Source organism: Micromonospora sp. WMMD956 (assembly GCF_029626125.1).
GTDB classification, from domain to species: Bacteria; Actinomycetota; Actinomycetes; order Mycobacteriales; family Micromonosporaceae; genus Micromonospora; species Micromonospora carbonacea.
Genome location: NZ_JARUBI010000005.1, coordinates 1244297 through 1358632, shown reverse-complemented (window position 1 = coordinate 1358632; position 114336 = coordinate 1244297). Strand labels below are relative to the sequence as shown.

Below are 114336 nucleotides of genomic sequence, written 5' to 3'. Positions count from 1 at the left end.
CGACGGCATCGACCTGGCCGGCGTCACCACCTCGATGACCATCTCCGGCCCGGCCGTGCCGGTGTTCTGCATGTACCTCGTCGCCGCCGAGCGGCAGGGCGCCGACCTGTCCACCCTGGACGGCACGCTCCAGACGGACATCTTCAAGGAGTACATCGCGCAGAAGGAGTGGCTCTTCGACCCGGAGCCGCACCTGCGCCTCATCGGCGACCTGATGGAATACTGCGCGCGCGAGATCCCGCGCTACAAGCCGCTCTCCGTCTCCGGCTACCACATCCGCGAGGCCGGCGCGACTGCCGCGCAGGAGCTGGCGTACACCCTCGCCGACGGGTTCGGCTACGTCGAGCTGGGGCTGTCGCGCGGGCTGGACGTCGACGTCTTCGCCCCCGGGCTGAGCTTCTTCTTCGACTCGCACGTCGACTTCTTCGAGGAGATCGCGAAGTTCCGGGCCGCCCGCCGGATCTGGGCCCGCTGGCTGCGCGACGTCTACGGCGCGACCAGCGAGAAGGCGCAGTGGCTGCGGTTCCACACCCAGACCGCCGGGGTGTCGCTGACCGCCCAGCAGCCGGTCAACAACGTCGTACGCACCGCCGTCGAGGCGCTCGCCGCCGTGCTCGGCGGGACGAACTCGCTGCACACCAACGCCCTCGACGAGACCCTCGCGCTGCCCACCGACGAGTCCGCCGAGATCGCCCTGCGCACGCAGCAGGTGCTGATGGAGGAGACCGGCGTGGTCAACGTGGCGGATCCGCTCGGCGGCTCCTGGTACGTCGAGGCGCTGACCGACAAGATCGAGGCCGAGGCGGAGGAGATCTTCGCCCGCATCCGGCAGCTCGGCGGGGACGGGACGCACCGGATCGGTCCGATGACCTCAGGCATCCTGCGCGGCATCGAGGACGGCTGGTTCACCGGGCACATCGCCGAGTCCGCCTTCGTCTACCAGCAGGCCCTCGAAAAGGGCGACAAGCGCATCGTCGGCGTCAACTGCCACACCGGCACCATCGCCAAGGACCTGGAGATCCTGCGCATCTCGCACGAGGTCGAGGTGGAGCAGCGCCGGGTGCTCGCCGAGCGCAAGGCGGCCCGCGACGTCGCAGCGGCGCGCGCGGCGGTGACCCGGATGGTCGAGGTCGGCCGCACCGGCGACAACATGATCCCGGCCATGCTCGATGCCGTCCGCGCCGAGGCGACCCTCGGCGAGATCTGCGACGCGCTGCGCGCCGAGTGGGGCACCTACCGCGAGCCGGCCCGCTTCTGACAGGTGCAAGGAAGGGTCCCTTCCTATCGCTTTTCGGATAGGAAGGGACCCTTCCTTGCAGGCCGGGGCGGGGGTGAGAGTCGCAACTGTCGCCGTCGCGGTTGATCTGAGTTCGGCGGGACACGTGCGAGACTAGATAACCATGAGCGACCCACGGATCACCTCGTCGATCTTCACCCGCGGCGCGGTCGACCTCAGCGGACTGCGCAACACCGCACCGCCCGCCACCCGCCCCAGCACACCGGCCCAGGCCGGTCCGTCCTCCGGGCTGCCGGCCGCCGCCGGCGGCGGCTCCGTGATCGACGTGACAGAGGCCAACCTCCAGGCCGAGGTGCTCGAACGGTCCACCACGATGCCCGTCGTCGTCTTCTTCGGCGCGGCCGGCTACCCGGAGAGCGACCAGTTCGCCCCGCTGCTGGAGCGGCTGGCCGCCGAGGGCGGCGGCGCGTGGGCGCTGGCCCGCATCGACGTCCAGGAGAACCCGCGGATCGCTCAGATGTTCCAGGTGCAGGGGGTCCCGACGGTCTACGCGGTGGTCGGCGGCCGGCCCGTCGACGCGTTCTCGGGCGCGGTCCCCGAGGCCCAGCTGCGGCAGTGGATCGGCGCGGTGCTCAAGGCCGGCGGCGTCGACGTCGCCGCACCGGGCGACCCCCGCCTCGACGAGGCCGACGACGCCCTGATGAGCGGCGACCTGGACGCGGCCGAGGAGGCGTACCGGAAGATCCTCGCCGAGTCGCCGGCGGACGCCGCGGCCGAGGCCGGCCTGGCCCAGGTCGGGCTGGCCCGCCGGGTCGCCGGCGCCGACCCGCGCGCGGCGCTCGCCGCCGCCGAGGCCAACCCCGACGACGTGCCCGCCCAGTTGCTCGCCGCCGACATCGAGGTGCTCAGCGGCATGGCCGAGCAGGCGTACGCCCGCCTGGTCGACCTGGTGCGCCGCACCTCCGGCGACGACCGGGACAGGGCGCGCCAGCACCTGATCGCCCTGTTCACCGTCGCCGGCCCGGACGACCCCGCCGTCGCCTCCGCCCGCCGGGCCCTGGCCAGCGCCCTGTTCTGAGTTCCGCCGTACGCCAGCGCGGGCCGGCGTTCGCCGGCCCGCCCGACCCACGAGGACGGGAGCCCATGATGCGCCGGATCGCCGTCCTCGACGCGCCGTCCAACCTCGGGCTGCGCCCGCCCACCCCCACCGCCGTCCCCGGCTGCGCCAAGGCACCGGGAGCGCTGCGCGACCAGGGCCTGCTCGCCCGGCTGCGGGCGCGCGACGCCGGCTGCCTCACCCCGCCCCGGTACGACCCGGGCGACTGGCGCCCCGGCGACGGCGTCTGCCACGCCTCGGAGATCGCCGCGTACTCGGCGGCGCTGGCCGACCGGATCGGGGCGATCATCGACCGGGGGGAGTTCCCGCTCGTCCTCGGCGGCGACTGCTCGATCCTGCTCGGCTCGGCGCTGGCCATGCACCGCCTCGGCGAGGCGGTCGGCGGGCGGATCGGGCTCGTCTTCGTCGACGGCCACTCCGACTTCCGGCACCCCGGCAACGCCTCGTACGTCGGCGCGGCGGCCGGGGAGGACCTGGCGCTGGTCACCGGGCGGGGGCAGGCCGACCTGGCCGCGATCGAGGGGCGGCGGCCCTACTTCCGCGACATCGACGTGGTGGTCCTCGGCATCCGCGCCCAGGACGAGTACCGCCTCGACCTCCAGGCCGCCGGCATCACCACCCGGCCGGTGCCGGCGCTGCGCGCCGAGGGCGCGGCCCGCACCGCCCAGTGGGCCCACGAGGAGCTGGCCGACTGCGCCGGCTACTGGGTGCACGTCGACGTGGACGTGCTCGACCCGGCGGTGATGCCGGCGGTCGACGCACCGGACGCGGGCGGGATCGCCTTCGCCGAGCTGGAGATCCTGCTCGCCGGCCTGGTCGACACCCCGCACTGCCTCGGCGTGGAGCTGACCGTCTTCGACCCCGACTACGACGTCGACGGCGCGTACGCCGCCGAGATCGTCAACACGGTGGTGGCCGGGCTCGCCCCGGTGACCGCCCCGAGCGCGGTGCCGCCCCGCCTGCTGCCGGCCGCCCCGGAGCCCCGCCTGCCGCCGGCGGCCCCGGAGACCCGTCTGGTCCCGGCGGCCCCGGAGCCCCGCCTGCCTCCCGGGTCCCGCCCGTTCCCGGCCCCGGAGCGGCTGTCGCCCGCCGGTCCCGCCGGTCCCGCCGGCCCGGCCGCCGACCCGCTGGCCGCCGACCTGTCGGCCGCAGCCGGTGCGCCGCCGGCCGTCGCCGGTGCGCCGACCGACCCGCCGGCCGGGCCGGACAGGACCGGGGGCGGACCGGTGGGACCGGCCGGGCGGGTCGACGATGCCGGCCTCGTCGCGGGCTATCCACCCGGCCCGACGGGGACCGCCCCGCTGCTGGAGCCCGTCGGGCCGCCGGCCTCGGCCGGGCCGGGCCTGCTGCGCCGGGTCACCGGGGCGACCCCGGGCGACGCCCCGCCCCCCGAGGACGGTGCCCCGCCCCGGCCGGCGGCCGGCATCGCCTGACCGGGGGCCGCTGCTCCCCACCGCCCGCCGGTGCCGCCGGGGTGCCGCCGCCGGCCCCGTCGTGGGCCGTCGCGGGGCTCGGGCGGGGGCGCGTGGGGCTCGGGCGTGCTGCCATGTCGGCGACATGGGGGCATCCCGCCGCCCCGGATACCGCTAGGTCGCCGACATGGCGGCCCGGCCCGGTGCGCGGCCCCCCGGCGCGGCCGGCGCGGCCCGGCGCGGCCCAGGCCGGGCCGCCGGCCCCGGCAGGTGTCCAGCCTGGGCCGGGGCGTCAGGAGGCGGCCAGGGCGCGCAGGAAGCGCTCGGCGATCGGGACCGCGCTCGACCCGCTCGACCCGCCCCGCTCCACGAAGACCGCGAACGCGACGTCGCCCTGCCAGCCGACGAACCAGGCGTGGGTGTGCGCCGGGTCGTCGTCGTACTCGGCGGTGCCGGTCTTGCCGTGCACGGGGCCGCCGGGAGCGTCCTTGAGGGCGGTGGCGGTGCCGGCGGTGACCACCTCGCGCATCATCGTGCGCAGCGGCTCGACCGACTCCGGCTTGAGCTGCGGCCCGGCGGGCGCGGCCTTGGCCGGGGCCGGGTCGACGACCAGCTTCGGCTGCTCCCAGTGGCCCCGGGCGACGGCGGCGGTGGCGGCGGCCATGGCCAGCGGGCTGACCAGGGTGGTGCCCTGCCCGAACGCGGCGGCGGCCTGCTCGGCCGGTGAGCCGCCGGCGGAGACCTTGCCGGTGAAGGCGTCCAGGCCGAGGTCCCACTCGGTCTCCAGGCCCAGTGCCCGGCCGGTCGCGGCGAGGCCGTCGGGGCCGAGCTTCGGCGCGAGCGCGGCGAACGCCGTGTTGCAGGACTTCGCGAAGTCGGTGCGGAACGGCACCGTGCCGAGGGCGAAGTTGTCGGAGTTCTTGAACGAGCGACCGTCCACCGTGAACGTCTTCGGGCAGGCGACCGGGCCGTCCAGGGTGACCGCCCCCCGGTCGAGCAGGCCGAGGGCGCTGACCATCTTGAACGTCGAGCCGGGCGGCACCTGGGCGGTGAACGCGAGGTTCTCGCCGGCGGCCCCGGGGCCGTTCGCGGCGGCCAGGACCGCGCCGTCGCCGACCCGCACCGCCACCAGCGCGGCCCGACGCTTCTCGCCGCGCAGGGCCGCGTCGGCGGCGTTCTGGGTGGCCACGTCGAGGGTGGTCCGCACCGGCTGGCCGGGCCTCGGCTCCTGCCGGAACAGCTCCGTGCCGGTCGGCGCGACGGTGCCGTCCGGCCCGGCCCGCTCGCTGATCACGGTGAGCCCCGGCGTGCCGCGCAGCCGTTCGTCGTGCCGGCCCTGGAGGCCGCCGTGGCCGACGAGGTCACCTTGCCGGTAGCGGTCGGGGTGGGCGGCCAGGTCGTCGGCCTGGGCCTGGTCGACCGAGCCGAGCAGCGCGCGGGCGAACTCGCGGGTCGGGGCCAGGTCGAGCTTCTCGGCCCGGAACTTGGTGCCGGGCAGGTCGTAGATGCGGGACCGGATCTGCCGGTACGCCTCCTCGCGCAGCGTCACCACCTCGACGAACGCGCCCGGGTCGGCGTCGGCGAGGCGCTTGGGCAGGTCGGCGAGGTCGACCGGCGGGGTGATGGCCGGCCGGACCGCCCGGAACGCGGCGTCGAGCTGCCGCGACACCGACTTCACGTCGGTCACCTCGCTCGGTTGCAGCCCGACGCGGACCACGGGCCGGGGCGTGACGATCGGCTCGCCCGCGCCGTCGAGCACCCCGGCCCGGGGCGCGGCGTCGCGGCGCACCGCGATCCGGTCGCCGTCGGTGAGCTGCTCGTGCACCACCTGGGGCTCCCAGATGACCCGCCACTGCCCGTCGTCGCCGGTGGTGAGCCGCACCTGCCGGTCGTATTCCCAGGGGGTGCCCCCGGGCAGGGACCAGGCGACCCGGATCCCGGCGGTGGCGGTGTTGGCGTCGACCTTCGGGTCGCCGGTGCGCCGCAGGGCCGGCGGGGTGTCGGCCAGCTCGCCGGAGAGCTCGCGGAGCTGGCGCGTCACGTCGGCGGCGGGGACCTTCAGCCCGGCCGGGGTCACGAAGCCGACGGCCTGGAGGTCGCCCTTGCCCCAACCGGACAGGAAGGCGTCAACGGTCGGTCCGGGGCCGTCGTCGGACGAGCAGCCGACCAACGCGCCGGCGGCCAGCACGGTGGCCGCGACCGCGGCGAGCGACCGCCGGGCGCGGCTGCGGCTGTGGGCGCTGCCGCGGCGGATCGGGCGCGTCAGGTGCATGCGGGCGGTCCCTCCTGATCTCCGACTGCCCGTCACGGTAGTACGACCGCTCCCCGCGCACCGCCCCGCCGGGCACGCCACGTGCGGGAAGACCTGTCGCGGGCAGGTGCATGAACATCCCGCGCGGGGTAATCCCCAGCCGGCCCACCAGGGATCTGCACGGTGGAAGGACTGGAGTCCCGACCGTACGCTCCGGGCCAAGGTCAACCGAAGCGCGCTCTTCGGCAGGGCCTAGGCTGAGCGGCAGAGTGACCCACAACGCGGTGGGTCGAGGGGAGTGGCACCGATGGACCGGCGTCCGGCGATCAAACCGGGACCCGACCTCCGGCAGGATGACACCGGCCGGGACGACAGTTTCGATTCGGCAACCGACGGGGACGGCTTCGGCCGACTCGACACAGGCGTGACCGGGATGACCGGTTCGAGCATCGACACCCTCTACGACCTCGGGCTGCCCGCGGAGGCGCTGGCCGACGACGTCGAGGATGCCGAGCTCGACGAGCCGGTCCCGAACGCCGAACGCCTGGTCGCCCAGGCCGTCGCACTGGCCGGGGACGACCACGATGCGGCGACACTGGTCAGCCGCTTCTGGCGGTTCGCCCCGGACGAGGAGCTGATCGGGTTCACCGCCGAGGAGATGCTCGACGCGGCCCGCGCCCACCGGGACCTCGCCCACCAGCGGGTGCCGGGCGAGCTGAAGCTGCGCATCCACGAGCCGGACGCCGACCAGCACCACACGGTGATCGAGATCGTCACCGACGACATGCCGTTCCTGGTCGACTCGGTGACCGCCCTGCTCAACGCCCACCACCTCGACGTGCACCTGCTGGTGCACCCGCTGGTCGTGGTGCGCCGCGAGCCGCTGGGCCGCCTCGTCGAGGTCGCCGCCGACGTGGAGCCCGACGACTCCATCGACGGGGACCTCGTCGAGAGCTGGATGCGGATCGAGGTCGACCCCGTCCGCGACGCCGCCGAGCGGGAGAAGCTGCGCCGCGAGTTGCAGCGGGTGCTCACCGACGTGCGGGAGGCCGTGGAGGACTGGCCGCGGATGCGCCAGCGCGCCCTGGCCCTGGCCGACGAGCTGGCCACCGCGCGCACCTCGGACAGCCGCCCGCCGGTGCCGGAGAAGGACATCACCGACTCGGTGGAGCTGCTGCGCTGGCTCGCCCACGACCACTTCACCTTTCTCGGCTACCGGGAGTACCGGCTGGTCGACGCCCCCGACGGCGAGGGGCCGGCGCTGGAGGCGGTGCTCGGCACGGGCCTGGGCATCCTGCGGTCGGACTCGCCGGAGGCGCGGGCGCTGTCGTCGATGACGCCCGAGGCGCACGAGAAGGTGACCGAGAAGCGCCTGCTGATCATCACGAAGGCGAACTCCCGGGCCACCGTGCACCGGTCGGCGTACCTCGACTACATCGGCTTCAAGGTCTTCGACGACGCCGGTCAGGTGGTCGGCGAGCGGCGGTTCCTCGGCCTGTTTTCCACGGCGGCGTACCGCACGAGCGTGCGGGAGCTGCCGGTGGTGCGCCGGAAGGTGGCCGAGGTGCTGGACCGCTCCGGTCTGAGCCAGCGCAGCCACTCCGGCAAGGACCTGCTCCAGATCCTGGAGACCTACCCGCGCGACGAGCTGTTCCAGATCAAGACCGAGGACCTCTACCACGCGGTGATCGGCGTGCTGCGGATGGCGGGCCGCCGCCAGCTGCGGGTGTTCCTGCGCCGCGACGCGTACGGGCGGTTCATCTCCTGCCTGATCTACCTGCCCCGGGACCGGTTCACCACGCAGAACCGGCTGCGCATGCAGGACATCCTGCTGCGGGAGCTGAACGGCGTCGGGGTGGACTACACCACCCGGGTCACCGAGTCGATGCTGGCCCGGGTGCACTTCATCGTGCGGACGGACCCGACCCGCCCGCCGGGGGACATCGACGCGGACCTGCTCGCCGAGGAGCTGGCCGACGCGACCCGGCTGTGGGACGACGACTACCGCCTGGTGCTGGAGCGCAAGCTCGGCGACGAGCAGGCCAAGCACCTGTTCAGCCGGTACGCCGACGCGTTCCCGGAGGGCTACAAGGACGGGCACACGCCGTACGAGGCGATGAAGGACCTGGCGAAGCTGGAGCTGCTGGAGGAGCCCGGCCAGCTGGAGATGCACCTGTTCCGCAAGCAGCTCGCGCCGCGCGCGGGCGTCGCCCGGGACGCCGACGTCGACGAGACGATGGACGTGCGGTTCAAGGTCTACCGCTACGGCGAGCCGATGATGCTGTCGGCGGTGCTGCCGGTGCTGCACTCGCTCGGCGTGAAGGTCGTCGACGAGCACCCGTACGAGGTGGAGCGGGTCGACGGGCGGATCTGGCTGTACGACTTCGGGCTGCGGCTGCCCGAGGGGCATCAGGAGTTGGCCGAGGTGCGCCCGCACGTGGAGAACGCCTTCGCGGCGGCGTGGCGGGGCGAGGCCGAGGTGGACGGCTTCAACGAGCTGGTGCTGCGCGGCGGGCTCACCTGGCGGCAGGTGGTGGTGCTGCGGGCGTACGCGAAGTACCTGCGGCAGACCGGGACGGTCTTCTCGCAGGACTACATGGAGCAGACGTTCATCGCGTACCCGAGGATCGCCGCGCTGCTGGTGGAGCTGTTCGAGGTGCGGTTCGCCCCCGGCGAGGCGAGCGTCGAGCAGCGCCGCGAGCGCGGCGGCGAGCTGGTGGCGGCGGTCAAGGCGGCGCTGGACGATGTCGCCAGCCTCGACCAGGACCGCATCCTGCGCTCCTACCTGACGCTGATCCAGGCCACCCTGCGCACCAGCTTCTACGCCAAGCCGGTCGGCGGCCGGCCGAAGCCGTACGTGGCGTTCAAGCTGGACCCGCAGGCCATCCCGGACCTGCCGGCCCCGCGCCCCCGGTTCGAGATCTTCGTCTACTCGCCCCGGTTCGAGGGCGTGCACCTGCGCTACGGGCCGGTGGCCCGGGGCGGGCTGCGCTGGTCCGACCGGCGGGAGGACTTCCGCACGGAGGTGCTCGGCCTGGTCAAGGCGCAGATGGTGAAGAACGCCGTGATCGTGCCGGTGGGCGCGAAGGGCGGCTTCGTGCTCAAGCAGAAGCCGGGGGACCGGGACGAGGCAGTCGCCTGCTACCAGGAGTTCGTCGGCGCGATGCTCGACGTCACCGACAACATCGTCGCCGGTGAGATCGTGCCGCCGGAGGACGTGGTCCGGCACGACGCGGACGACCCGTACCTGGTGGTGGCGGCGGACAAGGGCACCGCCACGTTCTCCGACATCGCCAACGAGATCTCGGCGGGGCACCAGTTCTGGCTGGGCGACGCGTTCGCCTCGGGCGGCTCCGCCGGCTATGACCACAAGAAGATGGGCATCACCGCCCGGGGTGCCTGGGAGTCGGTGAAGCGGCACTTCCGGGAGCTGGGGCACGACACCCAGACCCGGGACTTCACGGTGGTCGGCGTCGGCGACATGTCGGGCGACGTGTTCGGCAACGGGATGCTGCTCAGCGAGCACATCCGGCTGGTGGCCGCGTTCGACCACCGGCACATCTTCCTCGACCCGGACCCGGACGCCGCCACCTCGTACGCCGAGCGGAAGCGGCTGTTCGACCTGCCCCGGTCGTCGTGGGAGGACTACGACGAGAAGCTGATCTCCGCCGGCGGCGGGGTGTACCCGCGCGCCGCGAAGTCGGTGCCGGTGTCGCCGCAGGTCCGCGCGGTGCTCGGGCTGGCCGACGACGTCGACCAGCTCTCGCCGCAGGAGCTGATGAAGGCGATCCTGACGGCCCCGGTGGACCTGTTCTGGAACGGCGGCATCGGCACCTACGTCAAGGCGTCCTCGGAGACCAACGCGCAGGTGGGCGACAAGTCCAACGACGCGATCCGGGTCGACGGCCGCAGCCTGCGCTGCCGGGTGGTCGGCGAGGGCGGCAACCTGGGCTGCACCCAGCTCGGCCGGATCGAGTACGCCCTCGCGGGCGGGCGGATCTACACCGACTTCATCGACAACGCGGCCGGGGTGGACTGCTCCGACCACGAGGTGAACATCAAGATCCTGCTCAACACGGCGGTCGCCGACGGGGAACTGACCGTGCCGGAGCGCGACGAGCTGCTGGCCGGGATGACCGACGAGGTCGCCGAGCTGGTGCTGCGCGACAACTACGACCAGGCCCGCGCGATCAACAACTCGCAGGCGCAGGCCGCCTCGCTGCTCCCGGTGCACCGGCGGATGATCAACGAGCTGGAGCGCTCGGGCGCGCTGAACCGGGCGCTGGAGGCGCTGCCGCCGGACGAGGAGCTGGCGGCCCGCACCGAGACCGGGCTGACCGCGCCGGAGTTCGCGGTGCTGCTCGCGTACACGAAGATCGTGCTGGAGCGGGAGATCCTGGCCGAGGGTCTCGCGGACGAGGAGTGGACGACCGACGTCCTGGTCAACTACTTCCCGACGCCCATGCGCGAGCGGTTCGCCGACCGGATGGGTCAGCACCGGCTGCGCCGCGACATCGTCACCACCGTGCTGGTGAACGAGGCGATCAACCGGGGCGGCATCACGTTCGTCTTCCGGGTGGTCGAGGAGACGGCGGCGTCGGCGGCGGACGTGATCCGGGCGTACGTGGTGGTCCGCGAGGTGTTCGGGCTGCGCGAGCTGTGGGACGCCGTCGAGGCGCTGGACAATAAGGTCGACCCGGAGTTGCAGACCGCGGTCTACCTGGACACCCGGCGGCTGCTCGACCGGGCGGTGCGCTGGCTGGTGACCAACCGGCGCTCGCCGCTGGACGTGCCGGCGGAGATCGACCGGCTGCGCGCCGGGGTGGCCCGGCTGCTGCCCGGCCTGGAGAACCTCTTCTACGGCGGCGAGCGGGAGGCCATCGCCGCCCACATCGACGCGATGACCTCGCGGGGGCTGCCGCGCGGGCTGGCCGAGCAGGCGACCCGGCTGATGTACAGCTTCGGCCTGCTGGACGTGGTGGAGACGACGGCGACGAGCGGGCGGGACGTCGGCGAGGTGGCCTCGGTCTACTTCGTGCTCTCCGACCGGTTCCGGGTCGACTCGCTGCTGTCGAAGATCTCCCTGCTGCCCCGGGCGGACCGCTGGCAGACCCTGGCCCGGATGGCGCTGCGCTACGACCTGTACGCCGCGCTGGCCGCGCTCACCGCGGAGGTGCTCGGCTCGACGCCGGACTCGCTGCCGCCGCTGGAGCGGGTGGAGCAGTGGGAGCAGTCCAACGCGACGTCGATCCACCGGGCCCGGCGGGCGATGGGGGAGTTCGACGAGTCGCGGGCGGACCTCGCCGCGCTGTCGGTGCTGCTGCGCCAGATCCGCACGCTGGTGCGCACCTCGGCGGCCTGACGCCGGACGCGGTGCGGGGCGCGGCCGGTCGGGCATCCGACCGGCCGCGCCCCGCCTGCCCGCTCCGGCTGGTCAGCCGGTCATCGTGGCGAACACGATGACGTTGTCCACGTAGCTGCCCGCCGCCTGGTCGAACTGCCCGCCGCAGGTGACGATCCGCAGGCCGGCCCGGTCGTTGGGCCCGTAGACCAGCTCGGTGGGAAAGGCGGCCTTCGGGTACGCCCGCACCTCGTCGACGGTGAAGGTGACGCGGCTGCCGTCGTCCCGGGCCACCTCGACGGTGTCGCCGGGCTGGAGCGCGCCGAGGGAGTAGAACACGGCGGGGCCGCCGACCTTCGCCGAGTCGACGTGGCCCACGACGACGGCGTTGCCGATCTCGCCGGGGCTCGCGCCCGGGGAGTACCACCCGGCGCTCAACGCCTGCTCCAGCGGGGGGACCTGGACGGTGCCGTCCGGGTTGGTGCCGAGCGTCATGATCGGGGCGTCGACGCCGATGCGGGGGATCCTGATGGTGGTCGGGGTGGCCCGGGCCAGGCCGGTCGCCGACCGCTCCCCGTCCGCCGCCCCCGGGCCGGCGTCGAGGGGGCCCTGACCGGCGACGTTCCCGCCGTCGTCCGTGGTCCCGCCGACGCGGTCGGGACCGGCCTGGGTGACCGGCTGGGGCGGGCGGGGGGTGGGCGCGGCGCGCATGGAGGCGCCGACCATCCCGGCGCCCACCATGGCGAGCAGGACGACGACGGCCGCGCCGGCGGCGCGCCACGGTGTCCCGTGACGGCCGCCGGCCGGTGTCGCCGTCACGTCAGGCGAGGGACCCATTGGCCCGACGCCGCCGCATCAGCACGAGGCCGCCGAGCGCCGCGGCGCCCAGCATGCTCGCCCCGGTGGTGGCCAGCCCGCGGTCGGTGCCGCCGGCCGCGCCGCCGTCACCGCCCTCGACGTGGCCGCGCGGGAGCACGACCAGCTCGCCCTCGCCGCAGGAGCCCTTCAGCTCGTAGCGGCCCGGAGCGGCGTCCTCGGCGACCTCCGCCTCGCCGTAGTAGACGAAGTCCTTCTTGTGCTCCCAGGACTTCTCCTCGCCGTAGCCGGAGTCCTCGCCGTAGCCCTTGTCCTCGCCGTAGCTGGAGTCCTCGCCGTAGCTCTTGTCCTCGCCGTGGCTGGAGTCCTTGCCGTAGCTCTTGTCTTCGCCGTGGCTGGAGTCCTCGCTCGACCAGTCCTTCTCGGCCTTCTTCTCGGACTTGTCCCCGTAGCCCTTCTCGGCCTCCTGGTCGTGCTCGTAGCCGCTCCACTCGCCGGAGTCGTCGGCGGCACCGCCGCCCTTGCCGCCCTTGGCCTTCTCGTCCTCCTTGGCCTTGGCCTTCTCGTCCTCCTTGGCCTTCTCGTCTTCCTTGGCCCCGCCGTGCTCCTCGCCGGCCTTCTCCTCGCCGGCCTTCTCCTCGGCCCAGGCGCCCTCTTCCTCGCCCTGGTACCCGCGGTCCTCGTCCGCCGGGTGCAGCTTGACCTTGCCGGTCACCTCGGACCAGACGGCGGCGTGCTCCTGGGCCTCCGGGCAGATCTCCAGGATCTTGACCTTCTCGCCGGGCTTGACGACGTGCGGCTTGGCGTAGACCTTGCCGTCGCGGGTCTCGCCGTCGTAGTGGCCGTCCGCGAACGCGATCCCCGGCGTGAACACCAGCAGGGACGCGCCGCCGAGCGCGGCTCCCGCAACGACCTTCCCGAGCATCTTGTTTGCCATGACCTGCGTCACTCCATCCCTCTTCGTCCTGAGCCCGACGTCAGCCGAGCTACCCACGACGTTAGCCCCGTTCGCGAGCTATCAGGGGAAAGATTCGTGTTTTACAGTTTGCCGGGCGATGAGGTGAAGAGGGCTTTAGCGGTATTGATGCCATGTGTCGGATTGTTCGGGGTGGTCGACGGGGTTGCGACCTGCCGGGCGTTCCCGCACTCTTTCGAGTGGGGCGGGGTGCCCGCGTGCGGCGTCCCGGTCGACACCTTCGGTGCTCAGCCGCCCCGACCGGGGCGCTCGTCCCCGGTGGGCGGGGTCGCCCGGCATCGAACCATTGCCATGGAAGCGCTCCCATGCAAGAATTCCCTCACGCGGTACGGGGAGCCACACCGCGCAAGGCAGATGTCGAGGGCACCGGTTCCACCGGACGACGTCCGCCGCCCGGCCGGCCATGCAAGCGCCGGCCGCGCACCACCACCAAACTGCCCGTCCGGGTCGGGCACCCCCGAAATCCCCCGTGGCGCCGTCGACGTCCGTTCGATGTCGCGCGCCGTTCCGCCGGGCCGCGAGTCCGGTCTCGCCCAAGGAGATCAGTGGCATGAGTATGAGGAAGAGACTGTCCGGCCGCCGCCGGGCGCTCGCACTGACCGGTGCGGGCGCGCTGGTCGCCGGCGGTCTGGTGACCATTCCGGTCACCGCGGCCCAGGCCGCGACCCAGTGCAGCGTCGACTACACCACCAACGACTGGGCCGGCGGCTTCACCGGCAGCGTCACCATCAAGAACATCGGCGACGCCGTCTCGTCCTGGAACCTCGGCTTCACCTTCCCGAACAGCAGCCAGAAGGTCGTGCAGGGCTGGTCGGCGAAGTGGAGCCAGAGCGGGCAGAACGTCACCGCCGCGAACGAGTCCTACAACGGCTCGATCTCCAGCGGTGGCAGCGTGACCATCGGCTTCAACGGCTCGTGGAGCGGCAGCAACCCGAAGCCCACCTCGTTCACCCTGAACGGCGTGGTCTGCAACGGCGGCACCACCAACCCCACGACGCCGCCGCCGACCACCCCTCCGCCGACGACGCCGCCGCCGACCACCCCTCCGCCGACGACGCCCCCGCCCACCACCCCTCCGCCGACGACTCCGCCGGGGCAGAAGGTGGACAACCCGTACCTGAACGCCAAGGGGTACGTGAACCCGGAGTGGAAGGCCAAGGCCGAGTCCGTCGCGGGCGGCAACCGGGTGTCCAACACCCCCACCGCCGTGTGGATCGACCGGATCGCCGCCATCAACGGCACCCCGGACAGCAGCTCCAACGGGGCCATGGGCGTGCGTGACCACCTGGACGCCGCGCTCGCCCAGGGCGCGAACTACATCCAGTTCGTCATCTACAACCTGCCCGGCCGCGACTGCTCCGCCCTCGCCTCCAACGGCGAGCTGAAGCCGGACGAGCTGCCCCGCTACAAGTCGGAGTACATCGACCCGATCGCCGCGATCCAGGGCGACTCGAAGTACGCCAGCCTGCGGATCATCAACATCGTCGAGATCGACTCGCTGCCGAACCTGATCACCAACACCTCGGACAAGCCGGGCGGCACCGCGACGTGCGACACGATGAAGGCCAACGGCGGGTACGTCAACGGCGTGGGCTACGCCCTGGCGAAGCTGGGCGCGATCGGCAACGTCTACAACTACATCGACGCCGGCCACCACGGCTGGCTGGGCTGGGACAGCAACTTCAGCCCGAGCGCCGCGATCCTGCGTGAGGCCGCCGGCGCGTCCGGCAGCACCCCGGCCAACGTGCACGGCTTCATCGTCAACACCGCGAACTACTCGGCCCTCAAGGAGCCGTACTTCAAGGTGACCGACACCGTGAACGGCCAGACCGTCCGCCAGTCCAAGTGGGTCGACTGGAACTACTACGTCGACGAGCTCTCCTTCGCCCAGGCGTTCCGCAACGAGCTGGTCTCCAAGGGCTTCAGCAGCAACATCGGCATGCTGATCGACACCTCCCGCAACGGCTGGGGCGGCTCCGCCCGGCCCACCGGCGCGGGCCCGACGACCAGCGTGGACGCCTACGTCAACGGCGGTCGGGTCGACCGGCGCTTCCACACCGGCAACTGGTGCAACCAGGCCGGCGCGGGCCTCGGCGAGCGCCCCAAGGCCGCTCCGGAGCCGGGCATCGACGCCTACGTCTGGGTGAAGCCCCCGGGTGAGTCGGACGGCTCCAGCACCGAGATCCCGAACAACGAGGGCAAGGGCTTCGACCGGATGTGCGACCCGACCTACACCGGTAACGCCCGCAACGGCAACAACATGAGTGGCGCGCTGTCGGGCGCCCCGATCTCGGGTGCCTGGTTCCCGGCGCAGTTCACCCAGCTGATGCAGAACGCCTACCCGCCGCTCTCCTGATCCGGCGGAAGGCCTACCGGCCGCCGCGGGAGTGAGGCACCGCGCCGGCAGGTTCCCCCGGCCCCTGGTCCGACCGTCCACCGGTCGGGCCAGGGGCCCCCGCCTGTACCGGGCCGGCCCGCCCCTGGTCCGTCAGCCCCGGGCCGGCCCGCCCCCGGGGCGGGTCAGGGCACCGTCCGTTCCACCGCCGCCCGGCCCTGCTCGGCCAGGTCCCGGCGGGCCCGCTCGATGTTCTCCGGCGTCGGGTCCTGGCCCCGCGCCAGCACCAGGTCCTCCGGGTCCCACGGCTGCTCCGCGCCGGTGCGGATGGTGTCCCCGCCAGCGCCCGTGCCCCCGCCGTACGGGTCGCCGAGCAGGTCCTCGGTCGAACCGGCCCCCTCGACGACCTCCCCCGGCCCGGCGAAGGACGGGTCGGCCCGGTCCGCACCGCCGGTACGCAGCTGCGGCACCGTGCTCTCGTCGTCCACCGCCGCCGCCACCTCGGGGGTCTCCTCCAGCGGTCGCCCCGCGTTCGGCTCGCGCTCCGTCATCCTGCTGCCCTCCTGTGCGCCCAGGTGCTGCCTGATCCCCCCGGCGTACCCCGAAGGGCGGAGGGCATGCCGACGGCGCCGGACCCTGCGGTCCGGCGCCGTGGAATCGACCTCCTGCGCGGTGGCGGCTGGATCGTCCGTGCCGCCCGCTACGGGTGAACCGATCGGCGGCGACGCTCCGCCGCCTTCTCGTTGAACACCACCCGGGGCTCCGGACGGCCCCGGGCCAGCCAGAGCCCGAGGGTGATCGGCCAGAACAGGCTGGCGGACAAGGCGGTCAGAAACCAGCCCAGCCCGAACCCGTCGGACCCGAGGATCTTTATCGGGCCCTGGCCGACGCCGGCCCGCGACCGGATGACGATGGTGGCCACGAGAATTCCGAGAAGATAGACGATGCCGGGCACCGCTTCCATGACACTGTCCCCCTACAGCCGTTCGGTCCGTGGTCAGCGCGTTTCGACGAACGCCTTCTCGGTCATGCGGCAGCGCCCGTTGCCGCACTTCGGGCAGTGCAGCGTCTTGCACTCGAACACCGCCCAGTAGCCGGCGGGTCCCGCTCCACTCTTCGAGCCCGGTCGTGCGTACATCGGAACGCCACAGTGACAGGTGGGCCTGCTCATGCCTGCTACCTCCATCGATCAGTTGACAGAAGACCGTCGCCGACCGCTCAGTCGAGCCGCGGCGCGGGCAACGGAAAACACGGTTCCAGTTCCGGATGGCACCAGAACGGCGGAGTCTGGAAGACCGGTGCCGAACTGCGAGTAGAGCTCCTCGACGGGGTCGGTGTCGCCGCCACCGGCGACCGCCCGCGCAGCCACCGGGCGACGACGACCGATGCGCCACCGACGGCCGGGAGGCCGAGGCGCAGGGCTGAGGTCCACGATGCTCTCCAGATCCGGTGACGAATGCGTTTGGCGGGTGGTGGCGGCGGTACCGGATCGACGCGTTGATCCGGCGGGCTCGGGGCTGATTCGGCTGGCTCAGGAATGGGTGATCGGCGGGAACGCCCGACCGCCCGCCGGACGTCCACTTGTCCGACTGCTGCGCCCGGCTGCCGCTCGGCCCGGTGGTCCGCCGGAAAGACGGTCGCGTAACGGGGCCGGCGAGGACAAGCATGTCGGCAGAAGACCGGAAAACCCCGGTTCGTTGTCCGGTACCCAACTGTTGTCCGACCTGGACAGACGCCGGGATGCATACGGAAAATCACCACGAAGATCCGGATAATCGTCGGAGGCTCGGCAGTGGGACGTCCTGAAGGCTCTCTCGATCGTGACGGATCGCTGGCCACGGAATTCGCGTACTGGTTGCGCGATCTGCGTAACCGGTCGGGTCTGACGTACGAACAGCTCTCCCGGCGGACCGGATACGGCAAGAGCACCCTGCAGGAAGCCGCGGCGGGACGCCGGCTGCCCACCCTCGACGTCACCCTCGCCTTCGTCAAGGCCTGCGACGGCGACGAGGACGCCTGGCGGGACTACTGGACCCGGCTGAAGCGCGCCGCCGGCCAGGGGCGACCCTCAGGCGCGCCGGAGAGCCTCGACCTGACTCCTCCGTGGGTCGCCGCCGCCCGTCCGACGCCGCCCGAGCGCCGCCGGGCGCAGGCGGAACGGGAGCCGGCGGAACCGGCGTCCGCCGACGCCCCGAGCCGGACCGGCGACGAGCCGGCGGCCGGCGGTGTCGAGGGGCGCGCTCCGGCGTCCCGGCGGTGGTTGCCCGCCCGGTGGTGGATCGGGGCGACCGCCACGGCGGTGCTGGTGGTGTCCGTCGCCGTGGTCGGGTTCGTCGCGTTCGCCGACGCCGACGACCGGCCGCCCCCGGCGCAGGCCACCAGCGCGACGCCGAAGGCGCTGCTCGTCCAGAACAAGGTGGCGATCGGTCCGTCCGACCTGGTGGAGGACCGCACCCCCGCCTACCTGTCGGCGGAGCCGGCGGCCCGCTGCGCGGCGCGTGGCTGCAAGCTCGACGACACGGAGATGTGGAGCGGAACCCTCGTCCCCGTCACCTGCTGGGTGACCGGCACGGAGGTCACGAACCGGGACACCACGTCGGCGGGGATCGAGCAGAACCCGAACGGCGTCACCTCCCGGCTGTGGTACCGGGTGGTGTGGCCGGACGGCCGGGCCGGATTCCTCGCGGAGATATACGTGGCGCCCGAGTACCGCGGCGGACTCGCCCTGCCGGCGTGTTGACCCGCCCGCGCGGCGGCCTCCGTCGCCCGGCCCGCCGGCGGGGCCCGGGGCGCGCGTCGCGCCCCGGCCGTGGTCGGCCGGGGCGCGCGGGGCGGGGACGGTCAGCGGCCGAGCACCCGGTCCAGGAAGTCGCGGTACCCGCGCACCGCGATCCGGAGCTGCTCGGTGTCGTCGCCGGTCTGCTGCCAGTCGCCCAGCTTGTTCTTCTGCTCCGCGAGCGCGGCGGCCAGCGCCTCGATCGCCTCCCCGACCAGCGACTCGGCCTGGCCGGCGGCGGCCCTGGGGTCGTCGACGAAGCGGAGCTGGACGTCGCGCCAGCGGTCCCGGAAGCCCTGCGCCGTGCCGGGCTCGAAGAGGGTGGCGGCGTCCTCGGGCACCGCGCCCGCGGTGGGCCGGGCCGCCGCCGTGACCGCGCCGACGCCGTGGGCCGACGGGGCGTCGTCCCGCGCGTCCGGGTCGATCATGCCGGGCTCGGACCGGCCGTACCCGGCCGCGCCGGCGGCCACCGCGTCCTCCTGGCTGCGGTCCGCGCCGACCCGCCCGTCGACCGGGTGCCGGCCGTCGTGCTCGTGCCGGGTGCCGTGCTCGTGCCGGGTGTCGTCGGCGTGCCGGTGTTCCGCGTGGCGGCCCTCGCCACGCTCGTCGTCCGGTCCGCCGTCCGCCCACCGGGACCGGTCGTGCAGCCGGTCGGCGGCGGTCGGGTCGGCCCGCTCGTCGTCGAACGCGTCCGTCCTGCCCGGCGCGCCGTCGCCCGGCCTGGCGGTGTCCTCGGCGCGCGGGTCCCGCTCGTCCTCCGGGCGGCCGCTGGCCATCGCCGAGGCGGCGACCGCGCCGCCGACCGTGGTGGCCCCGAACGCGGTCGGCAACGGGGCGGGCTCGTGGAACTCGGGCTCGCCGTCGCCGCGCCCGTCGGCCACGGTCGGGTCGTCGAAGGTGCCCCGGTCGTCCAGCACGTCCTCGGGCACCTCGGCGCGGCCCTCGACGTCCCGGCCCCGGCGCGCCGCCGCGTCGCCGGTCGCCCGGCCCGGGGGCGGCACCGGCACCGGCGCGGACCGGACGGCCTCGGGGTGGTCGCTGCTCACCTGCTGCTCCTGGCGCATCTGGCTCTCCTCAACGGCTCGTGACGTCGTGCGGACGGTCGACCGGCGTCTCCTGCGCCTCCCGGGATGCGTGCTCCGGGTGGCGCTGCTCGGGCCGGTGGTGCTGCTCGGGCCGGTGGTGCTCCGGGTGGTGCTGGTCCGGGTCGCGCTGGTCGGGGACGCGGGCGTCCAGCGGATCCCCGCCGAGCAGGTCGGCGAAGAGGGCCCGGTAGTGGACGACGGCCTGGCGCAGCTCCTCGGTGCCGGCCTCGCCGCGCTCGTTGCGCAGCCGGATCTCGTGGGCGTCCCGGTAGTGCGAGAGCGTCCGGGCGTGCTCGACGGAGAGCTGGGCGATCTGGTCGGAGAAGTCCCCGGTCGGATACCCGCGCTCGGCGACGAGCCGGCCGACCAGCTCGTCGGCGTCGCTCACCGTCTCGGCGGGGGAGTCGACGAAGCGGACCTGGAGCTCCTCCCACGCCGCCGCGTACCGGGCCCGGGACTCGGGGGTGAGCGGGGTGAGCGTCAGCTCCGCGTGCCGGCGTTCCCGCTCCCGCAGCTCCCGCTCGGCGTCGGCGCGGCTGTCCCGTTCGGCGACGACCCGGTCGTATTCGGGCCCGAACCGGGACCGCAGCGCGCGGCGGCGGGCCGCCTGCCGGGCGACGACGGCCAGGACCGCGGCCACCACGAGTACGACGAGAACTATGACGATTACCTGCGTGGGCGACATGGCTCCTCCTTCGTCCCTCCGGTATTCCCTCCGGTCGCTGATCGCCAATCCCGATCCGGGGGACTTTCCTGGGCGATCGGCGGATGTCGGGTGACGGATGGGGGGTTCCCGCCCTGATGGGTCAGGACTCCGAAGCAGCGGAGCGTGCCGGGGCGAGCGCACCGGGCGAGAGGCCGGTACCGCATCCGGCGACGATTACGTATCCTGCCCAAGGCGCCCGTGCCGGTGCCCCGGTGCCGTGGCGGCGAAGCCTGGCCGGCACCGGTGCCACCCGCTGCCACACGTTCCGGGCGAGGTCTGATGAACACCCGCGACTGGCCGATCCGCTCGAAGCTGACGGCCCTGGTCGTAGCGCCGGTCAGCGCGCTGCTGGCCCTGTGGATCTTCGCCACCACGCTCGCCTTCGGTCCCGCCCTGGACCTGCTCTCCGCGGGCACCCTCCTCTACGACTTCGGCCGGCCCGGTGAGACGGTCGTCGCCGAGCTGCAACGCGAGCGCCGGCTGACCGTGGTGCAGCTCGCCGGCACCGCCGAGTTGCCGGAGCTGGCCGAGCAGCGGCGACGCACCGATGTCGCGGTCGCCGAACTGCGTCGCCGGGTCAACGGCGAGCGCCTGCGGGACGCCGCCGGCGACCTGCTCGACGCCCGGCTCGACCGGCTGCTCGGCGCGCTGGACGCGCTGCCCGCCGGCCGGGGTTTCATCGACCGCCGCGAGGTGGACCGGACGGGCGCGATCGGGCTCTACAGCGGCATGGTGGGCGCGGCCTTCCAGGCGTTCACCGCGCTGGCCGCCCTGCCCGACAACGACCTCAACCGGCAGGCGCTGGCGCTGACCGCGCTCGGCCGGTCCCGGGAGCTGCTCGGGCAGGCCGACGCGCTGCTCGCCGGGGTGCTGGTCACCGGGCGCTACGCCCCGGGCGAGCACACCCAGCTCGTCCAGGTCATCGGCAACCAGCGCTTCCTGACCGAGACGGCGGTGGCCGACCTGCCGGCGGACGACCGGGCGGCCTACCAGCGGCTCGCGGAGAGCGAGGCGTTCGTCCGGCTGCGCTCCCTCCAGGACGAGCTGGTGCGGGCCGATCCCGGCCGGACGCCGCAGCTCGACGCCCGGGCCTGGGAGACCAGCCAGGAGGCGGTCCAACGGGGACTGCGCGACTTCGAGCTCACCCAGGCCGACGCGATCGCCGACCGGACGGTGCCGGTGGCGGTCGGCATCCTGGCCCGGCTCGGCGTCGCCGGGGTGCTCGGGCTCGCCGCGATCGTGGCGTCGGTGCTGGTGTCGCTGCGGGTCGGCCGGTCGCTGGCGCGCCGGCTCACCGCCGTGCGCGACGCGGCGCTGGAGATGGCCGAGCACCGGCTGCCGGACGTGGTCACCCGGCTGCGTCGCGGCGAGGACGTCGACGTGGCCCGGGAAGCCCCGCTGCTGCAACACGGCGAGGACGAGATCGGCCAGGTGGGGCGCGCGTTCACCGAGGTGGGCCGCACGGCCGTCCGGTCCGCGGTCGACGAGGTGACCCTCCGGCGCGGCCTCAACGAGGTCTTCCTCAACATCGCCCGGCGCAGTCAGGGGCTGGTGCACCGGCAGCTCGCCCTGCTCGACCGGATGGAGCGCCGGGTCGAGGACCCGGACGAGCTGGCCGAGCTGTTCCGGGTGGACCACCTGGCGACCCGGCTGCGCCGGCACGCCGAGGACCTGGTGATCCTCGCCGGGGCCGCGCCGGGCCGGGGCTGGCGCAACCCGGTCGCGATGGTCGACCTGGTGCGGGGCGCGATCTCCGAGGTGGAGGCGTACGACCGGGTCGACATCGCCGACGTGCAGCCGGCCGCCACCGTCGGCCGGGCGGTCGGCGACGTCATCCACCTGCTGGCCGAGCTGATCGAGAACGCCACCGTGTTCTCCCCGCCCGGCACCCGCGTCGCGGTGCGGGGGCAGAGCCTGCCCAACGGGTACGCCGTGGAGATCGTCGACCAGGGCCTCGGCATGGCCGCACCGGCGCTGGAGGAGGCCAACCGCAGGCTGGCGACGCCGCCGGAGTTCGACCCGGCCGACAGCGCCCGGCTCGGGCTGTTCGTGGTCGCCCGGCTCGCCGCGCGGCACGGCATCCGGGTGCAGCTGCGGCCGGCCGCCCAGGGCGGGGTCACCGCCGTGGTGCTGATCCCGCACGGCCTGGTGACCAGCGAGCCGCCGCCCGGCCCCGCCGGCAGGCGGGCGGCGCAGGGCGCGGCCGACGACCGGCGGATGGCCAAGGTGACCCGGCTCAACACGCTGCCCCGGCCCCGCTCGGCCCGGATCACCCGGGAGCGCGGCGACTCGTCGACGGCCGTGGTCCCGCTGGTGCCCAGCCGCTCCGTGCCGGCCGACCCGGGCGACGGCGACGGCCTGCCCCGCCGGGTGCGCCGGCGCGGCCCCACCACCCGCCCCCGGCCGACGGCCCAGGACGCCCCGACCCCCCGCGCCCCGGAGGAGGCCCGGCGGCTGATGTCCGCGCTCCAGGCCGGCACCGCCCGGGGCCGCCGGGACGGCGTGGCCGGCGCGGCCGCGGACGGCGGCGACGCCGCCGGGGGCGACCCCCCGGCGGCCGGCCCCGGCCCGGCCCCGGCCGCCCCGACCGCCGCCGTTCCCCACCCGACCGCCGCCGGCGCGACGCCGGAACCGGACGTCCCGGCGGCGCCCCCGCAACCCACGACCGCAACTGAGAGGGACGCCTAGTGGTGCACAGGACGAAGCCGAACGTCGATCTCGACTGGTTGCTCGACGAGCTGGTGGAACGCCTACCGGCCGCCCGTGAGGCGGTGGTGCTCTCGGCGGACGGCCTCCTGCTCGGCGCGTCCGCCGAGCTCGACCGGACCGCCGCCGAGCACCTCTGCGCCCTGGCCTCCGGTTTCTCCAGCCTGGCCAAGGGCGCCAGCCGGCACCTCGCCGCCGGCGGGGTGCGGCAGACGGTGGTGGAGATGGAGTCGGCGTACCTCTTCGTCACCGCCGCCGGCCAGGGGGCGTGCCTCGCGGTCGTCGCCGAGGCCGACGCGGACATCGGCCTGGTGGCGTACGAGATGGCGATGCTGGTGATCCGGGTGGGCGAGAACCTGACGGCCCCGGTCCGGTCCACCTCGGGTGGGGCCGATGCGGGCTGAGTCCCCGGGGCCGCAGCACGAGTGGCTGGACGGCGACGCGGGCCCGGTCGTCCGCCCGTACACCCTGACCGGCGGGCGGGTCCGGCCGTCGGTCGGCCTCGACCTGGTGGCGTTCGTGCTCGCCGGCCGGGGCGTGGACCCGGCGGCCCACCCGCGGCTGCACCCGGAGCACCGCCGCCTGGTGGAGCTGGCCCGGCGGCCGGTCCCGGTCGCCGAGCTGGCCGTCGAGCTTGACCTCGCGGTGGGGGTGGTCCGGGTGCTCGTCGGCGACCTGCTCGCCCGGGGCCTGGTCTCGGTGCACGAGCCGGCCGGCACCGCGTTCCTACCCGACGACAACATCCTCAAGGCGGTGGTCAATGGACTCCGTGCGCTATGACCGGGACGGGTCCGGGGTGCGGATCCCGCTGGCCCTGAAGATCCTCATCGCGGGCGGCTTCGGCGCCGGCAAGACGACGCTGGTGAGCGCGCTGAGCGAGGTCCGGCCGTTGCAGACCGAGGAGGTCCTCACCGGCGCCGGGATCGGCGTGGACGACCTCTCGGGGGTGGAGGGCAAGTCCACCACCACGGTGGCCATGGACTTCGGCCGGATCACCATCAACGAGGACCTCCAGGTCTATCTGTTCGGCACCCCGGGCCAGGACCGGTTCTGGTTCCTCTGGGACGAGCTGGCCTTCGGGGCGCTCGGCGCGGTGGTGCTCGCCGACACCCGCCGGCTGGCCGACTGCTTCCCGTCGATCGACTACTTCGAGCAGCGGAACATCCCGTTCGTGGTCGGGGTGAACTGCTTCGACGACGGCCGCCGGTTCAGCCTGGACTCCGTACGGCACGCGCTGGACCTCGACCCGGGCGTGCCGTTGCTGTTCTGCGACGCCCGGGACCGCCAGTCCGGCAAGCTGGTGCTGATCTCCCTGGTCGAGCACGTCGCCCGGCAGCGCGGCGAGCCGGTGCCGGCCTGACCCGGGGGCGCACGGGTAGGGGCCGGGCCGACGTGGGTACGGTCCCCGGGGCGACGGGCCCGGCCGGCGCACGGCCGGCGGCGCACACGGACAGCAGCGGAGGGCGGACCGGATGACCGGGCAGCAGACGATCGTCCACATCGGGGGCTACACGGCGGCCACCGGGGGGCGGGGCGAGGGGATCGTCGCCGCCCGGCGCGACCCGGTGACTGGCGCGCTGACCCCGCTCGGCACCGCCGCGGCGACCCCGTCGCCGTCCTTCCTCGCCCGGCATCCCACCCTGCCGGTGCTCTACGCCGTCAACGAGCTGCCCGAGGGGGAGGTCAGCGCGTTCCGGGTCGGCCCGGACGGCGACCTGACCCCGCTCGGCTCGGTCGACACCGGGGGCGCGGAGCCCTGTCACCTGGCGGTCACCCACGACGGCCGGCACCTCGTGGCGGCCAACTACGGCGGCGGGAGCCTGGCGGTGTTCCCGCTCGACCCGACGGGCGCGCCGGGCGACCGCAGCGACCTGGTGGTCCACGCCGGGCACGGGCCCGACCCGCAGCGGCAGGAGAGGGCGCACTGCCACATGGTCAGCCCGGCGTCGGACGGCGGGCCGCTGCTCGCCGTCGACCTGGGGACCGACTCGGTCTACCGGTACGACCTCGACGCCGCCTCGGGGCGGCTGGTGCCCCGGGCGCCCCGGGTGCACGCCCCGGCCGGCTCCGGCCCGCGTCACCTGGCCCGGCACCCGGACGGCCGGCGTTGCTGGCTGGTGGGTGAGCTGGACGCCGCGGTCACCGCGTACGAGCTGACCGCCGACGGGGCGCTGCACCAGCGGGGCCGGGTGGACGCCAGCGGCCGCGCCGGGCACGTCCAGCCCTCCGAGATCGCCGTCGGCCCGGACGGGCGCTTCCTCTACGTCGGCAACCGGGGCGTCGGCACGGTATCGGTCTTCGCGCTCGCCGGTGACCTGCCCGAGCTGGTCGCGGAGGTGGCGACCGGCGGGGAGTGGCCCCGGCACTTCGCCCTGGCCGGCGAGCACCTGTACGTCGCCGACGAGCGCGCCGACATGGTCCGGGTGTTCCGGGTGGAGGCCGCGACGGGGGTCCCGACGCCGGTGGGGGAGCCCGTGGCGGTGTCCAGCCCGACCTGCGTCCTGCCGTGACCGCCGGCGACCGTGGCCGCCGGCCTGCGGGTCCCGGCCACGGGTCCCGCGGCGACGCCGGCCGGGGTCGCGGCCCTGATCAGGGGCGTGCCGGCGACCTCGGGGCACGGGCTAGTCACTCAGCGTCATAAAAGTGATGACATCTGTCTCTCCTGAGTAACTTTCGTCCGAACGGACGTGGCAGTACCAGCAGCGGGTCCGCAAGATGGTCACCGTGTCAGGCCGCCATCGTATGCAGTCAGGTATCCGCGGAGCAGGCGCGGTCGCGTCGGCGACGGCGCTCGTCGTCGTCATCGCGGGTGCCTGGTTCGGCTACCGGGCGCTGGTCCAGCCCGCCTGTTCGGGGCAGGTCCAGCTGTCGGTGGCGGCGGCGCCCGAGCTGGCCCCGGCGGTGCAGGCCGCCGCGGCGCAGTGGGTGTCCGACGGGGCGGCGGTCGGCGGCACCTGCATCGCCGTGAACGTCACGGCGGCCGAGCCGGTGGACGTCGCCGCCGCGGTGGCCGGCAAGCACGGGGTGCAGCTGGCCGGCGTCGGCCAGGCCAGCGGCACGGCGGTCACCCCGGACGTCTGGGTGCCGGACTCCTCGACCTGGCTGCTGCGGCTGAAGAACGCCGGGGCCACCGCGTTCGCCCCGGGCAACGGCGCGTCCATCGCCCGCAGCCCCGTGGTGGTGGCGGTGCCCGAGCCGGTGGCCGAGACCCGGTTCGGCTGGCCGGAGAAGAAGCTGACCTGGACCGACCTGCTGCGCCAGGTGAGCAGCAGCAAGCCGATCCGGGCCGGGATCGTCGAGCCGACGCAGGACGCGGCCGGCCTGTCCGGGCTGCTGTCGATGACCGCCGCCGCCAGCGGCGCGGGCGGCGACGCGCAGCAGGCCACCACGGGGGCGTTGCGGGCGCTGGCCACCGGCCGTTCCGCGCTGCGCGAGGACCTGCTGGCCCGGTTCCCCCGCTCCTCCGACCCGACGGCGATCGCCTCCGGCCTCGGCGCGGCCGCGCTGTCGGAGGAGGACGTGATGGCGTACAACGAGCGGAAGCCGCCGATCCCGCTGGCGGCGCTCTACCTGGAGCCGTCGCCGATGCCGCTGGACTACCCGTACGCGGTGCTGCCGGGCATCGAGCCGGCGAAGCAGGCCGCCGCGAAGGTGCTGTTCGAGGTGCTCACCACGCCGGGCTTCCGCAACCGGCTGGCCGAGCGGTCGCTGCGCGCGCCGGACGGCAACTGGGGCGACGGCTTCAACGCGCCGCAGGGCGCGCCGAGCCCGGCGGGTGGTGCGGCGACCGCGCCGGCGCCGGGCGGCAACGGCGCGGGAGGTCTGGACCCCGTCGCGATAGAGCGCGCCGTCTCCAGCTGGTCCATCGCCACCCAGTCCGGGCGGATGCTCTGCGTCATCGACGTCTCCGGCTCGATGAAGCAGCCGGTGCCCAGCGCCAACAACGCCACCCGGGAGCAGGTGACGGTCGCGGCGGCCAGCCGGGGCCTGAACCTCTTCGACGACTCCTGGTCGATCGGGCTGTGGACCTTCTCCACCGAGTTGGTCGGCAGCCTCGACTACCGGGAGCTGGTGCCGATCAACCCGCTCTCCAGCAACCGCAGCCGACTGGAGCAGGGGCTGGCCACGATCCGGCCCTCCAACGGCGACACGGGCCTGTACGACACGATGCTGGCCGCCTACAAGGCGGTGCAGGAGGACTGGGAGCCGGGGCGGGTCAACTCGATCGTGTTGTTCACCGACGGCAAGAACGAGGACGCCAACGGCATCTCCCAGCAGAAGCTGCTCGCCGAGCTGAAGCGGATCGCCGACCCGGAGCGGCCGGTGCAGGTCGTGATCATCGGCATCGGCAACGACGTCAGCAAGTCCGAGCTGGAGTCGATCACCAAGGTCACCGGCGGCGGCAACTTCGTCACCGAGGACCCGACCAAGATCGGTGACATCTTCCTCAAGGCGATCGCGCTCCGCCCGAACGCGCCTCGCTGACGTGCGCCATACTGAGTCATCAATCAGCGGCGAGGGCTCGCCGCGCGGGGAGACCCTTGCGCCGAGCCACGCGCCGCGCCGGTCCGCCAGCAAACTGACGGCAATACGTCCGAAGTAATCGGCGGCCATAGTTATTAAGAGAAGATGTCGAGGTGCTCCGGCGCCGTCGGTCCCGTTGGGGAGACCGGACAACGCCCGGGGCCTTTCTCAGCAGAGTGGGGAGGGCCGGTGACGTCGGCGACGCTGTTGACCGCCACCAGGACGCCGCCGCGGCCTGGTGCCGACCGGGGCGGGCCCGTGGCCCGCGTCGACGAGCGGGCGTACGTTCGCATGCTGGTCGTGCTGGACACCGCCGTCCTGGCGGTCGCGGTGCTGATCGGCTACGTGGCCCGTTTCGGCGACGAGGAGCCGGTGGGTTCGGAGATCCCGTACGTCGTGGTGGCCCCCGTGCTGCTGCTGACCTGGCTGCTCTCGCTCAAGGTCCTGCGCTGCTACGACGACCGGGTGCTCGGCTACGGCGCCGACGAGTACCGGCGGGTCGGCAGCGCCAGCCTGCGCCTCGCGGGCGGCACCGCCATCGCCGGCTACATCGCCGACGTCGGCGTCTCCCGGGGCTTCCTGGCCATCTCGTTCGCCGTCGGCATGCTGGGCCTGGAGGTGGCCCGGTTCGCCGCCCGCAAGCGGCTGCACCGGGCCCGGTCCCGGGGGCGCGGCTGGTCGCGCAAGGTGCTGGTGGTCGGCGACACCGCGCACGTGCTGGAACTGGTGCACCAGCTGCGGCGCGAGCCGTACGCCGGCTACCACGTGGTGGGGGCCTGCATCCCCGACGCGCTGCTCGCGCCGGTGCCGCAGCGGCTCGGCGACGTGCCGGTCGTGGGCTCGTTCCGGGGCATCCCGGAGGCGGCCACCGCGATCGGCGCGGACACCGTGGCCGTCACCGCCTCCGGCGAGCTGACCGCGACCCGGCTGCGGCGGCTCGGCTGGCAGCTGGAGGGCACCGGCGTCGACCTGGTCGTCGCGCCCGCGCTCACCGACGTGGCCGGCCCCCGCATCCACACCCGCCCGGTCGCCGGCCTGCCCCTGATCCACGTGGAGGCCCCCGAGTTCCGGGGGGCCCGCAAGCTGGTCAAGGGCTTCGTCGACCGGTCCGCCGCCGCCGTGGCGCTGGCCCTGCTGCTGCCCCTGCTGGCCGTGATCGCCCTGGCGATCAAGCTCGACAGCCGGGGGCCGGTGCTGTTCCGGCAGATCCGCGTCGGCCAGGGCGGCCGCGAGTTCGGGGTGTTCAAGTTCCGCACGATGGTGGTCAACGCCGACGCCCTGCTCGCCGAGCTGACCACCCGCAACGAGACCGACGGCCTCATGTTCAAGATGCGCGACGACCCCCGGGTGACCCGGGTCGGCCGGGTGCTGCGCAAGTGGTCGCTCGACGAGCTGCCCCAGCTCGCCAACGTGCTGCTGGGGCAGATGAGCCTGGTCGGCCCGCGTCCCCCGCTGCCCTCCGAGGTGGCCCGCTACGACGGCGACGTGGCCCGGCGGCTGCTGGTCAAGCCCGGGATGACCGGCCTCTGGCAGGTCAGCGGCCGGTCCGACCTGAGCTGGGAGGACGGCATCCGGCTCGACCTCTACTACGTGGAGAACTGGTCGCTCGCCGCCGACCTGACGATCCTGTGGAAGACGTTCGGCGCGGTGGTGCGCAGCCGGGGCGCCTACTGACCCCGGCGCGTCGCCGGGCCGGTCAGGGCCGCGGGCCCGTCCAGTCGAGGCAGACCACCACCGCGTCGTCGACCAGGTCACCGGCGACGAACGCCCGCAGGTCGCCGATCAGCGACCGCACCGCGTCCAGCGGCTCCATCGGGCCGGTCCGGCGCAGGAACCGGTCCAGCGCGCTCTCGCCGTAGCGGACGTTCTGCCCGGTCGCCTCGACGACGCCGTCGCTGAGCACGAAGAGCCGGTCGCCGCGGCGCAGCGTGAACCGCTGCTCCCGGTAGTCGGTGCCGTCGAACATGCCGAGCGGGAACTGCGCCTCCAGCGGCTGCTCCACCACCTCCCCGTCGCGCAGCAGCACCAGCCGGGGCGAGCCCGCGTCGACCACGGTCAGCACGCCGCCGGCCAGGTCCAGCTCCAGCAGCAGCGCCGAGACGTGCTGCTCGCCCCGGTGCAGCGCGTACACGGCCTGGTCGGCGAGGGCGGCCTGGTCGGCCAGGCCCAGCCCCGCCCGGCGGGCGTTGCGCAGGGCGTGCGTGGCCAGGGCCGTCAGCACCGACGCCTGCACGCCCTCGCCCATCCCGTTGATCGTCGACAGCCACAGCCGGTGCCCGTCGTCGGACCAGTCGAAGCTGTCGCCCCGCACCGCGTACGCCGGTTCGAGCTGGCCGGCGAGGCTGAACGACGCGCGGATCCGGCTGCGCCCGGGCAGCAGCTCCCACTGCATCTCGGCGGCGAGGGTGAGCCGGCGGCTGCGGCGGGCGGCCCGGTAGACGTCCGTGCCCTCGTTGACCGCGACCAGCTCGTGCCCCAGCGCGGTGGCGACCCCGAGCAGCTCGCCCACGGCGGCCGGGTCGCCGGGCACCGGCGACACCCGGAGCACGCCCCGCCGGTCGCCGCGCATGCTGACCGGGAAGTAGCCGGTGCGCTCGGCGACGATCGGCTCCTGGTGGTCGAAGCAGCGCCAGGCGGGGTGCCCCGGGCCCTCGACCGGTTCACCCTCGGTGAGCGGCAGCAGCGCCGAGAGGCGGTAGTCGACCTGGAGGAGTTCGACCTCCGTGATCCCGTACGACCGCAGGAGCTCCCCGGCGAGCCGGTCGACCAGCAGGTCGGCGGGTGCCTCGGTCAGGGTACGACGGGCCCGGTCTTCCCCACCGCTCATCGTCACTCCTCTGTTCGGAGGGGCCGGCGACCAGGGACGCCGGGTAGTCTCTTGCCCAACATGACCGAAGAACACGGTCCGCACGGACCAGAAGCGAGTATGGCCGCCGCCCTCGACGCGGCGGCCGGCACCCTGCTCACGGTCTTCGAGGCGGCGCGCGAGCGCACCACCAGCCGGCTCTCCGGGGCGCAACTGCGCGCCGTCATGGTGGTCGAGCAGCACGACGGGATCAACCTGCGCCGGCTGGCCACGCTGCTCGACATGCTGCTCTCCTCGGCCAGCCGGCTCTGCGACCGGCTCGTCGCGGCGGGCATGCTGGAGCGCGAGCCGGGCCGGTCCGACCGGCGGGAGATCTCCCTGCACCTCACGCCGGAGGCCGAGAAGCTCCTCGCCGAGCTGCGGGCCGACCGCCGGCAGCGGCTGGCGGCGATCCTGTCCGGGATGAGCCCCGAGGGGCGGCAGGCCCTGCTCGGCGGGCTCCAGGAGTTCGACGAGGTCGCCCGGCTGCGGCACCCGCCGGAGCCGCCGACGGCGGAGTTAGCCGCCGAGGCCCGGTCGGACGAGTGGGCACCGCCGCCCGGCCAGGGCTGGCCGGCGGGGGAGCACCCGGCCGGCTGGTCGACCCCGGGCGTGCCGCGCGGCCGACCGGCGACGGACGCGACCCCGGGCGGCTGGCCCGCGGACGCCACTGCGGGCGGCGGCTGGCCGGCCGGCGACCCGCAGGTCGCCCGCACCGCCTGACCCCCGCACCGCCTGACCCCCTCGCTGCTTGGCGCGCCTCCTCCGGCGCGGCAGGTGTTAGGAGGGGGCCCTTCCTATACAGAAAGCGTTAACAGGGGGCCCTTCCTTGCACCTCGCCGGCCCAGCGCAGGTGGTCGCACGCGCGGGGATGGTCGGCCAGGACGGTGCCGCAGGCCGCCAGCACGGCGTCCAGCAGCGGCCCGCGGCCCCCGTCCCGGGCCGCCAGCAGGTCGGCCTGCCACGTCGTGTGGTCGAGCAGGAGCTGCGGATCACCGACCCGGATCGAGGCGGCGAGCGCGTCCACCAGGTGCCCGACGGCGGCGGCGAACTGGTCGGCCTCCGCCTCGGGCGGGGCCACCGCGCGCAGGGCGAACTGCACGACGTCGCGCCGCCGGCGCAGCACCGCGGCGTAGTCGTCGCCGCCCGTCGCGGGCGGCGGGCCGGTGTGCCCGGCGAAGAGGTCCGTCTCCAGCAGCCGGGCCGCGTCGCGGGCGGACGCGCCCCAGGCCGCCGCCCCCACGGCGGCGGCCCACCGGCCGTCGGGGCCGAACCCCGGGCCGCCGGCGACCACCGGGACCCCGGCCGACCGGCACGCCTCGATCGTGCGGCCGGCCCGGACCAGCCGGCTCGGCTGCACGCAGCTCAGCAGCACCGCGTCCGGGCCGGTCTGGTGCAGGTAGGAGACGAGGTGGCGGGCGGGGACGCTGGCGCCGAGGAAGGTCACCCGCCAGCCCTCGGCCCGGACCACCTCGGCGACGATGCGGGCGGCCAGCGCGTGCCACTCGCCCTCCACGCAGGCCAGCACCACGTGGCCGCGCGCCGGCCGGCCCGTGGTCCGCGCGCCGACGGCGGCGACCACCAGCTCGCTGACGTAGGTGGCGGCGTGCTCCTGGGCGACGCTCCACCGCCCGGCCGACCAGCGCAGGCCGATCTCCCGCTGCGCCACGGCCACCACGTCCACCAGGACGTCCGCGACGCTGGCCCCGGCGTCGAGCAGGCCGAGGGCGAGCCCGACGGCCGCCGGGTGGTCGGCGGAGTCCAGGCAGGCGAGGTACGCCTCGACCGCCGCCGCCCCGGGCCCGACGGCGACGCCGGACACCGCCGTCACGGGCCGTCCGCCCGCACGGCGAGCATCGCGATGTCGTCGTGGGCCTGCCCGTCGAGCCACTCGTCGACGATCTGGAGCACCCGGTCGACCAGGGCGGCGGGCGGCAGCCCGACGCCCGACGCGACCGCCCGGCGCAGCCGCTCGTCGCCGAACATGTCGACCTCGCCCGCGCCGCCCCGGGCCTCGGTCACCCCGTCGGTGTAGGCGAGCAGCAGCTCGCCGGGGGCGAGGTGGACCTCCGTCTCGGCGAACCGGGGCGCGGGGAGCGCCCCGATCGGCATGCCGCCGACCCAGACCTGTCCGACGGTGCCGTCGGCGCGGACGACCAGCGGCGACGGGTGGCCGCCGCCGGCGACGCGGACCAGCAGGCCCCCGTCGGGCCGGGGGGTGAGGGTGCCGAGCAGGACGGTGGTGAACTGGCTGCGCCGGGCGGCGTCCGGCGCGTCGAACAGGGCCCGGTGCAGCAGCCGCATCAGCTCCAGCGGGCGCTGCTCGACCAGCCGCAGCGTCTGGAGGGACTGGCGGACGCGGCCGGTGAGCACGGCCGCCCCGACGCCCTTGCCGCAGACGTCGCCCAGGGCGAACAGCGCGCCGTCGGCGGTGGGGAAGACCTCGTAGAAGTCCCCGCCGATGCGCAGGCTGTCCCCGGCGGCCCGGTAGCCGCCGGCGAGGGTGACGCCGCCGATCGTGGGCAGCTCGGGCGGCAGGAGGCTGTGCTGCAACACCCTGGCCAGGTGGGCCTGCTCGCCGTAGAGCTCGGCGGTGGCCAGGGCCGCGCCCGCCCGCGCCGCGAACTCCCGGGCCAGCTCGATCTCCCGGGCGTCGAAGCCGGGCCGTCCGACCCGCCGGATCAGCACCAGCGCCCCGACGGCGCCGGCCGCGCCGAGCAGCGGGCTGACCAGCACGGTGCCGGGCCGCCCGAAGCCCGCCGGCAGCACGGCGTCGAGGTCGGCCAGCTCGGCGTCCAGCCAGGGGCTCGGCTCGGCGTGGTCGCCGGCGAGCGCCTCGGCGAGGCCGGGCACCGCGAGGGGCGGGCCCCCCGGCGAGACCCCGGCCGTCGGGCCCCGGTCGCCCTCGGCGTACCGGAGCCAGTGCGGGGCGTCCTCGGCCGGGGGCGGCGGGCGGTGCACGACCAGCGCCGCGTCCGCGAGGTACGGCACCGGGAGGGTGGCCGCGGCCCGCAGGGTCTGCTCGCGGTGCAGGGAGAGCCCGAGCCGGCTGCCGGCCTGGGCCAGGAACGTGGTGCGCGACCGCTCGGCCAGCAGGGCGTCGGTGCGGGCGCGCTCCTCGGTGACGTCGCGCACGTACCAGGCGAACCGGCCGCCCCGCAGCGCGCGGCGGACGCCGTGCAACCGCCGGCCGTGGTGCTCGGCGTCGAACGTGTCCGCGCCGGCCGCCGCGGCCCCGGCCAGCGCGGGCACCGCGCACCCGGCCAGCTCGCCGCCCGGTGCGAGCTCCGGCAGCAGCTCGCTCGCCATAGCGTTGAGCAGGGTGACCACGCCGGCGTGGTCGGCGGTGACGACCGCCTCGGCGAGCCCGTCCAGCAGCTCCCGGGCCAGGCCGGAGTCGGCCGGCAGCGGGGACTCGGCGGGGCGTCGGTGCGCCGGGCGGGACGCCTGCCCGCCGCCGCTGACCGGCCCGGCGAGACCGCCCCGTCGGGTGGTCGTCACGGCCGGTCGCCGGCCGCACCGGTCGGAGGCGCTGTGTGCATGCTGGTCGTGCGCTCCTCCGCTGCCGAGAACTTGCCTTCGGGCAAGCGTACCGAGGGGCTCCGACGGTCGCCCATCGAGCGGAAGGGGAGGTCAGGACTGCCGGGTCAGCCAGCCGACCGGTTCGGCGACGATCCGGCGGACGACCGAGCCGGCCGCGCCGACCACGGCGGCCTCGGGGCCGAGCGTCGACGGGCGTACGGTGACCGGCGCCCAGCCGGCGGTGAGCACCCGCCGGGACACCTCGGCCAGCACCGCCGGCCGCAGCCAGGGGGTGAGCAGCGCGTAGCCGCCCCCGAGGACCACGGTGTCCAGGTCCAGCAGGTTCACCACGCCCGCCACCGCGACCCCGAGGGCCTGCCCCGCCTCGGCCAGCGCGGCCAGGGCGGCGGGGTGGCCGGCGGCGGCGAGGTCGGCCAAGCGCGCGGCGGCGGTGTCCGCCGGCAGGTCCGCCCGGTCCAGCCCGGCGGCGGCGAGCACGGCCTCCTGGCCCGCGTACTGCTCCAGGCAGCCCCGGCCGCCGCAGCGGCAGGGCCGCCCCTGCGGCTGCACGGGGATGTGACCGATCTCGCCGCTCCACCCACGGACCCCCCGGAACAGCGCGCCGTCGAGGACGATCCCGGCGCCGATGCCCACCTCGCCGGAGACGTGCAGGAAGCTCGCCGGCCCGGTCGGGTCGGCGTGCAGCTCGCCCACGGCGGCCAGGTTGGCCTCGTTGTCGACGACCAGCGGCGGGACCCCGGGCACCGGCCCGGCCAGCGGCGGGTGGTCGGCCAGCAGCTCGGGGACGGCCACGTCGCGCCAGCCCAGGTTGGGGGCGAGCCGGACCAGCCCGGCGTCGCCGACCAGGCCGGGCACGGCGAGGGCCACCCCGGCCAGGTCGAGGCCCTGCCGCTCGGCGTCGGCCCGCGCCTCGGCGGCCAGCGCGACGAGCCGGGCGAGGGCGTCGGCGGGGGAGACCGGGCGCAGGTCGGCCCGGCGCACGGTGTGGTGCCGGACCTCGCCGGCCAGGTCGACCACGCAGGCGGCCAGGTAGTCGACGTTGATCTCCAGCCCGAGGCCGGCGGGACCCGACCCGGCGAGCACCAGCCCGCGCGCCGGACGGCCCGCCCCGTTGCGCGGCGCGGGATCCGACTCGGCGACCAGCCGGCCGGCGATGAGGTCGTCGACGACGGCCGAGACGGTGGCCCGGGTCAGGCCGGTCGAGGCGGCCACGTCGGCCCGCGACGGTGGGCGGGGCGCGGCGGCGATCCGGCCGAGCACCACGGCGAGGTTCAGCTCGCGCAGGCTGCCCTGGCGGACCGCCCCGGGGACAGGGGCGGGGCGGGTCACCCCTTGACAGTGCCACATGCCCGCCAAATAATTCAACCACTGAACAAATAGCTACCGGAGGTCTGCCATGGCACCCCGTCCCACCCCCGCCGACAAATTCTCCTTCGGCCTCTGGACGGTGGGCTGGCAGGCCCGCGACCCGTTCGGCGACGCCACCCGCGGCGAGCTCGACGCCGTCGAGGCCGTGCACAAGCTCGCCGAGCTGGGCGCGTACGGGATCACCTTCCACGACGACGACCTGATCCCGTTCGGCGCGGACTCCGCCGCCCGCGACGCCCAGCTCGCCCGGTTCCGCAAGGCCCTCGACGAGACCGGCCTGGTCGTGCCGATGGTCACCACCAACCTGTTCACCCACCCGGTGTTCAAGGATGGCGGCTTCACCAGCAACGACCGCGACGTGCGGCGGTACGCGCTGCGCAAGGTGCTGCGCAACGTCGACCTCGCCGCCGAGCTGGGCGCCAAGACGTTCGTGATGTGGGGCGGTCGGGAGGGCTCCGAGTACGACCTGGCCAAGGACATCCGCGCGGCGCTGGACCGCTACCGCGAGGGCGTCGACCTGCTCTGCGAGTACGTCGTCGACCGCGGCTACGACCTGCGCTTCGCCATCGAGCCGAAGCCGAACGAGCCGCGCGGCGACATCCTGCTGCCCACCGTCGGGCACGCCCTGGCGTTCATCTCCACGCTGGCCCGCCCGGAGATGGTCGGCCTCAACCCCGAGGTCGGCCACGAGCAGATGGCCGGGCTCAACTACGCCCACGGCATCGCCCAGGCGCTGTGGCAGGGCAAGCTGTTCCACCTCGACCTCAACGGCCAGCGCGGCATCAAGTACGACCAGGACCTCGTCTTCGGCCACGGCGACCTGATGAACGCGTTCGCCCTGGTGGACCTGCTGGAGAACGGTGGCCCCGACGGCGGCCCCGCCTACGACGGCCCCCGGCACTTCGACTACAAGCCCTCGCGCACCGAGGACTTCACCGGCGTGTGGGCCTCGGCCGAGGCGAACATGCGCACCTACCTGCTGCTCAAGGAGCGGGCCGCGGCGTTCCGGGCCGACCCGGAGGTGGCCGAGGCCCTCGCCGCGAGCCGCGTCGGCGACCTGGCCATCCCGACCGTCGCCGACGGCGAGGGCTACGCCGGGCTGCTCGCCGACCGCGCCTCCTTCGAGGAGTACGACGTCGACGCCGCCGCCGCGCGGGGCTTCCACTTCGTCCGGCTCAACCAGCTGGCCGTCGAGCACCTGCTCGGCGCTCGCTGAGGCCGCCGCCATGCCCCTGGTCGCCGGGTTCGACTCGTCCACCCAGTCCTGCAAGCTGGTGATCCGCGACGCGGAGACCGGAGCGCTGGTGCGCTCGGGCCGTGCCGCCCATCCCGACGGCACCGAGGTCGACCCGGCGGCCTGGTGGGCGGCCCTGGAGGCCGCCGTGGCGCAGGCCGGCGGCCTGGCCGACGTCGCGGCCGTCTCCGTCGCCGGCCAGCAGCACGGCATGGTCTGCCTCGACGAGTCGGGCGAGGTGGTCCGCCCGGCGCTGCTGTGGAACGACACCCGCTCCGCCGGCGCCGCCGCCGACCTGATCTCCGAGGCCGGCGGCGGCGAGGCCGGCGGACGGTTCTGGGCCGACGCCGTCGGCGTCGTCCCGGTGGCCAGCTTCACCGCCACCAAGCTGCGCTGGCTGGCCCGGCACGAGCCGGCCAACGCCGACCGGGTCGCCGCCGTCTGCCTGCCGCACGACTGGCTGACCTGGCGGCTGGCCGGCGCGCCCGGCCTGGACGCGTTGCGCACCGACCGCAGCGACGCCAGCGGCACCGGCTACTGGTCCCCGGCCACCGGCGAATACCGGTTCGACCTGCTCGAACGCGCCTTCGGCCGGCGGCTGGAGGTGCCCGTCGTGCTCGGGCCGACCCAGACCGCCGGGGCCGTCGACCCGGCGGCGCTCGCCGCCGGCGGGGGGCCCGGCGGGGCGGTGCTCGGCCCGGGGGCCGGCGACAACGCGGCCGCCGCGTTCGGCGTCGGTGCCCGCCCCGGCGACGTGGTCGTCTCCATCGGCACCTCCGGCACCGTGTTCAGCGTCGCCGACGCGCCGACGGCCGACCCGACCGGCACCGTCGCCGGCTTCGCCGACGTGACCGGCCGCTATCTCCCGCTGGTCTGCACGCTCAACGCGGCCCGGGTGCTCGACGCGGCGGCCACCCTGCTCGGGGTCGACCTCGACACCCTGTCCGACCTCGCGCTGTCCGCCCCGCCCGGCGCGGACGGCCTGGTGATGGTCCCCTACCTGGAGGGGGAGCGGACCCCGAACCGGCCGTCGGCCACCGGGGCGGTGCACGGGCTCACCCTGCGCACCTCCACCCCGGCACACCTGGCCCGCGCCGCGGTCGAGGGGATGCTCTGCGCGCTCGCCGACGGCCTCGACGCGCTGACCGCGCAGGGCTGCCGGGCCGAGCGGGTGATCCTGGTCGGCGGCGGGGCCCGGTCGGCGGCGGTGCGCCGCATCGCGCCGCAGGTCTTCGGCCGCCCGGTGGTCGTGCCACCGCCGGGGGAGTACGTCGCCGACGGGGCCGCCCGCCAGGCGGCCTGGCTGGCCCTGGGCGGGCAGGACGCGCCCGACTGGTCGCCGGCCGGCACCCAGGAGTACGCGGCCGACGGCGTCGCGGCCGTCCGCGAGCGGTACGCGGCGGCCCGCGACCGGGTGCTCGACCGCCCCGCCTGACGGGGGCCGACCCGGCAGCGGGCATGCTGGGTCGGTGACGGGTCGGTCGGTGGTACGGCGGCGGGGCTGGGGCGGCGGCGCGGTGCACCGGTCGTACAGCGTGCTGGTGTTCGTGCTGCTCGCCTCGCTGGACAACGTGGCGATCGGCCTCGTCCCGCCGCTGTACGGCCCGATCTCCGGTTCGTTCGACGTGTCCCAGCGCCTCCTCGGGCTGGTCACCGCCGTCAGCTTCCTGGTCAGCGCGGTGGCCGCCGTGGGCTGGGCGTACGTCGGCGACCGCACCGACCGCAAGCCGCTGCTCATGGTCGGCACCCTCGTCTGGGCGGCCGGCACCGGCGGCAGCGCGCTGGCGCAGGGCTACCCGGCGTTCCTGGCCGCCCAGCTCGTCGCGGCGGTCGGCCTCGGCGCGGTCGGTTCGGTCGGCTACTCGGTGGTCACCGACCTGATCTCGCCGCGCCGCCGAGGGCTGGTGATGAGCTTCTGGGGGCTGTCCCAGGGCGTCGGCACCCTGGCGGGCACGTTGGTCGGCGGCCTGCTCGGGGCCGCCGACTGGCGGCGGCCGTTCTGGCTGCTCACCGTGGTCGGCCTGGCGGCGACGGCGGCGTACCTGTTCACCTACGACATCCGGCGCGGGCAGAGCGAGCCGGAGCTGGCCGGCGCGCTGGCGGGCGGCGCGGAGTACGACTACCGGATCACCCGCGCCGACCTGCCGGGCATCCTGGCCCGGCGCACCAACCGCTGGCTGGTCCTGCAGGGGCTGACCGCCCAGGCGGCCTTCGGGTCGTTGGTCTGGCTGCCGGTGCTGTTCGCCCAGCGGGCCCAGGCCCAGGGCTACTCGGCGGCCACCGCCGTCGTCGTCGGCAGCGTCTTCGCCACCCTGTTCCAGCTCGGCGGGGTGCTGTCCATCGTCGGCGGGCTGGTGGGCGACGCCGTGCAGCGGCGTACCCCCCGGGGCCGGGCGCTGGTCGCGGCGGTGGGCATCCTCGCGGCGCTGCCGTTCTACCTGGTCTTGTTCTTCGTGCCGTTGCGCATCGACGTGCCCGACGGCGGCTCCACCGGCGCGGTGGCCGGCGCGGTCCTGGCGAGCGTCGTCACCGAGCCGACGGTCGGGCTGAGCCTGCTCACCGCCGTGCTCGCGCTGGCGCTGACGTCGGCGAACTCGCCGAACTGGTTCGCCCTGATCGCCGACGTCAACCCGCCCGAGCACCGGGGCACCGTCTACAGCCTCGGCAACCTGGTCAACGGGATCGGCCGGGCGGCCGGCAACGGGCTGGTCGGGGTGGCCTTCCACGCACTGCGGGCGGCGTTCCCGCCGCCGCTGAACTACGCCGTCGGGCTGGCCGTGTTCCAGCTCTTCTTCGTGCCGACCGGCGTCATGTACTGGCTGGCCTCCCGCACCTCACCGCGCGACATCGACGAGGTGCGGACCCTGCTGCACGAGCGCGCCGAACGCCTGTAGGCCGCGAGGGCCGCGTGCTGGGCCGGGCTGGGCCAGGTCGGGCTAGGCCGGGCCGTGCTGGGCCGGCTCGTGCTGGGCCGGCTCGGGCTGGGCCGGCTCGGGTGGGGTCGGGCCGAGTCGGCCCAGGTCGGGCTGGGCCGGGTCGGGTGGGGGGTCGGGCGGGCGCTCCCGGCGCTCCCGGCGAGGGCCTCTTCGGCCGCCTAGGGAGCTGATGTCGTGGATGACTCACGGCCGCGGCCCCGCCGGCCCCGCCTGCTCCGCCGGCCCCGCCTGTCCCGCTGGCGTGCCCTGTTTGCCGCGCGTCCCCGCCCGCCCCGGCGGTCGGCGGGGCGGGCGGGGCGAAACGGGGGCGAGTCATCCACGACATCAGCTCCCTAGGCGGCGGCAGAGCCGCCAGCAGCCGCCGGACCACCCCGGGACGCCGGCCGGGCACCCGCTGCCCGGCAGGCCAGGCCGGGCCGGGCCAGGCCAGGCCAGGTCGTGGGGCGGACCAGGCGGGTCGGGGCAGGCGGGCCGGGCGGGGCCAGGCCGGGGAGATCAGGCGGCGCGGAACCAGACGGTGACGTCTTGCCCGACCGTGCCGTCGTCGGGCAGCGGGGCGCTGGAGTGCAGCACCTGCGCCCCGGCCGGCACGGGCACCGGCGTCGCGCCGAAGTTCGTCAGCACCGTGACGTCGCCGTTGCGGAAGCTCACCACCTCGTCACCCGAGGCCAGCCAGTAGAGGCCGCCCCGGCCGAGCCCGTGCTCGCGGCGCAGCCGCAGGGCGGTGCGGTACAGCTCGTACGTCGAGCCGGGCACGTCGCGCTGCCGGTCGAGGGCGTACTCGGCCCACGACGGCGGCTGGGGCAGCCAGCTCGCGTCGGTCGGCCCGAAGCCGTACGACGGGGCGTCGGCCTCCCACGGGATCGGCACCCGGCAGCCGTCCCGGCCGCGCTCGGTGTGCCCGCTGCGCTCCCAGGTCGGGTCCTGCCGCACCTCGTCGGGGAGCGTCATGTGCTCCGGCAGGCCCAGCTCCTCGCCCTGGTAGAGGTAGGCCGAGCCGGGCAGGGCCAGCATCAGCAGGGTGGCCGCCCTGGCCCGGCGCAGGCCCAGCGCGGCGTCGGGCTGCGGGTCGCCGACGCCGATGCCGTTCGGGCGGGGGGTGCCGACGGGCAGGCCCAGGCGGGAGGCGTGCCGGACGACGTCGTGGTTGGACAGCACCCACGTGGTCGGCGCGCCGACGGCGTCGGTGGCCTCCAGCGAGCGGGTGATCACCGCGTACTGGGCGGGCGCGGTCCAGGACGCGGTGAGGTACTCGAAGTTGAACGCCTGGTGCATCTCGTCGGGCCGCACGTAGCGGGCCAGCCGCTCGGCGGGCTGCACCCACGCCTCGGCGACCAGGATCCGCTCGCCGTCGTACGAGTCGAGCAGTCGACGCCAGTCCCGGTAGACCTCGTGGACGCCGTCCTGGTCCCACATCGGCGGGCGGGGCTTGTCGACCTCGTTGCCGGAGAGGATCTCCTGCGGCTCCTGCCAGTTCGCCAGGTCGGCCTGCTTGATCAGGCCGTGCGCCACGTCCACCCGGAAGCCGTCGACGCCCCGGTCGAGCCAGAACCGCAGCACGTCCAGGAATTCGGCGCGCACCTCCGGGTTGTCCCAGTTGAGGTCGGGCTGCCCGGGGTCGAACAGGTGCAGGTACCACTGGCCGGGCCGGCCGTCGGGCTCCGTGACCCGGGTCCACGCCGGGCCGCCGAAGACGCTGCTCCAGTCGTTGGGCGGCTGGTCGCCGTCGGGCCCGAGGCCGTCGCGGAAGACGTACCGGGCGCGTTCGGGGCTGCCCGGGGCGGCGGCGAGGGCGGCGGCGAACCAGCGGTGCGCCGACGACGTGTGGTTGGGCACCAGGTCGACGATGACCCGCAGCCGGCGGGCGTGCGCCTCGGTGATCAGCCGGTCGGCGTCGGCGAGCCGCCCGAACAGCGGGTCCACGTCGCGGTAGTCGGCCACGTCGTATCCGGCGTCGGCCTGCGGCGACGGGTAGAACGGCGACAGCCAGACCGCGTCCACGCCCAGCTCGACGAAGTGGTCGAGGCGGGCGGTGATGCCCGGCAGGTCGCCGATGCCGTCACCGTTCGCGTCGGCGAACGAGCGCGGGTAGATCTGGTAGATCACGGCCTCGGTCCACCAGGCGGTGGCGGGGCCGGCGGACTGTTGCTGGGGGGTCGCGTCGGTGTTCAGGGCCTTCTCCCGTGTGTCGAAGCCATCCCGGTCGTGGTTCCCCGGTGGCACGTGGACGAACCCGTTCAGTCTGCCCGGTGCCGGGCGGACGGTCCGCGTTCAGTCCGCCCGGGGCGGGGCGGTCGAGTCGCGTACCACGAGACGGGTGGGCAGGATCAGCGGCCCGCCCGGCGGGGGGAGGTCCCGGCCGTCGAGCGGGTCGAGCAGGATGCGGGCCGCGAGCCGGCCCTGCTCCGCCGCCGGCTGCGCGATCGTGCTCAGCCCGAGCACCCCGGACAGGTCGTGGTCGTCGATGCCGATGACGCTGACGTCCTGCGGGACCCGCAGGCCCGCCTCGCGCAGCGCGCTCATCGCGCCCATGGCCATCTCGTCGCAGGCGGCGAAGATGGCGGTCGGCGGCTCGCCCCGGGCGAGCAGCTCGACGGTGGCCCGCTCGCCGCCGTCGATGGTGAACTGCGACTCGACGTCCAGGCCGGGGTCGGGCTCGATGCCGGCGGCCCGCAGCGCCTCCTGGTAGCCCCGGCGTCGGTCCAGGTGGGTGGTGAAGGCCAGCTCGTCGTCCGGGTCGCCGGAGATGTGCGCGATCCGGCGGTGCCCCAGGTCGAGCAGGTGCCGGGTGGCGGTCCGCGCGGCGGCCACGTCGTCGATGCGTACGCAGGGCCAGCCGGGCACCCCGCTGCCGGAGCTGATGGTCACGCCGGGCAGGTCCAGCACGGTGAGCGCGGCCAGCTCGGCCCGGCGCAGCGGGGTGGCGACCAGCATCACGGCGTCCACCCGCTTGTGCAGGTTGGCGGTGCCCAGCACCCGCTGGCGGGTGCGTTCCCGGCCGCCGAGGTTGTAGAGCAGCAGGTCGTAGCCGGATTCGTGCAGGGTCTCCTCGACGGCCTCGACCACGGTGCCGAAGAACCAGCGGGTGATCCGGGGGACGATCACGGCCACGGTGGCGGTCCGCCCGCCGGCCAGCCGCGACGCACTCGGCGAGACCGCGTACTGGAGCTGCTCGGCGGCGGCGAGGACCCGGCGGCGGGTGGCCGCGGAGACCGTCGGCAGGCCGCGCAGGGCCCGCGACACGGTTGCGGTGGAGACCCCGGCCAGGCGGGCGACATCATCGATCTTGGTCATGGATACCCCGCTCCGGCCCGGACCGCCGCCGCCCGGGGACGCGGGCGGCGGCGGTCGCGAGTCAGCCCTTGACGCTGCCGGCGAGCAGGCCACGCACGAAGTACCGCTGGAGCGACAGGAACACGATCAGCGGTACGACGATCGAGACGAACGCGCCGGCGGTCAGCCGCTGCCACTCGTTGCCCCGGGTGCCGGCCATCTCGGCCAGCCGTACGGTCAGTGGTGCGGTTTCGCTGCTGCCCCCGGCGAAGATGAGCGCGACCAGCAGGTCGTTCCAGACCCAGAGGAACTGGAAGATGCCGAAGGCCGCCAGGGCCGGGGTGATCAACGGCAGCACGATGGTGCGGAAGATCTTGGGGTGGGTGGCCCCGTCGACCCGGGCCGCCTCCATCAGGTCCTTGGGGAGCTGCGCGATGAAGTTGTGCAGCAGGAAGACGGCGAACGGCAGCGCGAAGCAGGTGTGCGCGAACCACACCTGCACGAACTTCTGCTCGTCGACCAGGTCCCAGGCGGGCATGAGGGTCACCCCGCCGAGGCTCACCCCGGTGGAGAAGAACCTCAGCAACGGCACCAGGGCCATCTGGAGCGGGACGATCTGCAACGCGAAGATCGCGATGTACGCCCAGTCCCGGCCCCGGAAGTTGATCCAGGCCAACGCGTACGCGGCCAGGGACGCGAACGCGATCGGGAACAGCACCGACGGGATGGTGATCGCCAGCGAGTTGACGAAGTAGTTGGCCAGCTGCCCCGAGGAGGAGGAGCGGCCGAACAGCACCTCCTGGTAGTTCTCCAGGGTGAACTGCGGGTTGGTGAAGAACGTCCACCAGCCGGTGGTCTTGATCTGGTCCTCCGGCCGGAACGAGGAGACGAACAGGCCGAAGGTGGGGATCGTCCAGAACAGCGCGATGACGATCGAGACCAGGGTCGCCGTGCGGCTGTTGAGCCGCTTGCGCACCCGGCCGGCGGTGGTGGAGGTCTTCCCGGTGGCCTGTGCCCCGGCGGGGAGCGTGGGCGTCGTAGTGGTCATCTCAGCCCTCCCGCTGCTGACGCAGGTTGCGGATCTGGTAGATCACGAGCGGGATCACCAGGACGAAGAGGAAGACCGCCAGCGCCGAGCCCTGCCCGTTCTGGCCGTACCGGAACGCCTGGTTGTACATCTCGTTCGCGATGACGCTGGTGTCGTAGTTGCCGTTGGTCGCGGTGCGGACGATGTCGAACACCTTGAGCGTGGCGATCGACAGGGTCACCACCACGACGATCAGCGCGGGTCGGATGCTCGGCATGGTGATCTGCCAGAACATCTGCCACGGGGTGACCCCGTCGAGCCGGGCGGCCTCGACGATGTCGGCCGGGATGGCCTTGATCGCCGCGGAGAGCACCACCATGGCGAAGCCGGCCTGGATCCAGACCATGATCACGATCAGCAGCAGGGTGTTCAGCGGCGAGTCCAGCAGCCACTGCTTCGGCTCGCCGCCGAGGCTCACCACGATCTGGTTGAGCAGGCCGATCTGCTCCTGCCCGTCGCCCCGGTAGGCGTAGACGAACTTCCAGATGATCGCCGCGCCGACGAACGAGATCGCCATCGGCATGAAGATCAGCGACTTGGCCACCGACTCGAACCGGGCCTTGTCCACCAGGACCGAGTAGAGCAGGCCGAACGCCGTGGCCACCAGCGGCACCAGCAGCACCCAGACGAGCGTGTTGATCAGCACCCGGACGATCGAGTCGTCGGAGAACATCCAGGTGTAGTTACGTAGGCCTACCCAGTTCCGGCTGCCGCCGTCCATGAACGACAGCAGCGTGGTGCGGATGGCCGGGACGACCAGGCCGATCATGAGCAGCAGCACCGCTGGCAGCAGGAAGAAGAACGCGAACATGCCCTCGCGCGGCTTGCGACGTCGGGGCAGTGGAGCCCCGCTCGCCGAGGCGGCGATCAGCTGTGCCTCGTGGCGTCGGGCGAACCAGGACGGCACGGCGTCGAGGAGCAGCAGCAGGCCCCCGACGACCACGGCGAACGCGATCAACCCGTACAACAGCATGAGGAACTTCGGCTGCACGTCGGCGAAGTCGAACTCCATCAACCCTCCCTCGGGTTCGGATCAGCCGGTGGTCCGGCCCGCCGAGGCGGGCCGGACCACCGCCTCAGATCACTTCGGCCAGCTGGTCTCGATGCCCTGGAGCACCGCGGCGGTGTCCTTGCCGTTGACCCACTCGACCATGCCCTTCCAGAAGGTCCCGGCGCCGACGGCGGCCGGCATCAGGTCGGAGCCGTCGAACCGGAAGACGGTCTTCTGGTCCTGGAGGATCTGCACGGAGAGCTTGTCGACCGGGTTCGGCACGTTCGCCAGGTCGAGCTTCTTGTTGGCCGACACCCAGTCACCGATCTTGGCGCGGCTGTTGGCGTACTCGCCGGAGGCCAGGTAGGTCTGCACGGCCTGGACCTCGGGGCGGTCGGCGAAGGCCGCGACGAACTCGCCGCCGCCCAGCACCGGCTTGCCCTTGGCCGGGTCGATCGCCGGGAAGTAGAACGCGAAGACGTCGCCGTCCTCGGCCACCTTCGTGCCCTCGGGCCACTGGTTGGCGTAGAAGGACGCCTGGCGGTGCAGGGCGCACTTGCCGGTGGTGATCGGCGTGCCCGCCTCCTGGAACGAGGTGGTGGCGATGCTCTTCACGCCGCCGAAGCCGCCGTTGACGTACTTCTCGTTCTTGAGGATGGTGCCGGCCTTGTCGAGCGCCTCGGCGACCTTCGGGTCGTTGAACGGGATGCCGTGCGTGGTCCACTGGTCGTAGACCTCGGGGGTCTGCGTCCGCAGCATCAGGTCTTCGATCCAGTCGGTGGCCGGCCAGCCGGTCGCGTCACCGGACTCGATGCCCGCGCACCACGGCTTGGTGCCGTCCGCCGCGATCTTGTCGCTCAGGGCGATCAGCTCGTCCCAGGTGGTGGGAACGGTCCAGCCCTTCTCCTTGAACGTCTTCGGCGAGTACCACACGAAGGACTTGACGTTGGAGCCGAGCGGGGCGCCGTAGAACTGCCCGTTCACGGTGCTGTACTTCAGCCAGTCGGCCGAGTAGTTCTCCTCCGCCATCGCCTTGGTGTCGGCGCTGGCGGCCTTGAGCTTGCCGGCGTCGGCGAACCGCTTGAGCAGACCCGGCTGCGGGATGAAGGCGAGGTCGGGCGCGTTGCCGCCGTCGACCCGGACACCGAGCTGGGCCTCGAACTCACCGCTGCCCTCGTGGTCGATCTCGATGCCGGTGCAGTCCTCGAACTGCTTCCAGGACTCGTCGAGGCGGTCGGCCTCGATGTCCCGGATCGACGAGTAGATCGTGACCTTCTTGCCGTCGTTGCCCTGGTACTTCTCGTAAGCCGCACACTCCGCGGAGTCCGCCTTGTCGCTGCTCTTGTCGTCGCCGGTGCCGCAGGCAGTGACGCTGAGCGCCAGCCCCAGTACGCCGGCGACCGCGAGAGCCTGGCGTGGTCTGGCAAAGACCGCCATGCCGTTCTCCTTCCTTGCCGGCGCGGTCGCGTTCAACCGGCGCCGGTCCGATGGGCGTCACCACATGTAAGCGCTTGCATTGGAGCGCGTCCACCCCCAGTCGGACACGGACGAGTAACAATCCCGAAACCGGCTCACCAGTAGTGGGCGCGCTCCCACGGATAGGGGTGTTCGCCCCGCCGCGACCCCTTTCGGTCGATGCAGGATTCTGTCACGCTGGAGGGAATCGATTGAAGTTTATCGACATCGGAGGTGCTGGATGCGTAAGCGGTGGTACAGCCTCGCGGCGGTCGGCGCGCTGATCGCGGCGACCCTGGTGCCGGCGACCCCGGCCATGGCCGCCCCGACCTTCAAGGTCCCCTTCCCCTGCGGCCAGTCCTGGTCCGGCCAGACCCGCTCCGACCACAGCCCGGCGTACGCCGTCGACTTCAACCGCACCGACGACCAGGGCGACCCGGTGGTCGCCAGCGCCCCCGGCACGGTCGACCGGGTGACCGACCTCGGCGGCACCAGCTACGGCAAGTACGTCCGTATCGACCACGGTGGCGGCTACACCACCTACTACGCCCACCTCAACGGCTTCAACGTCTCGGTCGGCCAGAGCGTCGGCTACGGCAAGGTGATCGGCTGGGTCGGCAGCACCGGCGGCTCCACCGGCCCGCACCTGCACTACGAGCAGCGGCTCAACGGCAACGACATCCAGGTCCGGTTCAACGGCAACCTGGCGCTGTACTGGGGCACCAAGACGTACACCAGCGACAACAACTGCTCGTCGAGCACCGGCTCCGGCACGGTCGACACCAGCGGCACCCCGCTGACCGTCCGCTCCGGGCCGGGCACCGGGTACTCCTCGGTCGGCACGGTCGCGGACGGGACGAAGGTGACGATCCACTGCCAGACCAGCGGCACCACGGTCACCGGCACGTACGGCACCAGCTCGATCTGGGACCGGATCGGCAGCGGCCGGTACATCGCCGACGCGTACGTCTACACCGGGTACGACGGCTACATCCCGAACGTCCCGCGCTGCTGAGCGCTGCGCCCGGTTAGGAAGGGCCCCCTGTGCAACAGAAAGCGTTAACAGGGGGCCCTTCCTTGCACCTCAGTTGAGCTGCCAGATCGAGAAGTTGAGGGCGGCGGCGAAGGTGACCCACGCCCAGTACGGCAGCAGCAGCGCCGCCGCCGGCCGGGACAGGCGCGCGAACAGCGCCACGGTCACCCCGATGGCCAGCCACATCAGCACGATCTCGGCGAACGCCAGGCCGTACCGGCCCGCGCCGAAGAACAGCGGGGTCCAGATCGCGTTCAGCACGAGCTGGGCCGTCCAGGCGTACAGCGCCGGCCCGAAGCCGGCCCGCCGCCACACCAGCCACCCGGCGATCGCGATCAGCGCGTAGAGGAGGGTCCAGACCGGGCCGAAGACCCAGGACGGGGGCGCCCAGCCCGGCTGCTCCAGGCTCGCGTACTCCTGCGCGGTGCCCCGCACGCCGAGCCCCCCGATGGCGGCGGCGACCGTCACGGCCGCGCCGAAGCCGAGCAGCGCCCACCATCCGCGCCTCCCGGTCGTGCGCCGGAGGCTGTCCGAAACTGTCATGTGGGGCAGGTGCCCGGCGGCCGCCGCCGGCAAACCCCGGACGGCACGGCGCCGGGGTCGTCCTGTCCGGTGGCCCCTGTCTGGGAGGACGGGGCTCCGGCCACGACGACCCCGGCGGGTCGGTGGTGGATACGACGAAGTCGGGGGATCAAGTGTTGAAGATGCTGACCCCGCCCGGGCCGACCAGGAGCCCGACGACGATGAGGACGATGCCCCACAGGATCTGCCGGCGGAACAGCGCGAGAATGCCGGCGACCACGAGTACGACTGCGAGAATCCAGAGAATCAGCTCCATGGCTGCTGAATACCCGAATGACCGATCCGGGAAACCTCTCCGGCGTCCAGGTGATCTCCCAGGTGGAAGATGCTGTACGCCTGCTTGATCACCGGGTGCGCCACGTTGCGGACCCGCACCCCGCCCGGGGTGGTGCCCCGCTCGCTGCCGGCGTGCGCGTGCCCGTGCAGGGCCAACGCGGTCGGCGCCGAGTCGATGGCCTGCCCGAGCTGGTAGGACCCGAGGAACGGATAGATCTCCAGCGGCTCGCCGGCCAGGGTGTCCGGCACGGGGGAGTAGTGGGTCAGCGCCACCAGCAGGTCGCAGTCCAGCCCGCGCAGGGCCGCGCCCAGCGCCTCCGCGCTCTCGTTCGTGGTGCGGACGAACGCCTTCATCTCCGGCTCGCCGAAGTCGCTGGCGCACCGCCCGGCGAAGCCGCCGCCGAAGCCCTTCACCCCGGCCACGCCGAGCCGCCCGGCGGGAAACTCCAGCACGATCCCCTCGCCCTCCAGCACCCGGATGCCGGCATCCTCCAGCACCTTGACCACCTGCGGCACCTGGTCGCACTGGTGGTCGTGGTTGCCGAGCACCGTCACCACCGGCACGCCCAGCCCGCCGAACTCGCGGGCCACGCAGCGCGCCTCGGCCTCGGTGCCGTGCCGGGTCAGGTCGCCGGCGAGCAGCAGCACGTCGGCGCAGTCGGGCAGCTCGTCCAGGGCGGGCCGGAACCGGCCCACCACGTCCTCGTCCAGGTGCACGTCGCCCACGGCGGCGATCCGGATCACCTTCCGACCTCCCTCACGGCAACTGTTCGACTTCCGTGGGCGCCTGCGTGCGGATCACCCCGATGTCGCTGGTCACGGGCACGTCGGGGAAGCGCTCGGCGACCCGGCGCAGGATCTCCTCGCGCCGGTGCGGGCTCTCCACCTCGCCGTAGAGGACCAGGCCGCGTTCCCGGCGGACCACGGTGATCCCCTGCTCGGCGACGGCCGGGTCCTCGGCCAGCAGCCGGTGGATCTCGGCCTCCACGTACTCGTCGGGCGGGCCGGCGGTGACGGCGGGCGTCCCGACGGCGTTGTCACGGTGCTCGCTCACGCGGTCTCCTTCTCCTGGGTGGCGTCGGCGTACGGCACCACGTCCAACCGGTCGAGCAGCACCAGGAACGCCTCGGCGTACGGCGAGTGCTGCGTCTCCTTGCGTACCCGTTCCCAGTCGATCTGTTCGCGCAGCGACCGGGCCAGCGGCAGCGCCCGGGCGAAGTCGCAGTAGTGCTGGGAGAAGCTGAGCAGCTTGTGCACCATGAGCAGGGAGGCGGACAGCACGGGCATGTGGATCGCGTCGACCGGGCGGTCGATCGTGTCGGCGAACGTCTCCTCGGTGACCGGGGTCTCGATCGGGCGGTGGATCAGGTCCACCATCCGGCCGTCGTCGTAGACCTTCACCAGCCAGTCCTCGGGCGGGCGCTCGGCGTCGAAGCCCGCCTCGACCAGCGCCTCCAGCGCCCGGTCCACGTCCTCGCCCCGGATCAGGAAGTCGACGTCGTGCTCGCTGGAGTGCCCGCCGTGGGCGTACACCGCGAAGCTGCCGCCGAGGGCGAACGGGATCTCGGACTGTTTGAGCACGGCGGCGACCTTCTTCAGCGTGTGCACCAGGGTCTCGTCCCCGCGCTCGGCCATGTGGCTCTCCCGTCGGTCGTGTCGTGGACAGGCGGATTCGATTTGCGTACCCGGCATTCCGTTCGCCCACACCTGAGCGCCGCCCCTCGGGGTGCGAACCGGCTGCAAAGGGACGAAGAACCGGAGGTGAGCGTGGGTCCGATAGTCTGGGGAGGGTGGCCAGATCACTGCGGGACCGGCGGGGCGGGGCCCGACTGCGCGCCGTCGCCCTGATCGGCATCGACGGGTCGGGCAAGACCACCCAGGCCCACCACCTCGCCGAGGCGCTGACCGCCGCCGGCCGCCCCGCCACCTACCACCGCAACGCCGGTGGCCGGCGCTGGCTCGGCCGCGTCGCCCAGCGGCTCGGCCGTCCCGACGCCGAGCGCCTGGTCGGCCGGCGCGGCCTGCTCGCCGTCGAGTCCGTGCTGCGCTGGCTGGCGATCGCGGCGGCGCTGCTGAGCTGCCTCGTCACCGGCCGCACGGCCGTCATGGACCGCTACTCCGCCTGCCAGTACGCCAGTATCCGGGCGCACGGCGGGCAGCGCTGGGAGCGGCTGGCCAGGGCTGGGTACCGCCTCTTCCCGCCGCCGCAGGTCACCTTCCTCCTCGCGGTCGACCCCGCCGAGGCGTACCGGCGCATCGAGCGGCGCGGCACCGACCACGAGACGATGGGCTGGCTGACCGCCGCCGACCGGGCGTACCGCACGCTGCCGGAGTTCCCCAGCTTCGTGGTGGTCGACGCCGGCCGGCCGCCCGAGGAGGTGTCCCGGCAGATCCGGGCCCACCTGGCCGCCTGGCTGCCGGCCCAGGGCGTCCCGTCCGCCGGGGCCGCCGCCCCGGCCGGGCCGCCGCCGGCCGAGCCCACGCCGGCCGCCCCGTCGGCCCAGCCCGCCCCGGCCGCCCCGCCGGCCCCGGCCGGCGCGCCCGGTGCGGTGGCGCTCCCCGTCGACGACGCCGGCCGGGGGCCGGGGCTGCTCGTGGCGGGTCAGGCCTGACGTAGGCCGCCCGGCCCACCCCGGCTGCCCCACCGAAGGACGCCGCCGCCCGGACGGCGGTCGCCCGCCCCCGTCCAGCACGGGGCGGGGCCCCTCCGGGGGAAGCGCCGTGGGCGGCGGAAATGACAGCCTTTTCGCAACACTCGTGAACGTCCGGAGTACTTTTTTCCCGATACGTGGAGACATGGTTGACGCTTGCGCCTGGTGAAAGTAAGTTTCATCCGTGGCGAAGAGTCCGAAGATTTCTGCGAGTCACGAGCCGGGTGGGTTGATCGTCCACATCAGCGGCCTGCTCCCCTCGCTGTCGCCCGCCGAGCAGCGGGTGGCCCGGCTGGTGGTCGCCGACCCGGCGGACGCCGCCCGGCGCACCATCACCGACCTCGCCACCGCCGCCGAGACGTCCGAGGCGACCGTCATCCGGTTCTGCCGCTCGGTCGGCATGGACGGCTACCCGCAGCTGCGCATCCGGCTCGCCGCCGAGGCCGCCCGCCGGGTCGAGCCACCCGACGCCCGGGTCGTCGGCGGCGACATCCCGCCCGGGGCGGACCTGGCCCAGATCATCGCCACCATCGCGTTCAACGACGCCCGCGCCGTGGAGGAGACGGCCGAGCAGCTCGACCCCGCCGTCTGCGAACAGGTCGTCGAGGCGATCGTCGGCGCGGGCCGGATCGAGGTCTACGGCGCGGGGGCCAGCGGCTTCGTCGCCTCGGACTTCCAGCAGAAGCTGCACCGCATCGGCCGCACGGCGTTCTACTTCCCCGACGTGCACACCGCCCTCACCTCGGCCGCGCTGCTCGCCAAGGACGACGTGGCCGTGGGCATCTCGCACAGCGGCACCACGGCCGACGTGATCGAGGTGCTGGAGCAGGCCCGCGCCCGGGGGGCCAGCACGGTGGCGCTGACCAACTTCCCCCGCTCGCCGATCACCGACGTCGCCGACTTCGTGCTCACCACGGCGGCCCGCGAGACGACGTACCGCTCGGGCGCGATGGCCAGCCGGCTGGCCCAGCTCACCGTGGTCGACTGCCTCTTCGTCGGGGTGGCCGCCCGCAACCGCGCGCGGGCCCGCCGGGCGCTGGAGGTCACCGCCGACGCGGTGCGGACCCGGCGGGTCGGCCCCGGCCGGAGGCGGGGATGACGGCCGGGCGCGTCGAGCCCGGGGAGGTCGCGGCGGTCCCCGGCCGCCCGGTGGTCCGGGTGGGCGCGCCCACCGAGCGGCGCAACCCGCGCAGCGTCGACCTCGACCTGATGTCCACCCGGGACGTGCTCACCGTGATCAACGAGGCGGACCGGCGGGTGCCGGCCGCCGTCGCGGCGGTCCTCGACGAGATCGCCGCCACCGTCGACCTCGCGGTCGCCGCGCTGCGCGGCGGGCACCGGGTGCACTACTTCGGCGCCGGGACCTCCGGCCGCCTCGGGGTGCTGGACGCCGCCGAGTTGGCCCCCACCTTCAACTCGCCCCGGCACTGGTTCTGCGCCCACCTCGCCGGCGGCCCGGAGGCGATGTGGCGGGCCGTCGAGGACGCCGAGGACGACCACCGGGGCGGGGCCGCCGAGGCGGCCGACTGCGTCGGCGCGGGCGACCTGGTGGTCGGGCTGGCCGCCAGCGGACGCACCCCGTACGTGCTCGGTGCGCTCGCCGCCTCCCGGGCCCAGGGGGCCTCGACCGTGCTGCTCTGCGCCAATCCGGAGGCCGAGGCCGCCGGGTCGGTCGACGTCTTCATCGGGGTCGACACCGGCCCCGAGGTGGTGACCGGCTCGACCCGGATGAAGGCGGGCACCGCGCAGAAGCTGGTGCTCAACACCTTCTCCACGGCCGTCATGGTGCGGCTGGGCCGGGTCTACTCGAACCTCATGATCGACATGGTGGCCACCAACGCCAAGCTGCGCGGCCGGATGATCTCGATCCTGGTGGACGCCACGGGCTGCGCCGAGGAGGTCTGCCGGCGGGCCCTGCACGAGGCCGACGGCGACCTCAAGACCGCCCTGGTGTCGCTCGTCTCCGGGGCCGAGGTCCCCGCCGCCCGGGCCGCCCTGGCCCGCGCCGCCCACCAGGTCAGGGGCGCGCTCGACCTGCTCGCCTCCTGAGCGGCCCGACTTCGCCGGCGTGGACCGTGACGGTGGTCACCAACGGCCGGCGGCGGGACTTACCACACGGCACGGATTGTTCAACCGGGTCGAGGGTATTCCGCATCCGTGGATGAACCGACCGGTCCGCCGCCGCGTATCAGCCGGTGACCAGGATCGCAGCGCGACGGTGACGCGGGTCGCTGTGCGCCCCGGGAGGGCGATGGTGCCATGCCAGGGGCGGACGCGTTCCGTCGATCCGCCGACCCGTCGGTGGCGCCGACGGCGAGCCACTTTTCGGGGTGCTGACAGCAAACATGGACCGGGCTCTCAGCTACTACTCAGGCATTCGTGACACTTTCGACTCACGACATGGAATCCCCGACGCGTCTCCACTGTTGTGCAGGTGTCAGGTCAGCACCGGAGGGCACAGACGGGAGTTACGGGGGAGGGCTGATGGACGTGGGGATGGCAAGGAACCGGGCAACCGGCGCGAGCGAGGGGACCGTGGGCAACGTGGACAAGAACATCGGCATGCGAACCGACGAGGTGGCCGAGGAGCGCGACCTCGTCGGAGTCTACCTTCACGAGATCTCCCGGACGCCACTGCTGGACGCCGCCACCGAGGTCGACCTCTCCAAGTCGATCGAGGCCGGGCTGTACGCCGAGCACCTGCTCGAGACGGACCGCGTTCCCGCCGGTGTCGCCCGGGACGACCTGGCGCGGGTGGTCGCCGAGGGGGAGCGGGCGAAGGACCTCTTCATCCGCGCCAACCTGCGGCTGGTCGTCTCCATCGCCCGGCGCTACGTGCGCTCGGGCATGCCCATGCTCGACCTGATCCAGGAGGGCAACACCGGCCTGGTCCGGGCGGTCGAGAAGTTCGACTACGAGCGCGGCTTCAAGTTCTCCACCTACGCGACCTGGTGGATCCGCCAGGCGATCAGCCGGGCTATCGCCCAGCAGGAGCGCACCGTGCGGCTGCCGGTGCACCTGGTGGAGGACGTCAACCGGATGCGCAACGTCGCCCGGCAGCTCACCCGCGAGCTGGGCAGCGACCCGGAGCCCGAGCAGATCGCGGCGGCCCTCGGCGTCACCGTCGAGCGGGTCAACGAGCTGGTGCGCTGGTCGCAGGACACCGTGTCGCTCGACACGCCGGTCGGCGACGACGGCGACACCAACCTCGGTGACCTGGTCGCCGACAGCGACGCCCCGTCGCCGGAGGACATCGTCCTCACCGGCCTGGAGCGGCAGCGCATCGAGGGCCTGCTCAACCACCTCGACGACCGGTCGGCCGGCATCATGCGGGCCCGCTACGGCCTGGAGGACGGGCGGGAGCACTCGCTGACCGAGGTCGCCTCGCGGTTCTCGCTGTCGCGGGAGCGGATCCGGCAGCTGGAGATCCAGGCGCTGGGCCGGCTGCGCGAGCTGGCCCGGGCGGAGGGGCTACAGGCCGCCTGAGCTGGTAGTAATGACGGCGAACGGCCGGCGTCCGATAGGGGGACGCCGGCCGTTCGCCGTCGCACGGGGAGCGGTCAGCGGACCCGGCCGTACCCGTAGGGCGGCATCAGGGCCAGGGCCCGCTTCTCCACGTTCCGGCCGAAGGTCGGCGCGTGGATCACCTGGCCGTCGCCGACGTAGATGGCCACGTGGCCGAGGCTGTTGTAGAAGACGAGGTCGCCCGGGCGCAGCTCGCTGCGGCTGATGTGGCTGACCACGCCCCACTGCATGCGCGTGTTGTGCGGCAGGGACTTGCCGGCCGCCCGCCAGGCGGCGGAGGTGAGGCCCGAGCAGTCGTACCCGTTCGGGCCGTCGGCGGCCCAGACGTAGGGCTTGCCGAGCGCCCCGTACGCGTACCGCACGGCCGCGCCGGCCCGGCCCGAGACGGCCGGGGCCTTCTCGCCGGAGCCGGACTTCCCGCCCGAGCGGGCCTTCGGCGGGGTGGGCTCGGTGGCCCGCCCGTACGCCTGCCGGCGCATCTCGTACAGCTCGGCGAGGTCCTTCTCGATCCGCTTGCGGCTGGCGGTGAGCTGCTTCGCCTGCGCGGCCTGCTTCGCCAGCGTCGCGTCCAGCCGCCCCTTCTGGTCGAGCAGCTGGCGCTGGTTCTCGGTGTAGCCGGCGATCCGCTGCTGCCGCTGCCGGCTGAGCTGGTCGAGCGTGTCGAGCCGGTCCAGCAGGGTGCTCGGCCCGCCGGGGCTCAGCAGCGCGTTGGCGGCGTCCAGCCGGCCCGACTTGTACGCGGTGACGGCGATCGTGCCGACGTCCGCCCGGCTCTGCGCGGTCTGCTCCTCCAGCGGCCCGATCCGGGCCGCGAGCTTCGCCGCGGTGGCCTTGTTCGCCTTGATGTCCTCGGCGAGCTTGTTGTAGGACTCGACGACCCGTTCCAGCTCGGTCGAGGACTTCTCGATCCGCCGCGTCAGCTCGGCGGGGGTCGGCTCGGCCCGAGCCACCGCCGCCGGGGCGATCAGCGCGGCCACGAGGCCGGCCGTCACCAGTGCGCGCAGCGAATTTCTGAGGGACGACAAGAGCGGAGGGCTCCTCTCCCACCAGCCGGCACGACGTCGTGGACGCCGCGTCGGCACCGGCCCGGGGCTGTCCTGGTGGACGGCGGTCGACCGGTCCGGCCTGATCAACCTAGCGCGGGACGGAAGTTACCCGCAGGTGAAGCAGGGACGAACGTGGCGGAACGGCCCAGTGGTACGCGAGGGGCGGTCACGTACGGTGGCGCGGCGCGTTCAGCCGGCCACCGGCTCCGCCGTCGGGGCTGCCTGCGGGGCGAGCCAGCCGCTGACCCGGCGCTCGGCGTAGAACGACACGAACGGGACGGTGCCGGCGAGCATCACCAGCAGCATCCGCTTCAACGGCCAGTCCGCCCGGCGGGACAGGTCGAACGTCGCGCCCAGGTAGAGCATGTAGAGCCAGCCGTGCGCGGTGCCGACGACCGCCACCACGGCCGGCTCGTCGAACCCGTACTTCAGGGGCATGCCGATCAAGACCAGCACGACCAGCGCCACGCCCACGATCCAGGCGATCACGCGGTACCGGGTAAGGGCTCCGCCCACCTTCGTCCGTCCTTCCGAACCGGCCTGCGCCGGATAGTCGTGAACCGGCCTCAGCCGGGATAGTCACCTGGCCGGGCCCCCGGATTGGCGTTCAACCATGCCAGGTAGCGGTTGTAGGCGGCCAGGTCGGCGTCGTCCGCGCCGTCGACCGGCGTGGCCGGCGCGCGGGACACCCGCACCGGCCGGCGTACCCCGGTGGGGGTGGCGGACGGCGTGACCGCCGCGACCCGGTCGGCCGGCGCCGGCCCGGTCGCCGTCGGCTCGGCCGGCGCGTCGCCGGGGGCCGACCGCAGGGTGTGCCGCAGCTCACGCCACCAGACGAAGAGCACGAACGCGGCGAAGACCGGCCACTCGACCGCGTACCCCCAGCTCAGCGCGTTGCCCCCGGCGGCCCGGGACAGCTGCCACCAGCCCAGCCCGAGGAAGCCGACGACGAGCACGACCATGGCCACGTGGCGGGCGATCCACGCCGGTGTCCAGAGCCGCTTCATGGCATCGAGGGTACCGGTCGGCGGCGTCGTCTCCGACGCGGCGTCGTAGTGCCGGTGGTTTGCCGGGCGCGCGGGTGGGCATCCGTCTAGACGCCAGCCCAGCCGAGACGAGGGGGGCGACATGACCGAATCAGCCTGGCGGACGACCACCGGCCCGGCCGAGGCCAGCCCGGAGCAGCGGATGCCCGAGTGGGACGGTGACCACCTGCGCGACCCGGCCACCGACGAGGAGCCCGGCATCGACCCGGCCGAGCTCGCCGACGACGACCTGATCCGCGAGATGCACAGCCTGCACCGCACCCGCCTCGACACCCTGCGGCACGCGTCGGACTCGGCGCTCGCCAACCACCTGCGCCGCACGGCGGAGCTGGAGACGGAGTACCTGGCCCGGCACCCGGGGCGGGAGATCGACCCGGCCCGGCTGCGGGACGAGTGATGACCGCCCGCGCCCGGCGCGGCATGTCCGCGCCGCCCGAGGTGGTGTTCAGCACGGCGACCGACCCGGACCGCGCCGCGGCCTGGCTGCCCGAGCCGCTGCGGTCCGACGGCGACAGCCGCCCCGAGGTCGACGCCGGGGACCTGCGGGCCTGGTGGCGCAGCGACTCCGCGCCCGGCTGGTCGGCCGAGATCCGGGTCGAGCCGGCCGACGCCGGGGGCGCGCAGGTGTCGATCGACCTTGCCGGCGCGGCCGGCGGGGCGGAGGCCGGGCTCGCCGACGAGACCCTGGCCAACCTCGCCCGCGAGGTGGCCGACAACCTGACCGCCGGCTGACCGGCCGGCGGGCAAGCCCCCGGCGGGGGCCGCGACGCGCTGACGACGAGGAGAGCGGGTTGAGCGAGAGCAGCCTGAGGCAGAAGGCGGCGCGACTGCGCCAGGCGTACGCGCCGCACGAGCACCGTCCGCTGGGCGGCTACCTCGCGGCGATGGGCACGTACGCGGGGGTGACCGCCATGATCGCGGGCCTGGTCCGGGCGACCGGTCGCCCCGTGCCCGAGCGGCCCGCCACCGCCGACGTGGTGCTGCTCGCCGTCGCCACCCACAAGCTCAGCCGGCTGCTGTCCAAGGACGCCGTGACCAGCCCGCTGCGCGCCCCGTTCACCCGCTACGACCACCCGATCGGCAGCGGCGAGGTGATGGAGCAGGTCCGCGACTCGGGCAGCCCGACCCGGCACGCCATCGGCGAGCTGCTGAGCTGCCCGTTCTGCCTGGCCGTCTGGGTGGCCACCGGGCTCACCGGCGGGCTCGTCCTGGCCCCCCGGCTGACCCGGCTGGTGGCCACCGCCCTGACCGCCGTCGCGGCCTCCGACTTCCTCCAGATGGGCTACGCCGTGGCCCAGCAGGCCGCCGAGGGCGGCCACCACAGGGACTGACCCTGTCGTACGCGCGAGGGGAGGGGGCCGGCGCCGGCCCCCTCCCCTCAGCGGTCGCGTCAGCGCTGCATCCCCGACCAGCCGTGCGGCGACTCCGGCTCGCGTTCGTCCTCGTCCTCGCCGGTGATCACGTCGGCGTCGACGGCCGTGCGGTCGTGCTCGTTGGCGAAGTCCGGCTCGGGCGTCGTGTCCAGGCCCTCCGGCGGCTGGCCGAGCGCCTCGACGTGCTCCTGGTGCCGCTCCTGGCGGTCGGTCATCTCGCTGTCCTCTCGGGTTGCGCGGCCGGGCGTCAGGACGCCGATCCGCCCAGCAGGTCGGCGGCCTCGTCCACGGCGTACTCGCCCTGGGGGAGGGCGGCGACGCGGGTGAGCAGCGCTGCGGGCAGCTCGGCGGCGACGGCCCGGCGGTAGATGTCCGCCTGGCTGATCCGCTCCTGGCCGTGGTAGATGTCGTCGAGCAGCTCGTCGAGCGGCCGGGTGTCCGCCTCCTCGACCGGCCCGGCGTCGCTCACCGGCGCTGCCGTCACGGGTGCCCCGTCGGTCACGGCCTCGTCGGTCACGGCCTTGTCGGTCACTGCTTCGTCGGTCACGACGATCAGCTACCCGGGGCGGAAACGAGCAAACCCGGAAGGGCCTGGGGCGGCCACGGTAGCGTGATGCCCGTCACGTCGGCGGCCGGAACATCGACCGGCTCCCGCCGGTTGTGACGGGTGTCGGTGTGCCCAGTGTCCCCGGGCCTCACCTGAAATGCCTTCGCGGAATACCGTCCGGCTGGAGCCGCGTCGCGCCACGCGCCGAGAGGCGACCTGCACACCGACACCAGCGGCGCCCCGGTCTTCGGCCGGGGCGCCGCTGGCTTTGTGCCTACCCGGGGCCGCACGTGGCAGGAGCCGAACCGCGGGCACGCCTCGCGCCGGGCCCGCGCCTGAGCGCCGTCGGGTGTGACGCACTGCTACCGCCGGCCGGGTCTGCCGGGCGATGCCCGCCACCCGTTCCCGCCCCTTTGCTCTGCACCCGCCGACGCAACGGTTACCGTGCGTCACCAGGCTGTCCGGGCCCGACCCGCGCGGACGTCGCGAACATGCTGTTCCGCCGGGTGCTGCGCCGGTGGGTGCAGAGCAAAGGAAATGCGGGGGCTGGCGTGGGGTTGACCGGCCGGCACGCAGCGTGAGACCGCCCCGCATCCCTCTGGGCCGAGCGTGGAAGTCGCCGCCGGTGAGTAGTAGTGGTGCCGTGCCCCTCGCCGGTGTCAGGCGGGGGCGGAGGTGGGGGCGGCGGTGGTGTCGGCCGGGGTGCCGCGGCGGGTGCGGACGGCGGCGGCCAGGCCGTCGAGCACCTCCTCGGTGTCGTCCCAGCCCAGGCAGGCATCGGTGATCGAGCGGCCGTACTCCAGCTCCCGCGTCGGGTCCAGGTCCTGCCGGCCGGGCAGCAGGAAGCTCTCCAACATGACGCCGACGATGCCGCGCTGGCCGGCGGCGAGCTGGGCCGCGACGTCGGCGGCGACCAGCGGCTGACGGCGGTGGTCCTTGCCGCTGTTGGCGTGGCTCGCGTCGACCACGACCCGTTCCGGCAGGCCGGCGGCCCGCAGCTTCGTCAGCGCCCCGGCGACGGAGGCGGCGTCGTAGTTCGGGCCGTCGTTGCCGCCCCGCAGCACCAGGTGGCTGTCGGCGTTGCCCCGGGTGTGCATGATCGCCGGGGTGCCGGAGACGTCGATGCCGGGGAAGACGTGCGGGACGCCGGCCGCGCGGATCGCGTCCACGGCCGTGCCGATGCTGCCGTCGGGGCGGTTCTTCATGCCGATCGCCATCGACAGCCCGGAGGCGAGCTGCCGGTGCACCTGGCTCTCCACGGTGCGCGCGCCGATCGCGCCCCAGGCGACGGTGTCGGCGATGTACTGCGGGGTGATCGGGTCGAGGAACTCGCAGCCCACCGGCAGGCCCAGCCGCAGCACGTCCAGCAGCAGCGCGCGGGCGGTGCGCAGGCCCGTGTTGACGTCGCCGGAGCCGTCCAGCGCAGGGTCGTTGATCAGGCCCTTCCAGCCCACCGTGGAACGCGGCTTCTCGAAGTAGACCCGCATCACGATCAGCAGGTCGTCGGCGAGCCGGTCGGCGACGGTGCGCAGCCGGGCCGCGTACTCCAGGGCGGCGGCCGGGTCGTGCACCGAGCACGGGCCGACCACGACCAGCAGCCGGTCGTCGGCGCGGTCCAGCACCCGGGCGACCGCGCGCCGGCCGTCGAGCACGGCCTCGGTGAGCGTCGCGTCCAGGGGCAGGTGGTGGTGGAGCAGGGCCGGGGTGGTCAACGGCACGACGCGGTCGATTCGCTGGTCGATCACGCGATGGCTGTCCGGGGACGTCACGGTGGGGTTCCTTCCGCCGACCGTGCCCCGGGGCCGGCGCCCGAGGTCGAGCCGGCTGCTCGTACGCAAAAGGGCAGGGAATCAGGCCCCTGCCCAGCCGGCTCGAAGAGGAAGTGACGTCAGATCACGATGAAGTCACCGGCTCCTCCAGCCGGCTGTCTAAACCATCGATACGACCGCGTCACGCCGACCAGCCTACCCGACGCGGCGGGAAAGGCTCACCCCGTCGTCGGGCGGGATCACCTACGAGGTGCGCGGCCCGTTCCGCCGAGCCGCCCGCTGGGTAGAGACACCGGCATGAGCCACCACGACAGCGACGCCGACCGGATCTCCTCCCGCGCCCACCTGCTGCCCGAGGAGGCGGCGGTCGGCAGCGACGACGCGTACGCCCAGGCCGAGGCGATCCTCGACGAGTCCGACCGGCGGGAGGCCGACCGCGCCGCCGCCCCCGACACCGTGCTGGAGCGGCGCACCTCCGACGAGACGGTGACCACGGTCGAGCCCCCGGACTGACCCCGACCCCGGCCCCCGGGCGGCGTGTGCCGCCCGGGGGCCGGGCCGCGGACCGGCCGGGCTGCGCCGCGCCGACCCCCGCGCGTCACGTCCGCGACCTCGGGATCGGATAGCGTCGGGCCATGCCCGACAGCGGTTTCCCCTGGCCGATCGAAACGACCCGACTGGACAACGGCCTGCGTGTGGTGGTGAGCGAGGACCGCACCGCGCCGGCGGTCGCGGTGAACCTCTGGTACGACGTGGGCTCCCGGCACGAGCCCGACGGGCAGACCGGGTTCGCCCACCTCTTCGAGCACCTCATGTTCGAGGGCTCGGTGAACGTGGCGAAGACCGAACACATGAAGCTCGTCCAGGGCGCCGGCGGCTCGCTGAACGCCACCACCAACCCGGACCGGACGAACTACTTCGAGACCGTCCCCGCCGAGCACCTGGAGCTGGCGCTCTGGCTGGAGGCCGACCGGATGGGCGGCCTGGTGCCGGCGCTGACCCAGGAGACCCTGGACAACCAGCGGGACGTGGTCAAGAACGAGCGCCGCCAGCGCTACGACAACGTCCCCTACGGCGACGCGTGGCTGCGGCTGCTGCCGCTGCTCTATCCGCCCGGGCACCCCTACCACCACGCGACGATCGGCTCGATGGCCGACCTGAACGCCGCCGACCTGGCCACCTTCCAGGCGTTCCACCGCACCTACTACGCGCCGAACAACGCCGTGCTGACCGTCGTCGGCGACGCCGCCGCGACCGAGGTGTTCGCGCTGGCCGACAAGTACTTCGGGGCGATCCCGGCCCGGGAGTCGATCCCGGCCGCGCCGGACGGCCGGCACGTGCCCCGCACCGGCGCGCCGGTCGCCGAGACCGTCACCGCCGCCGTGCCCGCCCCCCGCGTGTTCGTCGCGCACCGCACCCACCCGTTCGGCACCCCCGGCTACGACGTGCTCACCGTCCTGGCCACCGTGCTGGGCAGCGGCCGGGGCAGCCGCCTCTACCAGCGCCTCGCCGACGGCGAGCGGCTCGCCCAGCCCGACCTGGTCGGCGCGTACGGGGTGGACCTGCGGCACGCGCCGGCCCCGCTGATCGTCACCGCCACCGCCCGGGACGGGGTGACCGGCGAGCGGCTGGCCGCCGGGGTGGCCGAGGTCGTCGACGAGCTGGCCACGGTGCCGGTCACCGCCGCCGAGCTGGACCGCGCCAAGGCGCTGCTCAGCACCGCGTGGTGGCGGCAGATGTCCACCGTCGACGGCCGCGCCGACACCCTCGGCCGGTACGCCACCCAGTTCGGCGACCCGGCGAAGGCGGCGGAGCGGCTGCCCGCCTGGCTCGCGGTCACCGCCGAGCAGATCGCCGAACTCGCCGCCGAGGCGCTGCGCGCCGACGACCGGGTCACCCTGACCTACCTGCCCGAGGAGACCGCATGAGCCTGATCGCCGACCGTCCCGGGCCGGGGCTGGCCCGGCCCTACCGGTTCCCGCAGGTGGTGCGCCGCGACACCGCCGGCGGCCGGGTCGTCGCCGCGCACCTGCCCGGGCAGAACCTGGCCGTGGCGCTGCTGCTGCTCGACGCCGGGGCGGGCCGCGAGCCGGTCGGCCGGGAGGGGCTCGGCGCGGTGCTGGCCAAGGCCCTGGAGGAGGGCACCGCGCAGCGGGACGCCACCGCGTACGCGCTGGCCATCGAGGCGCTCGGCACCGAGCTGGTGACCGGGCTCGACTGGGACTCGTTCCAGGTCAGCGTCCAGGTGCCGGTGGAGCGGCTGAGCGCCGCCGTCGCGCTGCTCGCCGAGGCCGTCCGCACGCCGAAGCTGGACCCGGACGACGTGCGGCGGGTGCGCGACGACGAGGCGACCGCCCTGCGGATGGACTGGGCCAACCCCGGCCCCCGGGCCGAGGCGGCGCTGCGGGCCGACCTGTTCGGCGCGCAGCACCGCTGGGGCCGACCCATGTACGGCGACCCCGAGTCGGTGGCGGCCCTGGACCCGGAGGACGTCACCGTCTTCCACTCCGAGTGGTTCCTGCGCCCCGGCACCCTGGTCGTCGCCGGTGACCTGGACCGGCTCGACCTGGACGCGCTGGGCGCGGCGGCGTTCGCCGGCACCGGCGGCGGCCCGCCCCCGGCCGAGGGCCCGATCGACGTGCCGCTGCGCGCCGGCCGGCGGATCATCCTGGTCGACCGCCCCGGGTCGGTGCAGTCCACGCTGCGGCTGGGCCACGCCGCCCCGCACCGGGCGCACCCCGACCACGTGCCGACGAGCCTGGCCGGCACGGTGCTCGGCGGCGCGTTCACCTCCCGGCTCAACCACCTGATCCGCGAGGTGCGCGGCTACACCTACGGCATCCGGGGCGACTTCGCCTCGTCCCGCCGGTTCGGCCGGTTCGCGGTCAGCTCCGGGGTGCAGACGTCGGTGACCGCGCCGGCCCTCGTCGAGGCGGTCGGGGAGATCACCCGGACCCGGGCCGGCGGGGTGACCGAGGACGAGCTGGCGGTGGCCCGGTCGTGGCGGGCCGGGCAGCTCTCGGTCGAGTTGCAGAGCCCCCGGGCGATCGCGTCGGCGCTGACCACCCTGGTCGTGCACGACCTGCCGGACGACTACCACGCCCGGCTGCGCGAGTCGCTGCTCGCCGCCGACGTGGCCGACGTGTCGGCCGCCGCCGCGACCCACCTGCACCCGGAGGCGCTGACCCTGGTGGTCGAGGGCGACGCCGCGCTCATCCGCGACGAGCTGGCGGCCACCGGCCTCGGGGAGATCGTCGACGCCCGTCCCTGATCCGGGCGGGTGTGATTCGCGTCGCGTCCCGGCCGGCGGGGCGGCCCGGCCGGGGCGGCGATGTTCCGGCCCGGGCCCGCCCGCGCCCCGGAAATTCCGGCGCGGCGCGCGGTGGCGACGCCGACGTTGCGGCGCGGGCCCGTCGCCGGGCCCGCCCGCCGGGGCCCGGGCGGTGGGAAAGCGTTCCCGGCCCGGCCGCCGACCTGGGTAGCCTCGCGGGCATGAGGATCGGCATTGTGGGGGCCACCGGCCAGGTCGGTGGCGTGATGCGGCAGGTGCTGGCGGAGCGCGAGTTCCCGGCGGAGCAGGTGCGGTTGTTCGCCTCCGCCCGGTCGGCCGGGCGGACCGTGCCGTGGCGCGGCGGCGAGGTGACGATCGAGGACGCGGCCACCGCCGACTACGCGGGCCTGGACATCGTGCTCTTCTCCGCCGGCAAGGGCACCGCCCTGGAGCTGGCCCCCCGGGTCGCCGCCGCCGGCGCGGTGGTGATCGACAACTCGTCGGCGTTCCGGATGGACCCGGACGTGCCGCTGGTCGTCGCCGAGGTCAACCCGCACGCCGCCGCGCGCCGCCCGAAGGGCATCATCGCCAACCCGAACTGCACCACGATGGCCGCGATGCCGGTGCTGCGCCCGCTGCACGACGAGGCGGAGCTGGTGAGCCTCGTCGTCGCCACCTACCAGGCGGTCTCCGGGGCCGGCCTGGCCGGCGTGGCCGAGCTGGAGGAGCAGGTCCGCAAGGTCGCCGAGCAGGCCGCCGGCCTGGCGTTCGACGGCGCGGCCGTGGAGTTCCCCGCCCCCCGCGTCTTCGCCCGGACCATCGCGTTCAACGTGCTCCCGCTCGCCGGCTCGATCGTCGACGACGGCTCGGCGGAGACCGACGAGGAGCAGAAGCTGCGCAACGAGAGCCGCAAGATCCTGGAGATCCCCGGGCTGAAGGTCTCCGGCACCTGCGTCCGGGTGCCGGTCTTCACCGGGCACTCGCTCCAGATCAACGCCCGGTTCGCCCGGCCGATCACCCCGCAGCGGGCCCGCGAGCTGCTCGACGGCGCGCCCGGCGTGGCCCTGTCCGACGTGCCGACCCCGTTGCAGGCCGCCGGCCACGACCCGACGTACGTGGGCCGGCTGCGCGCCGACGAGACGGTGGAGCACGGGCTGTCGCTGTTCTGCTCCAACGACAACCTCCGCAAGGGTGCCGCCCTCAACGCCGTCCAGCTCGCCGAGCTCGTCGCCGCCGACCTGCGCTGACCGTCGCCGCGCCCCCGGTGTCGGCACGCGGCGTTACCCCGCCCGGGCGGCGGGTAGACCGCGGTGCCGACACCGAGAGGGGAGCACCATGACAACGGTCGGAGAGTTCATGACGACCCGGTTGGTGACGATGGACGGCCACGAGACGCTCACCGCCGCCGCGCGGGAGATGCGCGACAGCGCCATCGGCGACGTGGTGGTGACGGCCGGTGACGACGTGGTCGGCATCGTCACGGACCGGGACATCGCGGTCCGGTGCGTCGCCGAGGAGCGGGACCCGGACACGACCCGGCTCGACCAGATCACCACCCGCGACGTGATCACGGTGAGCCAGTACGACGACGCCGTGGCCGCCGCCGACCTGATGCGCACGTACGCCGTACGGCGGCTGCCGGTGATCGACGACGGCCGGCTGGTCGGCCTGGTCTCCATGGGCGACCTCGCGGTCGAGCGGGAACCGCAGTCGGTGCTGGCGGACATCAGCGCCGACGACCCCAACAACTGACCGTCCGCCGCGCGACGCCGGCCCCCGAACCGGGGGCCGGCGTCGAGTCGTGCCCGCGCCGCGCCCCTCACCCGATCCGGGTGAGGTTGACCCCGCGCCGGACGGGGACCCTTCCGCGACGTCGAACGCCGCGGGTCGACGGGAGGGGAGGGGCCCGATGCCGGACGCGACCACCAGATTCTTCGAGGACCTGGACCGGCGGGGGTACGAGCCGCTGCTGGTCAAGACTTCCGGAACCATCCGCTTCGACCTGCACGAGGGGCAGCAGACGACGCACTGGCTGGTCGCGATCGACCGGGGCCGGATCAGCGTCAGCCGGGAGGACCGGGAGGCGGACACGGTCGTCAACACCAACCCCGTCCTCTTCGAGGACCTCGCCGCCGGCCGGGAGGACGGCATCGCCGCGATCCTGCGCGGGGACATGACGGTCAGCGGTGACGCCCGGCTGGTGGTGCAGGTGGAACGCCTCTTCCCCGGCCCGCCGACCAGCCAGGGCCCGCGCCGGCTGTTCCAGAAGGAGGCACGCTGATGACGGAGGGCAACACGATCCGGATCCTCGACGGCAGCACCTTCGTCGTCTCCGAGGACACCGGCGACATCGAGGCGACCCCGAGCGAGCCCACCGGCATGTTCTCCCTCGACACCCGGTTCCTGTCCCGCTGGGTGCTGACCGTCAACGGCGAGCGGCTCAACACGCTGTCCTACGACGACCTCCAGTACTACGAGGCGCGGTTCTTCCTGGTGCCGGGGATGGCCACCCACTACGTCGACGCGAAGCTGTCGATCATCCGCGAGCGGGTGGTCGGCGGCAGCTTCCGCGAGCAGCTCACCATCCTCAACCACGACGAGAAGCCCGTCGACCTGCGGGTCCGGATGGACGCCGGCTCCGACTTCGCCGACCTGTTCCAGGTCAAGGACGAGATCGTCAACAAGAAGGGCGAGCTGTACGCCGAGGCGGAGGCCGACCGGCTGCGCCTGGGCTACCGCCGGGGCAACTTCCGGCGCGAGACGGTCATCTCCTGCTCGCGGACCGCCAGGTACGACCGCAACGGCTTCGAGTTCAGCGTCCACCTCGAACCCAACGAGCAGTGGAGCACCGACATCGACGTGCAGACCTTCGCCCTCGGGCCGGGCGGGCGGGACCTGCGGATGGGCGTGCGGGCGCACGGCACCGAACGGCTGGCCCTCCAGCAGGACCTCCAGGAGTGGATCGCCGCCGCGCCGAAGGTGAACACCGAGTGCGAGCACCTGGCCCGCACGTACCAGCGGAGCCTGGTCGACCTCGCCGCGCTGCGCTTCTCGCCCCTGTCGCTCGGCGGCAGCACCCTGCCCGCCGCCGGCCTGCCCTGGTTCATGACGATGTTCGGTCGGGACAGCATCCTGACCTGCCTCCAGGTGCTGCCGTACGCCCCGGCGCTGTCCAAGACGACGCTGCGCATCCTCGCCTCGTTGCAGGGCACCCGGTTCGACGACTTCCGCGACGAGGACCCCGGCCGCATCCTGCACGAGATGCGCTACGGCGAGACGGCCGCGTTCGAGGAGCAGCCCCACTCGCCGTACTACGGCTCGGTCGACGCGACGCCGCTGTTCGTGGTGCTGCTCGACGAGTACGAGCGGTGGAGCGGCGACGAGTCCCTGGTGCGGGAGCTGGAGCAGGAGTGCCGGGCCGCGCTGAAGTGGATCGACGACTACGCCGACCTGGTCGGCAACGGCTACATCTGGTACGAGCGGCGCAACACCGACACCGGCCTGGAGAACCAGTGCTGGAAGGACTCCTGGGACTCGATCTCCTACCGCGACGGCACCCTCCTGCCGTTCCCCCGGGCCACCTGCGAGGTGCAGGGGTACGCGTACGACGCGAAGATGCGGGCCGCCCGGATGGCGCGCGAGTTCTGGGGCGACCCCGCGTACGGCGACCAGCTGGAGCGGGAGGCGACGCTGCTCAAGGAGCGGTTCAACCGGGACTGGTGGGTCGACGACGGCCAGTTCTACGCGCTCGCCCTCGACCCCGACGGCCGCCGGGCGGACGTGCTCAGCTCCAACATCGGCCACCTGCTGTGGAGCGGCATCGTCGAGGACGACCGGGCCGGACGGATCGCCGAGCACCTGGTCGGGCCGAGGCTGTTCTCCGGCTGGGGGGTGCGGACGCTGGCCGAGGGGGAGGTCCGCTACAACCCCATCGGCTACCACAACGGCACGATCTGGCCGTTCGACAACTCGTTCATCGCGTGGGGGCTGCGCCGGTACGGCTTCGCCGAGGAGGCCGCCGTGATCGCCAACGGGATCCTCGACGCGGCCCGCTACTTCGACGGGCGGCTGCCGGAGGCGTTCGGCGGCTACCACCGGGAGCTGACCAAGTTCCCGGTGGAGTATCCGACGGCGTGCAGCCCGCAGGCCTGGTCGACGGGCGCGCCGATGCTGCTGCTGCGCACCATGCTCGGCATCGAGCCGCACGAGGGGCACCTGGCGGTGGAGCCGTGCCTGCCCGTGGGCATGGGCCGGATCGAGATGCTGGACATCCCGGGCCGGTGGGGCAAGGTCGACGCGTTCGCCCGGGGCCGGCTGGACCTGCACAACCTGGCCGACTGACGGGTCGCCACCGGGGACGGCGGCCCGCCGGCCCCCGGTGGCGGCACGCCGTGGGAGGGCGCGTGCGGCCCTGGCGTGTCCCCACCCCCAGCAGGGTAAAGTCGCCGGATGCCGGAACTCGTGTATCCGCCCGTGATCGCCGCCGCCAAGACGATGTTCCGGGTCCTCGACCTGCGCCTGACCGTGGAGGGCAGCCACCACGTGCCGCGCGCCGGCGGGGCGGTGCTGGCCAGCAACCACGTGAGCTACCTGGACTTCATCTTCTGCGGCTACGGCGCGCACGCGTCCGGCCGGCTGGTGCGGTTCATGGCCAAGCACGAGGTGTTCGCGCACAAGGTCTCCGGCCCGCTGATGCGCGGCATGAAGCACATCCCGGTCAACCGGCGGGCCGGCGCCGGCTCCTACAGCACGGCGGTGGACGCGCTGCGCCGGGGCGAGGTGGTGGGGGTCTTCCCCGAGGCGACCATCAGCCGCTCGTTCACGGTGAAGGACCTCAAGAACGGGGCGGCCCGGATGGCGCAGGACGCCGCCGTGCCGCTGCTGCCGGTGGCGCTGTGGGGCACCCAGCGGCTCTGGACGAAGGGCCGCCCGAGGACGCTCACCCGCCGGCACACCCCGATCACCATCCTGGTGGGCGAGCCCATCGACCCCGCCGACCACGCCGACGCGAACGCGCTGAGCGCCGAGCTGAAGACCCGGCTGGCCGCCCTCGTCGACCGGGCCCAGCGGACGTACCCGGACACCCCGGCCGGGCCGGACGACACCTGGTGGCAGCCGGCCCACCTGGGCGGCACCGCGCCGACGCCCGAGGAGGCCGCCGCGCTCGACCGGGGCGGCCGGCGCACCCCCGCCGCCTGACCGCGTCCGCCCGGCGTCGCCGGGCGCGGGGTGCGCGGCTGGTCTAACCTCGCGGCCATGCGGAAGTTCAAGGGCGGCCGGGGCAGGTCCGTCGACCTGGTCGCGGAGGCCCGCGCGGACGCGGAACGGCGGCACGCCCACCCGCAGGCCGACGCCGGGCCACGGGCCGACGCCGGGCCGCCGGCCCGGCGTGGTGCCGCGCCGACGGCCGCCCGGCCCGCCCCCACCGGGGCGCTGATCGGCGTGCTGCTCGTGCTCGGCCTGGTCGCCTTCCCCATCGTGTCGGTCGTGATCGGCCCCGCCAGCCGGGAGCGGATCGAGGGGTACGCGTGCGCGGTCACCGGCTGCACCGGGCCCGGCATGGCCACGGCGGGCTGGCTGCTGATCACGGTGCCGTTCCTCTCCGTGGTGACCGCCGTCGCGTTCTGGTCCCGGCTGCCCGGCCGGGCCCGCACGGCGGTGGCCGTGGTGGCCGCGCCCCTGGTGCTGGGCGCGTACCTCTTCATCCCCAGCCGGCGTCGCGACCTCGACGACCTCCTCGACGGCCCCGCCCGGTACGCGACGGCCACCGGCATCACCTGGGCCTGGGCGGGCCTCGCGCTCGCTCTGCTCGGTCTCCTCGTCGTCGCGGTGCTCGCCGACATCAGGAAGACGACGCCCGCCGAGAGCAAGAAGACTATGCCCACCGGGCGTGGGAAGGCGGCCCTGCCGCCGGTCTGGGCGCCGCTGGTCGCGGCCGGGGCGTGCCTGGCCATGCTCGGGGTGGCCCTGGGCCGGGCCGACCCGGTGCCGGTCACCGCCGAGCTGGCGTTCCCCGAGCGCACGTTCACCGTCGCGGGGGACACGCTCACCCGCACGTCCGCCGACGACCAGCGGGGCTGCGCCGGGGTGCTGGACGACGACGAGCGGCTGGCGGGCTGCGTGCGTACCGTGCGGGGAAGCTGGACCACCGACGACAGCGACGCCGTGGTGCGTCTCGCGGCGGTGCTGTTCCCGACGGAGGACGCGGCCCGCGAGCGCCGGGGGCCGCTGCGCTCCGGCACCGCGCAGGCCGGGCTCGACGGCGACACGGCCGACGTGGTGTCGACGTCGAAGAACTGGGTGCTGTTCGTCAGCGTCGGCCACGCCGACGGGCGGGCGATCGACCGGGCCGACCGGGGCCACCTGATGTGGGCGGCGAGCCAGGTCGTCTACCGGTTCATCGGGCACCAGGTGGGGCTGCTGGTGGCCCCCACGCCGAAGGACGGCATCGGCCCCCGCACGCCCTGACCGGATCCGGTGGGGGCGCAAATCCGGTGGGGCGGCGGCGGGGCGGCCGGCTAGGGTGCCCCGGTGCCCACCCCACGCCTGGAGAAGATCACCCCGGCCAACCTCGACGCCGCCTGTGAGCTGCGCATCCGCCCCGACCAGGAACACCTGGTGGAGCCGGTCGCCCGGTCGCTGGCCGAGGCGTACGTCTGGCCGGGCGTCGCCTGGCCCCGGCTCGTCTACGACGGCGACGACCTCGTCGGCTTCCTGATGGGCTTCTTCCGCATCCCGTGGAGCGAGGACGCCCCGGGCGACCTGCGCTCCGGGCTGTGGCGGCTGAACATCGCCGCCGACCGGCAGGGGCGCGGCTACGGGCGGTTCGCCGTGCGGGCCGTGGCCGAGGAGGCGCGGCGGCGCGGCGAGCGGCGCATCTTCACCACGTGGGAGCCGGGCGGGGACGGGCCGGAGGGGTTCTACCTGCGGCTCGGGTTCCGCCCTACGGGGGAGCGCAGCGGCGGCCAGACCGTCGGCGCACTCGACCTGCAAGCCGGGTGAGGCCGTCACGACGAGCTCCGGGCGGAACCGTCCCCGACAGGGGTTATCCGGTCGCGGTGTCGTAGGCGGCCTGGTTGGCGGCGACCTCGTCCGTGTGGGTCTCCGCCCAGACCTTCAGGCCGCGCATCATCTGGTGCAGGGAGAGACCGAGCTCGGTGATCTCGTAGGACACGGTGACCGGCACGGTCGGCGTCACCGTGCGGGTGACCAGACCGTCGCGTTCCAGCGAACGCAGGGTCTGGGTGAGCATCTTCTGGCTGACGCCGGCCAGGAGCCGGGACAGCTCGGAGTAGCGCATCGGCCGGGGCCCGCCCGCGCAGTCCGGGCCGCTGCCGAGGGCGGAGAGCAGGAGCATGACCCATTTGCCGGAGATCCGCTCCAGCATCTTGTGGCTCGGGCACACCGCCAGGAACGCGTTGTACTCCGCCTTGCGCCGGGCCCGAACCTCGGCCGCTGTCGTCGTAGCCATCGGATGCTCCCCTCCCCGCCATCGGCAGCCGCCACCCCGGACCGGCAACTACTTCCTGATGGAGAGTAGCGCCCACCGGTTGACGAGATCGTTGGTGCGCGGGGCGTTGCGGTGCAGCGCCAGGTCGTGCGCCGCGTCCTCGATCACGACGGCGTCGACCCGCGACGCCGCGCCGAAGGAACGCTTCTGGTCGGCCCCGAACGCCGCCGGATCGCCGCCGACGTAGAGGTAGTCGTGCTCGCCGACGACGACCAGGACGGGCACGCGGACCGTCGCGGCGAACGTGCCGGTGGTCAGTTCCGCACCGAAGCCGGGGATCTCGGCGGCCGTCGTGGTCGCCTTGGTGGCCTCGTCGGCGGCGAGGGTCGCCGGATCGGTGTTGGGCAGGTGGTAGAAGAACGCCCGTGAGTTCGGCGCGGTGGTCAGATAGCCGGCGGGCCGGGCCGGCACCAGCTCGGGGAAGCCCTCGAACGACGGCAGCGTCGCGCGGTACATGAAGCCGGTGACCACCAGCGCGTCGACCTTGTCCGAGACCCCGGCGACCCCTTCGGCGACGACGCTTCCGTAGGAGTGACCCACCACGACGATCGGGAGGTGGGGATACCGGCGGCTGAGGTCGTCGATGAAGTGGTCGATCGACGCGACGTGCACTGCGGTGGTGACCGAGTCGGCAGGGGGCCTGGTCGACCGGCCGGTCCCGATCCGGTCCAGGGCCACGGCCAGCCAGCCGGCGCGGGCCGCCTGCCGGGCCTGGGAGACGGTGCCGTTGCTGGTGGGGAGATCGAAGTAACGGTGGTCGTAGGTGACGCCGGGGATGAGCACCTGGATGCCGCGGGCGCGCCGCTTCGGCGCGTACTGCTCGGCGTGGATGGTCGCCGCCGAGACCCCGTCCACGCCCACGGCCACGCGCACGTCCAGCGAGCTGTGCTGCCACGGCCGGGCGTGCGCGGCGGCGGGTGACGCGAAGCCGGCCACGCCGGTGGCGAGGGCGACCGCGGTCGCGACGGAGGCCAGCCAGGCCCGGATCGGGTTCATCGGCCGATCCGATCGAGCTCGGCGACGTCCGCGTCGGTCAGGGTCACGCCCGTGCCGGCGACGTTCTCGCGCAGGTGGGCCACCTTCGAGGTGCCCGGGATCAGCAGGATGTTGGGTGATCGTCGCAGCAGCCAGGCCAGGGCGACGGCCATCGGGGTGCTGCGCAGGCGGGCCGCGACCGCCGAGAGCGCCTCGGACTGCAACGGAGAGAAGCCGCCGAGCGGGAAGAACGGCACGTAGGCGACGTGCTCGGCGGCGAGCCGGTCGATCAGGGCGTCGTCGTGGCGGTAGGCCAGGTTGTACATGTTCTGCACGGCCACGACCGGCGCGATGCTCTGGGCCTCGGCGACCTGCTCGGCGGTGACGTTGCTGACCCCGAGGTGGCGGATCAGGCCGTCCCGCTGGAGGTCGACGAGAGTGCCGAAGGCCTCGGCGAGCGAACCGGCCTGCGGCCCCTGGGCGTCGCCCATGCGCAGGTACACCAGGTCGAGGGCCGCCACGCCGAGACCGTCGAGGTTGTCGTGCACCTGCTTGCGCAGGTCCTCGGGGCGTCGGGCCGTCGGCCACCCGCCCTGCGCGTCGCGGAACGCGCCGACCTTGGTGGCGACGAGCAGCGACTCCGGGTACGGGTGCAGGGCCTCGCGGATCAGCTCGTTGGTCACCCGGGGGCCGTAGGCGTCGCTGGTGTCGATGTGGGTGATGCCCAGCTCGACCGCCTCGCGCAGGACGGCCAGCGCGCCCGCGTGGTCGGCGGGCGGCCCCATGACGTAGGGGCCGGCGAGCTGCATGGCGCCGTAGCCGAAGCGGGACACGACCGAGCTTCCCAGGCGCCAGGTGCCGCCGGGGAGGGAAATAGTGGAGTTCGTCATGGCTCTACTTTTACCCGGTAACTCTCCATCGGGTAGTACGTACTTCCAGGTGCGTTAGGCACCCGGGGGGCAGCCGGCGGCCCGGAAGCTGGTGGCCTCTCCAGGGGGTCGAGCCGTTGCCGGTGCGCTTCTCGATAGAGACCGCCGACCGGCAGACCGGGGAGGTCGGCCACCCCGTCGCGGTGCGGGGCAGTGTCTGGCATCGGGGGCGGAAGTGCCCTGCGGACACTTCCGTTGACTGGCCGCCGCGGGCATTTCTTCGGACCTCGGACACCTGCTGTTCGTGGCGTACGTCAAGTGTCCGAGGTCCGTGCGGCGCGGCGCGGTGGTGGCTAGGCCGGGAAATAGACGTCGACCGCGGTGAATCCGCCGGCCACGTCGCACGTCTCGCTGAACCCGAACGTGCGGGTGGTGCCCGCCGAGGCGGTGCGCGTCTCGTCGAAGTAGCAGCTGAGGTTGCCGTTGTAGCCGATGAACTCGACCGTCCGCGAGGCGCTGACCGCCTTCACGTAGCCGCTGATGTCCAGGCTGCGGTTGTAGAAGGTGACGGTGCCCTCGGTGATCGACGCGCCGTAGGTGATGCGGAAGGGCTGGGTGGTCGAGTCGGCCACCCTGATCGTGGCCACGTGAATGCGGGCCGGCGCTGTGGCCTGGGCCGGCGTGGCCATGGCGGTGGTGAGGACGGCTGCGGCGGCCAGGGTGCCCACCAGCCTTCCGGCCTTCCCGTGTGCGATCGTCGACATTTCCTGATCCCGCCTTCCAAGAATTCTTGCCCGACGATGAGCGTCAATGTCTGTAGTATGCCCGGAGTGTCTCCCGCGCGACGTCAAGGAGAACTTCGTGTTTCGATCCCGCAATGTCGCCAGCGCTGTCGCCACCGCCGTCGCAGCCATCACCGTCCTGGCCGGCACACCCGCCCACGCCGGCTCCCGACCCGGTCCACCACTGAGCCTCGACCTCGACCGGGCCGAGCTGCACCAGAGCATCGACGGCTTCGGCTACTCGATCGCCTTCCAGCGCTCCACGCTGGTCCACGACCTGTCCGAGGCGAAGCGCGCGGAGGTCCTCGACCTGCTCCTGGACCGGCGCAAGGGCGCCGCGCCGACGATCCTGCGGCTCGGCATCGGCTCGTCGGCCACCGACGTGTACGACAACATGCTGTCCATCCAGCCGACCGACCCGGGTGGCCCGGCGGCCACCCCGAACTACCAGTGGGACGGCTGGGACGGCGGCCAGGTGTGGTACGCCAAGGAGGCGCGTAAGCGCGGGATCCACCGGTTCTACGCCGACGCGTGGAGCGCGCCGGGATACATGAAGAACAACGGCACCGACGCCAACGGCGGCAGCCTCTGCGGCCTGTCGGGCGTCACCTGCGCCAGCGGCGACTGGCGGGAGGCGTACGCGCGTTATCTCGTGCAGTACGCCACGTTCTACCGGCAGGAGGGAATCCGGATCGACGAGATCGGGTTCACCAACGAGCCCGACTGGACGGCCCCGTACGCCTCGATGCGGTTCACCCCGGCGCAGGCCGCCGAGTTCGTGAAGGTCATCGGGCCCATCGCCGAGCAGGCCGGGGTGGGGCTGGTCTGCTGCGACTCGTTCGGCTGGCAGCAGTCCGACGCGTACGCGCAGGCGATCGAGGCGGACCCGGAGGCCCGCCGCCACCTGGACCTGTTCACCGGGCACGGCTACGCCAGCCCGTCGGACCGCCCGTTGCCGACGACGGCGCCGACCTGGATGACGGAGTGGGCCCCGTCGAGCACCTCCGACGGCTGGAACGAGGCGTGGGACAGCGGCAAGGTCACCGACGGCATCGCGGTCGCCCAGCGCATCCACGACACCCTCGCCAAGGCCGACGCCAGCGCCTTCGTCTACTGGCTCGGGTCGTCCCGGGGCGGGACGGCGGCCCTCGTGCAGGTCGACAACGCCACGGACAGCTACCGGGTGTCCTCCCGGCTCTACGCCTTCGCCGCGTACAGCAGGTTCATCCGGCCCGGGGCGGTGCGCATCGGCGTCGACGGCGCGCCGGCGGGCCTGGCGGTGTCGGCCTACCGCAACGCCGACGGCACCGAGGTGGTGCAGGTCATCAACACCTCGACCGAGGCAGTGCGGACCACCGTCGACCTGCGCAGGCCGACCGCCTACCTCACCGACTCGACGCACAAGCTGGAGAAGGTCGACGGGCTCGTCTCGGGGCACGGCGCGCACCGGACGGTCGAGCTGCCGCCGCGTTCGTTGACCACCCTGGTCGGTGGCCGGAGCTGAGTCGTCCGGTCTTCACCCCGCGTGGCCTCGGGGCCGCCCGCCGGCGCGGTGGGCGGCCCCGGTCGCGGTGTCGGCCCTGGTCGCGGCCCGGTCGTGGGGCCGGCCCTGCCGCGGCCCCGGTCAGCGCTGCCGGCCGTGGTCGCGGCCCCGGTCAGCGCGGGGGGCGGCCCGCCTGATTGACGAAGGCGGCCCAGGCCGTCGGGGCGAACAGGAGCGCCGGCCCGGCCGGGTCCTTGCTGTCGCGTACGCCCACGACGCCCGGCAGGTTGGCGGCCACCTCGACGCAGTTACCGCCGCTCCCGCCGCTGCGGGTGCTCTTGCGCCAGACGGCACCGGCAAGGTCAGTCATGCGCGCTCCTCGATGATCATGTTGATCATTTTCTCTGATTCTGCCTCATCCGAGGCGAGCGTTTCCAGGTCGGACCAGACGTGCTCGTAGGCGGCGACCTCGGCCGGCCGGTCGAGGTAGAGCGCGCCGGTGATGTTCTCCAGGTAGACGGTCGTCGGCTCGGTCGAGGCCCGGCCGAACGCCTGCGGGAAGTCGAGCACCACGAAGGTGCCCGTCTCGCTGGCCAGCGGCGGGCCGGCGGCCAGCGGGAGGACGCGCAGGCTCACGTTGGGCAGCGCGGCCATGTCGAGCAGGTGGCGCAGTTGCCCGGCCATCGCCCGCCGGTCGGGGATGGTGCGGCGCAGCACGGCCTCGCTGAGCACTGCCTTCAGCGTGGGCGCGCTGGGCAGCCGCCGGGTCAGCACGTGCTGGCGGTGCATCCGCACCTCGACGAGCTTCTCCCGCTCGGCCTCGGTCATCGTGGGATTCTTGCGGCGGAAGAGCTCGGCGGCGTATTCGCGGGTCTGGAGCAGCCCCGGGATCAGTTCGGCGTCGTAATGGCGCATGAGTGCGGCGGTGCTTTCCAGCCCGACGTAGAGCGAGAACCACGGCGGGACGATTTCGCCGTACGAGTGCCACCAGCCCTTGGCGCGGGTCTCCTTCGCCAGGCCGGTGACGATCGCCTTCATGTCCTCCGGCGCGCGGTAGATCTCGCACATGGCGCGGGCATCCACCACCCGCACCGGGACGAGGCCCTTCTCGATGCGCCACACCTTCTGCCGCGAGCAGTCCAGCCCCTCGGCGGCGGCGTCCAGCGAGACCGAGGCGCCCTCGCGGAGCTGCGTGAGCAGCCTGCCGAGCTGCCGCCGGGGCACCGTCGACCCGCTTGTTTCATCCGTCATGCAACATCACCGCGCCCCTCGTGCAACATTCCAATCCCATTCCCGCGCATTTCCTTCCTCCATTCCTCGGGGATTGATTCGAATCGAGGCTAGAGGGGGTGGGTTGTGTTGCGCAAGGTGGTGGGCGGGTTGCAATCTGTCGAATGTCGGCAGGGTGGCGCGGGGCCGAGAATGACGTCGGCAATAGCCCGTCGCCCCCCTGCCGGCCCGCTGTCCCGCTCGTTGCGAGTCACGCGCGGGCGGGGCGGCGCAATTCTTCGGCGGCGCTGTTTTTCGGCGACGCCATCCCTCGGGAAGGACGCCCGATGTGCGCTCTGGAAGGACGCCCGATGCGCGTGACGTACGAGGAGTACGTGGTCGCCGTCGCCCTGACGCTCGCCCGCCGGCACCGGCCGGTCTGGAGCTGGAAGCGCTGGCGCAGGATGTGCCGCTGCGGCGCGGAACTGCCCTGCCGGGCCCGGCACCGCATCCCGATCGGCCGCGCGCACTGGCCGGGGGAGGGCGACGGCCCGCTCGGGTCGGGGCAGGGTGGCCGACGCCCGTCCGGGAAGGGCGCTCGGCGCGGGTCGGGGGAGGGGCCGTGACCGGCGTTCGCCCGCCTTCGGCCACGGGCGCGGCGGTGCGGGGTGCGGCGGTGCGGGGTGCGGAGGTGCGGGGTGCGGCGGTGCGGGGTGCGGCGGTGCGGGGTGCGGCGGTGCGGGGCGCGGCGGTGCCGAAGCCGGGCGACCTGGTGCAGGTGACCCGGGCGGCCAGCGTGCAGTTCGTCGAGCCGATCAGGTGCCGGGTCGTCCGGGTGCTCGACTGGATCACCTACGACGGATGGGTGTGGCTCGACGTCTACCAACTCGACGGCAGGGGAGACGCCGTCGCCCGCCGGTCGATCTTCGTGCGCCCGGCCGGGCTGCGCGTCCTGCGGCCCGCCTCTGCACCCCGCCCGACCCCCGGCCGACGCGCGGCAACCGACGCCTGACCGAGCGCCGCCCCCACGCCCCCTCACCGGTGCGAGCCCCCGTGCGCGGCGGCACCCCTGTGCACCCGTGCGCCCAGTGCCCCCCGTGCGCGGCGATCTTGCAGTTGTGGCCCCGGCAAAAGGGGTGAAGCGCCCTTCTGTGGGGCCGAAAGTGCAAGATCGCCGCGCACGGGGGCGCACGGGGGGCGCGGGGCGCACTGGGCGCACTGGGTGGGCGCATGGGCGGCGGGGTCCCGTTCGGCCTGTGGGTCCGCACCCGCGGACTGCGGCGCAGGCGCGACGGGTCGTCCGCCGTGCCTGCGCCGCAGTCGCCGGTGCCCCGGTCAGCGGGCGTGCCGCAGCGCCCAGTCCAGCGCGTAGTCGGCGACCTGCTCCCAGCCGGGCTCGGCGCACGTCCAGTGGGAGCGGCCGGGGAACTCGTGGAAGTCGGTGACCGTGCCGGGGGCCTTGTAGTGGTGGGCGTTGGACCGGTTCACCGACGGGGGCATGATGTGGTCCGCGCCGCCCGCGATGAACAGCAGCGGGGCGCGCTGCTCGTTGTGGAAGTCCACCCAGGTCTCCTGCTTGCCGGGGGTGAAGTTGGCCAGCAGCCCGTACGCCCAGACCCAGCTGCCGGGGGCGGGGATCGCGTAGCGGTCGTAGGCCGCGCGGGCGTCCTCCTCCGAGAGGGTGTTGGTGAACGCGTAGTGGAACTGGTCCGGGGTGAAGCCGGCCGCCTGGTGCCGCTTCGCCGGGTTGTTGAGGATCGGGAACAGCGACTTGATCTGCGACGGCGGGGTGACCCGGATGCCCTCCGGCGGGGCCGAGTCGATGACGACGCCGGCCGCGCCGTGGCCCCGGTCGAGCAGGAGCTGGGTCAGCGTGCCGCCGAACGAGTGGCCCATGATGATCGGCTTCTCCGGCAGCGCCGTGATGATCTTTTCGAGGTGCGCGACGGTGTCGGGCACGGTGACGGTGGCGATCGGCGTCGGGTCGGCCCGCAGCGCCTCGACCTCGACCTCGAAGCCGGGATAGGCCGGGGTGAGGACGGTGTGCCCCTGCGCCTCGTAGTAGGGCACCCAGTGCTCCCAGCTGCGCGGCGTGACCCAGAGGCCGTGGATCAGGACGATGGTGCTCATGCGTCGTACTCCTTCAGGAACGCGAGCAGGTCGTCGCCGAGCTGCTCCTTGTGGGTGTCGGTGATGCCGTGCGGGGCCCCGGGGTAGACGATCAGGCTGGCGTTCTTGACGAGCGCGGCCGACGCCATGCCGCCCACCTCGAACGGTACGACCTGGTCGTCGTCGCCGTGCACGACCAGCGTGGGCACGTCGAACCGGGCCAGGTCGGCGCGGAAGTCGGTGGCCGAGAAGGCGGCGATGCACTCGTAGGCGTTGCGGTGCCCGGCGGCCATGGACTGCAACCAGAACGCGTCGCGGATGCCCTGCGACACGCTCGCGCCGGGGCGGTTGTTGCCGAAGAACGGGCCGTCGGCGAGGTCCCGGTAGGTCTGCGACCGGTCGGCCAGCGAGCCGGCGCGGATCGCGTCGAACACCCCGACCGGTACGCCGCCCGGGTTGTCCGGCCCCTGGAGCATGTACGGCGGCACCGCCGAGACGAGCACGGCCTGCGCGATGCGGCCGGTGCCGTGGCGGCCGATGTAGCGGGCGACCTCGCCGCCGCCGGTGGAGAACCCGACCAGCGTCGCGTCCCGCAGGTCGAGGGCGTCGAGGACGGCGGCGAGGTCGTCGGCGTACGTGTCCATCTCGTTGCCGTGCCAGGTGCGGGTGGAGCGGCCGTGGCCGCGCCGGTCGTGGGCGACGACCCGGTAGCCGTTGCCGGCCAGGAACAGGGCCTGCGCCTCCCAACTGTCGGAGTTCAGCGGCCAGCCGTGCGACAGCACGACCGGGCGGCCGGCACCCCAGTCCTGGTAGTAGATCTGCGCGCCGTCGGCGGCGGTCACGTACATGATGGTCGGTCCCTTCAGCGGGTGGCGGCTCAGCGGGCCGCGGTCCTGATGAGGTTCGCGGTGGCCCGCGGCTGCGAGATCATCGCGACGTGCGAGGCGGTGACCTCGGTGGTGCGTGCACCCGCCCGCTGGGCCATGAACCGCTGCGCGGCCGGCGGGATCAGGTTGTCGTTGCGGGCGACCAGGTAGAAGCTCGGGATGGTCCGCCAGGCCGGCGCGCCGGACGGCTCCTGGAGCGTGTGGACGTCGCCGGGCCGCTGGGTGGCCGCCATGACGTCGGTGGTCGACTGGGGCAGGTCGCCGGCGAAGACGTCGCGGAACACGGCCGGCTTGACGTAGCCGTCGACGCTGCCGACGCCGTCGGGGGTCGGGTAGGGGCGGAAGTCAAGCGCCGCCTCGTCGAGCTTGCTGCCGGGGAACTGCAACTGGAGCCCCTGCAACGTCTCGCCCTGGTCCGGGGCGAACGCCGCCACGTACACGAGCGCCCTGACGTTCGGGTTGCCGACGGCCGCGTTGGTGATCACCATCCCGCCGTAGGAGTGGGCCACCAGCACCAGCGGGCCGGGCAGCGTCGCGAGGATGCTGGCCAGGTAGGCCGAGTCGGCCGAGACGCTGCGCAACGGGTTGGCCGGCGCGATCACCGGGTAGCCGTCGCAGCGCAGGAGGCGGGCGACCTCGGTCCAGCCGGAGGCGTCGGCGAACGCGCCGTGCACGAGCACGACGGTCGGCTTCGCCCCGGCCGCCGGGCGCGCCCCGGCCGCGGCCGCGGGCGTCCCGACGAGGGCGCCGGTGGCGACCGCCGCGGTTCCGGCGAGCAGGGTACGACGAGTGGTGTGCATCGGTCGGGCTCCTTCCGTGCAGGTCGATGTGTCCACCAGCGTGGGGGAGCGCGCCCGCGCCAGGCATCGGTACGTTGACGGTCACGCGACGGTGCGTAGCGTCGGTCCGCCCCCGGGGCCTCCGCGGACGGCACCGGCCGGCGTCCGGTCAGCGACGGTCCCGGTGGCGCAGCGGCAACCAGTGCAGGCGGTCGCCCAGCCCGTCGGGCGCGGCGGCGAACGCCTCCTCCACCGCCGCCCGCCCCTGGCTGAAGTGCGACCAGCCCTCGTAGTGCACGGGCACGATCGTGCGCGGCCGGACCAGCGCACACAGCTCGACGGCCTCTGCCGCCGTCAGGCTGTAGTGCAGCCGGCCGGTGACGGGAAACCGCACGGCCCCGAGGTGCAGCAGCACCGTGTCGACCGTCATCCGGCGCGGCACCTCCCGCACGCCGCGATAGAGCACGGTGTCCCCGGTGATCCAGAGGACCCCGTGCTCCTGACCGTCCCAGCCCAGCGCGAAGCCGATCGCCGCGCCGGCGACCGGGCGGCTCAACGGAGGGCCGTGCCGGCACGGTGTGGCGGTCACCCTGATGGTCCGCCGGCCGGGTGCGGCCAGCTCCGTGCGCGCCCACGGGCGCAGCCCCTGCGCGCCGCCGCCCAGCCGCCGCGCCCCGGGCGCGGTGGTGACGACGATCGGCACCCCGGCGAGGAAGGCGCGGCCCCGGTCGTCGAGGTTGTCGGCGTGGTGGTCGTGGCTGAGCAGGACGGCGTCGACCGGCCCGAGCTCGTCGGGTTCGAGGGCCGGGCCGTGCTCCTTGCGGGAGCTGGTGCCCCAACCGAACGAGTAGCGGCGGCCGGGACCGTCGAACGTCGGGTCGGTGAGGATGCGCCAGCCGGCCGCCTCGATGAGGGCCGTCGGGCCCCCGATGTGGGTCACTCGTACGTCCTTCAACGATGCCGTCCTCACGTCGTCCGGTTGCGCTGCGGTGGGCGCGCGCCGTGGCCAACGATGCACGGCCGGTGGGGGGCGCACATCCGTACGTTGACTGCCGTGCGCCGGCCGCGTCCGGCCCCGTGCCGATCCCTCGTCGGCCCCGTGCCGATCCGGTGCCTGCCCCGCGTCGGCCCGTCCCGGGTCAGCCCCCGTCGTGCCGGAGCGCGGCGAGCGCGTCGCGCAACTGCGACCGGGCGGTGATGCCGAGCTTCGGGAAGATCCGGTAGAGGTGCGAGCTCACCGTGCGGTGCGACACGAACAGCCGCTGGCCGATCTCGCGGTTGCTCAGCCCGGCCGCGGCGAGCATCGCCGTCTGCAACTCCTGCGCGGTCAACTGCTCGCCCGACGGCACCGCGCGCCCCGTGCTCTCCTCCCCGGCGGCGCGCAGCTCCTCCCGGGCGAGCCGGCCCCAGACGACCGCGCCGAGAGCCTCGAAGCCGTCCCGGGCGATCCGCAGCGGCACCCGCGACTCCAGGATGTGCCGGCGGCGGCGCAGCCACGCGCCGTACGCGAGGTTCAGCCGGGCCCGGTGCACCGGCCACGCCCCGAGATCCAGGGCGAACGCCTCGGCGAACCGCGCGCCCGCCTCCGGCTCGGGGGCGAGCACGGCGACGGCGTAGGCGAGCGAATGGTGCAGCATCGGCGACGGGAAACGCGCCGCCCGCTCCGCGGCCCGGGCCACGATGCCCAGGATCTCGTCCTGCCGGCCCGACCGGACGGCCGCGTCGGCGAGGTCCGGCAGCGCCCAGCCGGACATGTCGAGATGGAACGTCGCATCCTGCGGATCGAAGGTGCGCACGAGCAGATCGAGGGCCTCGTCGTGGTGCCCGGCGGCGTTCGCGGCGACCCCGCGGGCGTGCTGGGCGGCCTGGGTGACGAACCGCACCCCCGCCGCCAACGGGCTGGTCAGCACCTGGTCGGCGAGCCGGAATGCGGCCGCGCTGTCGCCGCGCATCGCCTCGTGCATGGCGCGGGCCGCCCGGGCGGCGACGAGCCAGAAGTGGTCGCCGGTCTCCTCGGCGAGCGCCTCGGCCTCCTCCAGGTCGGCCCGCACCGTCGGCCAACGGCCGAGCCACAGCCGGATGTAGCCGGCGGAGGAGAGGCTGCGGGCCAGCAGCGCCGCCCGGCCCCCGGCACGGTAGCCCGCAGCCGCCGTCGCCATGAACGACGACGCGGTGACGAAGTCGCCGAGGACCAGCGCCGCCCCGCCCAGGGAACGCATGCCGTCGACGTCGGCGCGGTCGGGCACCAGTGTGGACAACTGGCGCAGGATCGCGGCGCCCCGCGCCTCCGACTGCGCGTAGGCGGCGATCGCCACCGTACGCGGATCGTCGTCGGCGAGCCCGAGCCCGCCGAGCACCGCCGTGACCCGCGCGCCCACCTGCGGCGGCAGGCTGGCCCACCAGCAGCGCGACGCCGCTCGCCAACACAGCGTCGCCCCCAGCTCCGTGTCGCCGGCGGCGTGCGCCTCCACCGCCAGGCCGCAGAGCAGGTCGATGCGGCCCGGGTCACCCATGTCGCCGGGATCGACGATGTCGCGGACCAGGGCCAGCCGCCCCCGGTCGGCGGGACCGCCCGCCGCCGGGTCGGCCTTGGCGGCCAACTGCGCGGCGACCGTACGATCATGCAGCTGCGACGCGAGTTCCGCCGCCCGCAGCAGCAGCGACGAACGGCGGGCCGGGCCCTCGGTCAGCTCGGCGGCCCGGTCCAGGTCGGTCACCGCCACTCCCAGTGCCCCCCGTTCGAGCGCCCGCGCGGCGGCGGCCTCCAGCTCCACGCTGGCCTCCTCGTCGGGGCCGAGGACGGCGGCGCTGCGGTGCCAGGCCCGGCGGTCCGGGTCGTGGGCGAGCGCGTCGGCCAGCACCGAGTGCACCGTGAGCCGGGCGAAGTCGCTGACGGACCGGTAGACCGCCGACCGCATCAGCGGATGCCGGAACTGGAGCCGTCGCCCCTGGATCTGCAACAGGCCCGCGTCGATCGCCGGCTGGAAGCTGTCCGCGGCCACGTCGACGCCGGTCAGCGCCCGGGCGGCGGCGAGCACTGCCGGCAGCCGGCAGGTGGTGTCGGCGGAGAACGCGGCGACGACCGCCCGGGTCGGCGCGGGCAACTGCCCGAACCGGTCGGCGAACGCGCTCTCCAGCCGCTCGTTGAGCGGCAGCAGCTCCGGCAGGTCGTCGAGGCTACCGGAGGTGACGCACCGGGGCAGCTCGACCAGGGCGAGCGGGTTGCCCGCAGCCTCCGTCAGGATCCGGCTGCGCAGGCCCGGTGGGAGGCCGGGCGCATGGTCGGCCAGCACCCGCCGGGCGGCGTCGTCGTCCAGCGCGCCGAGGTGCAACTGGCCGATGCCGGCGCCGGCGAGCACGTCGGCGTGCGGGGTGCGCACGGCCATGACCGCCGCGATCGGCTCGCCCGCGAGCCGGCGCGCGACGAAGACGAGCACGTCGAGCGTCTCCGGATCCAGCCAGTGCGCGTCCTCCGCCACGATCAGCAGCGGGGTCCTGGACGCCCGTTCCCCGAGCAGCTCCAGCACCGACAGGCCGGTCGTGAACAGGTCCGGGCGGGTCCCCTCCTGCCCGAACGCGCCCCGCAGGGTGCGTTGCAGCCGTGGGGTGAGCGACGACAGGTCGTCCAGCAGCGGCGCGAGGAGCTGGTGCAGGCCCGCGAACGGCAGCGCCGACTCCGCCTCGGCCCCGTTCGCGGTGAGCACCAGCATGCCGGCGTCGGCCGCGCACCGCCGGGCCGCGGACAGGAGCACGCTCTTGCCGATGCCGGCCTGCCCGCGTACGACAAGTGCCGCGCCGCGGCCCGCGCCGCTGTCAGCCAACAGACGGGCCACGGCCGCCAGTTCGCCCTGCCGACCGTGCACCGCCGGTCGGCCGTCACCTGACTGGAGCATCGACGGCGGCCCCTCCCTCCCGGCGCTACCCGGCTGCGGTCGGCGGCCCGCCCGCCGACCCGGCCGTTCCAGCCTGCGGGCCCGCCAGCGGGCGCGGACCACGTGCCGCACGTAGTCCCCGGGCGGTCACTACTGGTCGAGGCGGCCGGCGAGCTGGCGTCGGGAGGTGACGCCGAGCCGCTGGAAGACCTTGCGGAGGTGATAGTCGACGGTGTTCGGGCTGATGAACATGGTGGCGCTGATCTCCGCATTGGTCGCTCCGGCGGCGGCGAGCCGGGCGACCGCCAGCTCCTGCGGGGTCAGGTCGGGACGCCGGGGCTGCTCGCCGGCCGACGGCGGCCGGCCGCTCGCCGCCAACTCGGTGCGGGCCCGCTGCGCGAACGCCGGCGCGCCGGCGTCGTCGAAGATCTCCACCGCCCGGCTGAGCTGCTCCCGGGCGTCCCGGCGGCGTCTGCGGCGGCGCAGCCACTCGCCGTAGACCAGGTGGGACCGGCCCCGCTCGACGGTCAACGCGGTGGGCCCGAGCGTCGCGACGGCGGCGGCGTGCCACGGCTCGGCGTCACCGTCGTCGGCCACCAGGGCGCGGGCCCGCTGCGCCAGGCCCCTGGTCCAGGCCGAGCCGTTGACCGACGCCATGTCCTCCAGCTGCTCCACGAACCCCACCACTTCGGCGGCGCGCCCGCTCCGGCTGGCCGCCTCGACGAAGTCCGCGTAGTTCAGCGGTGTCACCTGGAGGAACGGCGTGTCCATGAGCGGCTTCAGCCGCGCGTACGCGTCGGGGTAGCGGCGCTCGGCCAGGTCCCGTACCGCCAGCGCGGACACCCCCGAGGCGTGCACCCCGCCGAAGCCTCCCGCCCGGGCCGCCTCGGCGATCGCTTCGACCCCCTCGCGGGGGCCACCGGACCAGGCGATCAGCGCCGCGTTGACGACCTGCTCGGCGTCGTAGCCGATGGCGCGGCGCAGCTCGCGCACCTGGTCGATGTGCTGTTGCGCCGCGCGCGGGGTGCCGATGTGCAGCAGGGACAACGACAGGATCCACAGGGCGGCGTCGACGATCTGTACCGAGCCCAGGTCGCGGGCGGTCGCGGCGGTCCGCTCCAGGCAGCGCCGGATCGCGGCGTCGTCCCACAACGCCGTGGTGAGCGCGACGCTGATCACGCCGTACTTCAGCAGGTCGGCGCCGTCGAGGCCGTCGATGACCTTGACCGCGGCCCGCAATTCGGGCACCGCTTCCCGATAGGGCCGCAGGATGTACGTGCCCAGGGCGCGCAGGATCGTCGCGGCGACGCCGTCGACCTGTCCTGTGTGGTCGCTCCGCCCTGCGCCGTCGAGGAGCCGCCGGCCCAGCGTCGGCAGCGGCACGTCCCGCCCCAGCCGCTCCACGACGAGGGCCCGCAGGAACGCCTGGAGCAGCGCGTCCTGCTCGGCCGCCGCATCGTGGCCGTGGAAGCAGGCGGCGGCCGTGAGCATGTCGGCGACGCCGCGCACCACGTCCGGGCCTGCGGTGAAGAACGCGTGGTCGACCCGGACGCGGGTCAACCGGCCCCGGGTGACCGGATCCAGCGACTCCTCGGCCACCTCGTCGACCAGGCTGCGCGCCAGCCCCGCCGCGCCGGCCGCCAAGGCGGCCTCGGCCGCCGCGACCAGCCGGCCGTCGCGGACCGGCCCCGGCGGGGTCAACCTCGACGCCTGCGTGAGAACCCCGGCCCGCGACGTGAACCCGCCGCGCCGCCCCGCCAGCTCCGCCACCTGTTCGAGCCGGTCGGCCACGTGCGCGTCGGTGCCGATCGTCGCCTTGGCCGCGTGCCAGGCCGCCAACTCGACCAGTCCCAGGGCCCCCGCCGCGTCGGACAGCGCCTCGTGCACCCGGCGGCGGTCGGCCCCCGCCGCGCCGTTGTACGTCGCCGACGGCACCAGCGCGTGCCGGAACCGCAGCGACGTGCCGACCTCGACCAGCCCCCGCAGCTCCGGCTCGTCGCCCCACGTGCCGGCGAGACCGAGCCGCCGGGCCGCCGCCTGGACCAGGTCGACGTTGCCCGTCGACTCGGCTGCGGCGATCAACAGCCACAACTGCTGCTGCGGGGCCGTCCGACGCACCTGACGGAGGTAGAACGCCTCCAGCCGGCCGCCCACCGGAATCGGCTCGGCGTCGACGCTGGAGCGGGTCAGATCCCGCACGCTCAGCTCGTCGGCCAGGTCGATAAGCGCCAGCGGGTTGCCCCCCGTGGCGGCGGCGACCCGCGCGGCCGTCGCCGGGTCGATCGGCTCCCGCAGCACCGACGTCAGCAACTGCACCGCAGGCCCCGTGGCCAGGCCGAGCAGCCGCAGCACGGGCAGCCCGGCCAGTCGCTCGGCGACCGGTGGCTCGTCGCGGGCGGCGAACACGAACGCGACGCGGTCGGCCACCAGGCGACGGGTAACGAACGCCAGCACGTCCAGGGACTCGGCGTCGAGGAGATGGGCGTCGTCGACGACGCACACGACCGGCGACGTCGAGACGACGGCCGCCGTCAACAGCCCTAGCACGCCGAGGCCGACGAGATAGCGGTCCGGCGGCGGGCCGTCCGCGAGCCCGGTCGCCACCTGCAACGCCTGCTGCTGCCGCTGCGGAAGGACCATGACGTGCTCGCGCAGCGGAATGGTCAGCCGGTGCACCCCGGCGAACGGGATCCCCGACTCGGCCTCGTAGCCGTCCAGGCGCAGCAGCCGGAAGCCCTCCGCCGCCGCGGCCGTCGCCTCCAGCAGCGCTGTCTTCCCGATCCCCGGCTCGCCGCTGACCACCAGCCCGCCGCCGCGACCGTCCCGGGCCGCGGCCAGCAGCGCGTCGACGCGCCGCAGCTCGTCGTCCCGGCCGAGGAGCCGGGCGGCCCGCTCACCGGGGGCAGGCGGCCCTTCCCAGGTCACGCCGGCCACGACAGGTCATGGAAACGCCGCCCGGACCGCACCTGGTTCTCACGTCTGCGCACGCTGTCATCGTCGCATCGCGAACCGTGTCGCGGCAGTACCGGGATCGCGCGCCGGATCGACCGCGGGTGACGTCCCGGTCGCGCTGGCTGCCGTACGCGCTGGGGTGTGGGAACCGGTCCGCCTGCCCGGCTGGGGTCCCGGGGGCGGACCCGGCTCCCCGCGTCGGGGCCCACCGGGTCGGAGAGACAGGAACGCGCCCGCCGCCCCTCGGCTCGCCGACGATGGGCGAGGGGTGTGCCGAGGGTGCGGAAGGGTCGCCTGCCGCCGCGTCTCGTGCAGCATCGACTGCCGGCGACCGGGCCGCTCACCACGTGGATGAGCAGGACGCGGCCGGGCGAACGGCGTCGCCTGAATGTGGGCAGGGTGCTACGAGACGCGGGGATCCCGATCAGAACGGAACGAGCGCCTTCCCGGCCCCGGTGCCGGGGCGGATGGCGGGGAACTCCGGCCCTTTCCAGTGGCCGATCGGCGCGCGGGAGATGGCTGGAACGGCCTCGGGGGGCGTCTCCAAGCTCATGTCCACTCCCGGGTCGACGGGCCGGCGCTGTCTGTTGGAGAAGCTAGCCGCCGCCGTCTGCCCCGTCAACCGATGAAGGCGGATCGTTACGCCTGCTCAACCCGCCTGTCGGAAGGCAGGGCGGCCTGCCCCGCCGATTCGGTCCTTCGCGCGATGCGAGATCCCATTCCGCATCTTGACAGGGTTTCGGGTGCCGCGTACGTTCGCTCCAAGTCGGCGAGGCGTCAGGGTGCTGCTGGGGTGCAGCCCGAGCCTGAACCGACCGGCGACCAACCTGCTCGGCCATGCCGTGAATCCACCGGGGCCCCCGAGGCGTCGGGCCGGCTCCAGCCGAAGCGGGCACGCGGTCACCCACCCCCTTCCACGCCAGGGCAAGACCCGTCGTACCGAGACCGCAGGGCGATTCCACGCGCCAGGCGGGCAGGTTCGCAGCGGTGGAGCCCAGATCGCGCAAGCGCCTACCCGCCACCAAGAACCGCCATTGCCAGCAGTGGTGGGAACACCGGGTCACCTGCGAGCACATAGGAGCGACAAGATGATTTCCCGACGTATCGGTGCGGCCGCGGCCGTCACCGCCATGCTTCTCGTGAGCGCCTGCGGCGGGGGCGACGACGCCGGCGACTCCGCGAACGCCACGACGAAGGTCTCCGTCACGACGTTCGGCTGCGAAATCTGGAACACCTGGGCGATCTCGAAGGGCGTCTACGCGAAGCACCGCCTCGACGTCGAGCTGGTCCGGTCCGGGGGCGGCTCGGCCGCCGTCGCCGCGGTGCTCTCCGGGGCGGCCGACTTCGGCTACGTCAACGGCTACACCGCGATCAACGCCTACAACACGGGCTTCCCCATCCAGATGGTGTCCGGCGCCAACGTCAACGCGCTGCCGCCGGCCAAGCCCGCGCAGGGCGTCTTCGTCGGCAAGGACTCCCCGATCACGTCGCCCGCCGACCTGGCCGGCAAGAAGATCGCGGTCAACGAGATCAACGGCATCAACCAGATCGTGACCGCGAGCTGGCTGAAGGCCAACGGGGTCGAGCCGGACAGCGTGAGCTTCGTGGCGCTGCCCTTCGCCGAGCAGATTCCCGCCGTGCTCAGCGGGCGGGTCGACGCCGCCCAGCTCGGCTACTCGCTGCTCGGCAACAACAACGACGGCGTCCGCAGCCTGGCGGACCCCTTCGCCAGCAGCAACAAGGTCTACATCGCGACCTACGTCGCCGCGAAGAACTTCGTGGCCAAGGGCGACGCGGCGAAGCGCTTCCACGAGGCGATGACCGAAACCGCCCAGCAGCTCAACGACCCGGCCAACAAGGACGAGTCGTTCCGGCTGCTCTCCGAGTGCCAGAAGGTGCCGGCGGAGACCCTCGCCGCCCAGCCGCAGAACGCCATCGAGGCCGCCGTCGACCTCGGCGCGCTGGACCGGATGGCGCAGCAGATGGTCGACCTCAAGATGATGCAGAAGAAGCCCGATCTTGAGCCTTTCGTCACCGACTTCGCCCGGTCCTGAACCGTCTGCCGGCGACCGACCGACCGTCAAGGGAGAGGACGTGACAGGGGTGTCGAGTCACTCGGTCGAGGTTGATGTCCCCGCCCCGTCGCCCTCCGGCGTGCCCGCCACGGCACGCCGGAGGGGCCCGACGCCCGACTGGGCGTACGGGCTGGCGGGCATCGCCACGATGTTCGTGGTGTGGGAAATCGTGGTACGCACGGGGGCGGTCTCGACGGACTCCCTGCCGTACCCTGCGGCCACCATGCAACGGGCCGGCGAGCTCCTCGTCGACGCGAACTTCCTGACGGAGGTGGCGCAGACCCTGTGGGCCTGGCTGCTCGCCATGCTCGTCGCCAGCGCCGTCGGCATTCCGCTGGGCCTGACCCTCGGCTACTTCTCCGCGTTCTACCGGCCGTCGTCCTCGGTCGTGCACGCCGGCCGGTCGATCCCCTCCTCGGCGTTCCTGCCGATCGCCATCCTGCTGTTCGGCCTCGGCACCCAGATGAAGGTGTCGCTGGCGATCTACGCGATCTTCTGGCCGATCCTGCTCAACGCCATGTACGGCGTGCGCGACACCGAACCGCTCATGCTGGCCACCGGCCGGAGCATGGGCTGGGGCAGGACGCGGCTGCTGACCAGAGTCGTGCTGCCGTCGGCGGCCCCGTCCATCGCCACCGGCCTGCGGGTGGCCAGCTCGACGGCGCTCATCGTGGTGCTCTCCGCCGAGCTGCTCGGCGCGACCAGCGGGGTGGGCACGGTGATCACCACATACCAGCAGGCGCAACGACCCGACTTCGTCTACGCGGGGATCCTCCTCGTAGGGCTGCTCGGAATGGCCCTCTACTACGGCTTCAACCTGGTCGAACGCCTGGTGGTCCCCTGGGGCCAGGCCCAACGGGAGAGCGGACGATGAGCGATCACGGTGCGAAGCGGTCGAGCGTGGCCGCCACGGCGCAGGCGATGGGACGCGGCGTGCAGTCGCTGTGGCTGCTCGCGGCACTGCTGGTGGTGTGGGAGATCGCCGCCCGGCTGGCCGGGTCCCTGTTCGTCCCGCCGGTGTCGCAGATCTTCGTCGCGTTCGTCGACACCTGGCTCTCCGGCTCGCCGTCGTCGCTCTTCCTCAGCGACCAGTTCCGGACCGACGTCCTGCCCAGCCTCGCGCGGCTCGGCCTCGGCTACGGCGCGGCGGCGGCGATCGGCATCAGCGCCGGCATCCTGATCGGGGTGTGGCGACCCGCCGGAGCGTTCTTCAACCCGTTGATCCGGCTGGGCATGTCCGTGCCGGTTACCGCGCTCCTGCCCATCGCCATCGTGATCTTCGGCATCACCAGCGGGATGAACGTCTTCCTCATCGCGCTGGGCTGCCTGTGGCCGATCCTCATCAACACCTACGACGGGGTACGCGGACTCGACCGCACGGTGGTCACCGCCGCCAAGAGCATGCGGCTGACCCGACGCCGCTACTTCCTCCAGGTCCTGCTGCCCGGCGCCAGCCCCGCGATCTTCGCGGGAATGCGGATCAGCATCGGGATCGCCCTGGTGCTCATGGTGATCTCCGAGCTCTACGCCGCCACGGCGGGCCTCGGCTTCTACATCGTGAGCCAGCAGCGGCTGTTCCGGTTCCCGGAACTGTGGGCGGCCATCGTGCTGCTGGCGCTGCTGGGCATCCTCTTCAACGCCATCTTCGCCGTGGTCGAAAGGGTGCTGCTCAGGTGGCACCGCAACGTGCGGCCGGAGGGCGCGGAGAGCCACTAGCGGGGGCCGCGCCCAGTTCCCTGCCGCCAACCGCGCTCCGCACCGCCGATTCCCTGCCGCCACATTCCAGAGCCGCCGACGACAACGACGACACCACGTAGAGGAGTCCCGGATGAAGTCCGTGACGATCCAACCGCACCAACCGGGCCCCGGAACCGACACGCCCGTGCTGGCCGTGCAGGAACTCGGCAAGTCGTACCCCTCGCGCAAGGGCGACGTCCTCGCCGTCCGCAGCATCGACTTCGCCGTCCACGCCGGCCAGTTCGTGTCGGTCGTCGGCCCCTCCGGCTGCGGCAAGACGACCCTCATGATGTGCATCGCCGGACTCCTGCCCATCACCACCGGGAGCGTCATGTTCCGGGGGGACCGCATGTCGGGCCCGCGGGACGGCGTCGCGGTCGTCTTCCAGGACTACAGCCGGTCGCTGTTCCCCTGGCTCACCGTCGAGAAGAACGTCGCCCTGCCCCTGCGGGACCGCGGGCTGCCCCGCACCGAGATCCGCGACCGCGTACGGGAGTCACTGGAGATGGTGGGCCTGGCCCACGCCGCGGCGCTGCACCCGTGGCAGCTCTCCGGCGGCATGCAGCAGCGCGTCGCCATCGCGCGGGGTCTCGCCGTACGGCCGGAAATGCTGATCATGGACGAGCCCTTCGCCTCGGTGGACGCCCAGACCCGGGCCAGCCTGGAGGACCTGCTGCTCAAGGTCTGGGCGGAGACCGGCACGACGGTGCTGTTCGTGACCCACGACATCGACGAGGCCGTCTACCTGTCCGACCGGGTGGTCGTGCTGTCGCAGGGGCCGTCCGTCGTCGTCGAGGACCTGCCGGTCGAGCTGGAGCGGCCCCGCGACCAGATCGCGACCAAGCAGACGGCGCTCTTCGGCGAACTCCGCGAGAACGTCTACTCCCTGGTCATGGCGTCACAACGGCGCACCTCCCTGTCCGGCGACCCGCACTGACCCGTCGTGGGCCGAGGCCCGGTCGCGCCGCCCGGCAACCATCGGCGGGCGCGTGACCGGGCACGTCGGCGTCGCCCCTGCGTTGTGGTGCGGCGCTCCGTCGGACCCGAGTCTGCGGCTGTGCTCAGCGCCTGGTCTCGTACCTCGTCAGCACCACGCCGCCAGGGAACGTCCTGGTCTCCACCAGGGTCAGGTTCACCCAGTTGTCGAGGGCGGTGAAGAACGGCTTGCCGCCGCCCAGCAGGACCGGATGGGTGACGAGCGTGTACTCGTCGATCAGTCCGGCGCGCATGGCCCCGGCGGCGAGGGTGGGGCTGGAGATGTCCAGGGAACCGCCGTCCTCGGCCCTGAGCCGCGCGATCTCGGTGACCGCGTCGCCGGTGAACAGGCGCGCGTTCCAGTCGACCGTGCTGATCGTCGAGGAGAACACCACCTTCGGCATGTCCCGCCAGCGGCGGGCGAACTCGACCTCCGCCGGGGTGGCACCCGGCCGCTGGTCGGCGGTCGGCCAGTGGGAACTCATCGTCTCCCACAGCCTGCGCCCGTACAGCCCCGTGCCCGTCGCCCCCACCCGGTCGGACCACCACTGGAACAGCTCGTCGCTCGGCGCACTCCAGCCGAGGTCGTCGCCGGGCGCGGCGATGTAGCCGTCCAGGCTCAGGTTCATGCCGAAGGTCAGTTTCCGCATCGTGCCAGCCTCCTGTGGGTCCGTACGTCGGCATACAGACCAGCACGGCGCGGGAGAATCATCGGTCAGGCCACACCGAAGGCTGGCTCACCAGGGGGAGAGGTGGTGTGCCCGCCGGCACGGGGTTGCCAGCCCGCTGTGCGGCGCGTCATGAAGAAGCTCTGTTGGTGCCCTCCCGGTCAAGATCATTCAGACAGTAGGGCGCTCCCGCTTGACCGGGCAGTCCCCCCATGCTCCCCGATGTGCAGAAGAAAGTCGACGGGTTGGCCATGAAGTGCAGGCAAAGAGGTTGGCCGACGTAAGTGGAATGGCGTAACTCCGGTGGATGCCCCAAACTGATTAGATGGGCATCGACATCGATTCTTGGCTGCGTGGTTGTGTGCTCGGCGGAATATGTTGCGGCTTACCGCTATTGGTTCTCATATGGTTTACGTCTGGCGGTAAGCAAGAGGCGCGGCCCCCGGGGGCGCCCTCCTGCGGATACTGTGGAGGGTCGGGCCGGTTCCATGGCGCGTCCCAAGGAGGGCTCATCTGCACCAGATGCAACGGCAAAGGCTACTAACCAAGTGCAGGTGCGCCCTGTCCGAGGGGATTGAGGGCGATTCAACGCCACCGGGCGGGGTGACTGAAGGCGCCACTGGGCATCCAGTGGATCTGTAGGGCCGGCGACGACGCACTGAATGGCGTGCAGACGTGCGACCGGCACTTCGCCGTGTAGGTGTACTTGCCTTCTACGCGGTGCTTCACGTGCCGCAGGCTCGCGTAGAACGACTCCAGCGTCTATGGGGCGAGCCGTCCGACCTCGGTCTAGGAGTTGGTCGAGCGTGGCTCGGTGCGCGGGTTGCCTGCTCGTCAACCTGGGTCAGCAGTCGGGTGCGTGCACGTGAGCTGTTCAAACAGGGACAGTGCCTGTGCGCCCGGCAGGATTCGAACCTGCGGCCTTGGGATTAGAAGTCCCCTGCTCTATCCGCTGAGCTACGGGCGCGCGCTGGTGGGTCTCGCGCCAAGAGGGTACCGCCGCGCCGAGGGTGCCCGGCGCGACGGGGCGGCCCGTCGACGCGCGTTCAGCGTCGCACGGCCCGGCGTCGCCGGGCACCCCTGTTTCGCCCGGTCAGCCCGCTGCGGCGGCCCCCGTGCTCTGCGTGGTCGCCTCCGCAGGCGACCGGCTGGCCGGCACCTCGGGCGACGGCACGCCGCCCGGCTCCCCGGCCGTCGAATCGTCGCCCGGCACGGTGGGCGTCGGCTGGTCGGCAGGCTGCTCGGGCGTCGGGCCGGCGGCGAGGAACGCCTCCGCCCACCGGCCCACCTCGACGAAGACCTGCTCCCGGACGGCGGGGCCGGAGAGGGTCAGGTCGTGCATGCCGCCGTCGAAGCGGGCCAGGGTCACGTGCCGGCCGAGGCGGGGCGCCCAGCGGACCATGTGCTCCACGTCCAGGACGGCGTCGGCGAGGGCCGCCGAGTCGTGCCACTTCGTGCCCCGGAAGGTGCGGGTCGAGCAGGCCAGCAGCACCGGCACCGGGATGTCGAGGCCGGCGCGGAGCTGCCGCTGACCGGCGCGCACGGCGTTCAGCCAGCCGGCCCGGACCGGGAAGCCGGCGAGCGGCTTCCACGCCAGGTCGTACGTCCACTCGCCGCGATGGTCGGCGTGCAGGCTCTCGCCGTACACGGTGCCGAGGCCGAAGGGGAGGCGGCGGCGCGGCGCGCTGCGGCCCAGGCGCGAGACGGCGGCCGCGAGGGGTCTGCGGATCACCCACGGGGCGTTGATGTCGAAGAAGGGGCTGTTGAGCACCAGCCCGTCGACGATGCCGGCGTCGCGTCGGGCGTGCGCCCAGAGGGAGATGACGAGGCCGCCGGTCGAGTGACCCATGACCAGCAGCGTGTCGTGGCCGTCTTCGGTGCGGACGATCTTCGCGGCGGCGTCCAGCTCGGGGAAGTAGTCGCCGAGGTCGCGGCAGAAGTTCGGGGTCTGGTGCGCGAGCAGGCTGCGGCCGTACTTTCGCAGGTCGAGGGCGTAGAAGTCCCAGCCCCGCTCGGCGAAGAAGTCGGCCACGTGGGTCTGGAAGAAGTAGTCGACGTAGCCGTGCACGTAGAGCACCGCGCGGCGGGTCGGCCGGTCGGCCCGGCGGCGGACCAGGGTCGCGACGACCGGGCCCTCATCGTCGGTGCCCAGGTCGATCGTCTGCCGCTCGTACGGCGGCCCCAGCACATCCGGTTCCACGACCGCGACGGTACGCCCGCAACCTACCCGACGGTAGCCCCGCCGGGGAGATGACGGACCGCCGTGGCGGACACCACCTCCCCGACGGGGGTCGGCTCAGGCGGTCTCGGCGTCGACCCGGTGCGCGTCGCCGCCGGTGTGGTCCAGCTCGGCGTCGTCCAGCTCCGTGTCGGGCAGGCCCGCCTCGGGCTGGCCGATGTCGCGCAGCCGCTTGTTGTTGCGCGGCTCTTGCCGGGTCTTGGCGTCGTTGAGCCGGCGGCGCAGGTCGTCGCGGACGTCGTTGAGCGCGGCGTGCAGGTCCTCCTCGGCGGAGGTGGTGACGATCTTCTGCCGGCCGGCGATCCAGCACTCCAGGGTGACCTTCTGCCCCCGGGCCTCCCGGTCCTTCACCGACACCTCCAGCTCGGTGGCGTCGGCGTGGAAGCCGGCGAGCCGGGCGTCGAGGGTGGCGAACTGCTCGGCGATCCAGTTCCGGTCACCCTGGGAGAACCCGGCCCCGACGCGCAGGCACTCGGCCACGGTCGCGGGGTTCGCCACGGCGCTCATCGCAGCGCCTCGCCGTCCGTGCGGACGAAAGCGGTCGTACGGGGTCGGCAGGAAGTCATGTCCCGTGGCCTTTCTCATCGGACGGCGTGCCGTCGGTGGTGCTCGCTTGATCGAATCTGTACCCAGTCACGGGCCGTCCGGAAACGCCTCCGGCGGGGCCGCCCGGGGGGCATCCCAGCCGGGGCCTAGCACATCCGGGCTTGATCAGGTCTTTGTCCACAGGCCGCCGGCCTGTCCACAGGTGGCGGCCTCACGGTGGCGACGGGCGGGCCGGAGCGGCCAGTGTCGGCGGCGGGTCGACTCACCACGGCAACCCCGATCTCTTCCCTGGAGGGACGATGTTCGACACCCACGTAACGATCGTCGGCAACATTCTGACGGCGCCGGAGTGGCGGCGTACCACCCAGAGCGGCACGCTCGTGGCCAACTTCAAGGTGGCCTCCACGGCCCGCCGGCTCGACCGGGGCAGCGGCCGGTGGGTCGACGGCAACAGCCTCCGCGTCCGCGTCAACTGCTGGCGGAAGCTGGCCGAGGGGGTGGCGGCCTCCGTGATGGTCGGCGACCCGGTGGTGGTCGTCGGCCGGCTCTACACCCGTGACTGGACCGACGACGCGGGCAACCACCGCACGGTGTACGAGTTGGAGGCGGTCGCCGTCGGCCACGACCTGTCCCGAGGGCGGGCCCGGTTCCTGCGCAACCGGCCGAACGTGGCCACCAGCACAGTCGAGGACGCCGAGGCGGAGAGCCGGGTGCACGGCGAGCCGACCGAGCGGGTCCCGCGTGAGCAGGCCCCCAGCGGGCCGCCCCTCAGCGGGCCGGAGGGCCGCCCCTTCGACGAGGACTTCGAGCCGGACGACCTTGTCCCGGCCCACGTCTCCTTCGACCCGCGCGTCGTGGACGCCGCCCACGGCCCGGCGGCTGCGAACGGGCTGGGTGCTGCGCCCGGGCTGGGGGCGGTGCACCGGCTGGGCGACGCCCCGCGTGGCCTGGACGACCTCGACGAGCGGGACGACCTGGACGACGACTCCGAGGGCGACTCCGACGAGGACGACTTCGGGAACGACGACTCCGGCCACGACGACTCCGGCCACGACGGGCTCGGCGACGACGGCGGGCGTGGACAGGGCTCCGGCCTCGACGCCGGCTCCGGGTTCGGTGCCGGCACCGGCGGGGGCTCCGGGTTCGGTGACGAGGGGGAGTCGGCCGAGGCGGGCGCGGCGGATGGTGGCCCACCCCCGTCCGGTAGCGCCCTGGTCCCGCCCGCCGGGCGCGACGAGTCGTCCGTCGGGCGCGACGAGTCGTTCGCCGGGCACAGCGAGTCGTCCGCCGGACGCGACGGGTTGTCCGCCGGGGTCGGACCCGACGGCTCCGCGCCGCCCGCCGGAAAGCCCACCGGGGAGCTCGACGGGGTGACGCCGACCCGGCGTGGTCGGCGGGGGCGGGGTCGGGCCGGCGTGCCGGCCTGACGCCCCGACTGCGGACTCCCGTCGGGCCCCGGCACGGGGCGGGCCCCCACGGGAGAGGTGATCATGTCGGGGAGATAGGGGTGTCCCGGCGTTGGGATACCGCTGTCTCCCCGACATGATCTTGCCTAGTGAGCCCCGGCCGGCATGAGGCCGCCCTGCTGGGGAGCGGCGGCTAGGCTGCCCGCCGGAGGTGGTGGCAGGTGCGACAGTCGATCGCCGTGGCTAACGCGGCAGGGCTGGTGGCGGGGTACGCGCTGGACTCCCTCCTCGGCGACCCACGACGCTGGCATCCCGTGGCCGGGTTCGGCCGGGCGGCCGGGGCGCTGGAGCGGCGCGTCTACCGGCCGGACCGGGCGGCCGGCGCGGCGTTCACGGCGCTCGCCGTGGGCGTGCCGGTGCTGGTGGGAGTGGCGGCGATGGTGGGCACCCGGCACCGGCCCCTTGGTCGGGCCGTGCTGACGGCCGCCGCGACGTGGACGGTGCTTGGCGGGCGCACCCTGCGTCACGAGGCGACGGTGATGGGGCGGGCGCTGCGTGGCGGGGACGTGCCGGCGGCCCGCCGCCGGTTGGGGCACCTGTGCGGGCGGGACCCGTCGGCGCTGGACGAGCCCGAGCTGGCGCGCGCCACCGTCGAGTCCGTCGCCGAGAACACCTCCGACGCGGTCGTCGCCCCGCTGCTGTGGGGGGCGGTCGCCGGGCTGCCCGGCCTGCTCGGCTACCGGGCGGCGAACACGCTCGACGCGATGGTCGGTCACCGCTCGCCCCGGTACGCCCGCTTCGGCACCGCGTCCGCCCGCCTCGACGACCTGCTCAACCTCGTGCCGTCCCGGCTGACCGGCCTGCTCACCGTCGCCGTGGCCCCGACGGCGCACGGCGACCGGGGACGGGCCTGGCGGGTGTGGCTGCGCGACCGCGACGACCATCCCAGCCCGAACGCCGGGCAGTGCGAGGCGGCGATGGCGGGCGCGCTCGGCGTGCGGCTGGGCGGCCGCAACGTCTACTTCGGGCGGTCGGAGGTGCGGCCGTACCTCGGCGACGGGCCGCGCCCGGAGGCGCGGCACCTGAAGCGCGCGGCGCGGATCTCCGGGGCGGTGGGGTTGGCCGCGCTCGGGCTGGCCGCCGCCTATTCGGTGACGGTCGGCCGGCTGGCCGGCGCGGCGGCAGGGACTGCGCTGAGGAGGACCGCGGCGGCGGGGACTGTGCTGAGGAGGACGGCGGCGGCGGGGACTGCCGTGGCGGGGAGCGTGCTGAGGAGGACCGCGGCGGCGAGGGCGGGCCGGTGGGGCGGTGGCGTCCGGTGAGCGGGGGGCTGCTGGTTGCCGGCACCACCTCCGACGCGGGCAAGAGCGTGCTCACCGCCGGGATCTGCCGCTGGCTGCACCGGCGCGGGGTGAAGGTCGCCCCGTTCAAGGCGCAGAACATGTCGAACAACTCGGCCGTGGTGGTCGGCCCGGACGGGCGGGGCGGCGAGATCGGCCGGGCCCAGGCGATGCAGGCGGCGGCCTGCGGCGTCGCCCCCGACCTGCGGTTCAACCCGGTGCTGCTCAAGCCGGGCAGTGACCGGTCCAGCCAGGTGGTGCTGCTCGGCGAGGCCGTCGACACGGTCACCGCCGGCAACTACCACGCCCTGCGGCCCCGGCTCGCCGAGGCGGCGTTCGCCGCGCTGGCCGAGCTGCGGGAGGCGTACGAAGTGGTGGTCTGCGAGGGGGCCGGCAGCCCGGCGGAGATCAACCTGCGGGCCGGGGACTACGTGAACATGGGGCTGGCCCGGCACGCCGGGCTGCCCACGATCGTGGTGGGCGACATCGACCGGGGCGGGGTGTTCGCCTCCATGTTCGGCACGGTCGCCCTGCTCGACCCGGCCGACCAGGCGCTGGTCGCCGGCTTCGTGATCAACAAGTTCCGGGGCGACCTCGGGCTGCTGCGGCCGGGGTTGGACATGCTGGCCCGGGTCACCGGCCGCCCCACGTACGGGGTGTTGCCCTGGCACCTCGACCTGTGGCTGGACGCGGAGGACTCGCTCGCGTACGGCCGGGTGCTCGGTCGGCCGGCGGCCCCGCACGGCACGGAGTGGCTGGACGTGGCGGTCGTCCGGCTGCCCCGGATCAGCAACGCCACGGACGTGGAGGCGCTGGCCACCGAGCCCGGCGTCCGGGTCCGGCTGACCGTGGAGCCGGCCGAGCTGGCCGCCGCCGACCTGGTCGTGCTGCCCGGCTCGAAGTCCACAGTGGTCGACCTGGCCTGGCTGCGCGAGACCGGGCTGGCCGACGCAGTGGCGGCGCACGCGGCGGCCGGGAAGCCGCTGCTGGGCATCTGCGGCGGCTTCCAGATGCTCGGCCGGGCCGTGCACGACGAGGTGGAGAGCCGGGCGGGCAGCGTCGCGGGGCTGGGCCTGCTGCCCGTCGAGGTCACCTTCGCCGCGCGCAAGACCGTCCGGCAGGCCGCCGGCACCGCCGCCGCCGATTCGGGCGTCCCCGTCCGGGGGTACGAGATCCATCACGGGCACGTCTCGTCGGCCGACCCGGGGCTGCCGCCCATGCTGACGTACGACGACGGCACCGGCGAGGGGGCTGTGCTCGGCGCGGTGTGCGGCACCCACTGGCACGGGGCCTTCGAGTCCGACGCGTTCCGCCGCCGCTTCCTCACCGAGGCGGCCCGCCTCGCCGGCCGTACCGGATTCCGGGTGGCCCCGGACACCAGCTTCGCCGCCGCCCGCGAGCGTTCCCTGGACCTGCTCGGCGACCTGGTCGAGGAGCACCTCGACACGACGGCCCTGTGGCGGCTGGTCGAGTCCGGCCCCCCGGCCGGGCTGCCGTTCGTCCCGCCCGGAGCGCCGCGCTGACCCGGGCTGCGTCCCGCTCGGAGCGCCGCGCTGATCCGGGCTCCGAGCCGCCCGGAGCGCCGCGCCGAACCGGGTTCCCGTGGCGCGCCGGCAGTGACGTGTCGCACATGTCCGGACACGTGCAGGTCGGCGACCGCGAGCCGGATGCCGGGTCGCCGCCACCCCGACGGTGGCCGTGCGGGACCCGGCGCGCTCGCTAGGCTGCGCCGATGATCTTCAATCGCAGGGGGAAGCTGGCGGACCGGGTCGCCGACGTCGAGGTGGCCGTGCGCGGGCGCGACGGCGACGCCATGACCAGGGCCGTGGCGCGGGTCTGGCAGGCGGCGCAGCAGGCGTCCGTGGCGGAGCTGGACGCGGTGCTGCCCCGGTGCGTGGCGCTGCTGCCGCAGCTCGGCACCGGCGCGGGCGGCCAGTTCTCCGTCCTCTGCGGCGCGCTGGTCGAGCTGGGGGCCCGCCCCGACGAGCTGGTCGCCCCGGCGGCCGACGGGCTCGCCGCCGCGCTGGCCGGCGCGCACCGCTTCCGCTCCGGCTGGCAGCGGGTACGCGGCGACGACGCCCCGCCCGACCCCGACGACCCTGCCACGATGGACGAGGCGCTGGCCGCCCTGACCCAGGCGTACGACGACGAGGCCGCCGCCGTGGACGCGGTGCAGGGCTGGTACGCGGTCGGCACCTGGGCGATGCCCGTGATCACCCTGTTGCAGCAGTCCGCGGCGGTGCGCGCCTCGTTCCCGCACCGGGAGGGGCTGCTGGAGGCGGGGGCGGGGCTGGCCGGCGAGCGGCCCGACCTGGAGTGCGTCCTGGGGCTGCTGCGGGTGCTCGACGGCGAGCGGCTGCTGGTGCTGCACCGGGCCACGGGCCGGGGCTGGTGGGTCACCATCGACGGGGTGGCCGACAACTTCCAGCTGCACACCCTGCTGGCCGGGGCGCTCGCCGGCCCGGCCGAGCGGGGGCTGATCGAGGGGCTGACCGTCGACCCGGCCTGGGTGGAGGTGGCCACGGACGCGCCCGAGGACCGGTTCGGTGGCACCGTCGTGGGCAGCTTCAACCTGGTCGACGGGCACGGCAAGTGGATCTGGAACGAGGGCGCCCCGGCGGACATCCCGCTCTTCGAGGGCGTCCGCGTCGTGGTCCTGGACCCGCCGCCGTACCAGCGGAGCTGGAACAACATCCGGCGGTTCCCGCTGATGGCGGCGGCCCTGACGGTCGACGGGGCGCTCACCGGGGCCGAGGCGGCGCACTGGCTGGGCCGGGTGGCCGAGCCGGCCTGACCGCCGCCCGGCCAGCCGCCACCGGGGCGTCGCCGGGGTCAGTAGCGGATGTCGGCGGGGCGGTCGGACATCGGCAGCCCCGCCTCCCGCCACGCCTCGACGCCGCCGACCAGGTCGGTCGCGCGGTGCAGGCCGAGCGTCCGCAGGCTCGCCACGGCCAGGCTGGAGCTGTAGCCCTGCCGGCACACCACGACGATCTCCCGGTCGTACCCGGTGGCCTCGGGGATGCGCCACTCGCTTGCCGGATCGAGCCGCCACTCCAGCACCGTCCGGTCGATGACGACCGCGCCGGGCAGGTCGCCCTGTTCCCGGCGCTGCACGTCGGTGCGGGTGTCGACGAGCAACGCGCCGAGGCGTACCGCCTCGACCGTCTCGTGCGGGGTCAGCCGGCGGACCCCCGAACGGGCCTGTTCCAGCAGGGCGTCGACGCCCGGGCTCATCACGTTGTGGCGCACGGCACGATCATGCCTGCGGCCCGGGGACTCCGCGCAACGAAACGGCCTCGGTTCGACCGGACGACGTACGGCCGACGTGCCCGCCGGGGCGGACCGCTAGCGTCGGGGCCGTGGGGGTGCCGGTCGTCGAGACGTACGCCGGGCTGGGCCGGCGGGTGCTGGCCGGGCCGGCGCGGTTGGGGCGTACCCGACTGGTGGCGGTCGACGGGCCGAGCGGCGCGGGCAAGAGCCTCTTCGCGGCGCGCCTCGCGGACGCCCTGGCGGCGCTGCCCGGCGGCGGGCGGCCACCGGTGGTGCACACCGACGACCTGCTCGACGGCTGGGCCGACCAGCTCACCTTCTGGTCCCGGCTGGAGCGGTGGGTGCTCGCCCCGCTGCGGGCCGGGCGGCCGGGGTCCTACCGGCGGTACAGCTGGGTGCGGCACCGCTTCCTGCCCGGCGAGCTGCCCGTCCCGCCCGCCCCCGTCGTGATCGTCGAGGGGGTGTCGGCGGCGCGGGCGGCCGTGCGGCCCGAGCTGACCCTGTCGGTGCTGGTCACCGCGCCCGCCGGGCTGCGGCTGACCCGGGCCGTCGCCCGGGACGGGCCGGGGATCCTGCCCGAGCTGCGCCGCTGGCACGTCGGCGAGCGCGCGCACTTCGCCGCCGACGGCACGGCGGACGCGGTCGACCTGCTCGTCGACGGCGCGCCGGAGGTGCCGCACGACCCCCGCACCGAGTACGTCCGCCACCGGCCTCGGTAAGGCCGGCATACGATGCCGGTCATGACCTCACCGATCATGTCCGACGCCGAGGTGCGGGCCGCCGTCGCGCGCGAACTGCCCGGCGTCCGCGCCGACCTGGAACGACTCGTCCGCATTCCCGGCATCGCCTTCGACGGCTTCGACCACTCGCACGTCGAGCGGTCCGCCGAGGCGGTGGCGGAGCTGCTGCGCGGCTGCGGCCTCGACGTGAAGGTCGTGCGGTCCGGCGGGCAGCCGGCGGTGATCGGCACGCGGGCCGCCCCGCCCGGCGCGCCGACCGTGCTGCTCTACGCCCACCACGACGTGCAGCCCGTGGGCGACCTGTCGCTGTGGGAGTCCGACCCGTTCGAGCCCGTCGAGCGGGACGGCCGCCTCTACGGCCGGGGCGCGGCCGACGACAAGGCCGGGATCATGGCGCACGTCGCGGCGCTGCGCGCGTTCGGCGACCGGCTCCCCGTCGGCGTGGTGATCTTCGTCGAGGGCGAGGAGGAGTACGGCTCGGACTCGCTGGAGCGGCTGCTCGCCGAGCACCGCGACGCGCTCGCCTCGGACGTGATCGTGATCGCCGACTCGGCCAACTGGGACGTCGGCGTGCCGGCGCTGACCACGTCGCTGCGCGGCATCGTCAACTGCTTCGTGGAGGTCCGCACCCTGGACCACGCCGTGCACAGCGGCATGTTCGGCGGCGCGGTGCCGGACGCGCTGACGACGCTGGTCCGGCTGCTGGCCACGCTGCACGACGACGCCGGGGACGTGGCGGTCGCCGGGCTGTCCGGCCGGGCGGGCGCGACCGTGGACTATCCGCAGGACCGGTTCCGGGCCGAGGCCGGGCTGGTCGACGGCGTGTCGCTCATCGGCACCGGCCGGATCACCGACCGGATCTGGACCAAGCCGGCGCTGGCCGTGCTCGGCATCGACGCCCCGGCCACCGGCGAGGCCCCGAACGCCCTGGTCCCGGCGGCGAAGGCCAAGCTGAGCGTGCGGCTCGCGCCGGGCGACGACCCGCAGCGGGCGTACGCGGCGGTGCGCGAGCACCTGACGAAGCACGCCCCGTGGGGCGCCCGGGTGACGGTGACACTGGAGCACGACGGGGCCCCGTGCGTCATCGACGCGTCCGGCCCGATGTTCGACGCGGCCCGCGACGCCTTCCGTACGGCCTGGGACGGCACCGACCCGGTGGACATCGGCATCGGCGGCTCGATCCCGTTCATCGCCACGTTCCAGGAGATGTTCCCGCAGGCGGCGATCCTGGTGACCGGGGTGGAGGACCCGCACGCCCGGGCGCACGGCCCGAACGAGAGTCTGCACCTCGGCGAGTTCGCCCGGGTCTGCGCGGCCGAGGCGCTGCTGCTGGCGAAGGTGGCCGCAGCGGCGGAGCGGGGCCGGTGAGCCTCGGGCGACGCCGCCGGCACGGAACGGAGTCAGGTGACGGAACCGTAACGTCCCAGTTCATCGGGGTGTTTTCGGCGTGTCGCGGGACATCCTGGTATAGCCTTTCGAACATGAGTACGAACGAGGTGATGGCGCGGCTCGGTGCCGCCGTCGGCGCTCTGGGGGACGTGGACGTCTCCGCGTGGTCCGAGGACACGCTCAAGGAACAGCTCGGTGACCTCTCCACCGCCCTGGTGACGCTCGACGCGCTGCTCTCCCGCGTCGCCGACGAGGTGCGCGCCCGCGGCCTGCGCATCGAGGAGCCCGTCGCGGCCTGACCGGCCGTCGGCCCGGGTCGCGGCCCGACCGTCCGTTCGCGGTCGCGGCTCGACAGGTCGCGCGCGTACGGTTGCGGCCCGACCGTCCGCTCCCGCGCGGTCGCGGCGCGACTGTCCGTTTGCGCGGTCGCGGCTCGACCGTCCGTGCGCGGTCGGCGCGGACCGGGCTCCACCGAGACACCGGTCCCCGCACGCTGGGGGGCGTCGGGGACCGGGCGGTCCAGGCATCCGGCACGGATGCCGGGCCGGGGTGGCGCGGCAGCGCCGGAAGCGGCAACTTCCGGCGGCGTTCCGCGTATCCCCAGCGGTGTCGGGGGTGGCTGGCAGGATGAGGTGCGTGCGGTTCCTCGACCTGGCGGCCACCTCCGCCGCCGTGGGCGCGACCACCGGCCGACGGGCCAAGGTGGAGCTGCTCGCGGCGGCGCTGCGGTCGCTCGACCCCGCCGAGATCCCGGCGGGTGCCGGCTGGCTCGCCGGTGAGCTGCGACAGCGGCAGACCGGCGTCGGCTGGGCCGGGCTGCGCGACCTGCCGCAGCCGGCCGCCGAGCCGACCCTGACCGTCCGCGCCGTCGACGCCGTGATCGACGACATCGCGTCGGTGGGCGGCCCCGGCTCGCAGGCCCGCCGCCGGCAGCTCCTGCACGGCCTCTTCGCCGCCGCCACCGCCGACGAGCAGCGGATGCTGCGCGGCCTGTTCAGCGGCGAGCTGCGCCAGGGCGCCCAGGCCGGGCTGCTCGCCGACGCGGTCGCCCGCGCCGCCGACGTGCCGCTGGCCGCCGTGCGCCGGGCGCTGCTGCTCGCCGGTGACCTGCGGGCCGTGGCGGTGGCCGCCCTGGGTGGCGGCGCGGCGGCGCTGGCCGAGTTCCGGCTCCAGGTCGGCCGGCCGCTCGCCCCGATGCTGGCGTCCAGCGCCCCCACCGTCGACGACGCGCTGGCCGCGACCGGTGTCCCCGCCGTGGTCGACGTGAAGCTCGACGGCATCCGCATTCAGGTGCACCGCTCCGGCTCCGACATCGCGGTCTTCACCCGCAGCCTGGACGAGATCACCGCCCGGCTGCCCGAGGTGGTCGCCGCCGTGCGGGCGCTGCCCGCCCGGGAGCTGGTGCTCGACGGCGAGGCCATCGGGCTGGACGCCACGGGCCGGCCGCTGCCGTTCCAGCAGACCTCCAGCCGGGCCGCCCGCCGCGCCGCGTCGGCCGCCGGGGGCGGCCCGCCCGGCGACCCGTCCGCGTCGGCGCCCGTCGGCGACGCCGTCGCCCCGGTCGCCCCGGCCGTGCGCGCCGCCGCCGAGAGCACGGGCGAGGCGGTGCTGACGCCGTACTTCTTCGACCTGCTGCACCTCGACGGCGACGACCTGATCGACCGGCCCGGCCACGAGCGGTGGGCGGCGCTGGCCGGCGCGGTCGACCCGACGCTGCTGGTCGGCCGGGTGACGGTCGACGACACCGGGGCGGCCGGGGCGGCCTTCGCCGCGGCGCTCGACGCCGGGCAGGAGGGCGTGGTGGTCAAGAACCCCGACGCGCCCTACGATGCCGGCCGGCGCGGCGCGGCCTGGGTGAAGGTGAAGCCGCGGCACACCCTCGACCTGGTGGTGATCGCGGTCGAGTGGGGCAGCGGCCGGCGCAGCGGCTGGCTGTCCAACCTGCACCTCGGCGCGCGGGACCCGGCGACCGGCGAGTTCGTCATGCTCGGCAAGACGTTCAAGGGGCTCACCGACGAGGTGCTGCGCTGGCAGACCGAGCGGTTCCTCGCCCTGGCCGTGGAACGCGGCGACTGGCTGGTGCGGGTCCGTCCCGAGCAGGTGGTCGAGATCGCGTTCGACGGGGTGCAGGCCAGTTCCCGCTACCCGGGCGGGATGGCGCTGCGCTTCGCCCGCGTGGTCCGCTACCGCACCGACAAGACCGCCGCCGAGGCGGACACCATCGACGCGGTCCGGGCCATCCACGCCGGGCACCTGTCGGCGTGACGCCGGGCGGGTGGCGGCATCCCGAGCTGCGGACACCGCCACCGGCCCGACCCGGCCGTCAGGCGGACAGCGACCGGGCGTAGTTGACCTGGTTGTTGATGTGCATGACCTGGCCCTGGTCGGTGACGGGGATGCGGGCCACATACTGGTGCGGGCCGTTGCTGACCGTCACCTGCACGGTGCCGTAGTGCCGGGTCTCCTTGATCAGCAGGAAGAGCAGGCTGAAGATCGTGAGGCAGAAGAACCCGAGCACGGCGCAGACGATCGCCCAGGTGGCGACCTTCTGCTCCGTCTGCCAGTAGTCGGCGACGTGCCACTGCGTCCCGGCCAGGGGCAGCACGCCGGCCGGGGTGCGGATCTCCGGCGGGGAGACCGTGATCTCGCCGATCTGCACCGCCACCCCGGAGGACGCCCCGTACTGCGGGGCCCCGAGCGGCGCCGCCAGCGCCGGCGGGTACGGCCCGGCCGGCGGCGCGGAGAACGCCCCGGTTCCCGGCGGCGCGGAGTACGGCCCGGCGGCGGGCGGGGCTGAGTACGGGCCGGCGGCCGGCGGGGCCGAGTACGGGCCGGTTCCCGGTGGGGCCGAGTACGGCCCGGCGGCGGGCGGGGCCGAGTACGGTCCCGTGACGGGCGGAGCCGAGTACGGCCCGGCGGCCGGCGGCGCGGAGAACGGGCCGGCGGCCGGTGCCGGGTGCGGCGCGAGGGCCGGCGGCACCGGGAACGGCGCGGTGGCCGGCGGCGGGGCGAACGGGTCGGCCGTGGCCGGGAACCCCGCCGGCGGGGTCGAGTACGTCGTCGAGCGCGGCGTGACCGCCCACGGGTCGGTCGACGGATGCGTCGCCGTCACCGGGTCCGGGAAGGCGGGCCCCGCTGCGGGCGGCTCCGGGAGGGCCGGCCCCGAGGCGGGCGGCTCCGGGAAGGCCGGCGGTGCCGGGAAGGCGGACGGCTCCGGGAAGGCGGGCCCTGAGGCGGGCGGCCCCGGAGCGGGCGGGCCCGAGGAGGGCGGCTCCGGCGGGTGTGGTGGCGGCGTGGGATCAGGGGTCACCGCGACCCCCCACGGTTCTCGATCACCCGGCGGACACTACAACTTCCCGCGGTGCCCCGGCGACCCGTCGAGTGTCCGGTTTCCGCAGCGAGCCGGAGCGGGGGAGGGCCCGGTTGCGGTCAGGCGGGGGCGCTCGGGGAGGGCTCGGCGGCCCGGTCGACCGGCTTGCCCGGCCCGTCCAGCCCGGCCGCCCGGCGGGCCTCCCGCCGCGCCACCCAGCCGTAGCCGAAGAGCGTCATGACGGCGAAGATCCACCACTGCACGACGTAACCGAAGTTCTGCCAGTTGTTGGTGTGCCCGATCGGCACCGCCTGGAAGACCGGGTCGGCGGCCGGCGTCTGCTCGTCGAGCAGCACGTACGCGCCGTAGACCGGGTACGGCAGCTCCCGGGCCAGCCGGGGGACGGCGATCCGCCGGGTCTCCAGCCGGCCGTCGCGCCGGTCGACGGCCCCCGCGCCGCTCTCGCTCGGGTGCACCCGGCCCACCACGGTCACCTCGCCCTGCGGCACCGGCGGGAGCTGCGGCTGCGCCAGGGCCCCGCCCGGGGCGGGCGGCACCCAGCCCTGGTCGACGAGCACGGCCGTGCCGTCGGCGAGGAGCAGCGGGGTGACGACCTCGAAGCCGACCCGGTTGTCGACCGTGCGGCCCCGGACCAGGACGATGTTGGCCGTGTCGTACCGGCCGGTCACGGTGACCCGCGACCAGGTGGCCTCGTCGGCGGGGGCCGGGCCGGCCGTGCCGCCGCCCCCGGTGGGGGCCGGCACGGCGTCACGCAGCGGCGCCGGCGTCATCCGACTGCCGGCGTCGATCCGCTCGTTGATCGCGGTGCGGCCCCGGTAGCGGTCCAGCTGCCAGTTGCCGAGCAGCACCATCACGGCCGCGGCGACCAGGGTCAGCGCGAGGATGCCCAGCCAGCGTGGCGTCAGGAGGAACCGGTACACGGGTCGAGGCTACCCGCAGGACCGCAGCCACCAGGCGGCCGGCCCGGGACCGCCGCCGGCACGCCGCGACCCCGGCGGCCCTGCGGCGCGACGCGGGCCGGTCGTGGCCGCCGGGTGTGCGTCCGGGCGGTATCGTCACGCGGGCGGATCGGGGGGCCGACCGCCGCCGCGTACCACCCTCGCCGGAGGAGTCGCTGATGACCGTCGTGCCGCGCCTCGTGCTCAGCGCGCCGTCCTCGGGCCACGGCACGAGCGCGGTGGCGCTCGGGCTGCTCGCCGCCTTCGCCGAGCGGGGCCTCGACGTCGCCGGGTTCAAGGTCGGGCCGGACCAGGTCGACGCCGGCTACCTGGGGCTCGCCGCCGGCCGTCCGGGGCGCACCCTCGACGCCCGGCTGGTCGGGCCCGACGGCGTCCCGGCCCTGTTCGGCCACGGTGCCGCCGGTGCCGGGCTCGCCGTGGTGCAGGGCACCATGGGGCTGTACGACTCGGTCGCCGGCCAGTCCGAGACGGAGTCCACGGCCGCCGTGGCGATCGCGCTGCGCAGCCCGGTGGTGCTGGTGGTCGACGTGGCGGCGATGGGGCAGTCGGTGGCGGCCCTCGTGCACGGCTTCCGGGCGTACGACGATCAGCTCTGGCTGGGCGGGGTGATCCTCAACCGGGTGGCCTCGCCCCGGCACGAGGCGATGCTGCGCGAGGCGCTCGACGACGTCGGCGTGCCGGTCTACGGCGCGGTGCGCCGCCACGAGCTGCCCCCGGTGCTGCCGCCCCGGCGGCACGGCCTGGCCCCGGTGGTCGGCCGCGACGCCGACGCGCTGCGGGCGGTCCGCCGGCTCGGCGAGGCGGTGGCCGCCACGCTCGACCTGGACCGGCTGCTGACGCTGGCCAGGTCGGCCCCGCCGGTGCCGGGCGAGCCCTGGTCGCCGGAGCCGGCCGAGCCGGCGGACCCGTCGGGGCCCGTGCCGGCCGGCGCGTCCCCGGTGATCGCGGTGGCCGGCGGGCCGGGCGGCGACTACGGCCCCGCCGAGACGACCGAGCTGCTGCGGGCGGCCGGCGCGGAGGTGGTCCGCTTCGATCCGCTGCGCGACGAGGCGCTGCCCGCCGGGGCGGCCGCGCTGGTCGTCGGCGGCGGCCTCCCCGAGTCGTACGCGGAGCAGCTCTCCGCCAACCGCCGGCTCTGCATCGCGGTGGCGGAGCTGGCCCGGACGGGGCGGCCGGTGCTCGCCGAGGGCGCCGGCGTGCTCTGGCTGGCGCGGGAGCTGGACGGGCTGCCGATGTGCGGCGTGCTCGACACGGTGGGCGTCAGCCGCGAGGGCGTGGTGGTCGGCTACCGGTCGGCGACCGCCCGCACCGACAGCGTGCTCGCCCCGGCCGGCGCGACGGTGGTCGGCTACAAGGAACACCGGGCGGTGCTCACCCCCCGCGCCGGCCAGTCCCCGGCGTGGAGCTGGGACGGCGGCGCGCCCGAGGGGTTCGTCTGGCGGGGCGTGCACGCCTCCCAGCTGATGGTGCACTGGGCCGGGCAGCCCGGGGTCGGTGCCCGGGTCGTCGCGGCGGCCCGGGCCGCCGCGGTGCTCGGGGCTCCCGCCTGATCGCCGCTCCCGCCTGATCGCCGCCGCTCACCCGGGGACGGGCCCCGGGTGAGCGGCGGCGTCGTCAGCCGACGATGGCGTCGGAGGGTGGGGTGAACTGGCGGGTGGGCTGGCCCTTCAAACCGTCGCGCAGGGTGTTCGCCACCGCCGCGATCGGGATCTGGGACTGCCCGTCGCCGACCGCGTTGAACGGGTTGTCCGGGTCCGCGATGAAGCTCGCCGCCGCCAGCTCCGGCGTGTAGCCGACGAACCAGGCCGACCGGGTGCTGTCGGTCGTACCCGTCTTGCCGGCCACCGGCCGCCCCACCGTGCGCCGCACGCTGTCGGCGGTCGACCAGCCGCCGCAGCTCCCCTTGGCCGGGGTGTCGCCCGTCGGGCAGCGGGCCGCGTCGGTGGCGGCGCGGGCCGCGTCGGCGCTGACCACCTGCCGGCAGCGCGGCTTGGCGACCTCCCGCTCGATCCCGCCCGCCGTCGTGTACGTGGCCGGGGTGCCGTCCCGCTTGCTGATGGACTGGACGGGCATCGCCTCGCAGTACCGCCCGTCGGCGGCGATCGCGGCGTAGGCGTTCGCCATCTCCAGCGGGGTGGCGTCGGAGACGCCCAGGGTGAACGCGCCCCACTTCTTCGCCTTGGCCGGCGACGCCTGCTCCCGGTCGACGTCGGTGCGCCAGCGCAGCCCGAGCTGCTCGGCGAGCCGCACGGCGGCGTCCGCCCCGACCTTCTCCTCCAGTTGGACGAAGTAGGTGTTCACCGACTTGCCGAACCCGGACCACATGGTCTGCCGGCCGGTCATCGCGCCGCTGGCGTTGGACGGGGCCCACCCGTCGTACACCTCGGAGCGGTAGCGGTACGGCGAGTCGTAGGCGGTGGACAGCGGCATCCCGGAGTTGAGCGCGGCCAGCATCGGGAACATCTTGAACGTCGACCCGGCCTGGTAACCGGGGAGGTCGCCGCCGCCGAGCAGGGGCGCCACGGTGTTCGGATAGTTCGCCTTCACCTTCGGTGACGCCTCCGGGTTGGAGCTGGGCCCGTTCTCGCTGACGTCCAGCGAGTAGTTGCGGTTCACCGCCATCGCCTTGATCCGCCCGGTGCCCGGTTCGGCGACGACGATGCCGTTGGCGAACGGGCTGCCGGTGTTCTCCTTGGCCCCGACGTTCTTCTCGGCCGCCGCCTGGATCTTCGGGTCGATGCTGAGCACGATGCGGTAGCCGCCACGGCGCAGCTTGTCCATCCGTTCCAGCCTGTTCTCCCCGAACGCGGGCTGGGCGCTCCACCAGTTCTTCAGGTAGTCGCAGGCGAAGCCCCAGGTCTGGTACGTCGCCGGCAGCGACGCGCAGTCGTTCGGCGGGTCGGTCAGCTTGAGCCGGATCGGCTCGGCCTTCGCCGCGGTGGCGGCGTCCGGGCTGAGGTAGCCGAGCTGCGCCATCCGGTCCAGCACGTAGTTGCGCCGGCCGGTGGCGTCCTTCTGGTCGGAGCTGGCCGGGTCGTACTCGGAGGGCGACTTGACCAGCCCGGCGAGGGTGGCCGCCTCGACCGGACTGAGGGTGGCCGGCGTCTTGGAGAAGAAGATCTGCGCGGCGGCGTAGATGCCGTACGCCCGGTGGCCGAAGTACGCCGAGTTGAGGTAGCGCTCCAGGATCTGCTCCTTGGTCAGCTCCTTCTCGACGTCCAGCGCCATCCGCATCTCCTTGACCTTGCGCAGGCTGGTCTGCTGGGTGGCCTCCTGGACCTCCTTCGGGGTCTTGGCGCTGTCCCGCAGGGTCATCCGGACGAACTGCATGGTCAGGGTCGACGCGCCCTGGGAGACCCCGCCGGATTGGGAGTTGGCCACGAAGGCGCGGGCGGCGCCCTTCGGGTCGACGCCCCGGTGCTGGTAGAAGCGGCTGTCCTCGGCGGCCACGATGGCCTGCTGGATGTTCGGGGACATGTCGGACAGCTTCGTGTAGCGGCGGTACTCCTCGTAGAACATCGTCAGCACGGTGCGTCCGTCCGGCGCGTACACGTAGGAGGTCTCGGCGGGCAGCGCGGTGCGCAGGATGTCGGCCTTCTGCTCCCCGGCGTGCGCGGTGGCCTTGGCGCCGAGGCCGGTGACGGCGGCCAGTGGGTAGAGCGCCCCGGCTATCACGATGCCGGCGATCAGCCCGGCGCGCAGGAGAGGGACGAGACGGCCAACGGAGGCAAGGGGTCGGTTGCTCACGGGGTCAAGTTATGACATTTCCGAATCGTCCGTGAGAACAATTCATAAACCGGCAGCGGGTGACGCGGCCCACGCCGGGATGCGCTGTCCCACGCGGCGGCTTCCCGGCAGGATCGCGGACATGCGTGCTCACCTGGTGCCGCCACCACCCACCCGGGACGAGCCGGACGCCACCGTCGAGGCGGACCCCGGTCCCGCCCCCGGTCCCGACCCCGCCCCCGGTCCCCACCCCGCCACCGGTCCCGACCGGCCCGGCCCCGGCCAGGCCGGCACCGCCCCCGGTCAGGCCGGTCCGGCCCTCGGCCACGACGGTCCCGTCCCCGACGGTCCCGACCTCGGCCACCACGGGGACGCCGAGGTCGGCGACGGCCTGGTCGACCTCGCCGTCAACGTCCGCCGCGCCCCGATGCCGGACTGGCTGGCCGACCCGATCACCGCGGCCCTGGGCGAGCTGGCCGCGTACCCGGATCCCCGGCCCGCCCGCGCTGCCGTCGCGGCCCGGCACGGCCGCCCCCCGGAGGAGGTGCTGCTCACCGCCGGGGCCGCCGAGGGCTTCGTGCTGCTCGCCCGCGCCCTGACCGGCGCACGCCGGCCGGTCGTCGTGCACCCCCAGTTCACCGAGCCGGAGGCCGCGCTGCGGGCCGCCGGGCACCACGTCGAGCGGGTGCTGCTCGACCCCGCCGACGGCTTCCGCCTCGACCCGGCCCGGGTGCCCGCGGACGCCGACCTCGTCATGGTCGGCAACCCCACCAACCCCACCTCCGTGCTGCACCCGGCGGCCGACCTCGCCGCGCTGGCCCGCCCCGGCCGCGTTCTCGTCGTCGACGAGGCGTTCGCCGACACCACCGCCGCGCCCGGCGTCGCCGGCGAGCCCGAGTCCCTCGCCGCCCGGCGGGACCTGCCCGGCCTGGTCGTCGTGCGCAGCCTCACCAAGACCTGGGGGCTGGCCGGGCTGCGGATCGGCTACCTGCTCGGCGAGGCCCCGCTGCTGGCCCGCCTCGCCGCCGCCCAGCCGCTGTGGGCGGTCTCCACCCCGGCGCTCGCCGCCGCCACCGCCTGCGCGTCCCCGGCCGCCGTCGCGGCCGAACGCGCGATCGCCGCCGAGCTGGCCGCCGACCGCGACCACCTGGTGACCCGCCTGTCGGCCCTGCCCGGGGTACGCGTCGCGGGCCGCCCGGCGAGCGCGTTCGTGCTGATCCACCTGCCCGGCGCGGCCGACGTCCGGCTGCGCCTGCGCGAGCGCGGCTGGGCGGTACGTCGGGGCGACACGTTCCCCGGCCTCGGCGCAGACTGGCTGCGGGTGGCCGTGCGCGACCGGGCCACCACCGACGCCTTCGCCGGGATGCTGGCGGAGATCCTGGAGGCATGATGCTGCACACCACCATCGCGGCGATCCGGCCGCTCGACGAGCCGGCGATGGTCGCCGCCGGTGAGCTGCACGGCCGGCTCACCAAGCCGGCCGGCTCGCTCGGCGTCCTGGAGGAGCTCTCGGTGCGGCTCGCCGGCCTGGCCCGCGCCTGCCCGCCGCCGCTGCCCGAGCCGGCCGCCGTGGCGATCTTCGCCGGCGACCACGGCGTGCACGCCCAGGGGGTGACCCCCTGGCCGCAGGAGGTCACCGCCCAGATGATCGGCAACTTCCTCGCCGGCGGGGCGGTGGTCAACGCGTTCGCCCGGCAGGCCGGCGCCTCGGTCACCGTCGTCGACGTCGGCGTCGCCACCCCGCTGCCGCCGGCCGTCCCCGCCCAGGCGGACGGCCCGCCCGCCGGAGCAGACGGCGGCCCAGGCGGCGGCACGGGTGGCCCCGGGGGCGTCCGGGCACCCCGCCTCGTGGCGGCGAACGTCCGCCCCGGCACCCGCGACCTCGCCGTCACCGCCGCCCTCACCCGCGACGAGGCGCTCGCCGCCGTCGAGACCGGCATCCGCATCGCCCGCGAGCTGATCGACGCCGGGGCGGGCATCCTGCTCACCGGGGACATGGGCATCGGCAACACCACCCCGGCCGCCGCCCTGGTCGCCGCGTTCACCGGCGTCGACCCAGCCGAGGCGACCGGCCGGGGCACCGGCGTGGACGACCCCACGTACGCCCGCAAGATCGGGGTGGTGCGGGCGGCGCTGGCCCGGCACGCCCCCGACCCGGCGGACCCGCTGGGCGTCCTCGCCGCCGTCGGCGGCCTGGAGCACGCCGCCCTGGCCGGGCTGATCCTCGGCGCCGCCGCCCGCCGGGTGCCGGTGCTGCTCGACGGGGTGATCGCGGTCAGCGCCGCGCTCGCCGCCGTCGCATTCGCCCCGGACGCGGTCGGCGCGCTGGTCGCCGGGCACCGCTCGGCCGAGCCGGGGGCCACGGTGGGGCTGCGCCACCTCGGGCTCGACCCGCTCATCGACCTCGGGCTGCGCCTCGGCGAGGGCACCGGCGCGCTGCTGGCCCTGCCCGTGGTCACCGGCGCGGTCCGGGTGCTGCACGAGGTGGCCACGTTCGACTCCGCGGGGGTGGCCGAGAAGTGAGCGCACCCAATCCGTACCCCCTGGGTCTGCGCCTGGCGGGCCGGCGGGTGGTCGTGGTGGGCGGGGGAGCGGTGGCCACCCGGCGGGTGCCGGCGCTGCTCGACGCCGGCGCGGACGTCCTGCTGGTCTCGCCGGAGCTGACCCCCGCGCTGCGCGCCCACGTCGACGCCGGCCGGCTGCACTGGGAGCCGCGCCGCTTCGCCCCCGACGACCTGGACGGGGCCTGGCTGGTGCAGGCGGCCGTCGACGACCCAGTGGCCGCCGCGGCGGTCAGCGCCGCCGCCGCCGAGCGGCGGATCTTCTGCGTCCGGGCCGACGACCGGGCCGCCGCGACCGCGTGGACGCCCGCCGTCACCCGGCACGGCCCCGTCACGGTCGCCGTCCTCGGCGGCGGCGACCCCCGCCGCGCCATGACGGTCCGCGACGCCATCCGCGCCCTCCTGGGTGCAAGGAAGGGCCCCCTGTTAACGGATTCTGTAGAGGAGGGGGCCCCTGTTAACAACGCTGCCGCCGGGCGCGGGCGGGTGGCGCTCGTCGGGGCCGGGCCGGGCGACCCGGAGCTGATCACCGTGAAGGGATGGCGGCTGCTCACCGAGGCCGACGTCGTGGTCGCCGACCGCCTCGTGCCGGGGCTGCTCCTCGACGAGCTGCGCCCGGACGTCGAGCTGGTGGACGCCTCGAAGATCCCGTACGGGCCGTCGCGGGCCCAGGAGGAGATCAACCGGATCCTCGTCGACCGGGCCCTGGCCGGGGCGTTCGTGGTGCGGCTCAAGGGCGGCGACCCGTACGTCTTCGGTCGGGGCGGCGAGGAGCTGCTGGCCTGCGCGGCGGCCGGGGTGCCGGTGACCGTGG

The 114336-nt window shown here is 74.3% G+C and carries 99 protein-coding genes, 1 tRNA gene and 3 pseudogenes (2 of these 103 only partly in view); 54 read left to right on the top strand and 49 right to left on the bottom strand.

The genetic code is table 11. The features are described 5' to 3' along the window. The 3 genes from O7628_RS06245 to O7628_RS06235 form a co-directional block, all read left to right on the top strand. Positions 1 to 1258, top strand: partial view of a methylmalonyl-CoA mutase family protein gene (locus tag O7628_RS06245; protein WP_278129009.1) — the 3' portion only. It extends 431 nt beyond the left edge of the window; the window shows 1258 of its 1689 coding nt (coding positions 432–1689); its start codon lies off the left edge, out of view; it ends in the stop codon at positions 1256 to 1258. A 142-nt stretch (positions 1259 to 1400) separates the two neighbouring features. Beyond that, a complete protein-coding gene (locus O7628_RS06240; RefSeq protein WP_278129008.1) occupies positions 1401 to 2315 on the top strand; it encodes a tetratricopeptide repeat protein in 915 nt (304 codons plus the stop codon). A gap of 65 nt (positions 2316 to 2380) precedes the next feature. Beyond that, positions 2381 to 3787 carry an arginase family protein gene (locus tag O7628_RS06235; RefSeq protein ID WP_347405149.1) on the top strand — a complete coding sequence of 469 codons (1407 nt, stop codon included), beginning with the start codon at positions 2381 to 2383 and terminating at the stop codon, positions 3785 to 3787. A gap of 271 nt (positions 3788 to 4058) precedes the next feature. Here the strand turns inward: O7628_RS06235 and O7628_RS06230 are convergent, their stop codons facing one another. Next, complete coding sequence (locus tag O7628_RS06230) at positions 4059 to 6038, bottom strand: penicillin-binding transpeptidase domain-containing protein (RefSeq protein WP_278129006.1); 1980 nt, start codon at positions 6036 to 6038, stop codon at positions 4059 to 4061. Between the two features lie 286 nt (positions 6039 to 6324). Between O7628_RS06230 and O7628_RS06225 the strand changes: the two genes are divergently transcribed. Then, complete coding sequence (locus O7628_RS06225; RefSeq protein ID WP_278129005.1) at positions 6325 to 11379, top strand: NAD-glutamate dehydrogenase; 5055 nt, start codon at positions 6325 to 6327, stop codon at positions 11377 to 11379. A gap of 72 nt (positions 11380 to 11451) precedes the next feature. Here O7628_RS06225 and O7628_RS06220 read toward each other — a convergent pair whose 3' ends face one another. Further along, a complete protein-coding gene (locus tag O7628_RS06220; protein ID WP_278129003.1) occupies positions 11452 to 12177 on the bottom strand; it encodes a class F sortase in 726 nt (241 codons plus the stop codon). A 1-nt stretch (position 12178) separates the two neighbouring features. Beyond that, positions 12179 to 13111 carry a hypothetical protein gene (locus tag O7628_RS06215; RefSeq protein WP_278129002.1) on the bottom strand — a complete coding sequence of 311 codons (933 nt, stop codon included), beginning with the start codon at positions 13109 to 13111 and terminating at the stop codon, positions 12179 to 12181. A 589-nt stretch (positions 13112 to 13700) separates the two neighbouring features. Here O7628_RS06215 and O7628_RS06210 point away from each other — a divergent pair. Continuing rightward, complete coding sequence (locus O7628_RS06210) at positions 13701 to 15506, top strand: glycoside hydrolase family 6 protein (protein WP_278129000.1); 1806 nt, start codon at positions 13701 to 13703, stop codon at positions 15504 to 15506. 164 nt (positions 15507 to 15670) lie between these two features. Here the strand turns inward: O7628_RS06210 and O7628_RS06205 are convergent, their stop codons facing one another. The 3 genes from O7628_RS06205 to O7628_RS06195 form a co-directional block, all read right to left on the bottom strand. Then, on the bottom strand, positions 15671 to 16036 hold the full coding sequence (locus O7628_RS06205) for a hypothetical protein (protein ID WP_074477424.1): 366 nt from the start codon (positions 16034 to 16036) through the stop codon (positions 15671 to 15673). Positions 16037 to 16185: 149 nt separating this feature from the next. Further along, a complete protein-coding gene (locus O7628_RS06200) occupies positions 16186 to 16440 on the bottom strand; it encodes a hypothetical protein (RefSeq protein WP_074477426.1) in 255 nt (84 codons plus the stop codon). 42 nt (positions 16441 to 16482) lie between these two features. Further along, on the bottom strand, positions 16483 to 16623 hold the full coding sequence (locus tag O7628_RS06195) for a hypothetical protein (protein WP_176735005.1): 141 nt from the start codon (positions 16621 to 16623) through the stop codon (positions 16483 to 16485). A gap of 717 nt (positions 16624 to 17340) precedes the next feature. Here O7628_RS06195 and O7628_RS06190 point away from each other — a divergent pair. Continuing rightward, the gene (locus O7628_RS06190) at positions 17341 to 18225 is read left to right on the top strand and encodes a helix-turn-helix domain-containing protein (RefSeq protein WP_278128996.1); all 885 of its coding nucleotides are present in this window, start codon (positions 17341 to 17343) and stop codon (positions 18223 to 18225) included. A 101-nt stretch (positions 18226 to 18326) separates the two neighbouring features. On the opposite strand, the gene O7628_RS06185 is transcribed toward O7628_RS06190, so the two are convergent. Together O7628_RS06185 and O7628_RS06180 are read right to left on the bottom strand one after the other, a co-directional pair. Further along, positions 18327 to 19325: a hypothetical protein gene (locus tag O7628_RS06185; protein ID WP_278128994.1), complete on the bottom strand. Its 999-nt coding sequence runs from the start codon at positions 19323 to 19325 to the stop codon at positions 18327 to 18329. Positions 19326 to 19335: 10 nt separating this feature from the next. Then, the gene (locus O7628_RS06180) at positions 19336 to 20031 is read right to left on the bottom strand and encodes a hypothetical protein (protein ID WP_278128992.1); all 696 of its coding nucleotides are present in this window, start codon (positions 20029 to 20031) and stop codon (positions 19336 to 19338) included. Positions 20032 to 20331: 300 nt separating this feature from the next. On the opposite strand from O7628_RS06180, the gene O7628_RS06175 reads away from it, so the two are divergent. The 7 genes from O7628_RS06175 (at position 20332) to O7628_RS06145 (ending at position 28956) form a co-directional block, all read left to right on the top strand. Continuing rightward, positions 20332 to 22740, top strand: a complete 2409-nt coding sequence (locus O7628_RS06175) for a nitrate- and nitrite sensing domain-containing protein (RefSeq protein ID WP_278128990.1) — start codon at positions 20332 to 20334, stop codon at positions 22738 to 22740. Beyond that, positions 22740 to 23162, top strand: coding sequence for a roadblock/LC7 domain-containing protein (locus tag O7628_RS06170; RefSeq protein ID WP_278128988.1), 423 nt, complete (start codon positions 22740 to 22742; stop codon positions 23160 to 23162). Before O7628_RS06175 ends, O7628_RS06170 begins: the two co-directional genes overlap by 1 nt. Next, positions 23152 to 23538, top strand: a complete 387-nt coding sequence (locus O7628_RS06165; RefSeq protein ID WP_278128986.1) for a DUF742 domain-containing protein — start codon at positions 23152 to 23154, stop codon at positions 23536 to 23538. Before O7628_RS06170 ends, O7628_RS06165 begins: the two co-directional genes overlap by 11 nt. Next, complete coding sequence (locus tag O7628_RS06160) at positions 23519 to 24118, top strand: ATP/GTP-binding protein (protein ID WP_074477438.1); 600 nt, start codon at positions 23519 to 23521, stop codon at positions 24116 to 24118. The genes O7628_RS06165 and O7628_RS06160 overlap by 20 nt, the downstream gene beginning before the upstream one ends. A gap of 112 nt (positions 24119 to 24230) precedes the next feature. After that, entirely contained in the window at positions 24231 to 25268 is a 1038-nt protein-coding gene (locus tag O7628_RS06155; protein ID WP_278128984.1) for a lactonase family protein, read from the top strand. A 232-nt stretch (positions 25269 to 25500) separates the two neighbouring features. Next, positions 25501 to 27243: a substrate-binding domain-containing protein gene (locus O7628_RS06150; protein ID WP_178066211.1), complete on the top strand. Its 1743-nt coding sequence runs from the start codon at positions 25501 to 25503 to the stop codon at positions 27241 to 27243. A gap of 297 nt (positions 27244 to 27540) precedes the next feature. After that, positions 27541 to 28956 (top strand): sugar transferase, encoded by a 1416-nt coding sequence (locus O7628_RS06145; RefSeq protein WP_256095815.1) that lies wholly within the window; start codon positions 27541 to 27543, stop codon positions 28954 to 28956. 22 nt (positions 28957 to 28978) lie between these two features. Here O7628_RS06145 and O7628_RS06140 read toward each other — a convergent pair whose 3' ends face one another. After that, positions 28979 to 30109, bottom strand: a complete 1131-nt coding sequence (locus tag O7628_RS06140; protein ID WP_278128983.1) for a PP2C family protein-serine/threonine phosphatase — start codon at positions 30107 to 30109, stop codon at positions 28979 to 28981. 99 nt (positions 30110 to 30208) lie between these two features. Here O7628_RS06140 and O7628_RS06135 point away from each other — a divergent pair, with 99 nt between their 5' ends. Next, positions 30209 to 30850, top strand: coding sequence for a MarR family transcriptional regulator (locus tag O7628_RS06135; protein WP_278128981.1), 642 nt, complete (start codon positions 30209 to 30211; stop codon positions 30848 to 30850). 88 nt (positions 30851 to 30938) lie between these two features. On the opposite strand, the gene O7628_RS06130 is transcribed toward O7628_RS06135, so the two are convergent. The 3 genes from O7628_RS06130 to O7628_RS06120 all read right to left on the bottom strand — a co-directional run bounded on the left by O7628_RS06130 (position 30939) and on the right by O7628_RS06120 (position 35017). Further along, complete coding sequence (locus O7628_RS06130; protein WP_278128979.1) at positions 30939 to 31958, bottom strand: cobalamin B12-binding domain-containing protein; 1020 nt, start codon at positions 31956 to 31958, stop codon at positions 30939 to 30941. Beyond that, the gene (locus tag O7628_RS06125) at positions 31955 to 33628 is read right to left on the bottom strand and encodes a PP2C family protein-serine/threonine phosphatase (protein ID WP_278128978.1); all 1674 of its coding nucleotides are present in this window, start codon (positions 33626 to 33628) and stop codon (positions 31955 to 31957) included. The genes O7628_RS06130 and O7628_RS06125 overlap by 4 nt, the downstream gene beginning before the upstream one ends. A gap of 132 nt (positions 33629 to 33760) precedes the next feature. Continuing rightward, the gene (locus tag O7628_RS06120; protein WP_278128977.1) at positions 33761 to 35017 is read right to left on the bottom strand and encodes an ROK family transcriptional regulator; all 1257 of its coding nucleotides are present in this window, start codon (positions 35015 to 35017) and stop codon (positions 33761 to 33763) included. 49 nt (positions 35018 to 35066) lie between these two features. On the opposite strand from O7628_RS06120, the gene xylA reads away from it, so the two are divergent. The 3 genes from xylA to O7628_RS06105 are packed head-to-tail and all read left to right on the top strand — an operon-like array spanning position 35067 to position 39166. Continuing rightward, on the top strand, positions 35067 to 36254 hold the full coding sequence (gene xylA / locus O7628_RS06115) for a xylose isomerase (protein WP_278128975.1): 1188 nt from the start codon (positions 35067 to 35069) through the stop codon (positions 36252 to 36254). Between the two features lie 10 nt (positions 36255 to 36264). Further along, positions 36265 to 37707, top strand: a complete 1443-nt coding sequence (gene xylB / locus O7628_RS06110) for a xylulokinase (protein WP_278128973.1) — start codon at positions 36265 to 36267, stop codon at positions 37705 to 37707. Between the two features lie 34 nt (positions 37708 to 37741). Next, positions 37742 to 39166 carry an MFS transporter gene (locus O7628_RS06105; RefSeq protein ID WP_278128972.1) on the top strand — a complete coding sequence of 475 codons (1425 nt, stop codon included), beginning with the start codon at positions 37742 to 37744 and terminating at the stop codon, positions 39164 to 39166. Between the two features lie 537 nt (positions 39167 to 39703). On the opposite strand, the gene O7628_RS06100 is transcribed toward O7628_RS06105, so the two are convergent. From O7628_RS06100 to O7628_RS06080, 5 genes are all read right to left on the bottom strand, one after another. After that, on the bottom strand, positions 39704 to 41380 hold the full coding sequence (locus tag O7628_RS06100; protein WP_278136238.1) for a glycoside hydrolase family 13 protein: 1677 nt from the start codon (positions 41378 to 41380) through the stop codon (positions 39704 to 39706). Between the two features lie 99 nt (positions 41381 to 41479). Next, positions 41480 to 42502: a LacI family DNA-binding transcriptional regulator gene (locus tag O7628_RS06095; RefSeq protein WP_278128970.1), complete on the bottom strand. Its 1023-nt coding sequence runs from the start codon at positions 42500 to 42502 to the stop codon at positions 41480 to 41482. Between the two features lie 61 nt (positions 42503 to 42563). After that, entirely contained in the window at positions 42564 to 43529 is a 966-nt protein-coding gene (locus O7628_RS06090; RefSeq protein WP_178066202.1) for a carbohydrate ABC transporter permease, read from the bottom strand. Between the two features lies 1 nt (position 43530). Further along, on the bottom strand, positions 43531 to 44580 hold the full coding sequence (locus O7628_RS06085) for a sugar ABC transporter permease (RefSeq protein ID WP_278128968.1): 1050 nt from the start codon (positions 44578 to 44580) through the stop codon (positions 43531 to 43533). Positions 44581 to 44649: 69 nt separating this feature from the next. Further along, positions 44650 to 45996 (bottom strand): ABC transporter substrate-binding protein, encoded by a 1347-nt coding sequence (locus O7628_RS06080; RefSeq protein WP_278128967.1) that lies wholly within the window; start codon positions 45994 to 45996, stop codon positions 44650 to 44652. Between the two features lie 259 nt (positions 45997 to 46255). Between O7628_RS06080 and O7628_RS06075 the strand changes: the two genes are divergently transcribed. Further along, on the top strand, positions 46256 to 47029 hold the full coding sequence (locus O7628_RS06075; RefSeq protein ID WP_043966153.1) for a M23 family metallopeptidase: 774 nt from the start codon (positions 46256 to 46258) through the stop codon (positions 47027 to 47029). A 69-nt stretch (positions 47030 to 47098) separates the two neighbouring features. On the opposite strand, the gene O7628_RS06070 is transcribed toward O7628_RS06075, so the two are convergent. From O7628_RS06070 to O7628_RS06050, 5 genes are all read right to left on the bottom strand, one after another. After that, positions 47099 to 47590 carry a TspO/MBR family protein gene (locus O7628_RS06070; RefSeq protein ID WP_278128965.1) on the bottom strand — a complete coding sequence of 164 codons (492 nt, stop codon included), beginning with the start codon at positions 47588 to 47590 and terminating at the stop codon, positions 47099 to 47101. 148 nt (positions 47591 to 47738) lie between these two features. Next, positions 47739 to 47885: a GPGG-motif small membrane protein gene (locus O7628_RS06065; protein ID WP_013288160.1), complete on the bottom strand. Its 147-nt coding sequence runs from the start codon at positions 47883 to 47885 to the stop codon at positions 47739 to 47741. Next, entirely contained in the window at positions 47876 to 48649 is a 774-nt protein-coding gene (locus O7628_RS06060) for a metallophosphoesterase (RefSeq protein WP_278128964.1), read from the bottom strand. The genes O7628_RS06065 and O7628_RS06060 overlap by 10 nt, the downstream gene beginning before the upstream one ends. Before the next feature lie 13 nt (positions 48650 to 48662). Next, positions 48663 to 48959, bottom strand: coding sequence for a hypothetical protein (locus O7628_RS06055; protein ID WP_074477469.1), 297 nt, complete (start codon positions 48957 to 48959; stop codon positions 48663 to 48665). Then, positions 48956 to 49597 (bottom strand): nucleotidyltransferase family protein, encoded by a 642-nt coding sequence (locus tag O7628_RS06050; RefSeq protein WP_343071136.1) that lies wholly within the window; start codon positions 49595 to 49597, stop codon positions 48956 to 48958. The genes O7628_RS06055 and O7628_RS06050 overlap by 4 nt, the downstream gene beginning before the upstream one ends. A 98-nt stretch (positions 49598 to 49695) precedes the next feature. Here O7628_RS06050 and O7628_RS06045 point away from each other — a divergent pair, with 98 nt between their 5' ends. From O7628_RS06045 to O7628_RS06030, 4 genes are all read left to right on the top strand, one after another. Next, the gene (locus tag O7628_RS06045) at positions 49696 to 50517 is read left to right on the top strand and encodes a dTMP kinase (RefSeq protein ID WP_278128961.1); all 822 of its coding nucleotides are present in this window, start codon (positions 49696 to 49698) and stop codon (positions 50515 to 50517) included. A 223-nt stretch (positions 50518 to 50740) separates the two neighbouring features. Beyond that, the gene (locus O7628_RS06040) at positions 50741 to 51655 is read left to right on the top strand and encodes a MurR/RpiR family transcriptional regulator (protein WP_278128960.1); all 915 of its coding nucleotides are present in this window, start codon (positions 50741 to 50743) and stop codon (positions 51653 to 51655) included. Then, positions 51652 to 52605, top strand: a complete 954-nt coding sequence (murQ, locus tag O7628_RS06035; protein ID WP_278128959.1) for an N-acetylmuramic acid 6-phosphate etherase — start codon at positions 51652 to 51654, stop codon at positions 52603 to 52605. The genes O7628_RS06040 and murQ overlap by 4 nt, the downstream gene beginning before the upstream one ends. Positions 52606 to 53052: 447 nt before the next feature. Beyond that, positions 53053 to 54042, top strand: coding sequence for a sigma-70 family RNA polymerase sigma factor (locus tag O7628_RS06030; protein ID WP_178067778.1), 990 nt, complete (start codon positions 53053 to 53055; stop codon positions 54040 to 54042). Positions 54043 to 54116: 74 nt separating this feature from the next. Here the strand turns inward: O7628_RS06030 and O7628_RS06025 are convergent, their stop codons facing one another. The 3 genes from O7628_RS06025 to O7628_RS06015 form a co-directional block, all read right to left on the bottom strand. Further along, positions 54117 to 55106: a C40 family peptidase gene (locus tag O7628_RS06025; protein WP_074477481.1), complete on the bottom strand. Its 990-nt coding sequence runs from the start codon at positions 55104 to 55106 to the stop codon at positions 54117 to 54119. A 210-nt stretch (positions 55107 to 55316) separates the two neighbouring features. Beyond that, positions 55317 to 55643: a DUF3817 domain-containing protein gene (locus O7628_RS06020; protein WP_278128957.1), complete on the bottom strand. Its 327-nt coding sequence runs from the start codon at positions 55641 to 55643 to the stop codon at positions 55317 to 55319. A gap of 50 nt (positions 55644 to 55693) precedes the next feature. Beyond that, a complete protein-coding gene (locus O7628_RS06015) occupies positions 55694 to 56134 on the bottom strand; it encodes a hypothetical protein (protein ID WP_278128955.1) in 441 nt (146 codons plus the stop codon). Positions 56135 to 56255: 121 nt separating this feature from the next. Here O7628_RS06015 and O7628_RS06010 point away from each other — a divergent pair, with 121 nt between their 5' ends. From O7628_RS06010 to O7628_RS06000, 3 genes are read left to right on the top strand one after another with little or no spacing between them, the layout of a single operon-like run. Continuing rightward, positions 56256 to 56570: a DUF6158 family protein gene (locus tag O7628_RS06010; protein ID WP_074477486.1), complete on the top strand. Its 315-nt coding sequence runs from the start codon at positions 56256 to 56258 to the stop codon at positions 56568 to 56570. Beyond that, on the top strand, positions 56570 to 56905 hold the full coding sequence (locus O7628_RS06005; RefSeq protein WP_074477488.1) for a hypothetical protein: 336 nt from the start codon (positions 56570 to 56572) through the stop codon (positions 56903 to 56905). The genes O7628_RS06010 and O7628_RS06005 overlap by 1 nt, the downstream gene beginning before the upstream one ends. 59 nt (positions 56906 to 56964) lie before the next feature. Then, the gene (locus O7628_RS06000) at positions 56965 to 57504 is read left to right on the top strand and encodes a DUF1360 domain-containing protein (RefSeq protein WP_178066198.1); all 540 of its coding nucleotides are present in this window, start codon (positions 56965 to 56967) and stop codon (positions 57502 to 57504) included. A 59-nt stretch (positions 57505 to 57563) separates the two neighbouring features. Here O7628_RS06000 and O7628_RS05995 read toward each other — a convergent pair whose 3' ends face one another. The 3 genes from O7628_RS05995 to O7628_RS05985 all read right to left on the bottom strand — a co-directional run bounded on the left by O7628_RS05995 (position 57564) and on the right by O7628_RS05985 (position 59862). Then, positions 57564 to 57761: a hypothetical protein gene (locus O7628_RS05995; protein WP_278128952.1), complete on the bottom strand. Its 198-nt coding sequence runs from the start codon at positions 57759 to 57761 to the stop codon at positions 57564 to 57566. Between the two features lie 32 nt (positions 57762 to 57793). Next, positions 57794 to 58048 carry a hypothetical protein gene (locus O7628_RS05990; RefSeq protein ID WP_278136237.1) on the bottom strand — a complete coding sequence of 85 codons (255 nt, stop codon included), beginning with the start codon at positions 58046 to 58048 and terminating at the stop codon, positions 57794 to 57796. 704 nt (positions 58049 to 58752) lie between these two features. Further along, positions 58753 to 59862 (bottom strand): 3-deoxy-7-phosphoheptulonate synthase, encoded by a 1110-nt coding sequence (locus O7628_RS05985; RefSeq protein WP_278128949.1) that lies wholly within the window; start codon positions 59860 to 59862, stop codon positions 58753 to 58755. Between the two features lie 297 nt (positions 59863 to 60159). Here O7628_RS05985 and O7628_RS05980 point away from each other — a divergent pair, with 297 nt between their 5' ends. The 10 genes from O7628_RS05980 (at position 60160) to O7628_RS05935 (ending at position 70135) form a co-directional block, all read left to right on the top strand. Then, positions 60160 to 60375 (top strand): hypothetical protein, encoded by a 216-nt coding sequence (locus tag O7628_RS05980; protein ID WP_074477498.1) that lies wholly within the window; start codon positions 60160 to 60162, stop codon positions 60373 to 60375. Positions 60376 to 60497: 122 nt separating this feature from the next. After that, positions 60498 to 61790: a pitrilysin family protein gene (locus O7628_RS05975; protein ID WP_074477500.1), complete on the top strand. Its 1293-nt coding sequence runs from the start codon at positions 60498 to 60500 to the stop codon at positions 61788 to 61790. Continuing rightward, positions 61787 to 63133: an insulinase family protein gene (locus O7628_RS05970; protein ID WP_278128944.1), complete on the top strand. Its 1347-nt coding sequence runs from the start codon at positions 61787 to 61789 to the stop codon at positions 63131 to 63133. The genes O7628_RS05975 and O7628_RS05970 overlap by 4 nt, the downstream gene beginning before the upstream one ends. A gap of 221 nt (positions 63134 to 63354) precedes the next feature. After that, the gene (locus tag O7628_RS05965; RefSeq protein ID WP_278128942.1) at positions 63355 to 64380 is read left to right on the top strand and encodes an aspartate-semialdehyde dehydrogenase; all 1026 of its coding nucleotides are present in this window, start codon (positions 63355 to 63357) and stop codon (positions 64378 to 64380) included. An 88-nt stretch (positions 64381 to 64468) separates the two neighbouring features. Beyond that, positions 64469 to 64885 (top strand): CBS domain-containing protein, encoded by a 417-nt coding sequence (locus O7628_RS05960; protein WP_278128939.1) that lies wholly within the window; start codon positions 64469 to 64471, stop codon positions 64883 to 64885. Between the two features lie 157 nt (positions 64886 to 65042). Further along, on the top strand, positions 65043 to 65414 hold the full coding sequence (locus O7628_RS05955) for an SCP2 sterol-binding domain-containing protein (RefSeq protein WP_074477508.1): 372 nt from the start codon (positions 65043 to 65045) through the stop codon (positions 65412 to 65414). Beyond that, positions 65414 to 67474 carry a glycogen debranching N-terminal domain-containing protein gene (locus O7628_RS05950; RefSeq protein WP_278128937.1) on the top strand — a complete coding sequence of 687 codons (2061 nt, stop codon included), beginning with the start codon at positions 65414 to 65416 and terminating at the stop codon, positions 67472 to 67474. The genes O7628_RS05955 and O7628_RS05950 overlap by 1 nt, the downstream gene beginning before the upstream one ends. Positions 67475 to 67582: 108 nt before the next feature. Further along, positions 67583 to 68332 carry a lysophospholipid acyltransferase family protein gene (locus O7628_RS05945; RefSeq protein WP_278128935.1) on the top strand — a complete coding sequence of 250 codons (750 nt, stop codon included), beginning with the start codon at positions 67583 to 67585 and terminating at the stop codon, positions 68330 to 68332. A gap of 57 nt (positions 68333 to 68389) precedes the next feature. Beyond that, positions 68390 to 69601, top strand: a complete 1212-nt coding sequence (locus O7628_RS05940; protein WP_278128934.1) for a hypothetical protein — start codon at positions 68390 to 68392, stop codon at positions 69599 to 69601. Between the two features lie 63 nt (positions 69602 to 69664). Continuing rightward, on the top strand, positions 69665 to 70135 hold the full coding sequence (locus O7628_RS05935; RefSeq protein ID WP_278128933.1) for a GNAT family N-acetyltransferase: 471 nt from the start codon (positions 69665 to 69667) through the stop codon (positions 70133 to 70135). A gap of 43 nt (positions 70136 to 70178) precedes the next feature. On the opposite strand, the gene O7628_RS05930 is transcribed toward O7628_RS05935, so the two are convergent. From O7628_RS05930 to O7628_RS05915, 4 genes are all read right to left on the bottom strand, one after another. Then, positions 70179 to 70604: a helix-turn-helix domain-containing protein gene (locus tag O7628_RS05930; RefSeq protein ID WP_278128931.1), complete on the bottom strand. Its 426-nt coding sequence runs from the start codon at positions 70602 to 70604 to the stop codon at positions 70179 to 70181. Between the two features lie 48 nt (positions 70605 to 70652). Beyond that, positions 70653 to 71639, bottom strand: a complete 987-nt coding sequence (locus O7628_RS05925; protein WP_278128929.1) for an alpha/beta fold hydrolase — start codon at positions 71637 to 71639, stop codon at positions 70653 to 70655. Continuing rightward, positions 71636 to 72508 carry an oxidoreductase gene (locus O7628_RS05920; protein ID WP_278128927.1) on the bottom strand — a complete coding sequence of 291 codons (873 nt, stop codon included), beginning with the start codon at positions 72506 to 72508 and terminating at the stop codon, positions 71636 to 71638. The genes O7628_RS05925 and O7628_RS05920 overlap by 4 nt, the downstream gene beginning before the upstream one ends. Before the next feature lie 332 nt (positions 72509 to 72840). After that, positions 72841 to 73251: a hypothetical protein gene (locus O7628_RS05915; RefSeq protein ID WP_278128926.1), complete on the bottom strand. Its 411-nt coding sequence runs from the start codon at positions 73249 to 73251 to the stop codon at positions 72841 to 72843. Positions 73252 to 73348: 97 nt separating this feature from the next. On the opposite strand from O7628_RS05915, the gene O7628_RS05910 reads away from it, so the two are divergent. Further along, entirely contained in the window at positions 73349 to 74773 is a 1425-nt protein-coding gene (locus tag O7628_RS05910; protein WP_278128925.1) for a glycoside hydrolase, read from the top strand. Between the two features lie 151 nt (positions 74774 to 74924). On the opposite strand, the gene O7628_RS05905 is transcribed toward O7628_RS05910, so the two are convergent. Together O7628_RS05905 and O7628_RS05900 are read right to left on the bottom strand one after the other, a co-directional pair. Further along, entirely contained in the window at positions 74925 to 75122 is a 198-nt protein-coding gene (locus O7628_RS05905) for a DUF397 domain-containing protein (RefSeq protein WP_278128924.1), read from the bottom strand. Next, complete coding sequence (locus O7628_RS05900) at positions 75119 to 76003, bottom strand: helix-turn-helix transcriptional regulator (protein WP_278128923.1); 885 nt, start codon at positions 76001 to 76003, stop codon at positions 75119 to 75121. Before O7628_RS05900 ends, O7628_RS05905 begins: the two co-directional genes overlap by 4 nt. A gap of 329 nt (positions 76004 to 76332) precedes the next feature. Here O7628_RS05900 and O7628_RS05895 point away from each other — a divergent pair, with 329 nt between their 5' ends. After that, a complete protein-coding gene (locus tag O7628_RS05895) occupies positions 76333 to 76587 on the top strand; it encodes a hypothetical protein (RefSeq protein WP_278128922.1) in 255 nt (84 codons plus the stop codon). 125 nt (positions 76588 to 76712) lie between these two features. Further along, positions 76713 to 76973: a hypothetical protein gene (locus O7628_RS05890; protein ID WP_278136236.1), complete on the top strand. Its 261-nt coding sequence runs from the start codon at positions 76713 to 76715 to the stop codon at positions 76971 to 76973. 323 nt (positions 76974 to 77296) lie between these two features. Here the strand turns inward: O7628_RS05890 and O7628_RS05885 are convergent, their stop codons facing one another. The 7 genes from O7628_RS05885 to O7628_RS05855 all read right to left on the bottom strand — a co-directional run bounded on the left by O7628_RS05885 (position 77297) and on the right by O7628_RS05855 (position 87113). Next, positions 77297 to 78091 carry an alpha/beta fold hydrolase gene (locus tag O7628_RS05885; protein ID WP_278128920.1) on the bottom strand — a complete coding sequence of 265 codons (795 nt, stop codon included), beginning with the start codon at positions 78089 to 78091 and terminating at the stop codon, positions 77297 to 77299. Next, positions 78088 to 78918 carry an alpha/beta hydrolase gene (locus O7628_RS05880; protein WP_278128918.1) on the bottom strand — a complete coding sequence of 277 codons (831 nt, stop codon included), beginning with the start codon at positions 78916 to 78918 and terminating at the stop codon, positions 78088 to 78090. Before O7628_RS05880 ends, O7628_RS05885 begins: the two co-directional genes overlap by 4 nt. Before the next feature lie 29 nt (positions 78919 to 78947). Beyond that, complete coding sequence (locus O7628_RS05875; RefSeq protein ID WP_278128916.1) at positions 78948 to 79757, bottom strand: alpha/beta hydrolase; 810 nt, start codon at positions 79755 to 79757, stop codon at positions 78948 to 78950. Positions 79758 to 79905: 148 nt separating this feature from the next. Beyond that, positions 79906 to 80676, bottom strand: a complete 771-nt coding sequence (locus tag O7628_RS05870; RefSeq protein ID WP_278128914.1) for an MBL fold metallo-hydrolase — start codon at positions 80674 to 80676, stop codon at positions 79906 to 79908. A 199-nt stretch (positions 80677 to 80875) separates the two neighbouring features. After that, the gene (locus O7628_RS05865; protein ID WP_278128912.1) at positions 80876 to 83629 is read right to left on the bottom strand and encodes an AAA family ATPase; all 2754 of its coding nucleotides are present in this window, start codon (positions 83627 to 83629) and stop codon (positions 80876 to 80878) included. A gap of 129 nt (positions 83630 to 83758) precedes the next feature. After that, positions 83759 to 86533 carry a LuxR family transcriptional regulator gene (locus tag O7628_RS05860; RefSeq protein WP_278128910.1) on the bottom strand — a complete coding sequence of 925 codons (2775 nt, stop codon included), beginning with the start codon at positions 86531 to 86533 and terminating at the stop codon, positions 83759 to 83761. A gap of 451 nt (positions 86534 to 86984) precedes the next feature. Continuing rightward, positions 86985 to 87113: a hypothetical protein gene (locus O7628_RS05855; protein ID WP_278128908.1), complete on the bottom strand. Its 129-nt coding sequence runs from the start codon at positions 87111 to 87113 to the stop codon at positions 86985 to 86987. 535 nt (positions 87114 to 87648) lie between these two features. Between O7628_RS05855 and O7628_RS05850 the strand changes: the two genes are divergently transcribed. From O7628_RS05850 to O7628_RS05835, 4 genes are all read left to right on the top strand, one after another. Further along, positions 87649 to 88614 (top strand): ABC transporter substrate-binding protein, encoded by a 966-nt coding sequence (locus O7628_RS05850; protein WP_278128906.1) that lies wholly within the window; start codon positions 87649 to 87651, stop codon positions 88612 to 88614. 40 nt (positions 88615 to 88654) lie between these two features. Beyond that, positions 88655 to 89509, top strand: coding sequence for an ABC transporter permease (locus O7628_RS05845; protein WP_278128904.1), 855 nt, complete (start codon positions 88655 to 88657; stop codon positions 89507 to 89509). Then, positions 89506 to 90351 carry an ABC transporter permease gene (locus tag O7628_RS05840; protein ID WP_278128902.1) on the top strand — a complete coding sequence of 282 codons (846 nt, stop codon included), beginning with the start codon at positions 89506 to 89508 and terminating at the stop codon, positions 90349 to 90351. Before O7628_RS05845 ends, O7628_RS05840 begins: the two co-directional genes overlap by 4 nt. Before the next feature lie 112 nt (positions 90352 to 90463). After that, entirely contained in the window at positions 90464 to 91309 is an 846-nt protein-coding gene (locus tag O7628_RS05835) for an ABC transporter ATP-binding protein (RefSeq protein ID WP_278128901.1), read from the top strand. A 124-nt stretch (positions 91310 to 91433) separates the two neighbouring features. On the opposite strand, the gene O7628_RS05830 is transcribed toward O7628_RS05835, so the two are convergent. The 4 genes and pseudogenes from O7628_RS05830 to O7628_RS05815 all read right to left on the bottom strand — a co-directional run bounded on the left by O7628_RS05830 (position 91434) and on the right by O7628_RS05815 (position 94761). Next, positions 91434 to 91997 carry a dihydrofolate reductase family protein gene (locus O7628_RS05830; protein WP_278128899.1) on the bottom strand — a complete coding sequence of 188 codons (564 nt, stop codon included), beginning with the start codon at positions 91995 to 91997 and terminating at the stop codon, positions 91434 to 91436. Between the two features lie 912 nt (positions 91998 to 92909). Continuing rightward, a tRNA-Arg gene (locus tag O7628_RS05825) sits at positions 92910 to 92982 on the bottom strand. Positions 92983 to 93276: 294 nt separating this feature from the next. After that, positions 93277 to 94215, bottom strand: a pseudogene (locus O7628_RS05820) (alpha/beta hydrolase); the annotation flags it as partial. A 96-nt stretch (positions 94216 to 94311) separates the two neighbouring features. Beyond that, positions 94312 to 94761: an HPF/RaiA family ribosome-associated protein gene (locus tag O7628_RS05815; protein ID WP_278128897.1), complete on the bottom strand. Its 450-nt coding sequence runs from the start codon at positions 94759 to 94761 to the stop codon at positions 94312 to 94314. 338 nt (positions 94762 to 95099) lie between these two features. Between O7628_RS05815 and ssb the strand changes: the two are divergent. The 4 genes and pseudogenes from ssb to O7628_RS05795 all read left to right on the top strand — a co-directional run. Continuing rightward, positions 95100 to 95531, top strand: a pseudogene (gene ssb, locus O7628_RS05810) (single-stranded DNA-binding protein); the annotation flags it as partial. Between the two features lie 908 nt (positions 95532 to 96439). Next, positions 96440 to 97528: a cobalamin biosynthesis protein gene (locus O7628_RS05805; RefSeq protein WP_278136235.1), complete on the top strand. Its 1089-nt coding sequence runs from the start codon at positions 96440 to 96442 to the stop codon at positions 97526 to 97528. Next, entirely contained in the window at positions 97525 to 99069 is a 1545-nt protein-coding gene (locus O7628_RS05800) for a cobyric acid synthase (protein WP_278128895.1), read from the top strand. Before O7628_RS05805 ends, O7628_RS05800 begins: the two co-directional genes overlap by 4 nt. Before the next feature lie 209 nt (positions 99070 to 99278). Next, complete coding sequence (locus O7628_RS05795) at positions 99279 to 100340, top strand: hypothetical protein (RefSeq protein WP_278128893.1); 1062 nt, start codon at positions 99279 to 99281, stop codon at positions 100338 to 100340. Positions 100341 to 100378: 38 nt separating this feature from the next. Here O7628_RS05795 and O7628_RS05790 read toward each other — a convergent pair whose 3' ends face one another. Then, positions 100379 to 100780: a rhodanese-like domain-containing protein gene (locus O7628_RS05790; RefSeq protein WP_221486935.1), complete on the bottom strand. Its 402-nt coding sequence runs from the start codon at positions 100778 to 100780 to the stop codon at positions 100379 to 100381. On the opposite strand from O7628_RS05790, the pseudogene O7628_RS05785 reads away from it, so the two are divergent. The 4 genes and pseudogenes from O7628_RS05785 to O7628_RS05770 form a co-directional block, all read left to right on the top strand. Then, positions 100715 to 101579: pseudogene (locus O7628_RS05785) on the top strand (hypothetical protein); the annotation flags it as partial. The gene O7628_RS05790 and the pseudogene O7628_RS05785 sit on opposite strands and share 66 nt — an antisense overlap. Then, on the top strand, positions 101572 to 102924 hold the full coding sequence (locus tag O7628_RS05780) for a dipeptidase (RefSeq protein WP_278136234.1): 1353 nt from the start codon (positions 101572 to 101574) through the stop codon (positions 102922 to 102924). The pseudogene O7628_RS05785 and the gene O7628_RS05780, both read left to right, overlap by 8 nt. A gap of 113 nt (positions 102925 to 103037) precedes the next feature. Further along, the gene (locus O7628_RS05775; protein ID WP_083302916.1) at positions 103038 to 103244 is read left to right on the top strand and encodes a hypothetical protein; all 207 of its coding nucleotides are present in this window, start codon (positions 103038 to 103040) and stop codon (positions 103242 to 103244) included. Positions 103245 to 103572: 328 nt separating this feature from the next. Further along, complete coding sequence (locus tag O7628_RS05770) at positions 103573 to 105210, top strand: ATP-dependent DNA ligase (RefSeq protein WP_278128888.1); 1638 nt, start codon at positions 103573 to 103575, stop codon at positions 105208 to 105210. 58 nt (positions 105211 to 105268) lie between these two features. Here the strand turns inward: O7628_RS05770 and O7628_RS05765 are convergent, their stop codons facing one another. Next, complete coding sequence (locus tag O7628_RS05765) at positions 105269 to 106057, bottom strand: hypothetical protein (RefSeq protein ID WP_278128886.1); 789 nt, start codon at positions 106055 to 106057, stop codon at positions 105269 to 105271. Between the two features lie 317 nt (positions 106058 to 106374). Beyond that, positions 106375 to 107196: an SURF1 family protein gene (locus O7628_RS05760; protein ID WP_278128884.1), complete on the bottom strand. Its 822-nt coding sequence runs from the start codon at positions 107194 to 107196 to the stop codon at positions 106375 to 106377. A 197-nt stretch (positions 107197 to 107393) separates the two neighbouring features. On the opposite strand from O7628_RS05760, the gene O7628_RS05755 reads away from it, so the two are divergent. Continuing rightward, entirely contained in the window at positions 107394 to 108785 is a 1392-nt protein-coding gene (locus tag O7628_RS05755) for a cobyrinate a,c-diamide synthase (RefSeq protein ID WP_278128882.1), read from the top strand. Positions 108786 to 108849: 64 nt separating this feature from the next. On the opposite strand, the gene O7628_RS05750 is transcribed toward O7628_RS05755, so the two are convergent. Then, entirely contained in the window at positions 108850 to 110982 is a 2133-nt protein-coding gene (locus tag O7628_RS05750; RefSeq protein WP_278128880.1) for a transglycosylase domain-containing protein, read from the bottom strand. Positions 110983 to 111103: 121 nt separating this feature from the next. Here O7628_RS05750 and cobC point away from each other — a divergent pair, with 121 nt between their 5' ends. The 3 genes in view from cobC to cobA are tightly spaced (each overlapping or abutting the next) and all read left to right on the top strand, a layout consistent with a single transcriptional unit that may run on beyond the window. After that, positions 111104 to 112351 (top strand): Rv2231c family pyridoxal phosphate-dependent protein CobC, encoded by a 1248-nt coding sequence (cobC, locus tag O7628_RS05745; protein ID WP_278128879.1) that lies wholly within the window; start codon positions 111104 to 111106, stop codon positions 112349 to 112351. After that, entirely contained in the window at positions 112351 to 113484 is a 1134-nt protein-coding gene (locus O7628_RS05740) for a nicotinate-nucleotide--dimethylbenzimidazole phosphoribosyltransferase (RefSeq protein ID WP_278136233.1), read from the top strand. The genes cobC and O7628_RS05740 overlap by 1 nt, the downstream gene beginning before the upstream one ends. Further along, positions 113481 to 114336, top strand: partial view of a uroporphyrinogen-III C-methyltransferase gene (cobA, locus tag O7628_RS05735; protein WP_278128878.1) — the 5' portion only. The gene runs 389 nt beyond the window's last position; only the first 856 of its 1245 coding nucleotides appear in the window; it begins with the start codon at positions 113481 to 113483; its stop codon lies off the right edge, out of view. Before O7628_RS05740 ends, cobA begins: the two co-directional genes overlap by 4 nt.

Coding starts and splice junctions, on each gene's coding strand:
- O7628_RS06030 (WP_178067778.1), top strand. CDS start 53,053: ATGGCAAGGAACCGGGCAACCGGCGCGAGCGAGGGGACCGTGGGCAAC.
- O7628_RS05795 (WP_278128893.1), top strand. CDS start 99,279: ATGATCTTCAATCGCAGGGGGAAGCTGGCGGACCGGGTCGCCGACGTC.
- O7628_RS06175 (WP_278128990.1), top strand. CDS start 20,332: ATGAACACCCGCGACTGGCCGATCCGCTCGAAGCTGACGGCCCTGGTC.
- O7628_RS05940 (WP_278128934.1), top strand. CDS start 68,390: ATGCGGAAGTTCAAGGGCGGCCGGGGCAGGTCCGTCGACCTGGTCGCG.
- O7628_RS05880 (WP_278128918.1), bottom strand. CDS start 78,918: ATGTACGTGACCGCCGCCGACGGCGCGCAGATCTACTACCAGGACTGG.
- O7628_RS05830 (WP_278128899.1), bottom strand. CDS start 91,997: ATGCGGAAACTGACCTTCGGCATGAACCTGAGCCTGGACGGCTACATC.
- O7628_RS05885 (WP_278128920.1), bottom strand. CDS start 78,091: ATGAGCACCATCGTCCTGATCCACGGCCTCTGGGTCACGCCGCGCAGC.
- O7628_RS05855 (WP_278128908.1), bottom strand. CDS start 87,113: ATGAGCTTGGAGACGCCCCCCGAGGCCGTTCCAGCCATCTCCCGCGCG.
- O7628_RS05930 (WP_278128931.1), bottom strand. CDS start 70,604: ATGGCTACGACGACAGCGGCCGAGGTTCGGGCCCGGCGCAAGGCGGAG.
- O7628_RS05775 (WP_083302916.1), top strand. CDS start 103,038: ATGAGTACGAACGAGGTGATGGCGCGGCTCGGTGCCGCCGTCGGCGCT.
- O7628_RS06095 (WP_278128970.1), bottom strand. CDS start 42,502: ATGACCAAGATCGATGATGTCGCCCGCCTGGCCGGGGTCTCCACCGCA.
- O7628_RS05790 (WP_221486935.1), bottom strand. CDS start 100,780: ATGAGCCCGGGCGTCGACGCCCTGCTGGAACAGGCCCGTTCGGGGGTC.
- O7628_RS05950 (WP_278128937.1), top strand. CDS start 65,414: ATGACGGAGGGCAACACGATCCGGATCCTCGACGGCAGCACCTTCGTC.
- O7628_RS05925 (WP_278128929.1), bottom strand. CDS start 71,639: ATGAACCCGATCCGGGCCTGGCTGGCCTCCGTCGCGACCGCGGTCGCC.
- O7628_RS06240 (WP_278129008.1), top strand. CDS start 1,401: ATGAGCGACCCACGGATCACCTCGTCGATCTTCACCCGCGGCGCGGTC.
- O7628_RS06135 (WP_278128981.1), top strand. CDS start 30,209: ATGGCCGCCGCCCTCGACGCGGCGGCCGGCACCCTGCTCACGGTCTTC.
- O7628_RS06155 (WP_278128984.1), top strand. CDS start 24,231: ATGACCGGGCAGCAGACGATCGTCCACATCGGGGGCTACACGGCGGCC.
- murQ (WP_278128959.1), top strand. CDS start 51,652: ATGACGGCCGGGCGCGTCGAGCCCGGGGAGGTCGCGGCGGTCCCCGGC.
- O7628_RS05970 (WP_278128944.1), top strand. CDS start 61,787: ATGAGCCTGATCGCCGACCGTCCCGGGCCGGGGCTGGCCCGGCCCTAC.
- O7628_RS06085 (WP_278128968.1), bottom strand. CDS start 44,580: ATGGAGTTCGACTTCGCCGACGTGCAGCCGAAGTTCCTCATGCTGTTG.
- O7628_RS06140 (WP_278128983.1), bottom strand. CDS start 30,109: ATGAGCGGTGGGGAAGACCGGGCCCGTCGTACCCTGACCGAGGCACCC.
- O7628_RS05740 (WP_278136233.1), top strand. CDS start 112,351: ATGCTGCACACCACCATCGCGGCGATCCGGCCGCTCGACGAGCCGGCG.
- O7628_RS05900 (WP_278128923.1), bottom strand. CDS start 76,003: ATGACGGATGAAACAAGCGGGTCGACGGTGCCCCGGCGGCAGCTCGGC.
- xylB (WP_278128973.1), top strand. CDS start 36,265: ATGCCCCTGGTCGCCGGGTTCGACTCGTCCACCCAGTCCTGCAAGCTG.
- O7628_RS06210 (WP_278129000.1), top strand. CDS start 13,701: ATGAGTATGAGGAAGAGACTGTCCGGCCGCCGCCGGGCGCTCGCACTG.
- O7628_RS05920 (WP_278128927.1), bottom strand. CDS start 72,508: ATGACGAACTCCACTATTTCCCTCCCCGGCGGCACCTGGCGCCTGGGA.
- O7628_RS06120 (WP_278128977.1), bottom strand. CDS start 35,017: ATGTGGCACTGTCAAGGGGTGACCCGCCCCGCCCCTGTCCCCGGGGCG.
- O7628_RS05895 (WP_278128922.1), top strand. CDS start 76,333: ATGCGCGTGACGTACGAGGAGTACGTGGTCGCCGTCGCCCTGACGCTC.
- O7628_RS05875 (WP_278128916.1), bottom strand. CDS start 79,757: ATGCACACCACTCGTCGTACCCTGCTCGCCGGAACCGCGGCGGTCGCC.
- O7628_RS06225 (WP_278129005.1), top strand. CDS start 6,325: ATGGACCGGCGTCCGGCGATCAAACCGGGACCCGACCTCCGGCAGGAT.
- O7628_RS05915 (WP_278128926.1), bottom strand. CDS start 73,251: ATGTCGACGATCGCACACGGGAAGGCCGGAAGGCTGGTGGGCACCCTG.
- O7628_RS06180 (WP_278128992.1), bottom strand. CDS start 20,031: ATGTCGCCCACGCAGGTAATCGTCATAGTTCTCGTCGTACTCGTGGTG.
- xylA (WP_278128975.1), top strand. CDS start 35,067: ATGGCACCCCGTCCCACCCCCGCCGACAAATTCTCCTTCGGCCTCTGG.
- O7628_RS05965 (WP_278128942.1), top strand. CDS start 63,355: ATGAGGATCGGCATTGTGGGGGCCACCGGCCAGGTCGGTGGCGTGATG.
- O7628_RS06150 (WP_178066211.1), top strand. CDS start 25,501: ATGCAGTCAGGTATCCGCGGAGCAGGCGCGGTCGCGTCGGCGACGGCG.
- O7628_RS05840 (WP_278128902.1), top strand. CDS start 89,506: ATGAGCGATCACGGTGCGAAGCGGTCGAGCGTGGCCGCCACGGCGCAG.
- O7628_RS05945 (WP_278128935.1), top strand. CDS start 67,583: ATGCCGGAACTCGTGTATCCGCCCGTGATCGCCGCCGCCAAGACGATG.
- O7628_RS05835 (WP_278128901.1), top strand. CDS start 90,464: ATGAAGTCCGTGACGATCCAACCGCACCAACCGGGCCCCGGAACCGAC.
- O7628_RS05980 (WP_074477498.1), top strand. CDS start 60,160: ATGAGCCACCACGACAGCGACGCCGACCGGATCTCCTCCCGCGCCCAC.
- O7628_RS05770 (WP_278128888.1), top strand. CDS start 103,573: ATGAGGTGCGTGCGGTTCCTCGACCTGGCGGCCACCTCCGCCGCCGTG.
- O7628_RS05905 (WP_278128924.1), bottom strand. CDS start 75,122: ATGACTGACCTTGCCGGTGCCGTCTGGCGCAAGAGCACCCGCAGCGGC.
- O7628_RS06160 (WP_074477438.1), top strand. CDS start 23,519: ATGGACTCCGTGCGCTATGACCGGGACGGGTCCGGGGTGCGGATCCCG.
- O7628_RS06080 (WP_278128967.1), bottom strand. CDS start 45,996: ATGGCGGTCTTTGCCAGACCACGCCAGGCTCTCGCGGTCGCCGGCGTA.
- O7628_RS05850 (WP_278128906.1), top strand. CDS start 87,649: ATGATTTCCCGACGTATCGGTGCGGCCGCGGCCGTCACCGCCATGCTT.
- O7628_RS05995 (WP_278128952.1), bottom strand. CDS start 57,761: ATGACCGACCGCCAGGAGCGGCACCAGGAGCACGTCGAGGCGCTCGGC.
- cobC (WP_278128879.1), top strand. CDS start 111,104: ATGCGTGCTCACCTGGTGCCGCCACCACCCACCCGGGACGAGCCGGAC.
- O7628_RS06230 (WP_278129006.1), bottom strand. CDS start 6,038: ATGCACCTGACGCGCCCGATCCGCCGCGGCAGCGCCCACAGCCGCAGC.
- O7628_RS06205 (WP_074477424.1), bottom strand. CDS start 16,036: ATGACGGAGCGCGAGCCGAACGCGGGGCGACCGCTGGAGGAGACCCCC.
- O7628_RS06195 (WP_176735005.1), bottom strand. CDS start 16,623: ATGTACGCACGACCGGGCTCGAAGAGTGGAGCGGGACCCGCCGGCTAC.
- O7628_RS06235 (WP_347405149.1), top strand. CDS start 2,381: ATGATGCGCCGGATCGCCGTCCTCGACGCGCCGTCCAACCTCGGGCTG.
- O7628_RS06050 (WP_343071136.1), bottom strand. CDS start 49,597: ATGCCGGGTACGCAAATCGAATCCGCCTGTCCACGACACGACCGACGG.
- O7628_RS05755 (WP_278128882.1), top strand. CDS start 107,394: ATGACCGTCGTGCCGCGCCTCGTGCTCAGCGCGCCGTCCTCGGGCCAC.
- O7628_RS05960 (WP_278128939.1), top strand. CDS start 64,469: ATGACAACGGTCGGAGAGTTCATGACGACCCGGTTGGTGACGATGGAC.
- O7628_RS05975 (WP_074477500.1), top strand. CDS start 60,498: ATGCCCGACAGCGGTTTCCCCTGGCCGATCGAAACGACCCGACTGGAC.
- O7628_RS06015 (WP_278128955.1), bottom strand. CDS start 56,134: ATGAAGCGGCTCTGGACACCGGCGTGGATCGCCCGCCACGTGGCCATG.
- O7628_RS06165 (WP_278128986.1), top strand. CDS start 23,152: ATGCGGGCTGAGTCCCCGGGGCCGCAGCACGAGTGGCTGGACGGCGAC.
- O7628_RS06185 (WP_278128994.1), bottom strand. CDS start 19,325: ATGCGCCAGGAGCAGCAGGTGAGCAGCGACCACCCCGAGGCCGTCCGG.
- O7628_RS06090 (WP_178066202.1), bottom strand. CDS start 43,529: ATGACCACTACGACGCCCACGCTCCCCGCCGGGGCACAGGCCACCGGG.
- O7628_RS05955 (WP_074477508.1), top strand. CDS start 65,043: ATGCCGGACGCGACCACCAGATTCTTCGAGGACCTGGACCGGCGGGGG.
- O7628_RS06075 (WP_043966153.1), top strand. CDS start 46,256: ATGCGTAAGCGGTGGTACAGCCTCGCGGCGGTCGGCGCGCTGATCGCG.
- O7628_RS05865 (WP_278128912.1), bottom strand. CDS start 83,629: ATGCTCCAGTCAGGTGACGGCCGACCGGCGGTGCACGGTCGGCAGGGC.
- O7628_RS06070 (WP_278128965.1), bottom strand. CDS start 47,590: ATGACAGTTTCGGACAGCCTCCGGCGCACGACCGGGAGGCGCGGATGG.
- O7628_RS05780 (WP_278136234.1), top strand. CDS start 101,572: ATGTCCGACGCCGAGGTGCGGGCCGCCGTCGCGCGCGAACTGCCCGGC.
- O7628_RS06005 (WP_074477488.1), top strand. CDS start 56,570: ATGACCGCCCGCGCCCGGCGCGGCATGTCCGCGCCGCCCGAGGTGGTG.
- O7628_RS06065 (WP_013288160.1), bottom strand. CDS start 47,885: ATGGAGCTGATTCTCTGGATTCTCGCAGTCGTACTCGTGGTCGCCGGC.
- O7628_RS06010 (WP_074477486.1), top strand. CDS start 56,256: ATGACCGAATCAGCCTGGCGGACGACCACCGGCCCGGCCGAGGCCAGC.
- O7628_RS05815 (WP_278128897.1), bottom strand. CDS start 94,761: ATGAGCGCCGTGGCGAACCCCGCGACCGTGGCCGAGTGCCTGCGCGTC.
- O7628_RS06215 (WP_278129002.1), bottom strand. CDS start 13,111: ATGGCAAACAAGATGCTCGGGAAGGTCGTTGCGGGAGCCGCGCTCGGC.